The sequence below is a fragment of the Janthinobacterium sp. GL_088 genome, assembly GCF_057837845.1.
In genome coordinates this window covers 5,708,882-5,820,659 of sequence record NZ_CM174453.1, presented here as the reverse complement: position 1 = coordinate 5,820,659, position 111,778 = coordinate 5,708,882, and the positions used below count along the sequence as shown (strand labels likewise).

At 64.2% G+C, this 111,778-nt stretch carries 107 protein-coding genes and 2 tRNA genes (2 of these 109 cut by a window edge); 62 read left to right on the top strand and 47 right to left on the bottom strand.

Going from position 1 to position 111,778, the window contains the following annotated elements; translation table 11 throughout:
* Positions 1 to 3,466, top strand: partial view of a hybrid sensor histidine kinase/response regulator gene (locus AC3IQ7_RS25995; RefSeq protein WP_489207704.1) — the 3' portion only. It extends 1,856 nt beyond the left edge of the window; only the last 3,466 of its 5,322 coding nucleotides appear in the window; its start codon lies beyond the left edge, outside the window; it ends in the stop codon at positions 3,464 to 3,466.
* Between the two features lie 29 nt (positions 3,467 to 3,495).
* The gene (locus AC3IQ7_RS25990) at positions 3,496 to 4,125 is read left to right on the top strand and encodes a hypothetical protein (protein ID WP_489207703.1); all 630 of its coding nucleotides are present in this window, start codon (positions 3,496 to 3,498) and stop codon (positions 4,123 to 4,125) included.
* Here the strand turns inward: AC3IQ7_RS25990 and AC3IQ7_RS25985 are convergent.
* Positions 4,118 to 5,581, bottom strand: coding sequence for a cryptochrome/photolyase family protein (locus AC3IQ7_RS25985; protein WP_099376561.1), 1,464 nt, complete (start codon positions 5,579 to 5,581; stop codon positions 4,118 to 4,120). The two genes, AC3IQ7_RS25990 and AC3IQ7_RS25985, sit on opposite strands and share 8 nt — an antisense overlap.
* 386 nt (positions 5,582 to 5,967) lie before the next feature.
* Here AC3IQ7_RS25985 and AC3IQ7_RS25980 point away from each other — a divergent pair, with 386 nt between their 5' ends.
* The 6 genes from AC3IQ7_RS25980 to AC3IQ7_RS25955 all read left to right on the top strand — a co-directional run bounded on the left by AC3IQ7_RS25980 (position 5,968) and on the right by AC3IQ7_RS25955 (position 10,646).
* On the top strand, positions 5,968 to 6,570 hold the full coding sequence (locus tag AC3IQ7_RS25980; RefSeq protein ID WP_034746689.1) for a YqgE/AlgH family protein: 603 nt from the start codon (positions 5,968 to 5,970) through the stop codon (positions 6,568 to 6,570).
* On the top strand, positions 6,567 to 6,965 hold the full coding sequence (gene ruvX, locus AC3IQ7_RS25975; protein ID WP_223278885.1) for a Holliday junction resolvase RuvX: 399 nt from the start codon (positions 6,567 to 6,569) through the stop codon (positions 6,963 to 6,965). Before AC3IQ7_RS25980 ends, ruvX begins: the two co-directional genes overlap by 4 nt.
* Before the next feature lie 38 nt (positions 6,966 to 7,003).
* On the top strand, positions 7,004 to 7,528 hold the full coding sequence (gene pyrR, locus AC3IQ7_RS25970; protein ID WP_489207702.1) for a bifunctional pyr operon transcriptional regulator/uracil phosphoribosyltransferase PyrR: 525 nt from the start codon (positions 7,004 to 7,006) through the stop codon (positions 7,526 to 7,528).
* A complete protein-coding gene (locus tag AC3IQ7_RS25965) occupies positions 7,521 to 8,486 on the top strand; it encodes an aspartate carbamoyltransferase catalytic subunit (protein WP_034746695.1) in 966 nt (321 codons plus the stop codon). The genes pyrR and AC3IQ7_RS25965 overlap by 8 nt, the downstream gene beginning before the upstream one ends.
* A 24-nt stretch (positions 8,487 to 8,510) precedes the next feature.
* Positions 8,511 to 9,812: a dihydroorotase gene (locus AC3IQ7_RS25960; protein ID WP_099376563.1), complete on the top strand. Its 1,302-nt coding sequence runs from the start codon at positions 8,511 to 8,513 to the stop codon at positions 9,810 to 9,812.
* 87 nt (positions 9,813 to 9,899) lie between these two features.
* A complete protein-coding gene (locus AC3IQ7_RS25955) occupies positions 9,900 to 10,646 on the top strand; it encodes a lysophospholipid acyltransferase family protein (protein ID WP_489207701.1) in 747 nt (248 codons plus the stop codon).
* Between the two features lies 1 nt (position 10,647).
* Here the strand turns inward: AC3IQ7_RS25955 and AC3IQ7_RS25950 are convergent, their stop codons facing one another.
* The 7 genes from AC3IQ7_RS25950 to AC3IQ7_RS25920 all read right to left on the bottom strand — a co-directional run bounded on the left by AC3IQ7_RS25950 (position 10,648) and on the right by AC3IQ7_RS25920 (position 17,077).
* Positions 10,648 to 11,412 (bottom strand): ABC transporter permease, encoded by a 765-nt coding sequence (locus AC3IQ7_RS25950; RefSeq protein ID WP_034780216.1) that lies wholly within the window; start codon positions 11,410 to 11,412, stop codon positions 10,648 to 10,650.
* Positions 11,413 to 11,414: 2 nt separating this feature from the next.
* Positions 11,415 to 12,659 (bottom strand): ABC transporter substrate-binding protein, encoded by a 1,245-nt coding sequence (locus AC3IQ7_RS25945; protein ID WP_099376565.1) that lies wholly within the window; start codon positions 12,657 to 12,659, stop codon positions 11,415 to 11,417.
* Positions 12,660 to 12,675: 16 nt separating this feature from the next.
* Entirely contained in the window at positions 12,676 to 13,470 is a 795-nt protein-coding gene (locus tag AC3IQ7_RS25940) for an ABC transporter ATP-binding protein (protein ID WP_099376566.1), read from the bottom strand.
* A complete protein-coding gene (locus AC3IQ7_RS25935) occupies positions 13,467 to 14,549 on the bottom strand; it encodes an acyl-CoA dehydrogenase family protein (RefSeq protein WP_099376567.1) in 1,083 nt (360 codons plus the stop codon). The genes AC3IQ7_RS25940 and AC3IQ7_RS25935 overlap by 4 nt, the downstream gene beginning before the upstream one ends.
* Before the next feature lies 1 nt (position 14,550).
* Positions 14,551 to 15,105, bottom strand: coding sequence for a carboxymuconolactone decarboxylase family protein (locus AC3IQ7_RS25930; protein ID WP_099376568.1), 555 nt, complete (start codon positions 15,103 to 15,105; stop codon positions 14,551 to 14,553).
* 118 nt (positions 15,106 to 15,223) lie between these two features.
* Positions 15,224 to 16,144, bottom strand: coding sequence for an AraC family transcriptional regulator (locus AC3IQ7_RS25925; protein ID WP_099376569.1), 921 nt, complete (start codon positions 16,142 to 16,144; stop codon positions 15,224 to 15,226).
* 93 nt (positions 16,145 to 16,237) lie between these two features.
* Positions 16,238 to 17,077: a symmetrical bis(5'-nucleosyl)-tetraphosphatase gene (locus tag AC3IQ7_RS25920; RefSeq protein WP_489207699.1), complete on the bottom strand. Its 840-nt coding sequence runs from the start codon at positions 17,075 to 17,077 to the stop codon at positions 16,238 to 16,240.
* A 455-nt stretch (positions 17,078 to 17,532) separates the two neighbouring features.
* Between AC3IQ7_RS25920 and AC3IQ7_RS25915 the strand changes: the two genes are divergently transcribed.
* The 4 genes from AC3IQ7_RS25915 (at position 17,533) to waaA (ending at position 21,636) form a co-directional block, all read left to right on the top strand.
* A complete protein-coding gene (locus AC3IQ7_RS25915) occupies positions 17,533 to 17,841 on the top strand; it encodes an H-NS histone family protein (RefSeq protein WP_099376571.1) in 309 nt (102 codons plus the stop codon).
* Positions 17,842 to 17,930: 89 nt separating this feature from the next.
* The gene (locus tag AC3IQ7_RS25910; RefSeq protein WP_322426158.1) at positions 17,931 to 19,313 is read left to right on the top strand and encodes a phosphomannomutase/phosphoglucomutase; all 1,383 of its coding nucleotides are present in this window, start codon (positions 17,931 to 17,933) and stop codon (positions 19,311 to 19,313) included.
* 4 nt (positions 19,314 to 19,317) lie between these two features.
* Positions 19,318 to 20,340, top strand: coding sequence for a lipopolysaccharide heptosyltransferase I (gene waaC, locus AC3IQ7_RS25905; protein WP_099376573.1), 1,023 nt, complete (start codon positions 19,318 to 19,320; stop codon positions 20,338 to 20,340).
* A gap of 18 nt (positions 20,341 to 20,358) precedes the next feature.
* Positions 20,359 to 21,636, top strand: coding sequence for a lipid IV(A) 3-deoxy-D-manno-octulosonic acid transferase (waaA, locus tag AC3IQ7_RS25900; protein ID WP_099376574.1), 1,278 nt, complete (start codon positions 20,359 to 20,361; stop codon positions 21,634 to 21,636).
* Here the strand turns inward: waaA and AC3IQ7_RS25895 are convergent.
* The 11 genes from AC3IQ7_RS25895 to miaB all read right to left on the bottom strand — a co-directional run bounded on the left by AC3IQ7_RS25895 (position 21,633) and on the right by miaB (position 33,055).
* Positions 21,633 to 22,568, bottom strand: a complete 936-nt coding sequence (locus AC3IQ7_RS25895; protein WP_099376575.1) for a M48 family metallopeptidase — start codon at positions 22,566 to 22,568, stop codon at positions 21,633 to 21,635. The genes waaA and AC3IQ7_RS25895 overlap by 4 nt on opposite strands.
* 44 nt (positions 22,569 to 22,612) lie before the next feature.
* Positions 22,613 to 23,353: a lysophospholipid acyltransferase family protein gene (locus AC3IQ7_RS25890; RefSeq protein WP_034746739.1), complete on the bottom strand. Its 741-nt coding sequence runs from the start codon at positions 23,351 to 23,353 to the stop codon at positions 22,613 to 22,615.
* Between the two features lie 16 nt (positions 23,354 to 23,369).
* On the bottom strand, positions 23,370 to 23,957 hold the full coding sequence (gene gmhB, locus AC3IQ7_RS25885; protein ID WP_099376576.1) for a D-glycero-beta-D-manno-heptose 1,7-bisphosphate 7-phosphatase: 588 nt from the start codon (positions 23,955 to 23,957) through the stop codon (positions 23,370 to 23,372).
* Complete coding sequence (gene glyS / locus AC3IQ7_RS25880; RefSeq protein WP_489207698.1) at positions 23,957 to 26,059, bottom strand: glycine--tRNA ligase subunit beta; 2,103 nt, start codon at positions 26,057 to 26,059, stop codon at positions 23,957 to 23,959. Before glyS ends, gmhB begins: the two co-directional genes overlap by 1 nt.
* Before the next feature lie 39 nt (positions 26,060 to 26,098).
* Positions 26,099 to 27,016, bottom strand: a complete 918-nt coding sequence (gene glyQ, locus AC3IQ7_RS25875; RefSeq protein ID WP_096237792.1) for a glycine--tRNA ligase subunit alpha — start codon at positions 27,014 to 27,016, stop codon at positions 26,099 to 26,101.
* 145 nt (positions 27,017 to 27,161) lie between these two features.
* Complete coding sequence (gene lnt / locus AC3IQ7_RS25870; protein WP_489207697.1) at positions 27,162 to 28,679, bottom strand: apolipoprotein N-acyltransferase; 1,518 nt, start codon at positions 28,677 to 28,679, stop codon at positions 27,162 to 27,164.
* A gap of 79 nt (positions 28,680 to 28,758) precedes the next feature.
* The gene (locus AC3IQ7_RS25865; protein ID WP_034746750.1) at positions 28,759 to 29,637 is read right to left on the bottom strand and encodes a CorC family transporter; all 879 of its coding nucleotides are present in this window, start codon (positions 29,635 to 29,637) and stop codon (positions 28,759 to 28,761) included.
* A gap of 117 nt (positions 29,638 to 29,754) precedes the next feature.
* On the bottom strand, positions 29,755 to 30,174 hold the full coding sequence (locus AC3IQ7_RS25860; protein ID WP_489207696.1) for a DUF4259 domain-containing protein: 420 nt from the start codon (positions 30,172 to 30,174) through the stop codon (positions 29,755 to 29,757).
* Between the two features lie 4 nt (positions 30,175 to 30,178).
* The gene (ybeY, locus tag AC3IQ7_RS25855) at positions 30,179 to 30,643 is read right to left on the bottom strand and encodes an rRNA maturation RNase YbeY (RefSeq protein WP_322426165.1); all 465 of its coding nucleotides are present in this window, start codon (positions 30,641 to 30,643) and stop codon (positions 30,179 to 30,181) included.
* Positions 30,627 to 31,691 (bottom strand): PhoH family protein, encoded by a 1,065-nt coding sequence (locus AC3IQ7_RS25850; RefSeq protein ID WP_489207695.1) that lies wholly within the window; start codon positions 31,689 to 31,691, stop codon positions 30,627 to 30,629. The genes ybeY and AC3IQ7_RS25850 overlap by 17 nt, the downstream gene beginning before the upstream one ends.
* Positions 31,688 to 33,055, bottom strand: a complete 1,368-nt coding sequence (miaB, locus tag AC3IQ7_RS25845; RefSeq protein WP_099376582.1) for a tRNA (N6-isopentenyl adenosine(37)-C2)-methylthiotransferase MiaB — start codon at positions 33,053 to 33,055, stop codon at positions 31,688 to 31,690. The genes AC3IQ7_RS25850 and miaB overlap by 4 nt, the downstream gene beginning before the upstream one ends.
* A gap of 640 nt (positions 33,056 to 33,695) precedes the next feature.
* On the opposite strand from miaB, the gene AC3IQ7_RS25840 reads away from it, so the two are divergent.
* The gene (locus AC3IQ7_RS25840) at positions 33,696 to 34,022 is read left to right on the top strand and encodes a hypothetical protein (RefSeq protein WP_034746769.1); all 327 of its coding nucleotides are present in this window, start codon (positions 33,696 to 33,698) and stop codon (positions 34,020 to 34,022) included.
* A gap of 155 nt (positions 34,023 to 34,177) precedes the next feature.
* Here the strand turns inward: AC3IQ7_RS25840 and AC3IQ7_RS25835 are convergent, their stop codons facing one another.
* Both AC3IQ7_RS25835 and AC3IQ7_RS25830 read right to left on the bottom strand, forming a co-directional pair.
* Positions 34,178 to 35,023 carry an HDOD domain-containing protein gene (locus tag AC3IQ7_RS25835; RefSeq protein WP_225242557.1) on the bottom strand — a complete coding sequence of 282 codons (846 nt, stop codon included), beginning with the start codon at positions 35,021 to 35,023 and terminating at the stop codon, positions 34,178 to 34,180.
* Positions 35,020 to 35,358: a hypothetical protein gene (locus AC3IQ7_RS25830; protein WP_322426168.1), complete on the bottom strand. Its 339-nt coding sequence runs from the start codon at positions 35,356 to 35,358 to the stop codon at positions 35,020 to 35,022. The genes AC3IQ7_RS25835 and AC3IQ7_RS25830 overlap by 4 nt, the downstream gene beginning before the upstream one ends.
* Positions 35,359 to 35,559: 201 nt before the next feature.
* Here AC3IQ7_RS25830 and AC3IQ7_RS25825 point away from each other — a divergent pair, with 201 nt between their 5' ends.
* The 4 genes from AC3IQ7_RS25825 to AC3IQ7_RS25810 are packed head-to-tail and all read left to right on the top strand — an operon-like array spanning position 35,560 to position 38,317.
* Positions 35,560 to 37,137 (top strand): sensor histidine kinase, encoded by a 1,578-nt coding sequence (locus AC3IQ7_RS25825; RefSeq protein ID WP_099376585.1) that lies wholly within the window; start codon positions 35,560 to 35,562, stop codon positions 37,135 to 37,137.
* A gap of 15 nt (positions 37,138 to 37,152) precedes the next feature.
* A complete protein-coding gene (locus tag AC3IQ7_RS25820) occupies positions 37,153 to 37,740 on the top strand; it encodes a DUF1697 domain-containing protein (protein ID WP_489207694.1) in 588 nt (195 codons plus the stop codon).
* Complete coding sequence (locus AC3IQ7_RS25815; protein ID WP_099376587.1) at positions 37,740 to 38,141, top strand: DUF3224 domain-containing protein; 402 nt, start codon at positions 37,740 to 37,742, stop codon at positions 38,139 to 38,141. The genes AC3IQ7_RS25820 and AC3IQ7_RS25815 overlap by 1 nt, the downstream gene beginning before the upstream one ends.
* Positions 38,138 to 38,317 (top strand): hypothetical protein, encoded by a 180-nt coding sequence (locus AC3IQ7_RS25810; protein ID WP_099376588.1) that lies wholly within the window; start codon positions 38,138 to 38,140, stop codon positions 38,315 to 38,317. The genes AC3IQ7_RS25815 and AC3IQ7_RS25810 overlap by 4 nt, the downstream gene beginning before the upstream one ends.
* Before the next feature lie 82 nt (positions 38,318 to 38,399).
* Here the strand turns inward: AC3IQ7_RS25810 and AC3IQ7_RS25805 are convergent, their stop codons facing one another.
* Positions 38,400 to 38,804, bottom strand: coding sequence for a hypothetical protein (locus AC3IQ7_RS25805; protein ID WP_489207693.1), 405 nt, complete (start codon positions 38,802 to 38,804; stop codon positions 38,400 to 38,402).
* Positions 38,805 to 39,135: 331 nt separating this feature from the next.
* On the opposite strand from AC3IQ7_RS25805, the gene AC3IQ7_RS25800 reads away from it, so the two are divergent.
* Genes AC3IQ7_RS25800 through AC3IQ7_RS25785 form a run of 4 tightly spaced genes read left to right on the top strand, consistent with a single transcriptional unit; the run spans position 39,136 to position 41,250 of the window.
* A complete protein-coding gene (locus AC3IQ7_RS25800) occupies positions 39,136 to 39,489 on the top strand; it encodes an ArsR/SmtB family transcription factor (RefSeq protein WP_099376590.1) in 354 nt (117 codons plus the stop codon).
* Positions 39,490 to 39,496: 7 nt separating this feature from the next.
* Entirely contained in the window at positions 39,497 to 39,922 is a 426-nt protein-coding gene (locus AC3IQ7_RS25795; protein ID WP_099376591.1) for a YeeE/YedE family protein, read from the top strand.
* The gene (locus tag AC3IQ7_RS25790) at positions 39,919 to 40,350 is read left to right on the top strand and encodes a DUF6691 family protein (protein WP_489207692.1); all 432 of its coding nucleotides are present in this window, start codon (positions 39,919 to 39,921) and stop codon (positions 40,348 to 40,350) included. Before AC3IQ7_RS25795 ends, AC3IQ7_RS25790 begins: the two co-directional genes overlap by 4 nt.
* A 42-nt stretch (positions 40,351 to 40,392) precedes the next feature.
* Positions 40,393 to 41,250 (top strand): ChaN family lipoprotein, encoded by an 858-nt coding sequence (locus tag AC3IQ7_RS25785; protein ID WP_099376593.1) that lies wholly within the window; start codon positions 40,393 to 40,395, stop codon positions 41,248 to 41,250.
* A 17-nt stretch (positions 41,251 to 41,267) separates the two neighbouring features.
* Here the strand turns inward: AC3IQ7_RS25785 and AC3IQ7_RS25780 are convergent, their stop codons facing one another.
* On the bottom strand, positions 41,268 to 42,095 hold the full coding sequence (locus tag AC3IQ7_RS25780) for an IclR family transcriptional regulator domain-containing protein (protein ID WP_322426171.1): 828 nt from the start codon (positions 42,093 to 42,095) through the stop codon (positions 41,268 to 41,270).
* A 165-nt stretch (positions 42,096 to 42,260) separates the two neighbouring features.
* Here AC3IQ7_RS25780 and AC3IQ7_RS25775 point away from each other — a divergent pair, with 165 nt between their 5' ends.
* The 7 genes from AC3IQ7_RS25775 to AC3IQ7_RS25745 all read left to right on the top strand — a co-directional run bounded on the left by AC3IQ7_RS25775 (position 42,261) and on the right by AC3IQ7_RS25745 (position 49,207).
* Entirely contained in the window at positions 42,261 to 42,959 is a 699-nt protein-coding gene (locus tag AC3IQ7_RS25775; protein WP_077408447.1) for a 3-oxoacid CoA-transferase subunit A, read from the top strand.
* Positions 42,960 to 42,969: 10 nt separating this feature from the next.
* Positions 42,970 to 43,611, top strand: a complete 642-nt coding sequence (locus AC3IQ7_RS25770) for a 3-oxoacid CoA-transferase subunit B (protein WP_322426172.1) — start codon at positions 42,970 to 42,972, stop codon at positions 43,609 to 43,611.
* Positions 43,612 to 43,637: 26 nt separating this feature from the next.
* The gene (gene pcaF / locus AC3IQ7_RS25765; RefSeq protein ID WP_489207691.1) at positions 43,638 to 44,840 is read left to right on the top strand and encodes a 3-oxoadipyl-CoA thiolase; all 1,203 of its coding nucleotides are present in this window, start codon (positions 43,638 to 43,640) and stop codon (positions 44,838 to 44,840) included.
* Positions 44,841 to 44,992: 152 nt separating this feature from the next.
* Entirely contained in the window at positions 44,993 to 46,288 is a 1,296-nt protein-coding gene (locus AC3IQ7_RS25760) for an MFS family transporter (protein WP_035828173.1), read from the top strand.
* Positions 46,289 to 46,364: 76 nt separating this feature from the next.
* Entirely contained in the window at positions 46,365 to 47,060 is a 696-nt protein-coding gene (locus tag AC3IQ7_RS25755; protein WP_489207690.1) for a fumarylacetoacetate hydrolase family protein, read from the top strand.
* 18 nt (positions 47,061 to 47,078) lie between these two features.
* Positions 47,079 to 47,402, top strand: coding sequence for a thioredoxin family protein (locus AC3IQ7_RS25750; RefSeq protein ID WP_099376598.1), 324 nt, complete (start codon positions 47,079 to 47,081; stop codon positions 47,400 to 47,402).
* A gap of 518 nt (positions 47,403 to 47,920) precedes the next feature.
* The gene (locus AC3IQ7_RS25745) at positions 47,921 to 49,207 is read left to right on the top strand and encodes an MFS transporter (RefSeq protein WP_099376599.1); all 1,287 of its coding nucleotides are present in this window, start codon (positions 47,921 to 47,923) and stop codon (positions 49,205 to 49,207) included.
* A gap of 52 nt (positions 49,208 to 49,259) precedes the next feature.
* Here the strand turns inward: AC3IQ7_RS25745 and AC3IQ7_RS25740 are convergent, their stop codons facing one another.
* From AC3IQ7_RS25740 to AC3IQ7_RS25700, 9 genes are all read right to left on the bottom strand, one after another.
* Entirely contained in the window at positions 49,260 to 50,768 is a 1,509-nt protein-coding gene (locus AC3IQ7_RS25740) for a histidine-type phosphatase (protein ID WP_489207689.1), read from the bottom strand.
* Between the two features lie 107 nt (positions 50,769 to 50,875).
* Positions 50,876 to 53,359: a TonB-dependent siderophore receptor gene (locus tag AC3IQ7_RS25735; protein WP_489207688.1), complete on the bottom strand. Its 2,484-nt coding sequence runs from the start codon at positions 53,357 to 53,359 to the stop codon at positions 50,876 to 50,878.
* A gap of 73 nt (positions 53,360 to 53,432) precedes the next feature.
* The gene (locus AC3IQ7_RS25730) at positions 53,433 to 54,437 is read right to left on the bottom strand and encodes a FecR family protein (protein WP_489207687.1); all 1,005 of its coding nucleotides are present in this window, start codon (positions 54,435 to 54,437) and stop codon (positions 53,433 to 53,435) included.
* Complete coding sequence (locus AC3IQ7_RS25725) at positions 54,434 to 54,961, bottom strand: sigma-70 family RNA polymerase sigma factor (protein WP_489207686.1); 528 nt, start codon at positions 54,959 to 54,961, stop codon at positions 54,434 to 54,436. The genes AC3IQ7_RS25730 and AC3IQ7_RS25725 overlap by 4 nt, the downstream gene beginning before the upstream one ends.
* Before the next feature lie 182 nt (positions 54,962 to 55,143).
* Positions 55,144 to 55,220, bottom strand: a tRNA-Met gene (locus tag AC3IQ7_RS25720).
* A 60-nt stretch (positions 55,221 to 55,280) separates the two neighbouring features.
* Positions 55,281 to 55,357, bottom strand: a tRNA-Met gene (locus AC3IQ7_RS25715).
* Positions 55,358 to 55,448: 91 nt separating this feature from the next.
* Complete coding sequence (miaA, locus tag AC3IQ7_RS25710; RefSeq protein WP_489207685.1) at positions 55,449 to 56,408, bottom strand: tRNA (adenosine(37)-N6)-dimethylallyltransferase MiaA; 960 nt, start codon at positions 56,406 to 56,408, stop codon at positions 55,449 to 55,451.
* 118 nt (positions 56,409 to 56,526) lie between these two features.
* Positions 56,527 to 58,434: a DNA mismatch repair endonuclease MutL gene (gene mutL, locus AC3IQ7_RS25705; protein ID WP_322426181.1), complete on the bottom strand. Its 1,908-nt coding sequence runs from the start codon at positions 58,432 to 58,434 to the stop codon at positions 56,527 to 56,529.
* Between the two features lie 38 nt (positions 58,435 to 58,472).
* Complete coding sequence (locus AC3IQ7_RS25700) at positions 58,473 to 59,411, bottom strand: peptidylprolyl isomerase (RefSeq protein WP_489207684.1); 939 nt, start codon at positions 59,409 to 59,411, stop codon at positions 58,473 to 58,475.
* A gap of 248 nt (positions 59,412 to 59,659) precedes the next feature.
* Between AC3IQ7_RS25700 and AC3IQ7_RS25695 the strand changes: the two genes are divergently transcribed.
* Entirely contained in the window at positions 59,660 to 60,310 is a 651-nt protein-coding gene (locus AC3IQ7_RS25695; RefSeq protein WP_071075583.1) for a VTT domain-containing protein, read from the top strand.
* Between the two features lie 99 nt (positions 60,311 to 60,409).
* On the opposite strand, the gene AC3IQ7_RS25690 is transcribed toward AC3IQ7_RS25695, so the two are convergent.
* Complete coding sequence (locus tag AC3IQ7_RS25690) at positions 60,410 to 60,601, bottom strand: hypothetical protein (RefSeq protein WP_233516018.1); 192 nt, start codon at positions 60,599 to 60,601, stop codon at positions 60,410 to 60,412.
* Here AC3IQ7_RS25690 and AC3IQ7_RS25685 point away from each other — a divergent pair.
* Entirely contained in the window at positions 60,600 to 61,499 is a 900-nt protein-coding gene (locus AC3IQ7_RS25685) for a carbonic anhydrase (RefSeq protein ID WP_416208697.1), read from the top strand. The genes AC3IQ7_RS25690 and AC3IQ7_RS25685 overlap by 2 nt on opposite strands.
* On the opposite strand, the gene AC3IQ7_RS25680 is transcribed toward AC3IQ7_RS25685, so the two are convergent.
* Genes AC3IQ7_RS25680 through tsaE form a run of 3 tightly spaced genes read right to left on the bottom strand, consistent with a single transcriptional unit; the run spans position 61,496 to position 64,199 of the window.
* Positions 61,496 to 62,332 carry a D-hexose-6-phosphate mutarotase gene (locus AC3IQ7_RS25680; RefSeq protein ID WP_099376608.1) on the bottom strand — a complete coding sequence of 279 codons (837 nt, stop codon included), beginning with the start codon at positions 62,330 to 62,332 and terminating at the stop codon, positions 61,496 to 61,498. The two genes, AC3IQ7_RS25685 and AC3IQ7_RS25680, sit on opposite strands and share 4 nt — an antisense overlap.
* A gap of 14 nt (positions 62,333 to 62,346) precedes the next feature.
* Positions 62,347 to 63,747, bottom strand: coding sequence for an N-acetylmuramoyl-L-alanine amidase (locus AC3IQ7_RS25675; protein ID WP_489207683.1), 1,401 nt, complete (start codon positions 63,745 to 63,747; stop codon positions 62,347 to 62,349).
* Positions 63,711 to 64,199: a tRNA (adenosine(37)-N6)-threonylcarbamoyltransferase complex ATPase subunit type 1 TsaE gene (tsaE, locus tag AC3IQ7_RS25670; protein WP_489207682.1), complete on the bottom strand. Its 489-nt coding sequence runs from the start codon at positions 64,197 to 64,199 to the stop codon at positions 63,711 to 63,713. The genes AC3IQ7_RS25675 and tsaE overlap by 37 nt, the downstream gene beginning before the upstream one ends.
* A 78-nt stretch (positions 64,200 to 64,277) precedes the next feature.
* Here tsaE and queG point away from each other — a divergent pair, with 78 nt between their 5' ends.
* Positions 64,278 to 65,369, top strand: coding sequence for a tRNA epoxyqueuosine(34) reductase QueG (gene queG / locus AC3IQ7_RS25665; RefSeq protein WP_489207681.1), 1,092 nt, complete (start codon positions 64,278 to 64,280; stop codon positions 65,367 to 65,369).
* Positions 65,370 to 65,376: 7 nt separating this feature from the next.
* On the opposite strand, the gene AC3IQ7_RS25660 is transcribed toward queG, so the two are convergent.
* Positions 65,377 to 65,754 carry a DUF3052 family protein gene (locus AC3IQ7_RS25660; RefSeq protein ID WP_489207680.1) on the bottom strand — a complete coding sequence of 126 codons (378 nt, stop codon included), beginning with the start codon at positions 65,752 to 65,754 and terminating at the stop codon, positions 65,377 to 65,379.
* 221 nt (positions 65,755 to 65,975) lie between these two features.
* On the opposite strand from AC3IQ7_RS25660, the gene AC3IQ7_RS25655 reads away from it, so the two are divergent.
* The 3 genes from AC3IQ7_RS25655 (at position 65,976) to AC3IQ7_RS25645 (ending at position 68,008) form a co-directional block, all read left to right on the top strand.
* Complete coding sequence (locus AC3IQ7_RS25655; protein ID WP_244517467.1) at positions 65,976 to 66,533, top strand: PadR family transcriptional regulator; 558 nt, start codon at positions 65,976 to 65,978, stop codon at positions 66,531 to 66,533.
* Positions 66,534 to 66,555: 22 nt separating this feature from the next.
* A complete protein-coding gene (locus AC3IQ7_RS25650; RefSeq protein WP_489207679.1) occupies positions 66,556 to 67,383 on the top strand; it encodes a siderophore-interacting protein in 828 nt (275 codons plus the stop codon).
* A gap of 268 nt (positions 67,384 to 67,651) precedes the next feature.
* Positions 67,652 to 68,008 carry a hypothetical protein gene (locus tag AC3IQ7_RS25645; RefSeq protein WP_489207678.1) on the top strand — a complete coding sequence of 119 codons (357 nt, stop codon included), beginning with the start codon at positions 67,652 to 67,654 and terminating at the stop codon, positions 68,006 to 68,008.
* A 217-nt stretch (positions 68,009 to 68,225) separates the two neighbouring features.
* Here AC3IQ7_RS25645 and AC3IQ7_RS25640 read toward each other — a convergent pair whose 3' ends face one another.
* Entirely contained in the window at positions 68,226 to 68,810 is a 585-nt protein-coding gene (locus AC3IQ7_RS25640; RefSeq protein ID WP_034780029.1) for a response regulator transcription factor, read from the bottom strand.
* Between the two features lie 25 nt (positions 68,811 to 68,835).
* Entirely contained in the window at positions 68,836 to 70,860 is a 2,025-nt protein-coding gene (locus AC3IQ7_RS25635; protein WP_489207677.1) for a sensor histidine kinase, read from the bottom strand.
* A gap of 135 nt (positions 70,861 to 70,995) precedes the next feature.
* Between AC3IQ7_RS25635 and AC3IQ7_RS25630 the strand changes: the two genes are divergently transcribed.
* From AC3IQ7_RS25630 to AC3IQ7_RS25605, 6 genes are all read left to right on the top strand, one after another.
* Positions 70,996 to 71,988, top strand: coding sequence for a TRAP transporter substrate-binding protein (locus AC3IQ7_RS25630; RefSeq protein ID WP_374106368.1), 993 nt, complete (start codon positions 70,996 to 70,998; stop codon positions 71,986 to 71,988).
* Positions 71,989 to 72,104: 116 nt separating this feature from the next.
* Positions 72,105 to 72,677 (top strand): TRAP transporter small permease, encoded by a 573-nt coding sequence (locus AC3IQ7_RS25625; RefSeq protein ID WP_035821976.1) that lies wholly within the window; start codon positions 72,105 to 72,107, stop codon positions 72,675 to 72,677.
* Complete coding sequence (locus AC3IQ7_RS25620) at positions 72,674 to 73,954, top strand: TRAP transporter large permease (RefSeq protein ID WP_034746868.1); 1,281 nt, start codon at positions 72,674 to 72,676, stop codon at positions 73,952 to 73,954. The genes AC3IQ7_RS25625 and AC3IQ7_RS25620 overlap by 4 nt, the downstream gene beginning before the upstream one ends.
* A 425-nt stretch (positions 73,955 to 74,379) precedes the next feature.
* Complete coding sequence (locus tag AC3IQ7_RS25615; RefSeq protein WP_489207676.1) at positions 74,380 to 74,880, top strand: methylated-DNA--[protein]-cysteine S-methyltransferase; 501 nt, start codon at positions 74,380 to 74,382, stop codon at positions 74,878 to 74,880.
* Positions 74,877 to 75,794, top strand: coding sequence for a site-specific tyrosine recombinase XerD (gene xerD / locus AC3IQ7_RS25610; protein WP_489207675.1), 918 nt, complete (start codon positions 74,877 to 74,879; stop codon positions 75,792 to 75,794). Before AC3IQ7_RS25615 ends, xerD begins: the two co-directional genes overlap by 4 nt.
* An 80-nt stretch (positions 75,795 to 75,874) precedes the next feature.
* A complete protein-coding gene (locus AC3IQ7_RS25605; protein WP_099376618.1) occupies positions 75,875 to 76,087 on the top strand; it encodes a hypothetical protein in 213 nt (70 codons plus the stop codon).
* Positions 76,088 to 76,163: 76 nt separating this feature from the next.
* On the opposite strand, the gene AC3IQ7_RS25600 is transcribed toward AC3IQ7_RS25605, so the two are convergent.
* The 3 genes from AC3IQ7_RS25600 to AC3IQ7_RS25590 are packed head-to-tail and all read right to left on the bottom strand — an operon-like array spanning position 76,164 to position 81,649.
* On the bottom strand, positions 76,164 to 77,441 hold the full coding sequence (locus tag AC3IQ7_RS25600) for a TolC family protein (RefSeq protein ID WP_489207674.1): 1,278 nt from the start codon (positions 77,439 to 77,441) through the stop codon (positions 76,164 to 76,166).
* Positions 77,428 to 80,532 carry an efflux RND transporter permease subunit gene (locus tag AC3IQ7_RS25595; protein ID WP_489207673.1) on the bottom strand — a complete coding sequence of 1,035 codons (3,105 nt, stop codon included), beginning with the start codon at positions 80,530 to 80,532 and terminating at the stop codon, positions 77,428 to 77,430. Before AC3IQ7_RS25595 ends, AC3IQ7_RS25600 begins: the two co-directional genes overlap by 14 nt.
* On the bottom strand, positions 80,525 to 81,649 hold the full coding sequence (locus AC3IQ7_RS25590) for an efflux RND transporter periplasmic adaptor subunit (protein ID WP_489207672.1): 1,125 nt from the start codon (positions 81,647 to 81,649) through the stop codon (positions 80,525 to 80,527). Before AC3IQ7_RS25590 ends, AC3IQ7_RS25595 begins: the two co-directional genes overlap by 8 nt.
* 235 nt (positions 81,650 to 81,884) lie before the next feature.
* Between AC3IQ7_RS25590 and AC3IQ7_RS25585 the strand changes: the two genes are divergently transcribed.
* The gene (locus AC3IQ7_RS25585) at positions 81,885 to 82,565 is read left to right on the top strand and encodes a response regulator transcription factor (RefSeq protein WP_092714122.1); all 681 of its coding nucleotides are present in this window, start codon (positions 81,885 to 81,887) and stop codon (positions 82,563 to 82,565) included.
* Entirely contained in the window at positions 82,558 to 83,955 is a 1,398-nt protein-coding gene (locus AC3IQ7_RS25580; protein WP_322426191.1) for a sensor histidine kinase, read from the top strand. Before AC3IQ7_RS25585 ends, AC3IQ7_RS25580 begins: the two co-directional genes overlap by 8 nt.
* Here the strand turns inward: AC3IQ7_RS25580 and AC3IQ7_RS25575 are convergent.
* From AC3IQ7_RS25575 to AC3IQ7_RS25560, 4 genes are all read right to left on the bottom strand, one after another.
* Positions 83,947 to 84,258, bottom strand: coding sequence for a hypothetical protein (locus AC3IQ7_RS25575; RefSeq protein ID WP_158301083.1), 312 nt, complete (start codon positions 84,256 to 84,258; stop codon positions 83,947 to 83,949). The genes AC3IQ7_RS25580 and AC3IQ7_RS25575 overlap by 9 nt on opposite strands.
* Positions 84,258 to 84,977 carry an MgtC/SapB family protein gene (locus AC3IQ7_RS25570; RefSeq protein ID WP_198521463.1) on the bottom strand — a complete coding sequence of 240 codons (720 nt, stop codon included), beginning with the start codon at positions 84,975 to 84,977 and terminating at the stop codon, positions 84,258 to 84,260. The genes AC3IQ7_RS25575 and AC3IQ7_RS25570 overlap by 1 nt, the downstream gene beginning before the upstream one ends.
* 363 nt (positions 84,978 to 85,340) lie before the next feature.
* Positions 85,341 to 88,460 (bottom strand): efflux RND transporter permease subunit, encoded by a 3,120-nt coding sequence (locus tag AC3IQ7_RS25565; protein WP_489207671.1) that lies wholly within the window; start codon positions 88,458 to 88,460, stop codon positions 85,341 to 85,343.
* Between the two features lie 3 nt (positions 88,461 to 88,463).
* Positions 88,464 to 89,696: an efflux RND transporter periplasmic adaptor subunit gene (locus tag AC3IQ7_RS25560; RefSeq protein ID WP_099376626.1), complete on the bottom strand. Its 1,233-nt coding sequence runs from the start codon at positions 89,694 to 89,696 to the stop codon at positions 88,464 to 88,466.
* 393 nt (positions 89,697 to 90,089) lie between these two features.
* On the opposite strand from AC3IQ7_RS25560, the gene AC3IQ7_RS25555 reads away from it, so the two are divergent.
* Entirely contained in the window at positions 90,090 to 92,624 is a 2,535-nt protein-coding gene (locus AC3IQ7_RS25555; RefSeq protein ID WP_489207670.1) for a sensor domain-containing protein, read from the top strand.
* Positions 92,625 to 92,632: 8 nt separating this feature from the next.
* On the opposite strand, the gene AC3IQ7_RS25550 is transcribed toward AC3IQ7_RS25555, so the two are convergent.
* On the bottom strand, positions 92,633 to 93,595 hold the full coding sequence (locus AC3IQ7_RS25550) for an endonuclease/exonuclease/phosphatase family protein (RefSeq protein WP_489207669.1): 963 nt from the start codon (positions 93,593 to 93,595) through the stop codon (positions 92,633 to 92,635).
* A 37-nt stretch (positions 93,596 to 93,632) separates the two neighbouring features.
* Here AC3IQ7_RS25550 and ybaK point away from each other — a divergent pair, with 37 nt between their 5' ends.
* From ybaK to AC3IQ7_RS25455, 19 genes are all read left to right on the top strand, one after another.
* Complete coding sequence (gene ybaK, locus AC3IQ7_RS25545; RefSeq protein WP_489207668.1) at positions 93,633 to 94,124, top strand: Cys-tRNA(Pro) deacylase; 492 nt, start codon at positions 93,633 to 93,635, stop codon at positions 94,122 to 94,124.
* 97 nt (positions 94,125 to 94,221) lie between these two features.
* Positions 94,222 to 94,866, top strand: coding sequence for a glycerol-3-phosphate 1-O-acyltransferase PlsY (gene plsY / locus AC3IQ7_RS25540; protein WP_233516007.1), 645 nt, complete (start codon positions 94,222 to 94,224; stop codon positions 94,864 to 94,866).
* A gap of 90 nt (positions 94,867 to 94,956) precedes the next feature.
* A complete protein-coding gene (locus AC3IQ7_RS25535) occupies positions 94,957 to 95,628 on the top strand; it encodes a DsbA family oxidoreductase (protein ID WP_099376630.1) in 672 nt (223 codons plus the stop codon).
* 70 nt (positions 95,629 to 95,698) lie between these two features.
* Entirely contained in the window at positions 95,699 to 95,989 is a 291-nt protein-coding gene (locus AC3IQ7_RS25530) for a DUF427 domain-containing protein (RefSeq protein ID WP_099376631.1), read from the top strand.
* Positions 95,990 to 96,026: 37 nt separating this feature from the next.
* Positions 96,027 to 96,986 carry a DUF2157 domain-containing protein gene (locus tag AC3IQ7_RS25525; protein WP_489207667.1) on the top strand — a complete coding sequence of 320 codons (960 nt, stop codon included), beginning with the start codon at positions 96,027 to 96,029 and terminating at the stop codon, positions 96,984 to 96,986.
* Positions 96,983 to 98,644 (top strand): GDYXXLXY domain-containing protein, encoded by a 1,662-nt coding sequence (locus AC3IQ7_RS25520; protein ID WP_099376633.1) that lies wholly within the window; start codon positions 96,983 to 96,985, stop codon positions 98,642 to 98,644. Before AC3IQ7_RS25525 ends, AC3IQ7_RS25520 begins: the two co-directional genes overlap by 4 nt.
* A 53-nt stretch (positions 98,645 to 98,697) precedes the next feature.
* The gene (locus tag AC3IQ7_RS25515) at positions 98,698 to 99,942 is read left to right on the top strand and encodes a metal-dependent hydrolase (protein WP_099376634.1); all 1,245 of its coding nucleotides are present in this window, start codon (positions 98,698 to 98,700) and stop codon (positions 99,940 to 99,942) included.
* A gap of 105 nt (positions 99,943 to 100,047) precedes the next feature.
* Positions 100,048 to 101,799 carry a cation:proton antiporter domain-containing protein gene (locus AC3IQ7_RS25510; RefSeq protein WP_099376635.1) on the top strand — a complete coding sequence of 584 codons (1,752 nt, stop codon included), beginning with the start codon at positions 100,048 to 100,050 and terminating at the stop codon, positions 101,797 to 101,799.
* 69 nt (positions 101,800 to 101,868) lie between these two features.
* Entirely contained in the window at positions 101,869 to 102,777 is a 909-nt protein-coding gene (locus AC3IQ7_RS25505; protein ID WP_099376636.1) for an ion transporter, read from the top strand.
* A 49-nt stretch (positions 102,778 to 102,826) separates the two neighbouring features.
* On the top strand, positions 102,827 to 103,807 hold the full coding sequence (locus AC3IQ7_RS25500) for a 3-oxoacyl-[acyl-carrier-protein] synthase III C-terminal domain-containing protein (protein WP_489207666.1): 981 nt from the start codon (positions 102,827 to 102,829) through the stop codon (positions 103,805 to 103,807).
* Positions 103,808 to 103,817: 10 nt separating this feature from the next.
* On the top strand, positions 103,818 to 104,855 hold the full coding sequence (locus AC3IQ7_RS25495) for an NAD-dependent epimerase/dehydratase family protein (RefSeq protein WP_489207665.1): 1,038 nt from the start codon (positions 103,818 to 103,820) through the stop codon (positions 104,853 to 104,855).
* Positions 104,848 to 105,678 carry an MBL fold metallo-hydrolase gene (locus tag AC3IQ7_RS25490; RefSeq protein WP_489207664.1) on the top strand — a complete coding sequence of 277 codons (831 nt, stop codon included), beginning with the start codon at positions 104,848 to 104,850 and terminating at the stop codon, positions 105,676 to 105,678. The genes AC3IQ7_RS25495 and AC3IQ7_RS25490 overlap by 8 nt, the downstream gene beginning before the upstream one ends.
* A complete protein-coding gene (locus AC3IQ7_RS25485) occupies positions 105,675 to 106,970 on the top strand; it encodes a F390 synthetase-related protein (RefSeq protein WP_489207663.1) in 1,296 nt (431 codons plus the stop codon). Before AC3IQ7_RS25490 ends, AC3IQ7_RS25485 begins: the two co-directional genes overlap by 4 nt.
* Before the next feature lie 11 nt (positions 106,971 to 106,981).
* A complete protein-coding gene (locus tag AC3IQ7_RS25480) occupies positions 106,982 to 107,605 on the top strand; it encodes a phosphatase PAP2 family protein (RefSeq protein WP_489207662.1) in 624 nt (207 codons plus the stop codon).
* Positions 107,602 to 108,717 (top strand): sterol desaturase family protein, encoded by a 1,116-nt coding sequence (locus AC3IQ7_RS25475; protein WP_489207661.1) that lies wholly within the window; start codon positions 107,602 to 107,604, stop codon positions 108,715 to 108,717. The genes AC3IQ7_RS25480 and AC3IQ7_RS25475 overlap by 4 nt, the downstream gene beginning before the upstream one ends.
* A complete protein-coding gene (locus AC3IQ7_RS25470; RefSeq protein WP_489207660.1) occupies positions 108,714 to 109,820 on the top strand; it encodes a fatty acid desaturase family protein in 1,107 nt (368 codons plus the stop codon). The genes AC3IQ7_RS25475 and AC3IQ7_RS25470 overlap by 4 nt, the downstream gene beginning before the upstream one ends.
* Positions 109,821 to 109,887: 67 nt before the next feature.
* Entirely contained in the window at positions 109,888 to 110,442 is a 555-nt protein-coding gene (locus AC3IQ7_RS25465; protein ID WP_046686150.1) for a GbsR/MarR family transcriptional regulator, read from the top strand.
* The gene (locus tag AC3IQ7_RS25460; protein WP_199534221.1) at positions 110,439 to 111,080 is read left to right on the top strand and encodes a DUF4166 domain-containing protein; all 642 of its coding nucleotides are present in this window, start codon (positions 110,439 to 110,441) and stop codon (positions 111,078 to 111,080) included. Before AC3IQ7_RS25465 ends, AC3IQ7_RS25460 begins: the two co-directional genes overlap by 4 nt.
* A protein-coding gene (locus AC3IQ7_RS25455; protein WP_489207659.1) for a TIGR01777 family oxidoreductase crosses the window boundary here: on the top strand, positions 111,077 to 111,778 show its beginning. 762 nt of this gene lie beyond the right edge of the window; only the first 702 of its 1,464 coding nucleotides appear in the window; its start codon is at positions 111,077 to 111,079; the stop codon falls past the right edge of the window. The genes AC3IQ7_RS25460 and AC3IQ7_RS25455 overlap by 4 nt, the downstream gene beginning before the upstream one ends.

Sequence of the window (111,778 nt, the reverse complement as noted above, 5' to 3'; positions counted from 1 at the left end):
GCTCGACATTTTCATGGCCGAAGCGCGCGAAGTGCTGGCCTTTATCGACACCACCCTGGCCCTGCCGCGCGAGCAAGCCGCCAGCGGCGACCACCTGGCCATGCTGCGCCGTTCGTTCCATACCCTGAAAGGCAGCAGCCGCATGATCGGCCTGGCGCAGTTTGCCGAAGCGGCCGGCGCCATCGAGCGCGTCATGAATACATGGCTGGCCGAGGCGCGCCCCGTCAGCGACGATCTGTTTACCCTGCTCAATTACGGTTGGTACCAGCTCAGTGAATGGTTGGCGGAACTGGAAGGCGGCGCAGGACGCGAGCGTGAAGCCGGCATGCTGCTGGCGGCGGCCGAGCGCGTGCGCGAAGGCGGACCGTTCGAACTGCGCAAGCCTCGCTCGGCATCGGCCGCACCCGTGGCCAGCAATGGCAATGTGATCGGACTTCCCTTGGCCACGGCACCCGCGCTCCACGAAGCGCCGGACGATCACCTCAAGCACGTGGGCGAACTGCGCATCAGCCTTCCCTTGTACAACATCTACCTGGCCGAGACGGATGAATTGCTGCGCGTGCTCACGCGCGACTTCGGCGAATGGCGCCATGAACAGCGTGCCGTCAGCGCGGAAGCGCTGCAAGCCGTGCATACCCTGGCGGGGACGTCGGGCACGGTCGGCTTCCAGTCCCTGCGCGACCTGGCGCACGCGCTGGAAACGGTGATTGAAACGGTGGTGCCTCCGCTGGCCGGCCTGCGCGCCGAGCAGCACGACGTGCTGGAACAGGCCACGCAGCGCATCGGGCAAATGCTGCAGGCGTTCGCGCTGGGCGACCTGGCGCCCACGCAGCCGGACATGATCGAAGCGCTCAACACTCTGTGGCGCGCCCTGACGGCGCCGCCCGGCGAGAGCCAGGAAGAGCGGCTCGACGCCCTGTTTGCGGAAGCTTACGCCAGCATCGTCGGCGCGCCGGCGCAGCCTGCGGAAGCGCTACCCGACGTGGTGGCCGAGGTTCCTGTGCCGCAGCTCGAGACCCTGTTCGAATCGACATATGCAAGCATCGTCGCCGACGCGCTGCAGCCTGCTGCTGCCGAAGTACCTGTGCCGGCGCCGGTGCAGGATAGCGGCGTAAGCGACGACCTGTTCGACGCCGGTTTCGAACACGCGCCGCCGTTGGAGCATGCGGCGCCGGAAGCGCCGGCGCCCGCCATCATGCCGGCCGATGCGGCCGCGCTGCTGGCGGCCAGCGCCGGCATCAGCGATGAACTCGACCTCGATTTGTTGTCCGTCTTCCTGGAAGAGGGGGCCGACCTGCTGCCGCAGATCGGCGAGGCGCTGCGCAGCTGGCAGCAGCAGCCGCACGACAGCGGCCAGGCGCAGATGCTGTTGCGCACCCTGCATACGGTCAAGGGCAGCGCGCGCATGGCCGGCGCCATGCGCCTGGGCCAGCATGCGCATGAAATCGAGACGCATATCGAAAACATGCTGCACGCGGGCACCGCCACGCCGCAGGCCTTCGAGGAATTGCTGGCCCATTACGACCATGCGCTGCACCTGTTCGAACAGCTGCAGCAACCCTTGCTGCCCTTGCCGGGCATGGAAGACACGCCGGCCGCCGAACCGAAGGCGGCACTGGTGCGTGTGCGCGCCGATATCCTCGACCGCCTGGTGAACCAGGCCGGCGAAGTGTCGATCACGCGCTCTAAAATGGAAAATGAAGTGGGCGTGCTGGGCGCTTCGCTGTCCGAGTTTTCCGACAACCTGGCGCGCTTGCGGCGCCAGCTGCGCGAAGTGGAAATGCAGGCCGAATCGCAGATCGCCTCGCGCATGGCCGTCGGCAGCGAGCGCGATTTCGATCCGCTCGAATTCGACCGTTTTACGCGCCTGCAGGAACTGACGCGCATGATGGCCGAAAGCGTCAACGACGTGGCCTCGTTCCATGAAAACCTCAGCCACAGCGTCGACGCGGTGACGGACGACCTGGTGCTGCAGGCGCGGCTGACGCGCGAGCTGCAGCGCGACCTGATGCAGATCCGCATGGTGCCGTTTGCCAGCATCGCTGAACGGCTGTTCCGCGTGGCGCGGCAAAGCGCCAAGGAAGTCGACAAGCGCGTCAACCTCGACATCCGCGGCGGTGGCGTGGAAATCGACCGCAGCGTACTGGAACGCATGGCGGCGCCATTCGAGCACCTGCTGCGCAACGCCATCGTGCACGGCGTCGAGCCGCGCGACGCGCGCCTGGCCGCCGGCAAGAGCGAGACGGGCGAACTGCTGGTGCAGGTCAGCCAGCAGGGCAATGAAGTGGCGATCGCCTTTTCCGATGATGGCGCAGGGCTGGACCTGGAACGCATCCGCGCCAAGGCGCACGGCGCCGGTCTGGTGGCGACGGATGCACCATTGACCGATGCACAGGCGGCCGAGCTGATTTTCACGCCTGGCTTTTCCACCGCCGACAGCCTGACGGAATTGGCCGGGCGCGGTTTTGGCATGGACATCGTGCGCTCCGAAGCGCTGGCCCTGGGCGGGCGCGTGGAAACGCTGACGCAGGCCGGCCTGGGCATGCGCTTCACCATCCACCTGCCGCTGACCTTGGCCGTCACCCAGGTGGTGCTGCTGGCGGCCAGCGGCAAGACGTATGCCTTGCCATCGGTGCTGGTGGAGCAGGTGCTGCACCTGAAAGGCGAACAGCTGGAGCAGGTGCGGGCGGCCGGGCGCATCGAGTCGCACGGGCAGTCGCTGGCGCTGCACCACCTGTCGGCCATGCTGGGCGAGACGCCGTCGGCGCAGGCCACGCAGCGCTATGCTCCCGTGCTCCTGCTGCGAAATGGCAATGACAGGCTGGCCTTGCAGGTCGATGACGTGGTGGGCAACCGCGAAGTCGTGGTCAAGCACGTGGGTCCGCAGCTGGCGCGCATGCCCGGCATCGCCGGCGCCACGGTACTGGGCACGGGCGACATCGTGCTGATCCTGAACCCGGTGGCGCTGGCGCAGCACCTCGAGCATCATCCGGAACTGCTGTCGCAGTATGCGCTGGCCAGCAGCGAGCAGCATGCCGCTTCCAGCGCGCTGGCCGTGCCTGCCGTGCGGGTGATGGTGGTCGACGATTCGCTGACGGTGCGCCGTGTGATGCAGCGCCTGTTCGAGCGCGAAGGCTACCAGGTGCTGCTGGCCAAGGATGGCGTCGATGCGCTGGAACAGCTGCATGCGCTGGAACCGGCTGCCATGCCGGCCCTGCTGCTGGTCGACGTGGAAATGCCGCGCATGGATGGTTTTGATTTGACGCGCAATGTGCGCAGCGACGACAAGACGCGCGCCATCCCCGTCATCATGATCACCTCGCGCAGCGCCGACAAGCACCGCCAGCATGCGCTGGAACTGGGCGTGAATGCGTATTTCGGCAAGCCGTTCCAGGAAGAGGAATTGCTGGCGGAAGTGCAGCGCTTGCAAACGGAGGCTGGTGCCGAAACACCTCGGCAACCATAACAGGTGTGCATCGCCAAACCAGGAAAACTATGAGCCTTCACGCCAAACTGAAAAAACTCGAAGACAAAGCCATGGCCAAAGGCGAGCATGCGGTCGCCGCGGCCGCAGCCCATCTGGTGCAGGATATTGACTCCATGGACAGGCAAATCAACCTTGTCGGGGCGCTGCACGAAGTGGGCTACCTGCAGAACTCGCTGAAGCCCTACTGGAATGCGTTCAGGGCCGATGAGCCGGCATGGATAGAACGCTGCCTGACCAGGCTGCTCACTGCCGATCATGACTATTGGGCACTCGCCGCGCTGCTGGGGTGCGATGGTCCGGCCACCATCGGCATCGCCATGGGCAAGGGGTTCAAATCCGCCGCGACGAGGCAGCATGAACGTTTTGATAAGCCCGATGTCCATGTCGATACCCTGTATTTTTCAGGCATGGGCAAGGTGTTGCACCCCATATTGGAAGTCGGCTATGACACCAGGGAAATGATCAATATCGACGTGGGAAGGGCGCGGGCACTGAGTTTAGAAAACCAGCAATGGCAGCCAGGTGAACCGTTGGGAACGGGCGGACTGTCCCTTTCCATGCAGGCGAAACTTCCGCACGGCGCCTGGCGGTCGGTGTGGACGCCGTTCACCACACAGGAAGCCGGCGGCCTTACGTGACCACTTTGACCACTGCATAGCGCTCCAGGGTCTCCTTGCGCGCCTCGTCGTGCTGCACCAGCGGTTCCGGATAATCGCGCCCCAGCACGATGTTTTTTTGTTCGAGCAGCATGCGCGGCACCAGCCAGGGGGCGTGGATTTCCTTGTCGCCCAGCGCCTTCAGTTGCGGCAGGTAGCGGCGGATGAAGCGCCCGCTGGCATCGAATTTTTCCGACTGCGTGATGGGGTTGAAGATGCGGAAGTAGGGTTGCGCATCGCAGCCGGACGACGAAGCCCATTGCCAGCCGCCGTTGTTCGAGGCCAGGTCGAAGTCATTCAGGTGCAGCGCGAAATACGCTTCACCGCGGCGCCAGTCGATGCCCAGATCCTTGATCAAAAAGCAGGCTGTGACCATGCGCAGGCGATTGTGCATATAGCCCGTCTGGTTCAGCTGCGCCATCGCCGCGTCCACCAGCGGATAGCCGGTACGCCCCTCGCACCAGGCGGCAAACGCGGCATCGGCCTCGGGTCCCGTTTCCCATGCGATGGCGTCGTAGGCGGGTTTGAAGGCGCCGCCTTCCACATGCGGGTTCTGGTACAAAATCATGGCGTAAAAATCGCGCCAGATCAGTTCCGCCAGCCACACGGGCGCGCCATCGCCGCCGCCGCCCCGGTCCATCAGGTCGACGATGGTGCGCACCAGGTAGCGCAGCGACACGGTGCCGAAGCGCAGATGCATGGACAGATACGACGGTCCCTTCAGGGCGGGGAAATCGCGCGCCACGTCATAGCGGGCCACGCGCGGCAGAAAATCCTCGAACAGCTGACTGGCGCCCGACATGCCGGTGGGAATGGCCAGTTCGGCCAGGTTGCTGGCCTCGAAACCCAGTTCGCCCAAGGTAGGCAACGGCGCTGGCGTGCCGGCGCGCGGCGGTGCCAGGCTGGCCGCATGCGGCTCGATAGCGAACGGCGCCAGGCAACCGGGTTCGGCGCGCATTTTCTTCAGCCAGGCATTTTTATACGGCGTGTAGACGGTATACGGCTTGGCGGAAAGCGTCAGCACCTCGTCCTTTTCAAAGATCACCTGGTCCTTGAAGCTGAACCACAGGCGCGCGTCGCGCGTGAGCGCGGCGGCTACCGTGGCGTCGCGCGCGATCGCTTGCGGCTCGTAGTCGTGGTTGGCAAAGACGGCGTCGGCGTTCAATTCGGCGGCCAGGCGCGGGATGGCCTCGGCCGCGTCCGCGTGCAGCACGATCAGGTCGCCACCGAGCTGGCGCAGCTCGGCGGCCAGCTCGGCCACGCTGGCATGGATGAAGTCGACGCGCCGGTCGCGGCGCGGCAGGGCGGCCAGGATGGCCGTGTCGTAGACGAAGACGCAATGCACGGCCTGGCTCTGGCGCAGGGCGTGATGCAGTGCAGCATGGTCAAACGCGCGCAGATCGCGCCGGAACCACACCAGGGAAGTCTTGATTGTCATTATTTCGCGTGTTCAGGGTCAAAGATAGGCCATTTTTTGCCGCCAACTGGGCTTTATGGCCGCTCGCGTCGCGCCTTTGGCGTCGCTGCGGCGGCAATTCAGTGTAAACTACCGGGTATGTTCATGGTGCTTTATGTGCGACAGCGATTTTGCAATCAATTTTACAATTGGCATGGAAATGCGCCTGCAGGCAAAGCGAATGGATCATTAATTTATAACATAACAAGAATAGCGCCTGGCAACACGGTTCTCGCCGCCCAACGTTCGCGGCAGGATGCGCCAGTCGTACGATAGCGGGGTAAGCGAGACTTGCCAGCAAGCCCACAGAGAGAGCATCGCGTATGAAAAAGAGTAAAATCGACCAGACTCTACCAGGACATCGTCTGATGCAGGGTGTGGGAGAGCCGGCCGCGACCGGTTCCTCCACCCTGAATCTGGCCAACCATTTCCTGATTGCGATGCCGGCCATGCAAGATCCGATCTTCGGCGGCACGGTCGTGTACGTGTGTGAACATAATGAAAACGGCGTCCTGGGTGTCGTCATCAACAAACCCACCGACATGACCATGGAAGTGCTGTTCGACCGCATCGACCTGAAACTGGCGGCCGGCAGCGACACGCCCATCATCAACGAACCGATCATGTTCGGCGGCCCCGTACAGGACGACCGCGGCTTCGTGCTGCATACGCCGGGCGCGCGCTACTCCTCGTCGCTGACGGTGACCGATGAAGTGGCGTTTACCACCTCGATCGACGTGCTTGAAGCCGTCGCCAAGGGCGATGGTCCCGAGCGCATGCTGGTCTCGATCGGCTATTCGGGCTGGAGTCCGGGCCAGCTGGAAGACGAAATCGGCCGCAATGGCTGGCTGACGGTAGGCGCCTCGGCCGACATCCTGTTCGATTTCCCCATCGAGCAGCGCTACGTGGCGGCCATCAAGTTGCTCGGCATCGATCCCCTCATGCTGGCGAGCGAGGCTGGCCACGCATGAGCGGAGACGCCATCGACACCATCCTCGCCTTCGATTTCGGCTTGAAACGCATCGGCGTGGCCATCGGCAATACCATGATTTGCCAGGCCAAGCCGCTCAGCGTGATCACGGCCACGGCGAACGAACCGAAGTTTGCCGCCATCGATAGCCTGATCAAGGAGTGGGGCGCGAGCCGCATCGTGGTGGGCTTGCCCAGCCATCCCGATGGCACCGAACACGAGATGAGCGCGCGCTGCCGCCGTTTCGCCAACCAGGTGCACGGCCGCTTCAACCTGCCCGTGGAACTGGTCGACGAGCGCTATTCCTCGGCCGTCATCGCCGCCAAGCGCGGTGAAGTCATCGACGACCGCGCCGCCGCCATCATCCTGCAACAGTATTTCGACGCGAATTATTAATCCGACCTTAGACCCATTCCTGAATGATCAAGAACTCTATGCCGCATCCTACGAATCCTTCCCAACTCGACGCCGAGGCCCTGTACGCGGTCTTGCTGCAACAGGTGCAGAGCGGCCTGGCGGGCATCCCCAACGTGGCCATCGTTGGCATCCATTCGGGCGGCGCCTGGCTGGCGGAACGCCTCGCGCGCGACCTGAACCTGCCGGGCCGCCTGGGCGTGCTCGATGTCTCGTTCTACCGCGACGACTTCGCCCAGAAAGGCCTGCATGCGGACGTCAAGCCGACGCAAATCAGCTTTGACGTGGCCGGCGCCACCATCCTGCTGGTCGACGACGTGCTGTACACGGGCCGCACCACGCGCGCGGCCATCAATGAATTGTTCGACTATGGCCGCCCGGCCAAGATCATGCTGGCCGCCCTGGTCGACCGCGGCGAACGGCAGTTGCCGGTAGCCGCCGATTTCGTGGCCGCCTTCACTGCCGTGCCGGCGGGCCAGGCCCTGGTCCTGAAGCAAGCCGACGATGGAAAATTCACGCTCACCATAGATACCCACCATGCTTAATCCGCAACTGAATAAACACGGCGAACTGCAACACCTGCTGACGATTGAAGGCTTGCCGAAGTCTATCGTCAACCACATCCTCGATACCGCTTCCTCGTTCGTCGGTATCTCCGACCGCGATGTGAAAAAGGTCCCGCTGATGCGCGGCAAGAGCGTTTTCAACCTGTTCTTTGAAAACTCCACGCGCACCCGCACCACCTTCGAAATCGCGTCAAAAAGGCTGTCGGCCGACGTCATCAACCTGAACATCCAGGCCTCGTCGGCCAGCAAGGGAGAGTCCCTGCTCGACACCATCGACAACCTGTCGGCCATGCATGCCGACATGTTCGTCGTGCGCCACGCGCAGTCGGGCGCGCCCTACCTGATTGCCAAGCACCTGATCGACACCAAGCAGCCGCATGTCCACGTGGTCAACGCGGGCGACGGTCGCCATGCGCACCCGACCCAGGGCTTGCTCGACATGTACACGATCCGCCACTACAAGAAGGATTTCACCAACCTGACGGTGGCCATCGTGGGCGACATCCTGCACAGCCGCGTTGCCCGTTCCGACATCCACGCGCTGACCACCCTGGGCGTGCCGGAAGTGCGCGCCATCGGCCCGCACACCCTGCTGCCGGGTGGCCTGGAGCAGATGGGCGTGCGCACCTTCACGAACATGGATGAAGGCCTCAAGGGTGTGGACGTGATCATCATGCTGCGCCTGCAGAATGAACGCATGAGCGGCGCGCTGCTGCCGTCGGCGCAGGAATATTTCAAGAGCTACGGCTTGACGCCCGAGCGCCTGGCGCTGGCGAAACCGGACGCCATCGTCATGCATCCGGGCCCGATGAACCGCGGCGTGGAGATCGATTCGGCTGTGGCCGACGGTCCGCAGGCGGTGATCCTGCCGCAGGTGACCTTCGGTATCGCCGTGCGCATGGCGGTGATGAGTATTTTGGCTGGTAATCAGGGCTGATAGCCCAAGGACGAGTAAGCGAGCATGACGACACTACATATCAAGAACGGCCACCTGATCGACCCTGCCAACGGCATCGATGGCTTGCAAGACCTGTTTATCGCCGATGGCAAGGTGCTGGCCGTGGGCAGCGCCCCGGCCGGCTTCAAGGCCGACACCACGTTTGACGCGGCCGGCCTGGTGGTTTCCCCCGGCCTGGTCGACCTGTCCGCGCGCCTGCGCGAGCCGGGTTACGAATACAAGGCGACCCTGGAATCGGAATTGCAGGCGGCGCTGCAAGGCGGCGTCACGAGCCTGGTCTGCCCGCCCGATACGGACCCCGTGTTGGATGAGCCGGGCCTGGTGGAAATGCTGAAGTACCGCGCCAAGACGCAGAACAAGGCCCACGTGCACCCGCTGGGCGCACTGACCATGGGCTTGAAAGGCAAGTCGCTGACGGAGATGGCCGAACTGACGGAAGCGGGCTGCATCGGCTTTGCGCAGGCGGAAGAGCCGATCGAAGACACCACCGTGCTGCTGCGCGCCATGCAGTACGCGAACACCTTCGGCTACACCGTCTGGCTGCGCCCGCAAGACCCGCACATCGGCCGCGGCGGCATCGCCCATAGCGGCCCGCTGGCCTCGCGCCTGGGCCTGTCCGGCGTGCCCGTGATGTCCGAAACCATCGCGCTGCACACGATTTTCGAATTAATGCGCGCCAGCCGCGCGCGCGTGCACCTGTGCCGCATCTCGTCGGCGGCGGGCCTGGAACTGATCCGCGCGGCCAAGGCCGAAGGCTTGCCCGTCACCTGCGACGTGGGCGTGCACCATGTGCACCTGACGGATGCCGATATCGGCTTCTTCGACCCGAATGCGCGCGTCACGCCGCCATTCCGCAGCCAGCGCGACCGCGATGCGATCCGAGCCGGCCTGTTTGATGGCACGGTGGACGCCATGTGCTCGGATCACACGCCCGTCGACGACGATGAAAAACTGCTGCCGTTCGGCGAAGCGTCGCCCGGTGCCACGGGCCTGGAACTGCTGCTGTCGCTGGCCCTGAAATGGGCCGACGACTATGCGCTGGCGCAGCCGCAAGCTGGCGCCCGTCCGCTGGCACGCGCCGTGGCCAAGGTTACGTCCGACGCGGCCCGTGTCGCCGGCATCCCGGCCGGCAGCCTGGCCGTGGGTGAAGCGGCTGACATCTGCGTCTTCGATGCCGCCGCGCGCTGGACCGTGTCGTCGGCATCGCTGGCCAGCCAGGGCAAGCACACGCCTTTCCTCGGCTATGAGTTGAGCGGCATCGTCAAGGCGACCATCGTTGCCGGACAGGTGGCGTTTCAGCGTTAAAAATCAGATCCATGGACCGGGGGCACGCTGCCCCGGCACCCCTTGTCTGCTCCCGGATTTCGGTTCTGGTTTATTTGTTGGTGTGATTTGAAACTTCTGCTTACCTACCGCCTCGCGCGCATCGCCATTCACCTGGGCTGCGGCATGGCCAAGAGCGCCGTGCTCTTTCCCTGGCTTGACCTGGAGGGGCGCAACCGGCGCATCCGCCGCTGGTCGACACAGCTGCTCGACATCTGCGGCGTGCACGTGGCGCAGCCGGCAGACAGCGTGCCGGCGCTCGACCATGCGATGGTGGTGGCGAACCACGTTTCGTGGCTCGATATTTTCGTCATCAACGCCGTCCACCCCTGCCGTTTCGTCGCCAAGGCGGAAATCCGTGCCTGGCCGATCCTGGGCTGGCTGGCGGGACGCGCCGGCACCATCTTCATTTCGCGCGGCAGCAAGCGCGATTTGCGCCTGATTTTCCAGGGCCTGGTGGATAAGTTGACGGCGGGCGAACGCATCGCGTTCTTCCCCGAAGGCACGACCGCCGCGCAAGGACAGATCCTGCCGTTTCACGCCAACCTGTTTGAGGCGGCCATCGACGCGCAAGTGCCGGTGCAGCCGTTCGCGCTCGTGTATGTGGATGACAAGGGGGCCTTGCACCACGCCGTCGACTTCATCGGCGACATGAGCTTTGCGCAAAGCATGGTGGCGATCCTGAGCGGCCCGCCCATCACGGCGCGCCTGACCTGTCTGGCGCCGGTGGCGACGCTCGATGCGCACCGCCGCGAACTGGCAGCGGCAACGCAGGCGACTATCGCCGCTGCGCTGCGCTGCCGCTGGAGAAGGTAGCTTAATTCTTCACATGCAGCCAGCGCGCATGCGCGGCGCGGGCCAGGTAGTCGAGGATGAAACCGAGTATGCCGATCAGCACGATGGCGGCCATCAGTTCCGAATACGCGAGCCGGTCGCGCGTGTCGAGGATGAAGTAGCCGAGGCCCGCTGACACGCCCAGCATTTCCGCCGGCACCAGCACGATCCAGATGATGCCGATGGCCAGGCGCACGCCCGTCAGGATATCGGCCGTGATGCCCGGCAAAATCACCTTGAAGACGATTTCGCTGCGCGTGGCCGACAGGCTGCGGGCCAGCAGCAGCCAGTTCGGATCGAGCCGCGCCACGCCGGCCGCCGTATTGAGCAAAATCGGCCAGACGGCCGCAAACGCCAGCAGGAAGTACACGGGCGCGTCGCCGACACCGAGCACCATCACGGCGATCGGCATCCACGACAGCGGCGAAATCATGCGCAGCAGCTGGAACAGCGGCATGGCCGCGCCGGAAAAGCTTTTCGACATGGCCACCAGCACGCCCAGCGGTACGCCGATGACGATCGCCAGTCCCAGGCCGACCGCCACCCGCTGCAGGCTCAATACCACGTGCAGCCAGATATCCGAGCCGCCGACCATCTCCTGGAACGCCAGCGCCGTAGGCAGCGGCGCAAAGGCGGTGGCGATGGGCGTGGATTTCTCCAGCGCCGTCACGCCCATGGACCACAATAGCAAGGCACAGGCCAGCCCCACCAGGGGCAGGCCGAACTTCGTGAACAACTTGCTTGCCATCGTCAGACCGCCACGGTTTCGCTGCGCAGCAGGTTGGCCGGCAAGCCGAATGCGGCCGGGCCGCCGACTGCCGTGATGGCCTTGCGCACGAAGCGGTCATCGACCAGGTCGCGCGCGGCGAACTTCGGATCGAGGTTGGCCAGGAAGCGCGTGTCGCCCTCGACCTTGGTGCGGCCGATGGCGCGCACCAGTTCTTCCGTGTACGAAGCAAATGGATACGGCTGGAAGTCGATGCGGCGCTGCTGCCAGTTCTTGTGCACGATCAGGCCCTGCTTTTCATAGCCGGCGTAATCGGTGGTGGCCAGCACCTTGGTCAGCACCTGCAGTGGATGCGGCGTGTAGCGGTGCTCGCCCACGTTCGACAGCAGCTTGGCCGTATCGACCTGGTTCGAGCGCGTCCACAGCTGCGCCTTGACGATGGCATTGGTGACTTTCTGTGCCCATTCCGGACGCGTGTTGATGTCGCGCTCGGACAGGAACGTGACGCAGCACGCATGGTTTTTCCACACGTCGCCCGAGAAGCGCAGGATCTTGCCGATGCCGGCGTTTTCCGCCGCCGCATTGAACGGCTCGGCCACGATGTAGCCGGCAATCGACTTGCTGGCCAGGGCCGAGACCATTTCGGCCGGCGCCAGCACGATCAGGTTGACTTCATTCGGCTTGATGGCCGCGTTGCGCGCGCGCGTGACCGGGGTCAAGCCGTTCGAGGACAGAATCTGCTGCAGCAGGATATTGTGGATCGAGTACCAGAAGGGAATCGCGACCGTGCGTCCGCCCAGGTCGGAGACCTTGTTGATCTCGTTGGCCACCGTCAGCGCGGAGCCGTTGACGTGGTTCCAGGCGACGACTTTCGCGGGGAACTTGGCGCCGTAGCGCACCCACAAGGTGGCGGGCGACAGCAGGTGGATGACGTTGACCTGGCCGGCGACGAACGCTTCGATGATCTGTGCCCAGCTGCGGAACAGCCGTGGCGTTTCCGCCTGCAAGCCTTCCGCTTCGAACAGCTTGCGCGCGTGGGCGACGAGCAGCGGGGTGGCGTCGGTGATCGGCAGATAGCCGATTTTCACGGGCTGGTCGTCGCCTTTCGGGCCTTGCTGGGCCATGGCGTCGCCGGCGAACAGCAGGGGCGAGGCGACGCTGGCCGTGGCCAGGGCCGACATGCGCAGGAAGTCGCGCCGCGTCAGGCCGCAGTCGCAATCGGACGAGGCGCAGATGTGCAGGGGGTTGTTATTTTCTGGGAAGGACATGAAGTGCTCCGATTGGTTATAGGGGGGCGAAGGCAGGCGTTTGATCCTGCTTTTGCAGCGCCTGCAGGGCGTCGAGGATGTCCATCTTGAGGGCGATCACTTCGGCGCTGTGGCCGATGCGTGGCTGGTCGATGGCGACGGGCCATTCGCGCACGATGTTGCCCGGCTTGCCGCCCATCAGCAAGATGCGGTCGGCCACGAGGATGGCTTCATCGATATCGTGCGTGACGAGCAGCACGGCCGTATGCCAGCGGTGCACCACGTCGACCAGCAAGGATTGCATCTCGGCGCGCGTGATGGCGTCGAGGGCGGAAAACGGTTCGTCGGCGAACAGCAGTTCCGGTTCGCGCGCCAGCGCGCGGGCCAGGGCCACGCGCTGCGCCATGCCGCCCGACAGGGCGGATGGGTACAGTTTTTCGCGGCCCTTCAAGCCCACCGCTTCGATGGCTTGCGCCACGCGCGCCTCGTGCGCTGCGCGCGTGAGCTGCGGCTGGTGTTTGAAATCCAGGCCGAAGCCGGCGTTGCCCGTGACGTTCAGCCAGGGCAGGAGGCTCGCTTGCTGGAACACGAGGGCGCTGCGCGGGTCCGGTTCGCGCATGGGAGCGTCGAGGAACTGGATCTCGCCCGTCGACGGCTGCTGCAAGCCGGCCAGCACGCGCAGCAGGCTCGATTTGCCGCAGCCGCTGCCGCCCAGCAGGCAGACGATTTCGCGCTTGCGCACGCCCAGCGAGACGTGCTGGAACACGGGCGCGTTGCCCGCATAGGCATAGCTCAGATCCTGCGCCTGCAAGGCCCAATCAGCAACGCTCATGCCGATGCTCCCGCCTTGGCCGCCTGCTGGCTGTCGAACAGCTGCAAGGCCGCCTGCAATTGCGTCAGGCTGGGGGTGACGATGGGGATGAACGACGATTCGCGCCAGCGGCGGGCAAAGCCCTGCTGCTCGGCGTTCAGGTAGGCGCGCCCACCCATCGCTTGCAGTTCCAGCATCAGCGCCTGCTGCAGCACGTCCGCCAGTTGTATGCGCAGGCGGAACATGGCTGGTGCCTGCGTCTGGAAGCGGCCATCGTGCACGCCGGCCAGCAGGGTCGCGACGGCACTTTCCAGGGTCGCTTGCAGCGCTTCGATGCGCGGCGTGAGCTGGTTGCGCGAGCCGGCGGAAATTTGCGCCGCTTTGGCCAGGCTGGCGCGCGCCAGGCCGATCGACAGGCCGCACTGCATGCCGAGGAACGAGGGGCGTACCTGCGGCAGCCAGGCCGGCGCGTTGTCGCTGATGATGTCCGCGGCGGGGATGTGCACCTGCGCCAGCTTGACGGAAGCCGTATTGCTGCCGCGCAGGGCGATCAGGTCCAGGTCGTCGCTGCGCTTGACGCCTGCCGTGCCGCTGTCGAAGGCGACGATGACGGGTGGCGCGCCGTCGTCCGGCGCCACGGCGGCGGCCGCGACGAAGCCCGCCTTGCGCAAGTTCGTCACCCAGGCCAGGCCGCCGTCGACGAGCAAGCCGTCATCATGGCGCGCGCCCGTGATTTGCAGCTGTTCGATGCCGGACAAGAATTTCATGGCGTTCGACAGGCCGCTGGCGCCTGCCTGCGTGCCTGCCAGCAGGCCTGGCAAGCGGCGCTCGGCCAGCGCGCGGTTCCCGCTTTGCAGCAGGAATTCGATGAAGCAGCGCTGGCCCCAGAAAACAAAGGCCGCCGTTACCGATTGCTCGGCGACTTTGGCGATGGCGTCGATGGCGTCGCGCACGTCGCCGCCCGCGCCGCCGTGTTCCTGCGGCACGCCGATGGCCAGCAGCTGGTCGCCAGCGAGTGCCGGCAGGACGGTTTCAGCCAGTTCCGACGATTGGTCGAGCTGGTCGGCATGCATGTGCAGCCAGTGATTGAGTTGGCCCATGTCAGACGGCGCCAGGCAGGTAGGGCGTCAATTGCGGATTGACGGGCGTGCCGGCCAGGCTGTTGGAGAAATTGCACAGGGTCGCCAGGCTGATGCCCAGCACGACTTCCAGCGCCTGCTGTTCGTTGTAGCCGGCGGCCAGGAAGGTTTGATACTCGGCGTCGCTGACGGCGCCGCGCGTGGCGATGACGGCCGTGGCGAAGGCGGCGACGGCGTCGAGCTTGGCGTCGTTCGTCGGCTGGCCGTGCTGCAGGGCGCGCACCGTGTCCGGCGTCTGGCCCGCTTTTTTCAGCGAGATGGCGCTATGGCCGGCGATGCAGAAATCGCAGCCATGGATGCGCGCGGCCGTGATTTGCACCACTTCGCGTTCCATTAACGTCAGGCTGGCGCGCGCATTGATGCCGGAGACGGTCAGATAGGTTTCCAGGGCCAGCGGGGCATTGGCCAGCACGCCGATCAGGTTGGGCAGGAAGCCATTGTTGGCGATGGCCTTTTCCACGAAGGGGCGGCTATCGGCCGGGGCGGTATCGAGAGTGTGCAGCGTCAGACGGGACATGGGGTACCTTGCTAAGTTGGTAAGTCACCCGGCCATTATATCGGCCATGCCGTGCACGCAACAGACGTCAGCGTCGTCCTTTTGTGCTCGTTCGTCTGCGATTGCGTGATCCTTGATTTCAGCTGGCCAGTTGGCGCTGGCGCTGGTCGCGCCGGTAGGCGCCCGGCTGCTCGCCCGTGACCCGTTTGAAGGCGCGCGTAAAGGCGGCGTGCGAGCGGTAGCCCACCAGTTCGGCCGCGCGTTCGACGGAGACGCCATCGTGCAGGCGCCGCGCGGCGATCTTCATGCGCAGCAGGAGCAGGAACTGGGCCGGCGAGTGGCCGCTGGCGCTGGCAAAATGCTTGCAGAAGCTGGCGCGCGACATGCACGCGGCCTTGGCCATGTTCTCGATCGACCAGTCGTCGGCGGGCGCGTCGAGCATGCGTTCGAGCAGCGGCGAAAACGCGGGCTGGTGCAGCAGCGACAGCAAGCCGGCCGCCACCTGCTCGCCCTGCGCCACATGGCGGATCAGGTAAAAGAACAGCAGTTCGACCAGGCGCGCGATGAGGGGTGACGGCTGCTCCGGATCGCCGCCCGCTTCCGCCAGGATCAGGTCGAACAGGGCGGCAGCGGCGCTGAAGGCGGGCGCGTCGCCGCGTATCAGCAGGTACGGCGGGAAGGAGTCGACGATCAACGCGGAGAGGGCGCCGCGAAATTGAAAGAAGCCACAGGCCAGCGCCGTCGCCGGCTGGTCCGTGGACGCTTGCAGCGGCAGCATCGCTTGCGCGCTCACCGCCTGCAGCGGGTCGCTGTGGGGGCTGAGGAAGTGCGGCAAGTCGCGCAGCAGGAAGACGCCATCGCGCGGGCCGAGCGCAATCGGCGCCGCCCCATCGAGGTGCAAATAGCAGTGGCCATCGAGCACCAGGTGAAAGCTGCCCAGTTCCCGGCCCGCCGTGGAAGCGCGCCAGCGGCCGCAGTACTGGCCCACATGCAGGACGGCGGTGTCGAGTTCCAGGCTGCCGAGCAGCCAGCGCGCCAGTCTGTCGGTATCAGGATGCATGGGATAGCAAAGGCAAAAGCTGCATCATACGGGCTGCGCGCGGCAAGGCCAACGACCGATTTCGACTAAGCATATGCGCGCCATGCTTGCCATTTAGCGCTTGCCGCTGTGCTGCTGGAAGGCGGGGCAATCGACTTGCAGCAAGGAGCGGTCTTCCAGGCACACGGCCGACAGTTTTCCACCCCAGACGCAGCCGCTATCGAGGCCGATCAGGTGTTCCCGCAACTGCAGTCCCAGCGCCGACCAGTGGCCGAAGACGATGGTGTCGCCGGCGCTGCGCCGTCCCGGCACGTCGAACCACGGCAGCAGGCCGGAGCCCGGTGGCGGGCTGCCGCTCTCCTTCATCTTGAAGTCCATCACGCCGTCCGGCGTGCAAAAACGCAGCCGCGTCATGGCGTTGACGATGCAGCGCAGCCGGTCGGCGCCCTGCAGGTCGTCGCGCCAGGCGGCCGGCTCGTTGCCGTACATGGTGCGCAGGAAGGCCGCCCACTCGTCGCTGCGCAGCATGGCGGACACTTCCCCGCTCAGGGACAGGGCCTGGGTCGCGCTCCATTGCGGCAGCAAGCCCGCATGCACGAGCACGTGGCCATCGTGTTCCAGCGCCAATGGTCGCTGGCGCAGCCAGTTGATCAACTCGTCGCGGTCGGGCGCGTCGAGGATCTCGGCCAGCGTATCGGACGCATGCTCGGGGCGGATGCCGTTGGCCACGGCCAGCAGGTGCAAGTCATGGTTGCCCAGGACACTGTCGGCCAGGCCCTGTTGCGCCAGCGCGTGCACGTGGCGCAGGGTGGCCAGCGAAGCCGGGCCGCGGTTGATCAGGTCGCCCGCGAACAGCAGGCGGTACGGGCCATCCGCTGCCGCCTGGATCCGTTCGATCAGTTCGACGGTTTGTGCATGGCAGCCTTGCAGATCGCCGATAAAGTAAGTTTTCATATGTGCCGGGGTGAAGTGAACTATGCGCCTGCATTATAAGCATGCCTGCCGTTTGGCGTTGGGTGCATTCCTGGCCGGTACCCGATTGCACGCATGGCCGGCAGGAAGAAAAAACGGATGCCGATTATGCTGCTTGGTGATTTAATCGGGCTGCATTTCCCGCTGGCGTATAGCGATAATAATGCACCAGCGCGTTTATCGGAATGGATCGCCGCGCCACGCCAGCCTTGCAAGCGGCCTGCACAGGAAAGCTGGAATGCCACTCATCCATGTTTATTTATGTTTCACGCGCACTTTCGGCATATTCCTCATTGAATCTTAATGTTGAGCAGATAAATAAGTCGATGGCCGTGATTCAATAGAGGATCGATTATGCAACGCTGCGCAAATATTTATACAATGTAGTATATTTCACGCTTATTTTATTATTTAAATTAATGTAAAGGATGTACGGGATGGATCTGTCGACGATGACGATGCTGGAATTGCGCAAGCTGGAAGATAATGTCAAGCAGGAATTGAGCGGCCGCGAACGTGAAGATTTGAACAAGGCGCGCGAACAGATCATGGCCATCGCGCAGCAGGCGGGCATTCCGCTGAAACAGCTGATACTCGACGGTTTGCACCCGCGCACGGGCAAAGTCGCCGTGCGTTACCGCCATCCTGACAATGCAGCCGAGCAATGGACAGGCCGTGGCCGCCAGCCGCTGTGGGTCAGGCAGTGGGTGGAATCGGGCAAGTCGATCGATCTGCTGCGCGTATAATTCGGTATACTCTTGGCGCAGTAGCAAGCTGTCAGCCCCGCGCTGCACCTCGCCAGGCACCCTATTGACCCTCTTATACCGCCCACACCATGCTTCCATTGTCCAGAACGATCTTCAAGGCCTACGATATTCGCGGCATCATCGCTAAAACCCTCGATGCCAGCGTGGCCCACAAGATCGGTCAGGCATTTGGCCAGGCTGCCCTGGCCAAGGGCGAGCAGCGAGTCGTGATCGGCCGCGATGGTCGCCTGTCGGGACCGGAATTGACGGCGGCGCTGGCGCAGGGCTTGCAAGCGGCAGGCGTCGATGTGATCGACCTGGGCGTGGTGGCCACGCCGATGGTGTACTTCGGCACGAATGTGCTCGACACGCGCTCGGGCATCATGGTCACGGGCAGCCACAATCCACCCGACTACAACGGCTTCAAGATGGTGCTGGCCGGTGAAGCGATCCACGGCGAAGCGATCCAGGCCCTGTATCACAGCATCGTCGCGCATGACGGTAGCGCCAGCGCCACGCCGGGTAGTTATGCCACGCATGATATCCGCGCCGCCTACCTGCAGCGCATCCTGGGCGACGTCAAGCTGGCGCGTCCGATCAAGATCGCCGTCGACTGCGGCAATGGCGTGGCCGGCGCATTCGCGGGCGACCTGTTCCGCGGCATGGGCTGCGACGTCATCGAACTGTTTTGCGAAGTCGATGGCAATTTCCCGAACCACCACCCGGACCCGGCGCATCCGGAAAACCTGCAAGACCTGATCCGCTGCCTGGCCGAGACGGATGCCGAAATCGGCATCGCCTTCGACGGCGACGGCGACCGCCTGGGCGTGGTCACCAAGGATGGCCAGATCATCTACCCTGACCGCCAGATGATGCTGTTCGCCGCCGACGTGCTGACCCGCCATCCTGGCGCGCAGATTTTGTACGACGTCAAATGCACGCGCCACCTGGCGCCGTACATCACCAAGCATGGCGGCGTGCCGCTGATGTACAAGACGGGCCACTCGCTGGTGAAAGCCAAGCTGCGCGAAACGGGTGCGCCGCTGGGCGGCGAAATGAGCGGCCATATCTTCTTCAAGGACCGCTGGTACGGTTTCGACGACGGCCTGTATTCGGCCGCGCGCCTGCTGGAAATCCTCACGCGCGAAGCCGATCCGTCAAGCCTGCTGAACTCCCTGCCGCAGTCCGACAGCACGCCGGAATTGCACCTGGAACTGAAGGAAGGCGAGAACGTCGCGCTGATGGACATGCTGCGCCGCGACGCCGTCTTCCCCGGCAATGAACAGATCATCACCATCGACGGCCTGCGCGTGGAATACGCGGACGGCTTCGGCCTGGCCCGCTCGTCGAACACCACGCCGGTGATCGTCATGCGCTTCGAAGCGGAAACGCCGGAAGCCCTGGCGCGCATCCAGGGACAGTTCAAGAGCGTGATCCTGGCCGCCAAGCCAGACGCCGTGCTGCCGTTCTGACAGCATGGCGGCTCAACCTGGCGCACAGGCGCCCTTGAAAATCCTGCTGGTGCGGGTGTCTTCGCTGGGCGACGTGCTGCATAACCTGCCGATGGTGGCGGACATCGCCCGCCATTTCCCGAACGCGACCATCGACTGGGTGGTCGAGGAGGGCTACACGAGCCTGGTGCGCCTGAATCCGCGCGTGGCTACCATTTTCCCGTTCGCGCTGCGGCGCTGGCGCAAGAGCCTGGGCAAGAAAGAGACGCGCGCGGAAATCGCCGCCTTCTTCCGCAGCCTGCGCCAGACGCAGTACGATTATGTGTTCGATACCCAGGGCTTGCTGAAGACGGGCATCATCATGGGCGCGGCGCGCCTGGCACCGGGCGGACAGAAAGTCGGCCTGGCCAATGGCAGCGAAGGTTCCGGCTATGAAGGCATCTCGCGCCTGTTCCACACGAAAAGCATTCCGCTCGATCCGCGCACGCATGCGGTGGCGCGCGGCCGCTTGGTGGCGGGCGCGGCACTCGGTTACACGGTCGACACGCCGGCCGATTTCGGCTTGCCGGAAGTATCCGGCAGCGAGCCGCGCCCGGACTGGATGGGCGAGGCGCCTTACTGCGTGTATTTCCACGGCACGGCGCGCGACGCCAAGAAATGGGCGCCGGAACACTGGATCGCCCTGGGCCAGGCGCTGGCACCGATGCCGATTCTGCTGCCCTGGGGTTCGCCCAAGGAAAAGGCGGAAGCCGAACAAGTGGCGGCCGGCTTGCCGAATGCGCGCGTGCTGCCGAAGCTGTCGATGGGCGACGCCACCCTGCTGGCGCGCTACGCGGCGCTGGTGGTCGGCGTCGACACGGGCCTGACGCATATCGCCGCCGCCTTCGTGCGTCCGACGGTGGAAATCTATGCCGATTCGCCGCTGTGGAAAACGGAAGGCAACTGGTCGCCGAAAATCATCAACCTGGGCGACAAGGGCGCGCCGCCAGGCGTGCCGGACGTGCTGGCCGCGGCGCAGCGCCTGCTGGCCGACTATCCTCCCGCCTGACTTCAACATTAAACAAACATGCGACTTCTTTATACCCTTGCCTGGTGGCTGGCCTTGCCCCTGGTGCTGGCGCGGCTGTGGCTGCGCGGACGCCAGGAACCCGGCTATCGCCAGCACTGGGGCGAGCGCCTGGGCTTTTACGGCCGCCAGGCCACACCGCTTCCTGACACCATCTGGCTGCACGCCGTCTCCGTCGGAGAGACGCGCGCGGCCGAGCCGCTGATCGATGCGCTGCTGGCCGCATGGCCGGCGTGCCGCATCGTGCTCACGCACATGACACCGACGGGACGCGCCACGGGCAAGTCCCTGTTCGCCAAACACGGCGCGCGCCTCGTGCAAAGCTACCTGCCATATGACACGGGCGTCATGCCGGCCCGTTTCATCCGCCATTTCGCGCCGCGCATCTGCATCCTGATGGAGACGGAAGTGTGGCCGAACCTGATCCACCAATGCAATCGCTACAAAGTGCCCGTGGTGCTGGCCAATGCGCGCCTGTCGCAGCGCTCGCTGGGCAAGGCGCAGCGCCTGGGCAAGCTGATTGCCGATGCGGCGCGCGGCATCACCCTGGTGGCGGCGCAGACGCAGGACGACGCCGATCGCGTGCGCCAGCTGGGCGTGCAGGAAGTCGTCGTCACGGGCAGCATCAAGTTCGACGTCGTCGTGCCCGAGGCGGCCCTGGCGACGGGCGCCTGGCTGCGCGGCGCCATCGGCCAGCGTCCCGTGCTGCTATGCGCCAGCACGCGCGAAGGGGAAGAGCAGCTGATTCTCGATACCTATACCCGTGCCAGCTTGCCTGCGAATGCGCTGCTGCTGGTCGTGCCGCGCCATCCGCAGCGTTTCGACGAGGTGGAAAAACTGGTCGTGGCGCAGGGCCTGGCCGTGCAGCGCAGGTCCGGCCTGGCGCAGGACGATACCGTTTCTGCGGGCACGCAGGTGTTGCTGGGCGATTCGATGGGCGAGATGTTTGCGTATTACGCAGCCTGCGATTGCGCTTTCGTCGGCGGCAGCCTGCTGCCGCTGGGCGGGCAAAACCTGATCGAGCCGGCAGCCCTGGGCAAGCCCGTGCTGATCGGCCCGCACACCTTCAATTTCGCGCTGGTCACCGAGCAGGCGATTGCCGCAGGCGGCGCCGCGCTGGTGGCGGATGCCGATGCGCTGATGGCGCAGGCATCGGCGCTGCTGCAAGATCCTGCGCGTCTATCGTCAATGGGAGAAAAAGCGCTGGCGTTTGCGAACCAGCACCGGGGCGCCACGCCGCGGACCGTCGCGGCCATCCGGCCTTTGCTGCCAGCTTAATTGAACAGGACTGGCAGCTCCTGCGAGCGTTTTCTGAGTGCCTGCTTGGCGCCATCGTAATCGGGATAAATCGATTCCACGGTGGCCCAGAAGCGGGGGCTGTGGTTCATTTCCAGCAGGTGCGACAGTTCATGCGCCACCACGTAGTCGATCAGCGGCAGGGCGAAGTGGATCAGGCGCCAGTTCAGGCGGATCTTGCGCTCGATGGTGCAGCTGCCCCAGCGCGTGCCGGCCGACGACAGCGACAGCGAGTCATAGCTTACGCCCAGCTTGTCCGCATACACGTCCAGGCGCGCCTCGAACAGCTGGCGCGCTTCATGCTGGAACCAGCCCTTCACTTTTTCCTTCAATTGCTGCTCGCTGCCCGTGGGCGTGACCCATACGTGCAGCTCATTCGTCTCGCGCTGGAAGCTGGCGCGGTGGCGCGGCGCCTGGTGCAATCTTAAGGTGATGTCGCCGCCGAGGTAGGGCAGCACGGCGCCGTCGACCCAGGCCACGGGCGGGCGCTGCTGGCGCTGCACCTTGCGCTCGCCCCGTTCCAGCAGTTTCGAGACGATCCAGCCTTGCTTGGCGCGGATGGCGTTGTCGATTTCGGCCAGGGTGACACGCTTGGGTGCCGTCACGCGCAAGCCGTTATCGTCGATCATGAAGCCGATGGAACGGCGCGTGGAACGGCGCAGGGCGAATTCGACGAGGTGGCTGCCCAGCTGCAGCTGGCGCAGCGGCGGGCCATCGGCGGTGCGTGGCGGGGAGGGAAGGACAGGGCGCGCGGGAGGCGTGGCAGGCGCCGGTGGCGGCGCCAGGGGAACTACAGGCTTCGCCTCCACGGGCGGCGCTGGCGGTGCCGTGGGGCGCACCGCCGGGGGCGTGCTGGTCGAGACGTCATGCGCGAACAAATCCAGTTGCTGGTCGCCGACCTTGATGGTCTTCATCTGCTGGCGCAGTGTCGGCTCCTGGATGACCGCGCTGATGCCGTCTAGCCAGCGTTGTAGGCGTGAGGCGAAATGACGCGCATTTCTGATTCTATCCAATTTTCCACCTGTTGCATCATGCTGTCCGGGGTTTGCCCTTCCGGCGAAATCGGTTTGCCTATCGAGACGGTGATCAGTCCCGGGCGTTTGAGGAATGACTGCTTGGGCCAGCACTCGCCTGAATTGTGCGCAATCGGCACCACCACGGCACCCGTGGCAATCGCCAGACGCGTGCCGCCGCTCTTGTACTTGCCCGCCTGGCCGACGGGAATGCGGGTCCCTTCAGGGAACATGATAATCCATTGGCCATCGGCCAGGCGGCGCTTGCCATGGGCCACGACGCTCTTGAACGCATGCTTGCCCTGCTTGCGGTCGATGGGGATCATGCGCAGCAGCGCCATGGCCCAGCCGAAGAACGGGATGTACAAAATCTCCTTCTTGAACACATACACGAGCGGGCGTGGCAAGCTTGGCAGCAAGAAGATGGTTTCCCAGGCCGACTGGTGCTTCGACAGCACGATGGCCGGCGCATCGGGGAAGTTCTCGGCGCCCTTGACTTCGTAGCGGATGCCACAAATGACCTTGGCACACCACAGGATAAACACGTTCCAGCGCGAGGTGACCCAATAGCGCTTGTTGTAGCTCAATGGCGCGGCGAAAAAGCACACGCAGGCCCAGACGATGGTGGCCACGATCATGATGATCATGAACAGCAGGGATCGCAGGAACAGGGAAATATTACGCAATGCGGTTCTCCGAAGATTAGATGCTGAATGCCACGGCGGGCGCCGATGCTGCGGGCGCCTTGAGCAGGTGGCTGACGACGGCGGCCAGGTCGGGGAAGACCTGGGTGCCAGGCGGCAGGCCACCCGTTTCGTTGGTCTTTTCGCCCTTGCCCGTCAACACCAGGTAGGGCACGCAACCGCTGATGAAACCGGCCTGCAGGTCGCGCAGCGAATCGCCGACCGTGGGCACGCCTTTCAGGCCGGTGTTGTAGCGCTGCGAAATTTCATGAAACATGCCCGGTTTCGGCTTGCGGCAGTCGCAATTGTCCGCGCCCGCGTGCGGGCAAAAGAAGATGGCGTCGATATCGGCGCCCACCTGCTGCGCCAAGGTATGCATCTTCTGATGGATCGCGTTCAAGACCGTCATGTCGAAGTACTCGCGCGCGATGCCAGACTGGTTCGAGGCGATGACCACGCGATAGCCAGCCTGGTTCAGGCGGGCGATCGCTTCGAGCGAACCGGGTATCGGCAGCCATTCGGCAGGCGACTTGATGAAGTCCGGCGAGTCATGATTAATGACACCGTCGCGGTCGAGAATAATCAGTTTCAGCGCCGGCGTGCCCATTATGCCGCCAGCTTGGAAATGTCGGCCACACGGTTCATCATGCCGTGCAAGGACGACAGCAAGGCCAGGCGGTTGTTGCGCAGGGCGACATCCTCGGCCATCACCATCACGTCATTGAAGAAGCCATCGACATCGTCGCGCAGCTGCGCCAGCGTTTGCAGGGTGCTGGTGAAGTCGCCCTTGGCAAAGGCCGCGTCGACTTCCGGCTGCACGCGCGAGACGGCGGCGGCGAGTTTTTTCTCCGCTTCGTCCTGCAGCAGCGCCACGTTGACGCCACCGGCGGCGACCTGGCTCACGGCTTCCTCGTTCTTTTTCAGGATGTTCGTGATGCGCTTGTTGGCGGCTGCCAGCGAGGCGCTTTCCGGCAGGGCGGCAAACGCCTGCACGGCTTCCAGGCGTTGCACGATGTCGTCCAGGCGGTCCGGGTTTTGCGCCACGACGGCTTCGATTTCATTCGGTGAGAAACCGCGTTCGCGCAGGATGCCGCGCAGGCGATCCAGCATGAAGGTGGTGACATCCGCGACCGGATCCTTGAAGCCTGGTACGGCTGCGAACTGCGTAGCGGCATCCGCCAGCAAGCCCTGGATCGACAAAGGCAAACGTTTTTCCAGCAGCATGCGCAGCACGCCCAGCGCATGGCGGCGCAGCGCGAACGGATCCTTGTCGCCTGTCGGCGCCAGGCCGATGGACCAGATGCCGACCAGGGTTTCGAGCTTGTCGGCCAGGGCCACGGCGGTGCCGGTGCCGGTGGTTGGCAGGCTGTCGCCGGCAAAGCGCGGTTGGTAATGCTCGGAGGCGGCCAGCGCCACTTCTTCCGGTTCGCCGTCATGGCGCGCGTAGTAGGTGCCCATGATGCCTTGCAGCTCGGGGAATTCGCCCACCATGTCGGTCAGCAGATCGGCCTTGGCCAGCAGGGCGCCACGTTTGGCCAGGGCCACGTCATATTGCAGCTTGGCGGCGATGGCGCCGGCCAGCGACTTGACGCGCTCTGTGCGGGCCGCTTGCGTGCCCAGCTTGTTGTGATAGACGACGTTGGCCAGCAGCGGCAGACGCGATGCCAAGGTCTTCTTCTTGTCTTGCTCGAAGAAGAACTTGGCGTCGGACAGGCGCGGGCGCACGACGCGCTCGTTGCCGCCGATGATGTGCTCGGGCGTGTCCGTCTCGATGTTCGAGACGATCAGGAAGCGCGAACGCAGCTTGCCTTCGCTGTCCGTCAGCGCGAAATATTTCTGGTTGGTCTGCATGGTGAGGATCAGGCATTCCTGCGGCACGGCCAGGAATTCTTCCTCGAAGTGGCATTCATACACGACCGGCCATTCGACCAGGGCGGTCACTTCATCGAGCAGCGCTTCGGGCATCAAGACCTGGTCGGCGCCCGCCTTGTCCAGCAACTGGGCGCGGATGCGTTCCTTGCGTTCCTCGTTGCTGGCGATGACGCTGGCGTTGAGGATCAGGGACGGCGCATAGTTTTCCGCGTGCGCGATGGTGATCGGTTCGCCGTCGGTGAGGAAGCGGTGGCCCAGGGTGGTGCGGCCGGCCGTCAGTCCCAGCAGTGTCAGGGGCAGGATATTGATGCCATGCAGGGCGATCAGGCTGTGGGCAGGACGCACGAATTGCACGGTGCTGCCGTCCGGGCGCTGATAGCTCATCAGCTTTGGAATCGGCAGCTTGGCGGCCGACTCGGTCAATGCTGCCTGCGCGCCGGTGGCGAGCTGGCTGCCCGGCGCCGTGTAGGTGTAGAAGAAGCTTTCGGCCTTGCCGTCGGCGGCGCGTTCCAGCTCGGCCACCGTCAGGTCGGGGAAGCCCAGCGCGGCCAGTTTCTTGGCCAGCGGCGGCGTGCCGTTGCCGTTCGCGTCCAGCGCCACGGAGACGGGCAAGACTTTTTCACGGATCGATTTGTCTGGCGAGACTTCGCGCACGTTGGTGATGGAGACGGCCAGGCGGCGCGGCGAGGCATAGCTGGTGGCGACGCTGTCAGCTTCCAGGAAGTCGCGCGATTTCAGGCCGTTGACGATGCCGGCCGTGAAGGCGGCGCCCAGTTTGGCCAGCGCTTTCGGCGGCAGTTCTTCGGTCAGCAGTTCGATGAGCAGTGTTTGGTTCATGGTGTTCTTGTCTGGTACGGCGGTGTATGAGCTAGGCGATCAGGCGGCGGCGGGTTGGTCTGCGGCGGGCAGCATCGGGAAGCCGAGGCGCTCGCGCGAGTCGTAATACGCTTGCGCCACCAGGCGCGACAGGGTGCGCACGCGGCCGATATAGGCGGCGCGTTCCGTCACCGAGATGGCGCCACGTGCGTCCAGCATATTGAAACTGTGCGAGGCCTTCATGATTTTCTCGTAGGCGGGCAGGGTCAGTTGCAGCTCAATCAGGCGCTTCGCTTCCGCTTCGTAGTTGCCGAACTGTTCGAACAGCAGGTCCGTATTCGCGTGCTCGAAGTTGTAGGTCGATTGCTCCACCTCGTTCTGGTGGAAGACGTCGCCGTAGGTCAGCTTCTTGGTAATCCCGTTTTCTTCCCACTCGGTCCACACCAGGTCATACACGTTTTCCACGCCTTGCAGATACATGGCCAGGCGTTCGATGCCGTAGGTGATTTCGCCCAGCACGGGCTTGCAATCGAGGCCGCCCACTTGCTGGAAGTAGGTAAATTGGGTCACTTCCATGCCGTTCAGCCAGACTTCCCAGCCCAGGCCCCAGGCGCCCAGGGTAGGGCTTTCCCAGTCGTCTTCGACGAAGCGCACGTCATTCTGCTGCAAGTCCAGGCCCAGCGCGGCCAAGGAACCCAGATACAGGTCGAGGATGTTTTCCGGCGCCGGCTTCAAGACCACCTGGTACTGGTAGTAGTGCTGCATGCGGTTCGGGTTTTCGCCATAGCGGCCATCTTTCGGGCGGCGCGACGGCTGCACATACGCGGCGCGCCACGGTTCCGGGCCGATCGCACGCAGGAAGGTGCCGGTGTGGAAGGTGCCGGCGCCGACTTCCATGTCGTAAGGCTGGAGCAGGGCGCAACCTTGCTTGTCCCAATAGGTTTGCAAGGTCAGGATAATTTGTTGAAATGTGAGCATCGTATGAGTTCGCCGCGCGGGAGACTGCGCGCTGTTAAGGTTTGCTTGAAGCCCGGACGCTGTTGGGCTAGCGTCCGGGCCGGGGTTTTGCTAATTTTAGCGGTTTTTACGGACCCACTGTGACTCTTCGGGCAATATCGGCCGCTTATTGCTGCGCGGCGCGGCCACGACGGGCGGCGCGCGACAGCAGGAAGGCCGCCAACAGGGCCAGCGCGGCCAGGGCCAGCACCAGTTTATTGCCGTAGAGAATGTATGGCGTCATGCCGCCCATGCCTTGCACCTTGGCCGCCAAGGTGGCTTGCTGTTCCGGCGGCAGCAGGCTTTGCACCACGCCCTTGCCGTCGATGACGGCCGTGGCGCCCGTGTTCGTCGAGCGCAGCATGGGGCGGCCCGTTTCCAGGCTGCGCATCTGCGAAATCTGCAGATGCTGCGGGATGGCGATCGAATCGCCAAACCAGGCCAGGTTCGAAATATTCAGCAGTACGGACGCCGACTGCTTGCCATGGCGGTGGGCGCTGGCCAGCTGGCCGGCGATTTCCTCGCCAAACAAGTCTTCGTAGCAGATATTCGGCAGCACCAGCTGGTCGCGCACGGGCAAGGGCGCTTGCACCTCGGCGCCGCGGCCCATGTCGCCCAGCGGGATGGCCATCATGGCAACGAACCAGTGCAGGCCAGGCGGCACGAATTCGCCGAACGGCACCAGATGGTGCTTGCGGTACTGGTAATACGGTCCTGGCGTGCCGTTGGGTGTGATCCCCAGTGCCGCATTGTAGAAGCGCTGCTGCTCGTCGAGCACGGGCATGCCGACCAGAATCGTGCTGCCCGTCTGCTGTGAATACGTCGCCAGATTGTCCAGATAGCCGGGTGGCAGTTGGTGCGGCAGCACGGTAACGGCCGTTTCCGGCGTGGCGATCAGGTCGGCCGGCGCGCTGGTGATGGCGCTCTGGTACATCTGCAGGGCGCCCAGCACGAAGCCGGGATCGAATTTCTGCTGTTGCGGCACGTTGCCCTGCAACAGGCGCACCGTGATCGGGCGCCCGACCGGGTGCGTCCACGCCACGTACTGCAAGCCGATGCCGGCCGCGTACAGGGCGATGACGCCGCCCAGCGCAAACCAGCGCGTGCGGTGTGTGAGCAGCAGCAGAGCGCCGGCGGACAGCGCCGCCAGCCAGCCCAGGCCATACGCGCCGACGATGGGCGCAAAGCCGGCCAGCGGGCTGGCATTGTGGGCGTAACCGGTGGCCAGCCACGGGAAACCTGTAAACAGCCAGCCGCGCGTCCATTCGAACAGCGTCCAGGTAGCGGGCAGCACCAGCAGGGTCATGGCGGGCAGGGACAGCACCCAGCGCTGGCGCAGCCAGGCGGCAGCGCCCATGGCCAGGGCCACGTAAATGGCCATCAGGAGGGCCAGCAGGGCCACGGCTATCACCGCGATCGGCGCGGCCATGTCGCCATAACGGTGCATGGAAATGTACAGCCAGTGCGTGCCGGCCGCGCACCAGCCGAAGCCATAGGCCCAGCCGATCAGCGCGCCGCCCTTGACGCTGGACGACCGCAGCACCTGATAGAACAGCACGCCCAGGCTGAGGATTTGCAGGGGCCAGTAGCCGAAAGGGGCGAACGCCAGCACCGCGACGGCGCCGGCGACGGCAGCAGTCAGCATGCGCGCCCACGTGCTGCGGGGCGGTTTGGCGGGGGCGTTGGGGTCAGCGCGTCTGAAACGCATCTACAGCACGCGCATGTCAGAGTTCCAGTTCCGGCACGTTGGGCAGGCGCTCGACGAGCAGCACGTGCACCTGGCGCGCATCGGCGCGCAGCACCTCGAAGCGCAGATTGCCCAGGTCGAAAATATCGCCCTTGTGCGCCATGCGGCCCAGGTACTTCGACACGAGGCCGCCGATGGTGTCAACGTCGTCGTCCACCAGGTGGCTGCCCACTTCTTCGTTGAACTGTTCGATCTCGGTCAGCGCCTTGACGCGCCAGCGGGGACCGAACTGGCCTTCCTTGAGCGAGAGGATATTGTCCTCGGCTTCGTCGAAGTCGTATTCGTCCTCGATGTCACCGACGATCTGTTCCAGCACGTCTTCGATGGTGATCAGGCCGGCGACGCCGCTGTATTCATCGACGACGATGGCCATGTGATTGTGGTTGGCGCGGAAATCGCGCAGCAGCACATTCAGGCGTTTCGATTCGGGGATGAAGATGGCGGGGCGCAGCATGTCGCGTACGTCGAAAGTTTCTTCTGCGTAATAACGCAGCAAGTCTTTCGCCAGCAGGATGCCGATGACCTTGTCGCGCTCGCCTTCGATCGCGGGGAAGCGCGAGTGGGCGGTGGACAGGACTTCCGGCATCCATTCCTCGATCGGCTTGCTGATGTCGATGACATCCATTTGCGAACGGGGAATCATGATGTCGCGCGCACAGAGATCCGATACCTGGAACACGCCTTCGATCATCGACAGGGCGTCGGCGTCGATCAGCTTGCGTTCATGCGCATCGTGTAGAACTTCGAGCAATTCTGCACGGTTCTCTGGCTCGGGGGAAATGAGTGCGGTCAGGCGTTCAAACAGTGACCGGTGGGGCTTGACGTCAGTTCTGACGCCACTAGGGTGCTCGGGCATAGGAGGCGTGAGCCGTTGTTGCGAAGGGATATAGGATACACCAAAAGTGGGGGAATACCGGATTTCCCCTCTTTTGATGCAAATTTAATACGTTGAAGTGCGCCGTTGCCCGACGTTTCAGGCGTCCGGGCCCAGCACACGGGCGCGCAGGGCCGCCACGTCGGCCTGCCAGTCGGCGAAATGCTCGCTGTCCTGCCACAGCTGGCGCAGTTCCGACGACTCCGCCATGATGCGCTCGAAGGCCCGGCGCGCTTTTTCCAGCAGCGGCGGCGTGACTTTCTTCTTGCAGGCGGCCACCCATTCGTCCACTTCCGCGGTGGCCGGGTCATCCTCGCCCGGCTTGCCTTGCAGGCGCGCGATCACGTCCAGCGCGGCCAGCGCTTCGGCGGCGAACGGTGCTTCGAGTGCCGCTTCCTGGCTGTCGATGACGTTGTCGAGCGTCGTCTCGACCAGTTCCAGGGTTTTATATTCGTGCAAGTCCTGCGCCCAATCCATGGCGTAGTCGTTGCCGAAGGCGTCAAGTGCCCAGGTTCCCATGCGCTTATTCCTTGTACGGGTCGGTGATGCCGAGCTTTGCGAGGATGTCCGTTTCCAGGCCCTCCATCTCGGTGGCTTCCTCGTCATCCATGTGGTCGTAGCCCTGCGCATGCAGCACGCCATGCACGATCAAATGGGCCGTGTGCTCTTCCACGCTCTTCTTTTGTTCCGCCGCTTCCTTTTCCAGCACGTCCGTGCACAGGATGATGTCGGCGCGCGTCGGCTCGTCGTCATGCAATTCTTCGCCTTCGTTGTAGGCGAACGTCAGCACGTTGGTGGCGTAATCCTTTTCGCGGTAGTCGCGGTTCAGGCTGCGGCCTTCTTCCGCGTCGACGAAGCGGATGGTGAATTCGGCCGGCGCGAACAGGGCCGCCTTGACCCAGCGGCGCACTTTCGAGCGCGTGATCAGGGTTTCCAGGCGGGTATCCGGGTATTGCACGGACAAGGACAGTTTATTTTTTTCGGACATTTTTGGCAGCAGCTGGTTTCAATAAGGGAAGTAACTGGGCGGCGTCGGCACTGGCCGCCTGCGCCGTTTCATAGGCGTCGACGATGCGCGCGACGAGCGGATGGCGCACCACGTCGGTGCTGTTAAATTGCGTGAAGCCGATGCCGCGCACGTCTTTCAAGACGTGCACGGCGTCGATCAGGCCGCTCGTCTGGCTCTTGTGCAGGTCGACTTGCGTGACGTCGCCCGTCACCACGGCCTTGCTGCCAAAGCCGATGCGCGTCAAGAACATCTTCATCTGTTCGACGGTGGTGTTTTGTGCCTCATCGAGGATGACGAACGCGTGGTTCAGGGTGCGCCCGCGCATGTAGGCCAGCGGGGCGATCTCGATCACCTGTTTTTCAAACAGTTTTTGCGTGCGGTCAAAGCCCAGCAAATCATACAGCGCATCGTAGAGGGGACGCAGGTACGGGTCGACCTTTTGCGCCAGGTCGCCCGGCAGGAAGCCCAGGCGCTCGCCCGCTTCGACGGCGGGGCGCGTCAAAATGATGCGCTTGACGGCGTCCCTTTCGAGCGCATCGACGGCGCAGGCGACGGCCAGATACGTCTTGCCCGTGCCGGCCGGGCCGACGCCGAAGCTGATGTCGTGTTCGAGGATGTCGCGCAGGTAGGCGATCTGGTGCGGCGTGCGCCCGCGCAAGTCGGAGCGTCGCGTTTTCAGCACGGGGCTGGCGATGTCCGGCTCGACGAAGGTGCTGGCGGGCGCGTTGGCGTGGTGTTCCGAGGCGGCGGACAGGCCCGCGCGCTGTTCCACCAGGGCTAGCTGCACTTCTTCCAGCGGCACGACCTTGTTGGCGATGGCATAGAACTGTTCGAGGATTTCCACGGCGCGTTCGGCATTGCTGCCGCCGACGATGAATTTCTCGCCGCGGCGGAAGATCGTTACGTCGAGGGCGGCGGAAATCTGGCGCAGGTTTTCATCGAGGGGGCCGCACAGATGCGCCAGGCGCGTGTTGTCGAGCGGCTCGGGGATGAAGTAATGCGGCTGTATCGGGGCTTTGGTTTTCAACTGGCTCTTTTCAATGCGGGTGCGCTGGCGACGAGTTCGCCGCGCAGGGTGTAGGAATGGCTTTCGGTGATGCGCACGTCGACCAGCTGGCCGATCAATTGCAAACCGTCGGGGCCGGCGTCGAAATTGACCACGCGGTTGTTCTCCGTGCGGCCTTGCAGTTCACTGTCATCGGTGTCCTTCTTCGAACGGCCTTCGACGAGGATGGTTTGCACCGTGCCCACCATGGCCAGGCTGTACTTGCGCGTGTTGGCGTCGATGGCCGCCTGCAATTGTTGCAGCCGGGCCAGCTTGACTTCATGCGGCGTGTCGTCTTCCAGGCTGGCGGCCGGCGTGCCGGGGCGCTTGCTGAAGATGAAGCTATAGCTGTTGTCGAAGCCCACGTCGGCGATCAGCTTCATCATGGCGTCGAAGTCGGCCTGGGTTTCTCCAGGGAAACCGACGATGAAGTCCGACGAAATGGCCATGTTCGGGCGCACGGCGCGGATGCGGCGGATGATGGACTTGTATTCGAGGCCCGTGTAGCCGCGCTTCATGGCGCCGAGGATCTTGTCGGAACCGTGCTGCGCCGGCAGGTATAAATGGTCGACCAGTTGCGGGATCTTCGCGTAGGCGTCGATCAGGCGCTGCGTGAATTCCTTCGGGTGGCTGGTGACGAAGCGCATGCGTTCGATGCCGGGGATATCGGCCACGTATTCGAGCAGCAGGGCGAAGTCGGCGATGTCTCCGCCTTCCATCGCACCGCGGTAGGCGTTCACGTTTTGCCCCAGCAGCGTGATTTCCTTGACGCCCTGGGCGGCCAGGCCCGCCACTTCCGTCAGCACGTCCTCGAAGCGGCGCGACACTTCCTCGCCGCGCGTGTAGGGCACGACGCAGTAGCTGCAATATTTGCTGCAGCCTTCCATGATGGAAACGAACGCCGAAGCGCCTTCCACCTTGGCTGGCGGCATGTGATCGAACTTTTCAATCTCCGGGAAGCTGATGTCCACTTGCGAGGCGCCGCTGGAGCGGCGCAGTTCGATCATCTGCGGCAGGCGGTGCAGGGTCTGCGGGCCGAAGACCATGTCGACATACGGCGCGCGCTTGACGATGGCGTCGCCTTCCTGCGACGCCACGCAGCCGCCCACGCCGATCAGCAGGTGCGGCTTGGCCAGTTTCAGCTCGCGCAGACGGCCCAGGTCGGAAAACACTTTTTCCTGCGCCTTTTCGCGCACTGAGCAGGTGTTGAGCAGGATCACATCGGCGTCTTCCGGCGTGTCGGTGCGCACCAGGCCATCGGAGGCGCCCAGCACGTCGGCCATCTTGTCCGAGTCGTACTCGTTCATCTGGCAGCCGAAGGTTTTAATGAATACTTTTTTCTGCATGGCGTCGGGCGCTTATCGGTAAGTGTGGCGGCAAACAAGATGGTTGGGCAGGATGCTGCAGCGCAGGGGGCCGCTCAGGGTGGGGCGCGGTGGATGACCGGCCGGGCGCCTCTGGCTGCCCGGTGGCAGGCTCGCTGCAAGTTCAGGCCATAGTTTAGCGTAAATCGCCGGGGCGGGCCATGTTGTGCTTACCTTGCCGACAAGGTTGCCGCCTGTATATGCCGCCCTGGGCCGTGGTGCCTAAAAGAATTTATTGCCGTGCGACACCATTGATTTGTAACAAGTTGCTGCAAAGCCTTGTGTGCGCCCGCTGGCATCCTAATGTGTTGAAATAGCATCGTTGCCAAGCCAACCAGCAGCTTGATTGATATTTAACAATCAGGAAGTTTGCGCGAGGCGCAGATGCCGCGTGTTTGGGCTAGTATATTGTCTTATATGCAATTCATTTCAGTGAATTGCACGTGTTTTTACTCACGCGGCAAGTTGCGTACGTTGGCTGGGCGTGGCAGTGCGAGTCCTGGCAGGCAGTGCGATAAGGAGGGAGGGTTGAATTCGATGGAGGACGTTTATTTGAACACTCTAAGCCAGCCTTAAGTTCGTATCGGCATTATTTTCTACATTCACCAGACGAGGAAAAATCATGGCACATCATGCATTAGCATCGCAAGAGAGTTACAACCCGAACCACCTGCTGGACATTCTGCTGAGCAAGATGCAGCTGAAAAACGATGCAGCCCTGTCGCGTCTGCTCGAGGTGGCGCCACCTGTCATCAGCAAGATCCGCCACCACCGCTTGCCGGTCGGCGCCTCGCTGCTGATCCGCATGCACGAAGTGACGGGCATGAGCATCCGTGACCTGCGCGACTTGATGGGCGACCGCCGCACCAAGTATCGTCTGTCCGACGCCCAGGGCCGTCCAAAAGCGGAAGACCGCGGCGATGCGCAAGAATCGAATTACGCGCACTGATGTGGCGGTTGCGCGCTGACTGTGCCGCTTGCGTAGCTGCTGGCGGCAACAGGCTGGCGTGGACCGGGCAGCATGGACTGGGCAACATGAACGTATTGCAGTACCCCTAACGGCTTTCGCCTCGCAGCGAGAGCCGTTTGCGTTTGCGGCAGTGTTTAGCTCAGCAGTGCCGAGGTGATTTCGTCGTAGCGCAGCTCCGTTTCGCGGAACAGTTGCAGATACGTGTCTTCGCCCAGGCCCAGCGCATCCCAGGCCACCGGCGAGACGCGCGGCACCATGTCGTCGCCCGCCTGCGCCAGGTCCAGCGCGCAGACGACGGCATTGGCCACGTGGATCAGCGACGCGAGGAAGCCTGCCCCCGGCGTTTCCGGCTGCAGGTAGTTGCCCAGCGCCAGGCGCATCGTGTCGGAAAAGTTCCAGTGCTCGGCCAGCGCCACGCCAGCCTGCACGTGGTCCACGCCCAGCACGGTTTGTTCCGCTTCGAGCAGGCTGCAATCGTGCGCTGCCTGGTGCGCGATGACTTGCGCATAGTGCGCGGGAAAACTGCTGACCAGCACCAGGCGGCCGATGTTGTGCAGCAAGCCGGCCGTGAAGGCGTAATCCTGGTTGAAGCGGATCTGCCGCGCCAGCACCTTGGCGCAGGCGGCTGTCGCCACCGAATGGCGCCAGAAGGCCTTGTCGTCGAAGCCGGGGCAGCGTCCTTCCGGGAAGCAGCCCGTGATGGCGGCCGACGTGATGAGGCTGCGCGTGGTCTGGAAGCCCAGGTACGTGATCGCCTGCTGGATGGTGGTGGCCTTCACTTGCAAGCCATATTGGGACGAGTTGGCCAGGCGCAGGGTTTTTGCCGTCAGCGCCTGGTCGTACGACACTTTTTTGGCCAGCACGGAAATATCCACGTCTTCCTGGTCGATGCTGTTGAGTAGTTCCATCACGACGGCGGGCAGCGAGGGTAAATCATCGAGGTGGGCGACGATGTCGTCGAGCGTCAGCTGGGTGCTCATGCGGCCTCTCCCGTGCCCAGACGGTAAGCTGTGACATAGGCGCGCAGCAAGGTGGTGGCCGCGTCTTCGGGATTATCCGGGTCGTGCTTGCGGAACAGGTAATCGAGCCGTTCGCTGTCGGCAGCCTGTTGCGCGGCGATTTCTTCGGGCGAGGGGGGCGGCGCCTGGATCGGCAGCATGTCGATATTGTGTCGGGGCATCAGGGCCAGCATGTTTTCCGTCAATACCGCGCCTTGCGGCAACAGCACTTGTCCATGCGCATCGAGCAAGACATCCGACAAGACCATGCCAGGACGAACTTGTTCCAGGGGTAGATGTTGATGCATGACCGCCATGACGACTCCTTAGATGATTGCGGGATATTACCATTGCCATGACGCAATGTCTCAACCTGTATCAAGGCCTGGTGGAAAACGGCATTGCTGTAAATCTTGCCAATAAGCATGTCATACCGTACATTTGATTCAGGCTGTTGTCCGCTGACGTTTGTGCGCCCGCGCCGCGGGCCGGCGGCCTGGCCCGGGGAGTATTGATCGATGGTGAGTATCCAAGTCCGGCTGACCCTGCTTTTTGTCGTGATCGTCACCCTGGTGCTGGGCATTTCGGGTAGCTATACCCAATATACCTTGAGCAAGGAACTCGAATCGGGCAGCGCGCGCCTGCGCAGCGGCGTGCTGACGCGCTTGCAGACCAGCTTGCCTTCCGCCCTGTGGGACCTCGACAAATCCAAGGTCGACAGCATCGTCGCGGCCGAAATGCTGCCGCCGGAACTGGTCGGTATCCGCGTCTACGACGCCTCCGTCGGTCTGTTCGCGGGCGAAGTGCGCGACGCGGCCGGCACCCTGGTGCCGTTGACCGCCGACGTGGCCATGGGCGGCACGCCCGTCGAGGCGCCGCTGGTGTTCCGCGACGCCGTGGCCGCAGCCACGGGCGGCAAGCCGGTGATCGTCGGCAAGGTCATCGTCAATTTCAGCCGCGCCCAGATCGATGCGGCCCTGCGCGGCGAAGTGCGGCGCAAGGTGCTGGAAGTGTTGCTACTTGACATCATTTTGGTGGGCGCCCTGGCGCTGAGCCTGCGCATCGTCTTCGGACCCTTGAAACAGTTGCGCGACGGCTTGTTCGACCTGGCGACGCGCGGCAGCGACGAGGTCGAAGAGCTGCCGGAAAACCGGCGCGACGAGCTGGGCGACGTGATCCGCGGCTTCAATGCGGTGCAGCGCAAGCTCAAGTCCATCATCGAGGGCAGTCGCGAGGCGGAAGACATGGCGCGCCGCTCGCAGCAGGCAACGGCGCAGGCCATGGACGAGCTGCGCCGCGCGCAGGAATCGTTGCTGCAGTCGGAACGCCTGGCCTCGCTGGGCAGCCTGGTGGCCGGCGTGGCGCATGAAATCAACACCCCGGTCGGCATCGCGCTGACCAGCGCCTCGGTGCTGAAGGAAGCCACCGATGAGATCAGCGCGGCGGTGGCCGGCGGCAGCGTGAAAAAGACCGATATCGTGCGCTACCTGGAAACGGCCGGTGAGAGCGCGCGCCTGATCATGAACAATGCCTACCGCGCCGCGCACCTGATCCACAGCTTCAAGCAGATCGCCGTCGACCAGGTCAGCGAGGCGCGCCGTTTATTTGAATTGCGCGACTATATCGGCGAGGTAATCTCGAGCCTGCAGCCGACCCTGAAAAAGACGCGCATCCGCATCGATATCGATTGCCCGCCCGGCATCATGCTCGACAGCTATCCGGGCGCGCTTGCGCAGGTGCTGACCAACCTGGTCCTGAACTGCGTCGAGCACGCCTTTGATGCGGACACGGACGGCCATATCCATATCGGCGTGCACGGCGACAACGACTGGATCGCCATGCAGGTGCGCGACAATGGCCGCGGCATCGCGCCCGATATGCTCGACCGCGTGTTTGACCCGTTTGTCACCACGCGGCGCGGACAGGGCGGCACGGGCCTGGGCTTGAATATCGTATTCAACTTGATTGCCAAGCAGTTTGGCGGCACCATCACGGTCAGCAGCACCTTGGGGCAGGGCGCGACGTTCCTGCTGCGCCTGCCCAAGGTGACGCCATTGCCGGAAGGCGCCGCCAGCGTTCCTGCCGGCCAGGCATAGGCAAGGAGGCAAGATATGGCACAGATGGAAAACAGTCAGCAAGTGGCGCTTTTGCGCGGAATCAATGTGGGCCGCGCCAAGCGCGTGGCCATGGCCGACTTGCGCAAGCTGCTGGGCGACCTGGGTTTTGCGCAGGTGCGCACCGTGCTCAACAGCGGCAATGTCGTGTATGACGGCGGCAAGGTCGCGCCGGCCGACGCCGCTGCCCGCATCGAGGAAGCGCTGGTGCTGAAGCTCGGTGTGGCGGCCAGGGTGACGGTGCTGTCGGCCAGCCAGTTTGCCGAATTGATCGAACAAAACACGCTGGCGCCGGCGGCCGACGCGGCGCGTCTGCTGACCTTGGTGCTGAACAATCCGGCCGACATGCAGCGCCTGGCGCCCTTGCTGCAACGGCCGTGGCAGCCGGAAGTGCTGGCGCTGGGCCAATGGGCCGCGTATGCCTGGTGTCCCGATGGCGTGTTGGCCAGCAAGGTGGTGGCGGCGCTGGGCGTGTTGCTGGGCGATGGCGTCACCTCGCGCAACTGGGCCACCATGCAAAAATTACATACGCTGCTGAACGGGCCGGAGGCGGCCGCTACCTCTTCATTTGCAAAGGAGCACTGATGCCTACCATTACAGGCGAATTCAATGTCACCATCACGCCGGAAACCTTGTCGGATACGGCCGCGCAATCGGGGCTGGGACGCTTGTCGCTCGACAAGCGCTACCACGGCGCCCTCGACGCCAGCGCACAGGGCGAGATGCTCAGCGTGCGCGCCAGCGTGGCCGGCTCGGCAGGCTATGTGGCGCTGGAGCGGGTGGAAGGCAGCCTGGACGGGCGTCATGGCAGTTTTTATTTGCAGCATAGCGGCACGATGACGCGCGGTGCGCCCGCCTTGTCGGTGACGGTGGTGCCCGATACGGGGACGGAACAGTTGCAAGGACTGTCGGGCAGCCTGGCCATCCGCATCGAGGGCGGCAAGCATTATTATGATTTCACGTACGAGATCGCTGAAGCGCCATGAACTGGGATATCGTCAAGGGCGTGCTGATCTTGCTGGTTGCCGTCAGTGCTCTGGGCACGGCCTTCGTGCTCATTTCCGCCTCGGGCACGGACAAGGCGGCCTGCATCGCGCGCGCCCTGAAATCAGGCATTCCTGTGGGTAATATCGAACGGGTGTGCCGCTTGCTGGACAAGTGAGACCTGACGAATGACGTGGCCAAAAAAATTCCGCGCAAGGCGGAATTTTTTTACTGAGGCAGCATCGGCCGCCGAATTGGGGTCAGCTATCGAATTTTTCCTGTTTTTCACCGTGCATGCTAAAGGCCAGCAAGCCCAGTCCCACCAACAACATCGAGACCATGCTCGCTTCCGGCACGGGCGGCGGCACGTTCGCCTGCTGTACCGCAGGGATGGCGGCCGCAGGCGGCGGCAGTGCGCCCTGGCGCGCACCGGCGCTGCGCCAGCGCGGGGTGACATTGAGCGTCGTGCCCTGCGCCAGCAGGCGCGCATACGGCAAGTCCTGTGTATCCCAGCCGGGATTGTTCGCAGTGTTAGTGAAACCGAGACTTTCGTCGCTCACGACATGCGCGCGTGCTGTGGGCGGGGGACTGGCGCTGGCCGCCACATTGCCGGCACATGCCGACAGCGCCAGCATGGCCATGCCTAGCGGCTGAAGTATCTTCATCTTTGACTCCCTGGTTCACCGTGCGGTGCGGCCGAAACCGGCCTGCGCCTGGACGGACAATGCGCCTGTACGGGGGCGTATCACGATTTTTCTGATGAGGCCTTATTACAGCACAAATCGTGTCAATTTTGCTACGTATATTTGCTTTAAATTACGAATATTTATCATTTTGATAGCGCGAAGGCTATCGCTGCCGCACACTTGGCATGAGCACGCTATCGTCGAAAAACACTGTTGTTTTTTTGTGCGAATCGCCAGCAGGAAAACAGTATATTGATTAGTATATTGTTTATCGCATGATGATTAATATGACCGCCTGTGGGAGGGCAAGATGGAGACAGTTGCAACACAACACGCCGAATACAACCTCGACGCCATGCGTGGCTCGGCCTACAAGGCCAGCTCGCTGCTCAAGGCCATGGGCAATGCCGACCGTTTGATGCTGCTGTGCCAGCTATCGCAGGGCGAGCATTGCGTCAGCGACCTGGAACAGAAAGTGGGCATTGGTCAGCCGACCCTGTCGCAGCAGCTGGGCGTACTGCGCGAAGAGATGCTGGTGGCCACGCGGCGCGACGGCAAGCAGATCTATTACCGCGTCGCCAGCGCGCCCGTGCTGGCCGTGCTGCAAGTGCTGTACGCGCAATTTTGCGCCCCGCGCGCCACCTTCAACGACGAAGCGGATTGATACTGCCATGAGCATAGCCTGGCAGCACTTCACGCCATGGGCCTCGCTGGCCGGCGGCATGCTGATCGGCCTGGCCGCTGCCTTGCTGATGCTGTTCAATGGCCGCATCGCCGGCATCAGCGGCATTGTCGCCGGGATGCTGCGCCCGCGCAGTGGCGACCTGGGCTGGCGCATCGCCTTTCTTGCCGGCCTGGTCGGCACGCCCCTGCTGTATCAGCTGTGGCATGCCTTGCCGCCCGTGCAGATCGACGCGGGTACGCCCGCCCTGATCGTCGCGGGCCTGCTGGTGGGTGTGGGCGTGCGCTACGGCGCCGGCTGCACCAGCGGCCACGGCGTATGCGGCCTGTCGCGCCTGTCGCCCCGTTCGCTGGCGGCCACGTGTGCCTTCATGGCGGCCGGTTTCTTCACCGTCTATCTGTTGCGCCACCTATGAGTAAACTACTCCTTTCCCTGTTGAGCGGCCTCGTCTTTGGCTTGGGCCTGATCGTCTCCGGCATGAGCAACCCGGCCAAGGTGCTTGGTTTCCTCGACTTGGCGGGCGCCTGGGACCCGTCGCTGGCGCTGGTGATGTGCGGCGCCATCGGCGTGGCCCTGCCGGCCTTCTGGCTGGCGCGGCGGCGCACCAGGTCGCTGCTGGGTGAACCCATGCAATTGCCGGCATCGCGGCGCATCGACCGGCGCTTGCTGCTGGGCAGCCTGGCCTTTGGCGCGGGCTGGGGCATCGCCGGTTTCTGTCCCGGCCCCGCCCTCGTGTCCCTGCTGGCGGGCCAGCCGAAGGCGTGGCTGTTTGTGAGCGCGATGCTGGCCGGCATGGCCCTGTTTGAAGTGCTGGAGCGCCGCAAGCTGCCCGCGCCGGCCTGAGACGGTACAATCTGGCGCATCGCCACTTTGGATACTGCTTACATGACAACCGTGATTTTCCGCGCCGGCGCGCGCGCCGCCCTGCTGTGCAGCGTGCTGGCGCTGGCCGCCTGCGGCAGCTTGCTGAAGAAAGATGCTCCGCCCGCTCCTGTGCCCGTGGCTGACACCTTGCCCAATCCGCAAGTGTTGCTGCTGGGCGAAGTCCATGACAATGCGCAAGGCCAGCGCCTGCGCGTGGAGGAATTGCGCCGCCGCCTGGCGACCGGCTGGCGTCCCGTAATTGTCATGGAACAGTTCGACCGCGAAAACCAGGCCTTGCTGACGCGCGCCGCGCGCGATTGCGCCGACCCCGATTGCATCATCCGCGTGATGGAACAGCCGCGCTGGGACTGGAGCTTGTACCGCCCCGTGCTGGACCTCGTCATCAGCTACCAGCTGACCCTGGTCGCCGGCAATCTGTCGCCCGCCGATGCCTCGCGCATCGTACGCGACGGCATCCAGTGGTCGATGCCGCCCGCCATGGTGGCCACCTACCTGGCCGCGCCCGTGCCGGCCGATATCCTCGACGGGCAACAGAAGGAAGTCCAGGCGGCCCGTTGCAACATGCTGCCCGACATGATGATCAAAGGCGTCGTCAACGCCCAGGTGGCGCGCGATATCTGGATGGCCAAGCTGATCCGCGACCAGGCGCCGCGCGACGTGGTGCTGATCGCCGGCAATGCGCATGTGCGCAAGGATATCGGCGTGCCCCGCTGGCTGAAACTGGCCGACCCGCAACTGAACCTGCGCAGCATCGGCTACCTGGAGCAGGGTAGCACTGGTTTCAAGGGCACGTTTGACCTGACGCAAACGATGCCGGCGCAACCGCGCCCGGACCCGTGCGCCAAATTCAAGAAATAAGGTTCAAGCAATAAACGCTACTGCTGCACCCGCACCAGGGCGCTGACCCGGCTGGCCGTATCGAGCAGTTTCGGCAGGCTGTGTTCCAGCAGATGCGCCACGGACGGCCCCGCCGTCTGGCCGCTGACGTTGATCGCTGCCACCACCTTGCCGGCCCGGTCGAACACGGGCGCGGCCAGGGCGATCAAGCCCTGTTCCAGTTCTTCCTGCACCAGGCACCAGCCCTGGCGTCGCACTTGTGCAATCTCTTCCATCAAGACGTCGATATCGACCTTGGTCGCCGGCGTGATTTTCAGCAGCGCCATCTTCGATAGCCGTTCACGCAGCACGTCGGGCGCCAGGCCCGACAGTAAAACCCGTCCCATCGAGGTGCAATAGGCGGGTAGCCTGCTGCCAATGCCCAGGTTGATCGACATGGTGCGGTGTGCGGACAGGCGCACCACATACACGATGTCGTCGCCGTCGAGCACGGTGGCTGAGCACGACTGGCGCAAGGTCTGCATCAATTCTTCCAGCAGCGGCTGCGCCTGCGTCCACACGGGCAGGGATGACAGGTAGGCGTAACCGAGGTCGAGCACCTTGGGCGTCAAACGGAACAGCCGCCCGTCCGCTTCCACGTAGCCAAGATGCAACAAGGTGTGCAGGATGCGCCGCGCGCCCGCGCGCGTCAGCTGCGCCCGTTCCGCCACTTCACTCAGGGTCTGTTGCGGCGCATCCGCGCCAAAGCTGCGCAGCACGGCCAGGCCCCGCGCGAACGATTGCACATAGCTGTCGCCAGGGCGCGGTGCGCCATCGGCATCGACGGTGTCTTCGGCGGAGAGGGAGGTGCTGCTGCGTGCGGTCATGGCAATTCCAATTGATCAAGGTGGCAATTATAGCCATGGCGCTGGCGAAAACGGCAAATTGACAAGCGCCCCGATCAGGCATATTCTCACGAATAAGTTCTAAATACGAATATTTGTTCGTTATACGAACAAATGGCTGATGGGTTTGATTTGGAGGAGACAGCAATGATCGACAAACTGCGGTCCAGCGTGCTTGATGCGCTGGCCGATATCCACGATGGCGCCACCGTCATGATTGGCGGCTTCGGCGGCGCGGGCCAGCCGGCCGAGCTGATCGACGGCTTGATCGCCCAGGGCGCGCGCGACCTCGTCATCGTCAACAATAATGCGGGCAATGGCGACACGGGCCTGGCCGCCCTGCTGAAAAACGGGCAGGTGCGCAAGATCATCTGCTCGTTCCCGCGCCAGGCCGATTCCCACGTCTTCGATGCCTTGTACCGCGCGGGCAAGCTGGAGCTGGAACTGGTGCCGCAGGGCAATCTGGCCGAGCGCATCCGCGCCGCCGGCGCCGGCATCGGCGGCTTTTTCACGCCCACGGGCTATGGCACGGACTTGGCCAAGGGCAAGGAAACGCGCGAGATCGATGGCCGCATGTATGTGTTCGAGTCACCGATCCACGCCGATTTCGCGCTGATCAAGGCGGAGCAGGGCGACCGCTGGGGCAACCTGACTTACCGCAAGACGGCGCGCAACTTCGGTCCCATCATGGCCATGGCCGCCAAGGTCAGCATTGCCTCCGTGCATGAAGTTGCCGAGCTGGGCAGCATCGATCCTGAACATGTCATCACGCCGGGCCTGTTCGTGCAGCGCCTCGTGCAAGTGCCGCGCACGGCCACCGGCCCCGCCGGCTTCAAAGCTGCCTGAGGAGTATCAAGTGAATAAATGGAATCGAGATCAAATGGCGGCCCGCGTGGCGGCTGACATCCATGAGGGCAGTGTCGTCAACCTGGGCATCGGCTTGCCGACCCTGGTGGCGAACCACTTGCCGGCTGGCGCCGACATCATCCTGCACAGCGAAAACGGCGTCATCGGCATGGGCCCCGCGCCCGCGCCGGGCGAGGAAGACTATGACCTGATCAATGCAGGCAAGCAGCCCGTCACCCTGCTGCCCGGCGGCAGCTATTTCCACCATGCCGACAGCTTCGCCATGATGCGCGGCGGCCACCTGGACATTTGCGTGCTGGGCGCGTTTCAAGTGTCCGCCACGGGCGACCTGGCCAACTGGCACACGGGCGCGCCGGACGCCATTCCCGCCGTGGGCGGGGCCATGGACCTGGCCATCGGCGCGAAAAAAACCTGGGTCATGATGGAATTGCTGACCAAGACGGGTGAAAGCAAGCTGGTGCAGGCGTGCAGCTACCCGCTCACGGGCATTGCTTGCGTCAGCCGCATCTACAGCGACCTGGCCGTGCTTGACCTGGGCCCCGCCGGCGCCACGGTGGTCGAACTGGTGGACGGCTTGAGTTTTGAACAGTTGCAAGCGTTGACGGCCGTGCCGCTGACGGACGGACGTTAATTCAACACTTTCTTGGAGGAGAGAACATGACTCACGCATACATTTGCGACGCGCAGCGTACGCCGTTTGGCCGCTACGGCGGCGGCCTGTCCGGCGTGCGCGCCGACGACCTGGGCGCCGTGCCCATCCGTGCCTTGATGGCGCGCAATCCCGAGGTGGACTGGACTTTTGTTACCGACGTGCTGTACGGCTGCGCCAACCAGGCGGGCGAGGACAACCGCAACGTGGCGCGCATGGCGGCCCTGCTGGCCGGCTTGCCCGACAGCGTGCCGGGCGCCACCCTGAACCGCCTGTGCGGCTCGGGCCTGGACGCCATCGGCAGCGCCGCCCGTTTCATCAAGAGCGGCGAAGCGGGCTTGCTGATCGCCGGCGGCGTGGAAAGCATGAGCCGCGCGCCATTCGTCATGGGCAAGGCCGACAGCGCCTTTTCGCGCAGCATGAAAATGGAAGACACGACCATCGGCTGGCGTTTCATCAACCCCTTGATGAAGGCCCGGTACGGCGTCGATTCGATGCCGGAAACGGCGGAAAACGTGGCGTCCGACTTTGGCATCAGCCGTGCGGACCAGGACGCGTTCGCGCTGGCCAGCCAGGTCAAGGCCCTGGCGGCGCAGCAGGCAGGCGTCTTCGACAGTGAAATCTGTCCTGTCAGCATCGCGCAAAAGAAGGGCGACCCCGTCGTTGTCAGCCGCGACGAGCATCCGCGCGCCACCACCCTGGAGATCCTGGCCAAATTGAAACCCGTCGTGCGCGCGGACGGCACGATTACCGCCGGCAACGCTTCCGGCGTCAACGATGGTGCGGCGGCGCTGCTGCTGGCCGACGAGGCGAACGCGGCCCGCTTTGGCCTGACGCCGCGCGCGCGTGTCGTGGCCATGGCCACCGCCGGCGTGGCGCCCCGCATCATGGGTATCGGCCCCGCGCCCGCCACCCTGAAAGTGCTGGCCATGACGGGTTTGACCCTGGCCGACTTCGACGTCATCGAACTGAACGAAGCGTTTGCCGCGCAAGGCCTGGCCGTGCTGCGCCAGCTGGGCTTGCCCGACGACGACCCGCGCGTCAACCCGAACGGCGGCGCGATCGCCCTGGGCCACCCGCTGGGCGCCTCGGGCGCGCGCCTGGCCATGACGGCCGTCAACCAGCTGCACCGCACGGGCGGGCGTTATGCGCTGTGCACCATGTGCATCGGCGTGGGGCAGGGCATCGCGCTGGTGCTGGAACGGGTCTGATTCCACGCGCCCGCAGGGAAAAAAAGTTGCCCGTCATACGTATTAACGCGTATGCCGGGCGGCTTTTTGACCCGGATCAAGGGCGTATGATGCAAAACCAGCCTGGGCAATCCGGCTGGCGTTGGCTTTTTCACACGAACAAGAAGACTGATATGACATCCCACGATACTCCGCATGACGTTGCGCAGCTGACTTCCCAGCAGCGCATCAAGGCCATCATTGGCGCTTCCTCCGGTAACCTGGTCGAATGGTTCGACTTCTACATTTACTCGTTCTGCGCGCTGTATTTCTCGCACGCTTTCTTCCCTTCCGGTAACCCGACGACGCAGTTGCTGCAGACGGCCGGCATCTTTGCCGCCGGCTTCCTCATGCGTCCGGTGGGCGGCTGGCTGTTCGGCCGCATCGCCGACAAATACGGCCGCCGCCAGTCGATGATGATTTCCGTGCTGATGATGTGCGGCGGTTCCCTGATGATCGCCGTGCTGCCCACGTATGAAACCATCGGCGCCTTCGCCCCGTTCCTGCTGCTGGTGGCGCGTCTGTTCCAGGGCCTGTCCGTAGGCGGCGAATACGGCACCAGCGCCACCTACATGAGTGAAGTGTCGGAATCGGGCAAGCGCGGTTTCTTTGCCTCGTTCCAGTACGTGACCCTGATCGGCGGCCAGTTGCTGGCCTTGCTGGTGCTGGTGGTCTTGCAGCAACTCTTGACCCTGGAAGAATTGCGTGCCTGGGGCTGGCGTATCCCGTTCGTGTTTGGCGCCCTGGCGGCCCTCGTGTCGCTGAACCTGCGTAAATCCCTGACGGAAACGACCACCGCCAGCGAGCGCAAGGACAAGGACGCGGGCAGCCTGCGCGGCTTGCTCAAGCACAAGCGCGCCTTCATCACGGTACTGGGCTTTACTGCCGGCGGCTCACTCGTGTTCTACACGTTTACCACCTACATGCAGAAATACCTGGTCAATACGGCCGGCATGGATACCAAGACGGCCAGCGCCGTCATGACCTGCGCCTTGCTGGTGTACATGATTTTGCAACCGGTGTTCGGCGCCCTGTCCGACCGCATCGGCCGCCGCACGTCGATGCTGTTCTTTGGCGGCTTGGCCACCCTGTGCGTGTTGCCAATCATGCATGCCTTGAAGGACGTCACCAGCCCGTACGCGGCGTTTGGCCTGATCATCATCGCCCTGGCCGTGATCAGTTTCTACACGTCGATCAGCGGCTTGATCAAGGCCGAAATGTTCCCCGTCGAAGTGCGCGCGCTGGGCGTGGGCCTGTCGTATGCGGTCGCCAACGCCATGTTCGGCGGTTCGGCCGAATACGTGGCGCTGCAGTTCAAGGCCTGGCACGTGGAAGAATATTTCTATTGGTACGTGACCGTCATGTGCCTGATTTCCTTCATCGTCGCCATCCGCATGCCGGACCCGAGCCGCTCGGGACTGTTGAAGTAACGTTGTCGTAAAATGGGGGACACTGCGGTGTCCCTTTTTCATCACCGTCTTTTTATCGTGCCGATCAGGAGTCTTCATGTCGTATGTCATTCCCGCAGCCATCCAGCCCAGCGTTCCCGTCACCGGCAGCGTTGATACGTTCCCTGTCCACCGCATCTATTGCGTGGGCCGCAACTATGTCGACCACGCCAAGGAAATGGGCCACACGGGCCGCGAGGCGCCGTTTTTCTTCATGAAACCAAACGACGCCGTGCTGCCCGTGCCTGCCGGCACGACGGGCGAACTGCCATATCCGGCGCAGACGCAGGATTTCCAGCACGAGATGGAGCTGGTGGTGGCCATCGGCAAGGGCGGCAGCGACATCGGCGCCGAAGAGGCGTTGAGCCACGTGTGGGGCTATGCCGTGGGCCTGGACATGACGCGCCGCGACGTGCAGGCCGCAGCGAAAAAACTGGGCCGTCCGTGGGACACGGGCAAGGCCTTCGAGCATTCGGCGCCCATCGGTCCCATCACCCCGGCCGCGCAGGCGGGGAATATTGGCAGCGCCGCCATTACCCTGCACGTGAACGGTGAGTTGCGCCAGGGCAGCAGCATCGACATGCTGATCTGGAACGTGGCGGAAACTATCGCCGACCTGTCGACCTACTTTACCTTGCAGCCGGGCGATCTGATCTACACGGGCACGCCGGCCGGCGTGGCGGCCGTGCAGCGCGGCGACGAGCTGGTGGGGGCCATCGACGGCCTGGAGACCTTGCGCGTAAAAGTGGTCTAAGCTGTCTGGGAGACTGGCATGATGCACGACACGTATTCTGTAGCACAACCCACGCGCGCCGAGATCGACGCCTTGACGGGGCCGGCCCTGCTGGAATTTGGCACGGGCTGGTGCGGCCATTGCCGCGCCACCCAGGCGCCGCTGGCCGCCGCGTTTGCGCAGCACCCCGCGGTACCACACCTGCGCGTGGAAGACGGCCCCGGCCGCGCCCTGGGGCGCGCGTTCCGGGTGAAGCTGTGGCCGACCTTGATTTTCCTCAAGGATGGCCAGGAAGTGGCGCGCCTCGTGCGCCCGCTCGACAGCGCGGAAATCGGCAAGGCGTTCGCCCTGATCGAGGCCTAGGTGATTTCCATCATTTCTTGCCGCACTGCACCACTGCGCGTATCATAAGCCGCTTACAGCAAGATCAACCGCATCCTTCGTGATGCAGCGCGATGATCGCCGGCCCGCTCCACCCGGAGGGGCCGCAGGCAAGGATTCACCACAAATGACCGATGCCGCGATGCCGACGCGCGGGTCTGGTACGGAATGCCTGGCGATACGCCGGGCCTGATACACGTCGCCCATCCCCTGACGCCTTTCCTGCCGTGCCCCGGGTAACCGGATGGCGCACGACCGTTGTTTCTCTAAATCAGCACTGATCACGGCGCGATAGCGCGCGTTGGTACACCGTTGTCTGCCGTTAACAACGGCGTGTTGCGGCATGGAATTTGTTTGCGAATTTAATAGCAAATTCGCAGCAATTACGCCCGCGCACAGCTATGATATGTGAACCGCGCGCCTAGACACCGTGCTGTGCTGCTGCCTGAAAAAACATCCAGAGAATGGCCTTTAGACACCCTCCCCAAGGAGCGCAGTAAATGAGCACCCCCCCCAAGAAAAATTCCCCCGGCACGGTGCTGTTCGCCAGCCTGATCGGCACCACCATCGAGTTCTTTGACTTTTATATCTACGCCACCGCCGCCGTGCTGGTGTTCCCGAAACTGTTCTTCCCCGCCGGCGACCCGTCGGCCGCCGTGCTGCAGTCGCTGGCCACGTTCGCCATCGCCTTCTTCGCCCGCCCCATCGGTTCGGCCGTGTTCGGCCACTTCGGCGACCGCATCGGCCGCAAGGCGACCCTGGTCGCCGCCTTGCTGACGATGGGTATCTCGACCGTCATCATCGGCTTGCTGCCGACGTATGCCGCCATCGGCACCCTGGCGCCGCTGCTGCTGGCGCTGTGCCGTTTCGGCCAGGGCCTGGGTCTGGGCGGCGAGTGGGGCGGCGCGGTGCTGCTGGCGACGGAAAACGCGCCACCCGGCAAACGCGCCTGGTACGGCATGTTCCCGCAGCTGGGCGCGCCGATCGGCTTCTTCCTGTCGGGCGGCATCTTCCTGCTGCTGAGCGAAACCATGACCGATGAGCAATTCTTCAGCTACGGCTGGCGCATCCCGTTCCTGGCCAGCGCGCTGCTGGTCATCGTCGGCCTGTACGTGCGCCTGAAGATCACGGAAACGCCGGACTTCCAGAAAGTCATCGACAAGAACGAGGTCGTCAAACTGCCCGTCGCCACCGTGTTCCGCCAGCATGGCCGCATGCTGTTCCTGGGCACCATCATCGCCCTGGCCACCTTCGTGCTGTTCTACCTGATGACGGTGTTCGCGCTGAGCTGGGGCACGACCAAGCTGGGCTTCACGCGCAAGGAATTCCTCGTCGTGCAGTTGTTTGCCGTGCTGTTCTTTGCCCTGACGATTCCATTCTCGGCCGTGCTGGCCGACCGCCGCGGCCGCCGCGCCACCCTGATCTGGGTTTCCGTTGCCATCGCCATCTTCGGCCTGGTGCTCGCGCCCATGTTCGGCTCCGGCGTGACGTGGGAAGTGACGGTCTTCATGGCCGTTGGCCTGGGCCTGATGGGCATGACCTACGGACCGTTGGGCACGATGTTGTCCGAACTGTTCCCGCCCGAAGTGCGTTACACGGGCGCCTCGCTGACGTTCAACCTGGCCGGTATTCTGGGCGCCTCGCTGGCGCCGTACATCGCCACCTGGCTGGCTACCAACTACGGCTTGCAATACGTGGGCTACTACCTGTCGCTGGCGGCCGTGCTGACCCTGGGTGCGCTGCTGATGGTGGGCAAGCCACGCGAAGGCAAGGAAGCCTGGCAGTAACTGCTTTCTGCTCGAAGTTCGAAAGCCGCCAGCTGCCCAGCTGGCGGCTTTTTTATTGCGCCGCCACGTGGCCGTAGCAGGCTTTGAGCCCCGTGTAATCATAGAAGACGCTGCCCGGCGCGATGCGGGCACTGTCGCACGATGGCTGGAACGGCGTTTCCTTTTCGTTGTACAGCAGGCGCACGATCAGCTGACCGTCGCCGTTGCGGTACACGTCCCACTGCATGTTGGCCGCCAGCGGCGAGACGGTCTGGCCGCGCCATGGATTAGTCTCATAACTGTAGCTGGCCGAAGCCGGCAGCGGCTGCTGCAAGCCCATGGCCGATGCCAGCGGGATGATCATCTCGGCGTGCGTGAAGCGCAGCTTGGCCGCGTGGCGCAGGTCACCTGCGGCCAGCGCATCGACTTCCTTGAAAAAGTCCTCGCGCAAGGCCAGCGCGAAGCGCCAGGTCACGCCGGCGCTTTCCGTGGTGGCCGGTCCCTTCTGGTAAAAATCCTCGTGGTCGGCGATATAGGCGTAGTAATGCGCATCCTCGGCGGGCATGTAGCGGCTGAAATCGACCGGCACCTCATGGCGCATGCCGGCGGCGATCGCGTACAGCGCATACAGTTGCGTTGCGGCCGCATTCAGGCTGCGGATGACGGTCTTGCCGCTGCCCGTCATGGTGCGCGTGAGTTTGCCGTCGTCGCTGGTGAAGGTGTAGTTGCCCGTGTCGGCATAGCTGGCGCCGCCGCGCTCAAGCTGCTTGAGGAAGGCGGGTGAAAACAGCCGTTCGAGCACATGGCGCGCGTGCATCGCCGCTGCCGGCAGCCGGGCGGGCGCATCCATCAGCGCGTGCAGCTGTTTCGTTCTTTCATAGTACTGGTAAGCCTGGCTGGCGGCATAGGTGGCGTAATAAGGATGGGCCGGATCGGTGACCCGGTCCGTCTGCGGCGACAGCTTGTGCGCGTACAGCAGGAAGCGGTTGACGCCATCCGCTTGTAATATCGGCTGTACCGCGGGCGCGTGTTCGAGCAGCGATTGCGTGAAAAAGCGCGCACTGTCGCGTGCGCGGTCCACGCCGGAATGGATGGTGACGAGCTGGCGCGGCGCCGTCGCGGCATCTTGCCCCACTTGTGCAAACAGGGTGGGCAGGCGCGCCAGCATGCGCGCGGCCAGCTGCCGGTGTTCCTCGATGCCCGTTTGCGACAGGTTGCCGTAGCCGGGCTGCTCGATGCCGGCCACGCCATAACCGAGCAAGGCGTTCGCCCGCATCAGGGCCAGGATGTCGGGACCCAGTGCGCGTCCCAGCGGCGTCAAGCCATCCTGCGCGGCCGCCTGCTGCCACATCGCGTACAGGGCCGCGTCGCCCTTCATGCTCGTCAATCCGCGCGCACCGTGGCGCGCCACCAGCTGCGTGAAAATTGGCTGGAAGCCGGCCGGCGGCGCGGCATAGGTGGCCGGATCCTGCTGCGGCGCGTACGGTGTCTTGGTCTGGTAATGGCCGTCGAAGGCGAGGGCGGAACTGGCGTGCAGGGCCAGGGCCAGCGCAATGCTGGACAGGGTAAGCTGTTGGGACATGTTTTTTTTGCGGATGGTTTCTTGAATGCAAGCCTAGCACTGAACGAAAAAAAGGCGGGCACGGCTGAATGCCGTGCCCGCCTGTGCTGTCAGCGCAGTGCGTCAGCCTACCATTTCGGCGTGTACTTCAAGGTGAACTGCACGTTGCGCGGGTCGCCATAGTAGTTGTTCGACCCGGTGGTGTTGTAGGCCGGGATGATGTAGCGCTTGTCGAGCACATTGTTGACGTTGAGCGACAGGGCTACTTGCGGCGTGGCTTGCCAGGCCAGGCGCGCGTTCCAGATCGAGAAGCCGGCAACCTTGAACGTGTACGCGGTATCGAGCGTATGGCTTTGCGTGTTGACGCCGGCGCCCACGCTGAATTTGTCCCAGGCGCCGGGCAGGGTGTAGCTTGACCACACGCGCAGCATGTGTTTCGGCGTCCAGGTGGAAAAGACCTTGCCCTGATTGTCCGGGTCGTTCAGATAGGTCGTCGTCGTGTAGGCGTAACCGGCCGACAGCTGCAAGCCGCGTGCCACTTCGCCCGATACTTCCGCTTCCATGCCCTGGCTGCGCACCTTGCCCGAGGCGCGCGAGCAGTACTGCCCGTCGCACGGGAGGTCGGCAGCATAGTCGGTGACGGAGCGGTTCTTGTGGTCGTAGCGGAATACGGCCAGCGAGGTGTTGACCTTGCCATCCATCAGTTCCCCCTTGATGCCCGCCTCGTAGTTGCTGCCCGTGATGGGCTTGAGGACCTTGCCTTGCACGTCGCGGATGCTTTGCGGCGTGAAGATATCGGCATAGCTGGCGTAAGCCGACCATTGCGGATCGAGCGCGTAGATCAGTCCCGCCGATGGCGTGAACTTGGCGGTGGCGTTGAGTTGTTCTTCGGAACCTGCGGGCGTCGCATACAGGAAGTCATACCAGCTGAAGCGTCCGCCCAGCACGGCTTTCAGCTTGCCGGTCAACTGGCCATTCCAGCTGCCATACAGGCCTTTCTGGCGTATTTCGTAGGTGCTGTTGCTGGTCACGCCCATTGGGCGCGCGGCGATGCTGTCGATATCTTGCCATGGGCGGTGGTGCTTGATGTTGAAGACGTTCGCCCCGGATTCCCAGGCGCGCGCGTAGCGGTCGTCCGACGCCAGCGTGACATAGCTGGCGCCCACGAGCACTTCCTGCGCCATGCCCAGGCCGTCGAATTTGCCGCGTACGTAGGTATCGATGCCGCGCTTGCGGTTGTCGAAATCCATGCCAAAGTCGCCATAGCTCGCGCCGCTGCCGTCGGGCTGGATGGCGGAAGCCAGGCGCTGGTGCACGGAGCCGGTGTTTTCCTTCATGTTCACGGCCGATGCCTTCAGGCTCCACTGGCTGTTGAAGTGGTGCTCCAGGTCGAGATACACGTTGGTTTGCCGGGCTTCGCTGCGGTTCCAGTCGGCGCCCGTGAAGGTGGAGCGGGGCAGATTCAGTGCGCTGCCGTCCACGTAGCGGGGCAGGCCGATGAAGGTGGGGCGGCCGTGGTCATTGACGTTGCTGATGGCCAGGCCCAGGGTGGTGGCCGGACCCAGGTCATAGTCGAGCGCCGCGTACAGGGTGCGGTTCTTGCTCCACACCTGGTCGATGAAGGAGTGGGTATCGTCTTCATCGACAATGACGCGTCCGCGCAGGCTGCCGTCCGCAGTCAGGGGGCTGCTGACGTCGAGCTGCGCGCCATAATGGTCCCAGGATCCCGCGCGCGCCGTCATGCTGACACTGCGCGTGGCGCCCGGGCGCTTGCGCACCAGGCTGACGGAGCCGCCGGGGCTGCCCGTGCCAACGAGCATGCCCGAGGCGCCGCGCAGCACTTCCAGTCGATCGTAGATGACCATGTTTTCCTGGCCCCAGTTACCCAGCGCATAGGTGTTGCGGTCGATCGGTACGCCATCGTACTGCCATTGATCGATCTGGAAGCCGCGCGCCGTGATCACCACGCCCGGCCCCACGCCATGCACGCCCACCACGCCGGTGACGTTATTGACGGCTTCGCGCAAGTCCGTGATGCCCTGGTCGTCCAGGCGCTGGCGCGTCAGCACGCTGACCGATTGCGGGATGTCCTTCATCGCCTGCTCGCCCTTGCCGATGGTGAGCTTGCGCGCCGTGTAGGAGCCGCTGCCTTCCGTGGTGGCGCCTTGCTCGGCCTGGCCGACGATGGTAATCGAGGGCATGGTGCGTTCGGTCGCCGAGGCGCTACTGGCCGCCGCCGTGGGAGCGGCGACTGCAGGCGCGGCCACCAGCACATAGCCGGTGGGCGTCTTGCCGATCGCATAGCCGCTGCCGCGCAGCAGCACGGCGAAACCGTCATCGATGGCGTAGCTGCCTTGCAGGCCGGCGCTGGTCAAGCCCTGTACCTTGGAGGCGTCGATGACGATGGACACGCCCGCTTGCTGCGCATAGCGGTTCAGGGCTCCAGCCAGCGGGCCGGCGGGGATGGCGTAGCTGGCGACAGCCGGCACGGCCTGGGCGATTGCCTGGGCATGCAGGCCTGCGCCAGCGAGCAGCATGGCCGCCAGGGCCAGCGGACGCAAACGCGTGCGCAAGGGATTCTGGGACGAAACGGGAACGGCAGGAGCGTACATGGTGACAGCCTTTTTTGAATGATCTCAGCTGCCTTGACGCACGAGATGCGCCAACACGAACCTGCGTGGCACATTATTTTTTTGCGGTGCCAGTGTTTGGCGCATCCACCATCACCAGGTAGCGTGTCAACATGCGGATGCGCAGCTGGGGGAAATTGTCGATGAGTAGCTGCAGCGCCTTGTCCGTGTCGTCCAGCGGCAGCACGGCGGCTACGCGGATGCCGGCGATCTGCGCGCGGTCGTAATGCAGCTGGCCGGGGCGGTGGCGCGCCAGCTCGTCGAGCACCTCGGCCAGCGGCAAGTCGTCGACCACCAGCCGGCGTGCGCGCCACGCGTCCTGCACGCTGGCCGCATCGATGGCCGTGATGGGGCCCACGCCATCGTCCGTGATGCGCGTGCGCTGGCCCGCCTGCACCACGACGGCCGGATGTTGCGGCACCTGCGCCAGCACCTTGGACTCCAGCATGCTGAGGATGGTGGCGCCGTCTTCCCTGCGCACGCTGAAACGCGTGCCCAGCGCGCGGATCGCCGCCTGGCCGCTGTCGACGATGAAGGGGCGCTGCGCATCCTTGGCCACGTCGACGAGGATATCGCCGCGCACCAGTTCCACATGCCGCTCGCCCCCATTGAAATGCACGTTGACGGCGCTGTTGCTGCCCAAGGTCAGGCGGCTGCCATCGGCCAGGGTGTGCGTCTGCCATTGTCCGGTGGGGCTGCGCAGGTCGGCCAGCAGGTAGGCGGGGCGCTCGCTGATGACCAGCGCCCCGGTCAGCGCGAGCACGGCCACGGCGCTGGCCGCGGCCAGCTGGCGCAGACGCTGGCGGGGACGCTTTGGGGCGATGGCGGCCAGGGCGGCGCGCGCGGGCCTATGGTCGCCGCCGGCCGGCTCGCGCACGGTGTTCAATTGACGCAGCAGGTTTTCCATGCCGGCGGCCGCGCTCGCGTGCAGCGGGTCGGCCGCCTTCCATGCGGCAAAGCCGGCCTGCGCGGTGTCGCGTTCGGCCGGGTCGTCGGCGCTGAGCTGCACGATCCAGCGGGCAGCCTGTTCGGCGGCGATATCCGTACGGGGGCTATTCATGCGGCCATGGCCGGGCAGGCATGGCGGCAGGCCAGCAAGGCTTGCACCAGGTATTTTTGCACCATACGCGTGGAAACGTTCAGCTGCGCGGCGACGGCGGCCTGCGATTGCTCTTCCAGGTAGTGCAACAGAAAGGCGTCGCGCGCCTTGGCGGACAAGCCGGCCAGCGCCGTGGCGATCTGTTCGAGCGCCTGCACGGCCATCAGTATCTCGTCGGGCGAGGGCGCGCCGGGCAGGCTGTCGGCCAGCAGGGCAAGTTCCGCCAGGTAGCTGCGTTCGAGTATCTGGCGGCGCGCGCGGTCAAGCAGCAGGCGCTTCGCCGTCGTCGACAGGTAGGCGCGCGGTTCGCGCATGCCGAACAGGGCGTCGCGCGAAGCGATGATGCGCACGAAGGTATCTTGCGCCACGTCGGCCGCGCCATGCGGGCAGCTGAGTTTTTTGCGCAGCCAGCCGACCAGCCAGCCGTGATGCTCGCTGTAGAGCGACTGCACTTGCTGTTGCAGGCTGGGCTGGCTGGTGGACATGGGTGATGAATAACATAAATGAGAATTATTCTCATTGTAAGCGCCAGTGGCGGCTCGCCACAATCCCCGATTGCATGTGGAGGGGGCAGGTGTTGCGCGCAGGCCGCACGCGCGGCGGTGCCGGAAATGAAAAAACCCGCCGCTGCACGGTGCAGGGGCGGGTTCTTCATACTGCTAATTCTTGGTGGTGATAGGTGGACTTGAACCACCGACCCCAGCATTATGAATGCTGTGCTCTAACCAACTGAGCTATATCACCAAACAGACCGGTCAGACCGGATGCTGGTTTTGACCAGTAAAAAACCTGATCGATGTTCTTTGGTGGTGATAGGTGGACTTGAACCACCGACCCCAGCATTATGAATGCTGTGCTCTAACCAACTGAGCTATATCACCCAACAGCCGAGCATTATCCAGTCTTCCCATTTCCTTGTCAATGCCGGCGCAAAAAAATGTGCGGTTTTTTCACGCGCCGGCGCCGGCATGATTATTTTTGTAACGGCATCAGCAAGGGCTGGATCTGCGCCAGCATGGCCGTGGCCGGATCAGCTCCCAGGCAATCGATGACGATGCGTTCCGGCATGGAGCGCAGCCAGGTCAGCTGCCGCTTGGCCAGCTGGCGCGTGGCGATGATGCCCGTCTCGCGCAGGGTGGCGCGGTCGATACGGCCATCGAGATAGTCCCAGGCCTGGCGGTAGCCCACGCAGCGCATCGAGGGCAAACCCGGGTGCAGGTCGCCGCGCCGGCGCAACCCATCCACTTCATCGAGCAGGGCATCGTTTTTCAGCATGAGGTCGAAGCGCGTGGCGATGCGCGCGTGCAGCACGGCGCGATCCGACGGTTCCAGCGCGAACGATTGCAACTGGAATGGCAGCACCGTCTTTTCGCGCCGGTCCAGCAGGGCCGACATGGGCTGGCCGGACAGGGCGATGATTTCCAGCGCGCGGCCGATGCGCTGCGCATCCTGTGGCGCCAGGCGCGCGGCCGTGACGGGATCCTGTTCGGCCAGGCGCGCATGCATGGCGGGCCAGCCGATGGCGGCTGCGTCTTCTTCCAGCTGGGTGCGCAGCACGGGATCGGCGCCGGGCAAATCGTCGAGGCCATCGGCCAGGCCTTTAAAATACAGCATGGTGCCGCCGACCAGCAGCGGCAGCTTGCCGCGCGCGGAGATCTCGCTCACCAGGCGCAGGGTGTCGTTGCGGAACTGCGCCACGGAATAGGCGTCGAGCGGGTCGATGATGTCGATCAAATGATGCGGCACCTGGGCCAGTTCTTCCTTTGACGGTTTGGCCGTGCCGATATCCATGCCCCGGTAAACGAGGGCGGAATCGACGGAAATGATCTCGGATGGGATGGCTTGCGCGATGGCCAGCGCACTGGCCGTCTTGCCGCTGGCCGTGGGGCCCATGATGGCGACGGCCAGGGGGAGGTGTGGGGTGTTTGTCATGGTGCTTTTTTGATGTGCTTGCGATGGGGACCCCAAGGCAAAGGCTGGGGTCAGTCTCTTCGAGATCGGGATACGTCCCATTGGGGAGTATCCCCCCGGCGGGTCTGACCCCGGAATTTTATTGGCCGCGCAGGAACAGTTTATCGAGCGCGTTGATCTCGACCTGCACCCACGTGGGCCGGCCATGGTTGCACTGGTCGGCGCGTTCCGTGCTTTCCATCTGGCGCAGCAGGGCATTCATTTCCTGCACCGATAATATCCGGTTGGCGCGCACGGCCGTGTGGCAGGCCAGAGTGCCCAGCAATTCGTTCTGGCGCTCGATCAGCACGCGCGAGCCGCCGTATTCGCGTACGTCGCGGAGCACGTCGCGCGCCAGGGTTTGCGCATCGGCGTTTTTCAGCAGGGTCGGCACGCTGCGCACGGCCAGCGTCGTGGGCGACAGGGCGGCGATGTCAAAACCCAGCGCTTTTAACGTGTCCTGGTTTTCATTCGCCGTCGACACTTCGATGGCGTCCGCATAGAACGTCACGGGGATCAGCAAGGACTGCACCTGCATGTCCTGGCCCGAGACCTGCGCCTGCAGCGCGTTTTTCAGTTGCTCGTACAGGATGCGCTCGTGCGCCGCGTGCATGTCGACCAGCACCAGACCCTTGGTATTTTGCGCCAGGATGTAGATGCCGTGCAGCTGGGCCAGGGCAAAGCCCAGCGGATACTCTTCGCGCGCCATCGCTTCGGGCGAGGCGATGTACGGTTCCACCTGCGTGATCGGCGAGGATGCAGCAGCGCCGCCGAACAGGGCGCCGTAGGCCGCTGTGTCTTGCCCCACGCCTGGTGCATCGGCAAAGAAGGGGCGGGCCGCGCCGGGCGAGGCGGGCGCGAAGGTATTCGTGAATTGCGCGCCGAACGACGTCTGCGTCTGCTCGCGGCGCCAGATGCCGGGGCCACCCAAACCCGCGCCAGCGGTATCGCCGCTCAGGGTGGAGGCGGCCGGCAGGGGCGCCGGCACGCTGCCGAATGCCGTGGCCGACGTCTGCGCCAGCGCGCGCTGCACCGCGTGGAAGACAAACTGGTGCACGGAGCGGCTGTCGCGGAAGCGTACTTCGATCTTCGACGGGTGCACGTTGACGTCGACCAGCGCCGGGTCGAGGTCGAGCGCCAGCACGTACGAGGGAAAACGGTCGCCGTGCAGCACGTCCTGGTAGGCCATGCGCACGGCGTGCACCAGCAGCTTGTCGCGTACGAAGCGCCCGTTGACATAAAAGAACTGGCCATCGGCGCGCGCCTTGGACGCTGTCGGCAAGCCGGCAAAGCCGTGAATGCGCAAGGTGCCGGCCGATTCGTCCAGCGCCAGGCGCGCTTCGGCGAAGTCATTGCCTAGGATGTGGGCGCTGCGCTTGGCCAGTTCGCTGATATTCCACTGGTCGATGGTGCGGCCATTGTGCGACAGCGAGAACGACACGTCCGGCCGCGCCAGCGCGATGCGGCGCACGACTTCGGCGCAATGGCCGTATTCCGTCTGCTCCGATTTGAGGAATTTGCGCCGCGCGGGCGTGTTGAAATACAGGTCTTGCACGTCGACCGTGGTGCCGTGCGCGCCCGACGAGGGCGAGACGCTGCCATTGTGCGAGCCGACGATTTCCCACGCATGCGCCGCGTCCGCCGTGCGCGAGGTCACGGTGACGGCGGCCACCGAGGCGATCGAGGCCAGCGCCTCGCCGCGAAAACCCAGGGTGCCCACGTTTTCCAGGTCGTGCAGCGAAGCGATCTTCGAGGTGGCGTGGCGCGCCAGGGCCAGCGGCAGCTGGTCCTTGTCGATGCCGCGCCCGTTATCGGTAATGGCGATGCGTTTCACGCCCCCTTCTTCCAGCCGCACGGTGATCTGCGTGGCGCCCGAGTCGAGCGCGTTTTCCAGCAACTCCTTGACGACGGCCGATGGCCGCTCGACCACCTCGCCGGCGGCGATTTGCGAAATCAACTGGTCAGGCAGGGCCTGGATCGGGCGGTGGGGCGTGATGGGAGCGTTCATGCCCTGATTATAACGGTTTGCGAATTGCCGGGCATCGGCTACTTCGCCACCTCCCGCACCGGTATCGGCGCATTGCACAGGTCGACATGGCCGGCAGTGACCTTGCTCCACGGGCCGCCGCGGTGGCGCTGGGCTTCCAGCACGGCCTGATAGGCGGCGCTGTCGGTGCGCATCACTTCCAGGTTGCTGCGTTGCCCGGCCGGTACGCTGGCGGCCAGGCGGATGGCCTTGATCGGCACGTTTTTCTCGGGGCTGTCATAAAAACCCATGGGGCCCGTGCCGCGTGGCAGGGTGGACAGCAATGGCATGCCGGAGACGACCCTGCCGACGACCGTGATGTCGCGGTCCAGGTGGCGCGGCGACTGGCCGATGACGGCGTACAGCTCCGTGCCACCGCCGCTGTCGCTGGCGCTGTCGCGCCCCACGCCCACGGTGGCATAGCAATGCGTGAGCCAGGCCGTGCCGGTTTTCGGATCGCGCGCGGACGGGAAGCCGTTCGAATGGCCCACTTGCGGCGCATAGCCGTCGACGTCCGGCAGGCGTGTGAAGCTCTTGACGTTTTTCAAGGGTACCGTAAATTCGCCGGGCAGGGTGCGCTGCGCATGCTGGATCGGTTTTGGATTTTTCTCGTTCGGATCGCCCCACTGTGCCACCCAGTTGTCCTGCGCACGGGTGATGGCCAGGCCGTCGTAATACTGCTCGGCCACCAGGGCCTTGATGTTGGCCACGTGTTTCGGCGCGAAGTCCGGCGCCAGTTCGATCACCACGCGGCCGGCGGGAATGTCCAGGTACAGGGTGTTGTCCGGATCCAGCGCACGCCAGTCGGACGGTTTCGAAGCCTTGATCACGTCGGCCAAGGTCGCCTTGGCGGGCAGTTCGGCGGGCGCCTTGATCTGGACGGGCGCTGCGTGGGCGGTCAGATGTGCAAGGCCCAGTACGGTGGCCATGATCAGGCCGCTCAGTGGGTGTCGATACATGTTTTCTCCTGGTCGACGCGGGTTGCGCCGTGCAGAAAGTGTATACCGGAATGCCAATATTTCGTTGGAAAAACATTGCATGTGGCAATCCTGACAGTTGCCTGCCGATAAGGCGTTTCCTTAACCTTTACTTAAAATGCCACACAGCCAAGGGCGCTGCCGAATTAATCACGAAATATCAGCCCGGGGACTGCCGTTGCGCCGGTCGGGTGGTGTATGATTCCGCCGCTACCTTTAGGGAAAAATATATGGATTTTGTGCAATTCCTCGACATGATCGTGCATGTCGACAAGACGCTGGGTCTCTTGATCGAGCAGTACGGCACCCTCGTGTATGCGGTGCTGTTCGCCATTATTTTTTGCGAGACAGGCCTCGTGGTGCTGTTTTTCTTCCCTGGGGATACCTTGCTGTTTATCGCCGGCGCGTTTTGTGCGACGGGACAAATGCACCTGGGCTTGCTTATAGCCTTGCTGGTGACGGCCGCCGTTACGGGCAACACGCTCAATTACTGGATAGGCGAGGCCATCGGGCAAAGGGTGTTTACCCACGATTATCGCTGGATCAACAAGGATGCCATGCGCCGCACGCATGAATTCTTTGAAAAGCACGGCGGCAAGACCATCATCCTGGCCCGCTTCGTGCCCGTGGTGCGCACCTTCGCGCCGTTCGTGGCCGGCATTTCCGACATGACGCATGCGCGCTTCCAGATGTACAACGTGACGGGCGCCCTGCTGTGGGTGGTCGGTCTGGTGACGGCGGGCTACTTCTTCGGCAATATCCCGTGGATCCGCGACCACCTGACCTTGATCGTGCTGATCGGTGTCGGCGCCGCCGTCGTGCCGGTGGTACTGGGCGGCATGTGGAAACTCTACAAGCGCATGGTCGGCAAGTCGGCGTAAGGCCGCATGGATACGGGGCAAGCGCGCTGCGGCACAGTCCGCAGCCGGCCCCGGATCCCGTTTTCCCCTGCCTCGTTTCTGTTTTACTCCCGCGTTGATTCAAGTTTTGTTGCTTTCCAGCCGTAAACCAGAGGGTATTCTCACTTTCTGGATTTCCATGCGACATTTGAGCGCCCTGTTAGCTTGCAGCCTTGCCGCGATGACGGCCATGGCAAGCGCCAAAGATGCCCCCGCCTCCGCGAGCGCCACCGCATCCGCGCCGATGTCGGCGTCGGCGCGTGCGGCCGCCATGAAAACCCTGACCGAATCGGTGAAGGGCAAGGAGGCCAAGGCGCCAGTCGTCGTTGCGCCCACGGCGCGCGAAAAGGAAGAAGCGGCCGAAGTCGACCTGTCCGAACGCATCGCCGCGCGCCTGGCGGAAATGCGCGCCACCCAGGCGGCCCGCGCCGCCGCCCGTGCCAAGCGCGCCGCCGTGGTGAAGGCCGCGCCGCCGCCACCGCCGCCTGTGCCGCGCGGCACGCACTGGTCGTACGAAGGCGACAGCGGCCCGGCCCACTGGAGCAAGATCAATGTCGACTGGGCCAAGTGCGGCAATGGCAGCCGCCAGTCGCCGATCGATATCCGCGACGGCATGAAGGTGGAGCTCGAGCAGATCAGCTTTGACTACCATCCGTCGTCGTTCAACGTGGTTGACAATGGCCACACGGTGCAGGTGGGCGTGAGCGGCGGCAATTACATCACGGTGCAGAACCGCATGTTCGAGCTGCAGCAATTCCATTTCCACCGTCCGTCCGAAGAGCGCATCAATGGCAAGGCGTTCGAGATGGTGGTGCACCTGGTGCACCGCGACGCGGAAGGCCGGCAAGCCGTGCTGGCGCTGCTGCTGGAGCGGGGGGCGCCGCAGGCGACCATCCAGACCGTGTGGAACAATTTGCCGCTGGAAAAATTCGAGACCATGCAGCCGACCATCCTGCTCGACCCGGCCGAGATGCTGCCCACGCGGCGCGATTACTACACCTACATGGGATCGATGACGGAGCCGCCTTGCAGCGAAGGCGTGCTGTGGATGGTGATGAAGCAGCCGGTGCAAGCCTCGCCGGCGCAGATGGCGCTGTTCAGCCGCTTGTATCCCTTGAATGCGCGCCCGATTCAGCCTACGAACGGCCGCATCATCAAAGAGTCCAATTAAACGAATGCGAGGCGCTGGCGGCCGGTCCATTCGGCGCCGGCGGCCAGCAGGTCGGGCTGGATCAGGGCAGGCTCGATGCAGATGAAGCGCGGCTGCTCGTCGTCGGCCAGGTCGGGCAGGGCGGCCGCGTCTTGCGCGCCCGGGTTCCACACGACGGCGTCCGTAAAGCCCTGCTGCTCCAGGCGCAGCGTATGGCTGCCAGACTGCAGGCTCAAGGTGCCCGGCAGCTGGTAGTAGATGCGGTCCAGTTTGTCCGAAAATTGCAGTACTTCTTCCGCCTGCAAGGCGTCTTGCGGCGTCTCGTCCGAGTAGCGCACGCGCTGCAAGCCGCCAATGCGCGCTTCGCTCAATTGATCAATCGCAAAATAACTGTGCAGGGCGGCCGAGAATGGAAACGCCTGCTCGCCCGTGTTGTGCACGGACAGGTGCAGCTCCAGTGATTGGGCCGTGACGGCAACGCGCAGGCGCAGGGTGAAGTTGTATGCCCAGCTGGCGGCGATCGCTTCCGGCAAGTCAGCCTGGGTCAGGACAAATTGCGCCCATGCGGCACCATCAGCCTCACCGCTCGATTCCAGCTGCCAGGTCGCCACGCGCGCAAAGCCGTGGCGCATGCCCGTGCCGCGCGCGCCGAACTGGGGAAAGATCACGGGCACGCCGCCCCGGATGGCGCGGCTGCCGTCGAGCGCGGAATCTCGGCTGCAGAACAGGCGCTCCTGGCCATCGCTGGTCTGCCACGAGACCAGGTGGCCGCCGTACAGGGTGACGGTCGCTTGCGCGCCATCGGCGGCGCGGATGGTCACGGCCGGCAGCTCGCCAAAGATACTCTCGCTCATGCTAGGCTTTCATGTCAGGTCAGGCGGCTTTTCGCCAGCGGCGGATTCTTCGCAAAGTAATTCTTGATGCCCGTGACGATGGCGTCGGCCATCTGGTCCTGGTAGCCGTTGTCGGTCAGCTTGGCTTCTTCTTCCGGATTCGAGATGAAGGCCGTCTCGATCAGGATGGAAGGGATGTCGGGCGCTTTGAGCACGGCGAAGCCGGCCTGTTCGACGGAGCCCTTGTGCAGGCGGTTGATGCCGCCGATTTCGCGCAGCACGGCCTTGCCCAGCTTCATGCTGTCATTGATCTGCGCCGTCGTCGACAGGTCGAGCAGCACGCTGGCCAGCTGCTTGTCGTGGTTCTTCACGTTCACGCCGCCGATCAGGTCGGCCTGGTTTTCCTTGTTGGCCAGCCAGCGCGCGGCCGTCGAGGTGGCGCCCTTTTCGGACAGCACGAAGACGGACGAGCCGCGCGCCGTCGGCTGGATGAAGGCGTCGGCGTGGATCGAGACGAACAGGTCGGCCTGCACCTTGCGCGCCTTTTCCACGCGCATGCCCAGCGGGACGAAGAAATCGGCGTCGCGCGTGAGCATGACGCGCATGTTCGGCTGCAGTTCCAGCTTGGTCTTGAGGCGCTTGGCAATGGCCAGCACCACGTCTTTTTCGCGGCTGCCCCGGCTGCCCATGGCGCCAGGGTCTTCGCCGCCGTGACCGGGATCGAGCGCGATGGTAATCATGCGCACCACTTTCTGGCCCGGCAGCGGGCGCGTTTCGGGGCGCTGTTCCGGACGCACGTCGGGAACGGGCGGCACGATGGGCGCTGCCGGCGGCGCCACGGCGGCCACGGGCGGCTTGCCGCTCTCGGGCAGGGGCAGCGCGGGCGGCGGCGTATGCGTGCCGGCCATGGGCGGCTTGGCGGGGTCGCTCGACCAGTCGCCCTTTTCGATCATCTGCGCGATCAAATCCGGCTCGCGCACGGGATACAGGTCGAAGATCAAACGGTGGTTGTAGGAGCCGGCCGGCGGCAGGGTAAACAGCTGCGGCGTGACCTCTTCCTTCAGGTCGAACACCAGGCGCACGACATTGGGCCGGTTCTGGCCCACGCGCACCTGCTTGATATACGGGTCGTTCGACTGAATCTTCGCCACCAGGCCCTTGAGCGTGGGATTGAGTTCCAGGCCTTCGATGTCGACCACCAGGCGTTCCGGGTCCTTGACGATGAAGTGGGTCGCCTTGAGGATGCTGTCGTTTTCCAGGGTGACGCGGGTGTAGTCCTCGGCCGGCCAGACGCGCACGGCGAGAATTTGCGCCGCCATCGCCGACATGGGCGCGAACACGGACAACAGCAGGGTGCCGCCGGCCTTGAGGACCGTGCGCCGGGTGATGGGCGAGGAGATCAAAGGTTCGGGGCGAATTTGAGACGGTGAAGGCATGACAGACCCAATTCAGAAGACGCTTGCAATTCTACATCACGTCCTGTACCCGCAACGTTCAAATAAATATTCAGGTCGGCCGGCGGCAGCACCGGTTCGGCTTTCTCCGGCCATTCGACGATGCAGATATTGCGACCGTCGAAGTCTTCGCGAAAGCCCGCGTCGAGGAATTCCTCGGCACTGCCCATGCGGTACAGGTCGAAGTGGATGACGTTGACGCGCTGGCCATCGAGTTGCACCGTGTACGGTTCGGACAGCGTATAAGTGGGGCTTTTCACGTGGCCAGCATGGCCGGCCGCGTGCAACAGGGCGCGCGTGAGGGCCGTCTTGCCGGCACCGAGGTCGCCGTGCAGGTAGATCGCCAGGCCCGGCGCCAGCGTGCGCGCCAGCGCGGCGCCCAGTGCGGCGGTGCCGGCTTCGTCGTGGAGGTGGGCTTTGAAGTGTTCGGTCATGATCTTCGGTATCGCATAAAATGGAGGCTGCTGTCATTGTAACCGCCCGCGCGCCTGCCGTTTTCCGTAAAGTCCCCTATGTCCGCCACCATCACCGATCTCGCCGTCCTGGCGCGCACCATCAAAGAATGGGGGCGCGAGCTGGGTTTTGCCGAGGTGCGCATCGCCGACGTGGACCTGTCGCACATGGAAGCGCCCTTGCAAGCCTGGCTCGATGCAGGGTACCACGGCGAAATGGATTACATGGCCAGCCACGGCATGAAGCGCGCTCGCCCGGCCGAACTGGTGCCGGGCACGGTGCGCGCCATCAGCGCGCGCATGAATTATCTGCCGCCGGCGCTGGGGCCCGACTGGCGCGAACGCGAGGCGACGCGCGATGCCGACCCTGCGGCGGCCGTGATTTCCGTGTATGCGCGGGGCCGCGACTATCACAAGGTCATGCGTTCGCGCCTGCAGCAGCTGGCCGAGCGCATCAAGGGCGAGATCGGCGACTTCGGCTACCGCGTCTTCAGCGACTCTGCGCCCGTGATGGAAGTCGAGCTGGCGCAAAAAGGGGGCCTGGGCTGGCGCGGCAAGCACACCTTGCTGATCAACCGCCAGGGCGGTTCCTTCTTTTTCCTCGGCGAGATCCTCATCGACGTGCCGTTGCCCGTCGACCCGCCGGAGACCCCGCGCTGCGGCCAGTGCTCGGCGTGCATCACGGTGTGTCCGACGCAAGCCATCCTGGGGCCGTACAAGCTTGACGCGCGCCGCTGCATCTCTTACCTGACGATCGAATTGAAGGGCGCCATTCCCGTCGAGATGCGCCCTCTGATCGGCAACAAGGTGTACGGCTGCGACGATTGCCAGACCGTCTGCCCGTGGAACAAGTTCGCCCAGCGCGCCGTCGTGCCCGATTTCGACGAGCGCCACAGCCTGGGCAGCGCCGGCATGGTGGAGCTGTTCGCCTGGACGGAAGAAGAATTCAACCGCCGCATGGAAGGCAGCGCGATCCGCCGCATCGGCCACGAACGCTGGCTGCGCAACCTGGCCGTCGGCATGGGCAACGCGGCCGCCAAGGCCCGGGGCCAGGCCGACATCGTCGCGGCCCTGCTGTCGCGCCGCGAGCATCCATCGGCCATCGTGCGTGAACACGTCGAATGGGCGCTGGCCTTGCACGGCATCGCCTAGACCCTTTTTAAGCCTGCTTCAGGCGCAGTGCCGACCACTCACTATCGATGGCGACCATGGCCACGCTGTCGAGGCCTACGGTGTGCGCAAAGTCGCGGATATCGTCGCGGTGGATGTCGCTGCCCGCTTTGATTCCGCCCTTGCGGTATGCCACCCAGACGGCGCCGCCGGGCGCCAGGCGCGCCTGCGCCATCGGCAGGAACTGTTCCAGTTCCGCGCGGCTGCGTGCGAACAGCAGGATCCAGTCGGCATTTTCACCTTCCCGCACCCGCCGTTCCGCCGGCAACTGCGCCAGCAATTCTCCATGTTCGCCGCCGTCATTGAGCACGGCCAGGGAGCTGGCATTTTTCACATACATTTTCTCAAGGGCGGATTTGTCAGGCATGGCATCGGCGTGTGGATGGTGAAAAGACGAGCATAACAAATTTCTCCTTGACTTATCGATATATCGTTATAAAATGACGATACCTACTAACGATATATCTTTAAAGAGAAAACATGAGAAACTCACACCACGCAGAACACGGCCAGCATGGCCATCACCATCATCACGGCCATTGCGGCCAGCATCACCACCACCATGGCGAATACCGCCACGAATACTCCATGCACGGCCGCGGCCCGCGCGGCTTCGACGAGCGCGGTGATGGCATGGGCCATGGAGGCCCCGGTGGCCCAGGTGGACGAGGGCGCGGCGAACGGGCCGAGCGCGTCTTCGGCCGCGGCGACCTGCCTCTGATCGTGCTGGCGCTGATCGAAATCAGCCCCCGCCACGGCTATGAAATCATCAAGGCCATCGAAGAGCGTTGCGGCGGCGCGTACGCCCCCAGCCCGGGCGCCGTGTATCCGACCCTGACCTTGCTGGAAGAGCAGGACCATGTCACATCGTCCGAAAGCGCCAGCGGCAAGAAGCTCTACACGATCACGGACCTGGGCCGCGCGTATCTCGACGAGAACCGTGCCCAGGTGGACGGCATCCTGGCCCGCCTCGACATGTTTGCCCGCGTCCAGGCGCGCAACGCCTTGCCCGAGCGCGTGCGCCAGGCCATGCACACGCTCAAGCATGCGCTGTTGCTGAACAAGACCAGCTGGAGCGACGCGGAAGCCGAGCGCGTCTCCGCCGTGCTGGAACAGGCGGCGAACGCCATCGTCGACGGCCACTGAGCCCACTTTACAAGGATAAGCCATGACTACTGCATCACCAGCAACACCACGTCCGCATGCCATCGAGCGCGTGCGGCATGACTTGAAACTGCGCGTGCTCACCGTCGTGCGCACCGAGCAGCTGACGCCGCACATGCGCCGCATCACCCTGGCCGGCGACGACCTGGACGGCTTTGTCTCGCCGGCGCATGACGACCACGTGAAACTGTTCTTCCCCGCCCCGGGGAAGGCTACGCCCGTGTTTCCCGTGCTGGGCAATGGCCCGAATCCCATCCAGTATGCGGAAGGCGCGCGCCCGATTGCCCGCAATTACACGCCGCGCCGCTACGACGCCGAACGGCGCGAGCTGGAAATCGACTTCGTGCTGCACGGCGACGGCCCCGCGGCCACTTGGGCGGCGCAAGCCGCGCCCGGCCAGACCCTGGGCGTGGGCGGCCCGCGCGGCTCGATGGTGGTGCCGCTCGATTTCGACTGGTATGTGCTGGTGGGTGACCAGACGGCCTTGCCGGCCATCGCCCGCCGCCTGGAGCAGTTGCCGGCCACGGCGCGCGCGATGGCCGTGATCGAGGTCGTCGAAGATGGCGAACAGATTGCGCTCGAGTGTGCGGCGCAGCTGGACGTGCGCTGGGTGGCGCGCAATGGCCGCAGGGGATCGCTGCTGCTGGAAGCTCTGGCGCAAGTGGCCTTGCCGCAGGATGGCGACGGCTATGTATGGGTGGCGTGCGAGCATGCGCAGGTGCAGGGCTTGCGTGGGCACTTTATTGACGCCGGGGTGCCGAAGCAGCATCTGCATGTGGCCAGCTACTGGAAGCATGGGGCGGCCGAGCATCATGAGCATCACGATGAGTGATTACTGACCCGCCTCGACCCGCCAACTGGCGGCCCGCATCGCGCATGAGATGATTGTCTGGTTTTTAACTTTCCAATTGCATATAATTATTTTTTTGAGAAATAATGTCCAGGGGGAAATATTGAAATTACTATCTATGGGCGTGCTGGCCGTTGTGCTGATGGGGTGTTCCACTCCGCGTCCGCCTGTTGTCATGCCAGTATTCCAGCAGGCGGAATATGATGCCTTGAGTAAAACCGGCAGTGGCGGCGTCAAGGGTCAAGCTTTCATGAAGACCAAAGGCGGCGAATTCAAAAAGGCTGGTGGCGAGAAGGTCACCTTGCGTCCGAAGACGGAATATGCGCGCAAGCTGGCGATGCTGCCGGCGTCGCTGTACAAACGCCAGGTAGTCGGCACCGTCAGTCCGAAGATCCGTGACTACGACCGTACGACCATGGCCGACAGCGAAGGCCGGTTCGAATTCACGGAAGTCCCCGATGGCACCTATTACGTCACCACCAACGTGAGCTGGTCGGTGTTCTATCCCGGCGCGTTCACCCCCGTCGAAAGCAAGCAAGGCGGTACGATTACGACGGAAGTGACCGTGGCCGACAGCAAGGTCTCGACGGTCATGCTGACGCGGTAAGCCGCCCTTTCCGTTGTCGCCAACAACCGCGCCAGTTTCACCGCCGTCTTGAGCAGCATCTTGTCGACGATACGTGGATGAGGAATGGCGGTGGTGGTGTCGATGGTGGTGTCGGCTTACGCGCGTTGCGCTAAGCCGACCTACGCCGGCCTGCTTTGCAAGTGGCGTAGGTTGGATTAGCGGCGCGCCAGCGCCGCGTAATCCAACATGACGGTCATTATTTCAACAACCCCGCCAGCTCCACCGCCGTCTTGACCTGCATCTTGTCGAAGATATGCGCGCGGTGGACTTCCACGGTGCGCATGCTGATGCCCAGCTTGTCGGCCACCACCTTGTTCATCTTGCCCGCCAAAATCAAGTCCAGCACTTCGCGTTCGCGCGTCGACAGGGTGGCCAGGCGCGCGTGCACGGCGGCCAGTTCGCCCGCCTGGCGCGAGTTGGCCAGGCCTTGCTGCACGCGGTCCATCAGGTCGTTGTCGTTGAACGGCTTTTCAAAGAAATCGAAGGCGCCCCGTTTCAGGCTGTCGACGGCCATCGGCACGTCGCCGTGGCCGGTGAGGAAGATCACGGGCAGGCGCGCCGTCAGGTCGCGCTTGACCAGCTGGTCAAACAGGGCGATGCCGTTCATGTCGGGCATGCGCACGTCGAGCAGCACGCAGTCGCCGGCGGCGTCGAAGCTGCCATCGAGGCTATCGAGGAATTGCTGGGCGCTGGCGTAGTTGCGCGCCTCGATGCTGCGCGAGGCGGCCAGCCAGGACAGGGAGTCGCGTACGACCTCTTCGTCGTCAATGATGTGCAGCATGGTGTCTCCGGATTGTCGTTATGCGTTATTCGTTATTGCTTGGTGCGGCGCGCGGCGCGGCCGGTACGCTGAATGTAAAGATCGTACCGCCTGCGGGGTTGGCGCCGAAGGTCAGCGCGCCGCCGTGAAATTCGATGGCGGTGCGGCAGATGTTCAGGCCCATGCCCATGCCTTCGGACTTGGTCGAGAAAAACGGCGAAAACAGCCGCTCGGCCACGTCCTGCGGGATGCCATGTCCATGATCGATCACGTCCACCGTCACCATGCCTTGCTGCGCGTCGTGGCTGGCCCGCAGGCGCATGATACGCCGTCCCGGCGCCGCGTCCTGCATGGCCTCGATGGCGTTGCGCGTCAGGTTCAGCAGCACTTGCTCGATCATCACGGGGTCGGCGCGCAGCAGCGGCAGGTCCGGCGGCAGCTCTTCCTGGATGGTGACATAGTATTTGCGCGCCTGCAGGTCGATCAGCGCGCGGATGCCGTCGATCAAGGTGCGGATGGCGATATCCTGGCGCTGCGGCTCGCTCTTGCGCACGAAATCGTGCACGCTGCGGATGATCTGGCCGGCCCGCTGCGCCTGCGCGCTGGCCTGTTCCAGCGCCGGTTTCAAGGTGCCCGGATCGACGGGAGCGTCATGCTCGATGGCGCGGCGGATCAAATTCAAGGCGCCCGTGGTGTAGCTGGAAATGGCCGCCAGCGGCTGATTTAATTCATGCGCCAGCATCGACGCCAGCTCGCCCATGGTGGCCAGGCGCGAACTCGTTTGCAGCTTTTCCTGCTGCTGGCGATTCAGTTCCTCGACCCGCTTGCGGTCCGAGATATCGAGCACGGAACCCATCCAGCCCGTCTGCTGGCCATTCTTGTCCACCAATGGCGCCTCGAAGATCAGTACGGCCACGCGCGTGCCATCGGGACGCTGGAAATAGGTTTCGAACTGCGGCGTGGGGTTGCCGGCCAGGGCCTTGACGAAGCGCTGCTGGTATTCCTCCAGCGCCTCGGGCACCCAGTAGGGCATGGGCGGCAAACGGCCCAGGATTTCCTCGGGCGGATAGCCGACGATCTGGCAAAACGCGGGATTCACGTAGGTGACTCTTCCTTCCAGGTCGCGCGCGCGCATGCCCGTCACCAGCGAGTTTTCCATCGCCGTGCGAAACAGCATCTGCTGGCGCAGCGCGCCTTCGGCCACCAGGCGGCGCGAAATGTGGCGCCACAGGGCCAGCAAGCTCCACAGCAGCCCCAGCGACAGGGCGATGACGGAGCCGACCAGCAAATTGGGCAGCAGCTTGGGCTGGCTTTTCACGCTGTCGGTAAACAGGGTGATGGTGGCGCCGGGCACGTCGAGCGCGCGCTTGTGTGTGTACACGCCGTGGCCGGGACCGGCGGCGGCGCGCCGCGCCAGCACCTTGTCGTCGCGGTCGATCAGCGAAATCTGGTTATCCTGCGCAAACCACCACGGCACCATTTCATCGAGCAGGCTGCTGATCTGGTAGGTGGCCACCAGGCTGCCCACGTAGCGCTGGCCATCGAACAGGGGCTGGTGGTAATCCATCAGCATGGCGCCGGGCGGCGCGTCGGGAAAGCCGCTCTGCTGCGAAGGCTGGGCGTACTGGCCACGGTGCAAACGGCGCGCATTGTCAGCCGCCGTCAGCGAGGCGGGCGAAAACGACAGGGCATGCGGCAGGCTGTTGTCGCTGGTGGCCAGCACCTTGCCGCTGGTATCGAGCCACAGCACGCGCTGCAATTCACGGCCATTGCGCAACATCTGCTGCAGCCGTTCGTGCACTTTTTCCGCCGATAGGGAGCTGCTGGCGATGTCCACGCCCAGGTTGAACAGGCTTTCCTCGTTGCGCGCCAACTGGAAGCGGATGGTCTGCTCCACCCACAGCGTATCGGCGATCAGCTGCTCCTGGCGCTCGTTGCTTTCCATCTGACGCGCCTGCCAGGGCAGCCAGAACAGGATGGACAGGAACAGCAGCAGCAGGATGACGGGCAGCAGCCAGCGCATCGGGCTCGATAGCTTGAAGCGGCGTGCAAGGGTGGGGGGAGTCGGCATGGCTGGCAGGGTAGCGGCTTATCGGGAGCCGGCTATTGTGGTTAACCACAATAGCGGCGGCAGTTTCTTTGGCACAATATCCAAGTAGACAAATAATAAAGTTTTTCAAAAACCACTCAGGAGACAATAATGCAGATGAAAACCATGTTCGTCGCGCTGTGCGCGGCCATAGGCGCCACCGCCGGCGTGCACGCTTACGCGCAAGCCCCCATCGTCATCAAGTTCAGCCACGTCGTGGCGACGGACACGCCGAAAGGCCAGGCCGCCGAACGTTTCAAGCAGCTGGCCGAAAAAGCCACGAATGGCAAGGTCAAGGTCGAACTGTACCCGAACAGCCAGCTGTACAAGGACAAGGAAGAACTCGAAGCCCTGCAGCTGGGCGCCGTGCAGATGCTGGCACCGTCGCTGGCCAAGTTCGGCCCGCTGGGCGTAAAGGAATTCGAAGCGTTCGACCTGCCCTACATCTTCCCTACCAAGACGGCGCTGTACAACGTGACCGAAGGCGAAATCGGCAAGAGCCTGCTGAAAAAACTGGAACCCAAGGGTATCACGGGCCTGGCTTACTGGGACAATGGCTTCAAGGTGATGTCGGCCAACAAGCCGCTGCACAGCCCGGCCGACTTCAAGGGCCTGAAAATGCGCATCCAGTCGTCGAAGGTGCTCGACGCGCAAATGCGCGCGCTGGGCGCCAATCCGCAGGTGCTGGCCTTCTCGGAAGTGTATCAGGCGCTGCAGACGGGCGTGGTCGACGGCACGGAAAATCCGCCATCGAACATGTACACGCAAAAGATGCATGAAGTGCAAAAGCACGTGACCGTGTCGAACCACGGCTACCTGGGCTATGCCGTCATCGTCAACAAGAAATTCTGGGATGGCTTGCCGCCCGATATCCGCGGCCAGCTGGAAAAAGCCATGCGCGAGGCGACCACGTTTGAAAAAGCCATCGCCCAGCGCGACAACGATCAGGCCCTCGACGCCATCAAGAAGGCGGGCAAGACGCAGATCTACACCTTGACGGTGCAGGAACAGGCCGAGTGGCGCAAGGCGTTGGCGCCCGTGCAGAAGACCATGGAAGCGCGCATCGGCAAGGACCTGATCTCGGCCATCAACAAGGAAAGCGCGAAGTAATCGCGCTGGCCGCGCCACCCGGCGCGGCTGTCAGGGGCATCCCTGTCTTTCTGCAGCAACGGCACCTGCGCGTCCTGCGCGGGTGCCAGCGTACCCGCATTCTTTGAAAGTCCACCATGAAATTTCTGGATCACCTGGAAGAGTGGCTGATCGCGACCCTGATGGGCGCGGCCACCTTCATCATCTTCGTCGCGGTCGTGCACCGCTACCTGGCAGGCTTGCCTATCCCCGGCCTGCAAGACTTCCTGATTCAAATCAATACCAGCTGGGCCCAGGAACTGTGCATCTACATGTTCGTCTGGATGGCCAAGTTCGGCGCCGCGTATGGCGTGCGCACGGGCATCCACGTGGGTGTCGACGTGCTGATCAACCGCATGAATCCGCGCTGGCGCGACCGTTTCATCGTCTTCGGCCTCGGTGCCGGCGCCCTGTTTACAGGTATCGTTGGTACTTTGGGCGCCAGCTTCGTGTGGTCGATTGGCCACACGGACCAGACTTCGGCCGACATGGAAGTGCCGATGTGGCTGGTCTACCTGGCCGTGCCGCTCGGTTCCTACCTGATGTGCTTCCGCTTCCTGCAGGTGATGGTGCATTTCATCAAGACGGGCGCCTTGCCGAAACACGACCATTCGCACGTCGAGGGCCTGGAAGACGAACTGACGGCTGAAGAAAAAGGAGCCAAGGCATGAACGCGCTGATCATTTTTGTATTGCTGCTGGCGCTGATGCTGACCGGCATGCCGATCTCCATTTCGCTGGGCCTGACGGTACTGACGTTCCTGTTTACCATGACCAGCGTGCCCATCGAATCGGTGGCCCTGAAGATTTTCACGGGCATCGAGAAATTCGAGATCATGGCCATCCCGTTCTTCATTTTGGCGGGCAACTTTCTCACGCATGGCGGGGTGGCGCGGCGCATGATCAACTTCGCCAGCTCCATGGTGGGCCACTGGCATGGCGGCCTGGCGCTGGCCGGCGTGATGGCGTGCGCGCTGTTTGCCGCCGTCTCCGGTTCCAGCCCTGCCACCGTGGTGGCGATCGGCTCCATCATCCTGCCGGCCATGGTCAAGCAGGGCTACCCGCGCGGTTTCGGCGCCGGTGTCATCACCACCTCGGGCGCGCTGGGCATTTTGATACCGCCATCGATCGTGATGGTGATGTATTCCGTCAGCACGAACACGTCCGTTGGTAAACTGTTCATGGCGGGCGTGATTCCCGGCATGATGCTGGCCATGCTGCTGGGCCTGACCACGTGGTTTTTGGCGCGCAAGCACAATTATCCGCGCATGAAAAAGGCCAGCTGGGGCGAGCGCTTCGTCACGTTCAAGAAGAGCGCCTGGGGCCTGCTGCTGATCGTCATCGTCATGGGCGGCATCTATTCGGGTGCCTTCACGCCGACGGAAGCGGCCGCCATGGCTGCCGTGTACGCCTTCATCATCGCCGTCTTCGTCTACAAGGACTTGAAGATCAAGCAAGTGGGCAAGGTCTTGCTCGATTCGGCCGCCATGTCGGCGATGCTGTTGTACATCATCACCAATGCCGTGCTGTTCTCGTTCCTGATGACCAGTGAAAACATTCCGCAAGCGATGGCCGAGTGGATTACGGGCAAGGGCCTGGGCGTGATCAGTTTCTTGCTGGTGGTCAACGTGCTGCTGTTGTTGGCTGGTAACGTCATGGAGCCGTCGTCCATCGTGCTGATCATGGCGCCGATTTTGTTCCCGGTCGCCATGAAGCTGGGCATTGACCCTGTGCACTTCGGCATCTTGATCGTGGTCAATATGGAGGTCGGCATGTGCCATCCGCCCGTGGGCCTGAACCTGTACGTGGCGTCCGGCATTACGAAGATGGGCATCTCGGAGCTGACCGTGGCCGTGATGCCATGGCTGCTGACGATGCTGGCCTTCCTGGGCCTGATTACCTACGTACCACAAATCTCGCTGTGGCTGCCAAATTTAATTTACAACTAAAACAGTTGTCCCCGTCATGGTGCAAAAAAAGTCGATCCGGCCGAATAAATGCGCTATGATGGGCAGCCTTAAGGGGAAACACGTATATGCATATGCGCCTCGGTAGCAAGGCTGAAATACAGAATTGGCAACAAGGTTAGTGGGGGAGTGGTCTATAAAAACGGTATTGATACCGGGGATATATTGAGGAGACACACGTTTCACAGAAGTTGTTGAGTCATAGCTGTCTGCGGCCACAAGCCGGCACCGGCGGACCCAAACGACCGGGAACGTGAAGCAATATTTGAAGCGCACCGACTGGTGCGCTTTTTTTTCGTGCGCGGGAAACGTCCGCCGGCACGCCCAAAGACGGTGCATAATTCCCGTGGTGCGGTTTCCCGCGCCGGCAGGTTGCATATATGCCACACTTGAACAATGATCAGCAGATGAAAAAACAACAGGGCAGTGAACTGTTCAGCGCCATCGTGGCCGCGCCGTTCGGCGCCATGGGCGTGCGCGCGCAGGATGGCCAGTTATGCGAACTGGTCTACCTGCCGCCGCACTTCGCGGAAAAAGACGCGCAGGATGCCGTTTCCGAGCGGGCGTGCCAGCAGCTGGCGCGCTATTTCCGCGATCCCGATTATGTCTTCGACCTGCCGCTGGCAGACGCGGGCAGCGCTTACCAGCAACAGGTCTGGACGGCGATTCGCGGCATTGCGCGCGGCCAGGTGCGCACCTATGGAGACGTGGCGCGCCTGATCGGCTCGGCCCCGCGCGCCGTGGGCCAGGCTTGCGGCGCCAACTGGTTTCCCGTGGTCATACCCTGCCACCGCGTGACGGCCGCTGGCGGCCTGGGTGGCTTTGCCCACCACGACGATGCGACGGGCTTCCACCTGGGCGTGAAGCGCTGGCTGCTGGCGCACGAAGGCGTGGCGGCTTACCTATGATGAACAGCCTGCTGGCGCCCGACAACGCTACCCTGATCGACGAATTCTGCGACAGCCTGTGGCTGGAAGACGGCTTGTCGAAAAACTCGCTCGATGCCTACCGGCGCGACATGCGGCTGTTTGCGCGCTGGCTGGAAGTGGCGCGGCCCGGGCGCGAAGGCCTGTACGACGTGTCCACGGCCGATATCGAGGCGTATTTCGCGGCCCGCCACGACGAGAGCAAGGCCACGTCGTCGAACCGGCGCCTGTCCGTGCTCAAGCGCTTTTACCAGCTGGCCTTGCGGCACAAGCATATCGCCGCCGACCCGTGCCTGAAGATGGTCTCGGCCAAGCAGCCGGTGCGCTTCGTGCATACCCTGAGCGAAGCGCAGGTGGAAGCCTTGCTGGCGGCGCCCGACGTGAACACGCCGCTGGGCTTGCGCGAGCGCACGATGCTGGAACTCATGTATGCGAGCGGCTTGCGCGTGTCGGAACTGGTGGACTTGAAATCCGTCGAGCTGAGCCTCAACGATGGCGTGCTGCGCATCACGGGCAAGGGCAGCAAGACGCGCCTGGTGCCGTTCGGCGAACAGGCGCGGCTGTGGATAGAGCGTTATCTGAAAGAAGCGCGCGGCGTCATCCTCGACGGTCAGATGGACGATGCATTGTTCGTCACGCGGCGCGGTGGCGCCATGACGCGGCAAATGTTCTGGGTCATCATCAAGAAACACGCGCTGAACGCGGGCATCACGGCGCCGCTGTCGCCGCACACCTTGCGCCATGCGTTCGCCACGCATTTGCTGAACCATGGCGCGGACTTGCGTGTTGTGCAATTGTTACTGGGGCACTCCGATATTTCCACCACGCAGATTTACACGCATGTGGCTCGCGAACGGCTGAAACTGCTGCATGCGCAGCATCATCCGCGCGGCTAAAAATTTTGTATTTGCTCCAACTGCGTCATAATGTGCCCTATGTGCTTATCTGTAACAATAAAAAACTAAAGAGGTAGTAAATGGCCAAGACAAATTTCCAATACGAAAAACGGCAAAAAGAGCTGGAAAAGAAGAAGAAAGCCGAGGAAAAAGCCAGACGCAAGCTGGAAGCGAAGAATAATCCGAAGCCGGCCGATGGCAGCGAGGGCGATGAGCCGGAAGCGGACGACGCCGACGACGCCGATGATGCAGATCCGGCCGCCGAAGGCGACGCACCCGTCCAGCCCCAGTAATTCCCCGTTCCTGACGACCGGTGCGGCATCGCCGCGCCGGCATCTCCTCGTTCTACCCGTTCTCTCTTCCCTTCCGCTACAAGCGCGGCCGCTGGCCAAGCGCCAGTTGCAGCTGTGTGCTGGCGATGGCCGCATCGGCGCGCGCCTGCACATAGCCCTGGTACGCTTCATCGGCCGAACGCTGCGCCGCCAGCCATTCCAGCAGCGAGGCATTGCCTTTGACGTAAGACAGGCGCATGCCATCGACCACCTTTTGCGCATCGACCAGCACGCCATCGCGGTAGCGTGCCAGCCTGTCCTGCGCTGCACGCAGTTGCCGCTGCGCCGTGCGCACTTGCGTCTCCGCTGCCAGTTCCGCCTGGCGCAGGGCCAGCATCGCCTGCGTCACACTTGATTCCGCCTGCACGATGTCGCCCGTGTCGCGCCGCGACAGGGGAATGGGGATGGCCAGCGAGATGGACAGCGCGCGCGAACGGGCCGCGCCTTCGACGGGATTGCCGCTACCATCGATGCCGTCATGGTAGCCGCGCGCGGCGGCCAGGCCCACGGTGACGGTCGGGTCGACGGCGCGGTTGGCGCGCACCAGCGCCGCGCCATCGCGCAGATTGTCCAGGGTGGCGCGAGCGATGCGCACGTCGCTGCGGGCGTTGAGCGCCTGCGGCACCAGCACCCTGGCATCCTGGTCGGCATACGCGGCGAGGTCGCACGCCAGTTGCGCGTCCGGAAACAGAATCTCGAACTGGCGCCCCAAGGGCGGCGACAAATTCAACATGGCGCTGTCCGCCTCGCTGCGCGCCTGCGCCAGCTCGGCCTGGAACTGGTCGCGTTCCACGCGCGACTGCAGCAGCTCGATGCCGCCCACGTCGCCCGCCTTGCGCCGCACTTCGTTCGCTTCCACCACTGTCGACAGGGCCGCCATGGTCTGCTCCTTGCGCGCGATGACTTCGCGCGTGCGGCACGCTTCCGTGAACGCGGCGGCGGCCGTGCCATACAGTTCGCTCTTGAAGCCGGCCACCGTTTCCTCGGCCAGCGCGACATTGCTGTGCGCCGCCTTGATGCGCGCGGCGCGCTTGCCGCCCGTCTCGATGGCCATGCTGATGGCCGGGTTCCACGTGACGGGACGGTGCTCGACGCTGCGCACGGTGTCGCGCGTGGCGCCCAGCGTGAACTCGGGATCGGGACGCAAGCCGGCGATGCCGACGCCGGCCCTGGCCGCAACGATGCCTTCTTGCTGCGATTGCAGTTCCAGGCTGTGGCTTTCCACGGCGGACAGGTAGGTGTCAAAGCTCAAGGGCGTAGCAAGGGCGCATGGCGCGATCAGCCAGGCCGCCAGCAATACATTAAAACGTGTCATGGGTCTCTCCTTCGGTGTGCGTCTGGCGTTTTTGCAGGTGCGCCTCGATCAGGTAATACAGGGCCGGCAACAGCAGCAAGGTCAGTGCGGTCGCCGTCACCAGGCCGCCCACCACGACGGTAGCCAGCGGACGCTGCACGTCGCTGCCCAGGCCTGTCGCCAGCATGGCCGGCGTCAGGCCCAGGGCGGCCACGGTGGCCGTCATCAGCACGGGGCGCATGCGGTCGCGCGCGCCTTCCAGCACGGCCTCGCGCAAGCTCTTGCCCTCGTCGCTGCGCAAGCGGTTGATCTGCGCCAGCATCAGCACGGCATTCAGGACGGCCACGCCGAACAGGGCGATGAAGCCGACGGCGCTCGACACGTTCAAGGTCATGCCGCGCAGGTGCAGCGCGGCCAGGCCGCCCAGCATGGCCAGCGGCACGGCCAGCAAGACCAGCGCGGGCTGGCGCAGGTTGCGGAACTGGCCAAACAGCAGCAAAAACATGGCGCCCAGGGTCATCGGCAGGATCAGCGCCAAACGGCTTTGCGCGCGCTGCAGGTTCTCGAACTGGCCGCCCCATTCGACGCTGATGCGCTGATGCTCGTTGGCCACGGCTTGCGCCACCAGCGGGCGCGCCTCTGCCAGAAAGCCGGCCAGGTCGCGTCCGCGGGCGTTCAGGCGCACGATGATGTGGCGCCGTCCCATTTCGCGCACGATCACGCTTTCGCCCGAGGTGGTGCTGATTGTCGCCACCTGCGCCAGCGGAATCCTCGCGCCATTGGCGGCCGTCAGTTTCAGGCTGGCGATGGCGTCCGGGCTGGAACGCGTAGCCGGCGGGAAGCGCACGGCGATGTCGTAGCTTTTTTCGCCCACGTACACCTGGCCGATGGGGGCGCCGCCGATGCCGGTGGCAATCAGGTCGGCCACGTCGGCCGCATTGATGCCGTAGCGGGCTGCCTTCGCGCGGTCCAGTTCCACCTTCAGGTTGGGCAGGGGCGGCTCGACGTCCACGGCCACGTCGGAGGCGCCATCGACGGTCTTGAGGGCATTGGCCACCTTGCCGGCGATGGCGCGCACTTCATCGAGGTCATTGCCGAAGATTTTCACCGTCAGGTCGCTGTGCGCGCCCGACAATTTATCCTGCACGCCGTCGATCATCGGCTGCATGAAGGCCACCGTAAAGCCGGGCATGCGGGAGAAGCGTTCATTCATCTTGGCGATCAGCTGCTGCTTGCTCATGCCGGACTTCCAGCTTTTGTACGGATGCAGTCCCACGCTCGCCTCGATGTGCGACGGCGTCCAGTAATCGGTGCCGTCGTCGTTGCGCCCCGTTTGCGTGACGATGGTCGACACTTCCGGAAATTCCAGCGCGGCGCGGCGCAATTCGCTGGCCATCTCGGACGCCTTGTCCAGGGTGATCCCGGGCGGCATCTGCACCTGCAGCCACAAGGAGCCTTCATCGAGGTAGGGCAGGAAGTCGCGCCCGATACTGCCGCCCAGGATGGCAAGCGCTGCGAGCGATCCTGCGCACACCATCGCCACCCAGCGCTTCTTGCCCACCATGCGCTCGAGGAAGCGGCCGTACGCGCCCGCCAGCGTGTCCAGCGCGCGGTTGTGGAAGGTGCGGCGCGGCTTGCGCAAGGCCAGCCAGGCCAGGCCCGGGATCAGCACCAAGGCCACCACCAGCGCGCCCAAGAGCGCCGCGCCGACCGCATACGCCATCGGCGAAAACAGCTTGTATTCGATGCGCTGGAAGGCGAACAGGGGCAGGTAGGCGGCGATGATGACGGCCATGCCGAACATGATGGGGCGCGCCACCTGCAGGGTGGCGTCGATGGCGTCCTGCAGGGTCAGGGGCCGCTCCTGTTCCCGTTCGCGGCGGCGCAGCATATTTTCCAGCACCACTACGGAACCGTCGACGAGGATGCCGAAGTCGATCGCCCCCAGCGACAGCAGGTTGGCGGGAATCTTAAAGTGGTGCATGAAGATAAAGGTGATCAGCAGGGCCAGCGGGATCGTCAGCGCGACGATGGCGGCGGCGCGCGGGCTACCCAGATACAGCAGCAGCACCAGGGCGACGAGCAGCATGCCTTCGCCCAGGGTGAATCCGACTGTGTGCAGGGTGGCGTCGATCAGCGAGCTGCGGTCCAGGTAGGGCACGACCTTGACGTCCTTCGGCAGCAGGTTGGCATTCAAGTCATCCACGGCCGCATGGATGCCGGCCAGCGCTTCGGACGGATTGAAGTCCTTGAGCAGCAGGGTGATGCCTTCAATGGTGTCGGGATTGTCGTCCTTGCCGAGGATGCCGCGCCGCTCCACGTTGCCGTAAGCGAGCTTGCCCAGGTCCTTCACCAGCACGGGCACGCCGTCCTTGCTGCTGACGACAACGTTGCCCATGTCGTCGAGGGTATGCAGCAAGCCCACGCCGCGCACCACGTACGATTGCTGGCCGCGGTCGATCACGCTTCCGCCGCCGCTGATGTTGTTGGCGTTGATGGCGTCCTTGACCTGCGCCAGCGAGAAGCCGTAGCTGTCCAGTTTTGCGGGATCGAGTTCCAGCATGAACTGCGTGGTCAGGCCGCCGAAATTGCTCACGTCCGCCACGCCGCGCACCTGCTGCAGGCGCGGGATCACCGTCCAGAACTGCAGTTCGGACAGTTCGCGCAGGGTGCGTGTTTTCGATTCCAGGGTGTAGCGGTAGATCTCGCCCGTGGGCGAGGTATAGGGATCGAGCCCCGGCTTGGCGTCGTACGGCAGATTGACGCTGGCCAGGCGCTCCTGCAGCCGTTCTCGCGTGAAGTAGCCGTCGCTGCCATCTTCGAACACCACGGTGATCAAGGACAGGGCGAACAGGCTGCGCGTGCGCAGTACGTGCATGCCCGGCGTGCCGAGCAGGGCGCGTTCCAGTGGAATGGTGATCTGCTGCTCGATTTCCTCGGCGCCCAGGCCCGGCACCTGCGTGACGATCTGCGAGGTGACGTCGGCGATGTCGGGATAGGCTTCGATGGGCAGCTGCTTCCAGCAATAGACGCCGTAGGCGGCGACAAACAGCAGTACCAGCCAGACGATGCCGCGCCGCTGGCAGCAGGTGGCGATGAAACGGTCAATCATTGAGCAGCACTCCTTCCTTGACGACGATGCGTTCGCCGGCCTTCAGGCCTGAGACGATTTCCACCTGTTCTCCATGGCTGGCGCCCACTTCCACCGTGCGCGGTGCGAATACCAGCGCGCTGCGCTCGACCATCACGCGCGTCGATGGCCCGCTTTGCAGCACGGCGGCCGCGGGCACGAGGAGGGCGCGGCGGGAAGCGCCGGCGAATCCAGCGTGGGCGAACATGCCGGGCTTGAAGGCGCCGGCGCGGTTGTCGATGGCTACACGCACCTTCACCGTGCGCGTCTCGGGATCGAGCACGGCGCCCACATACGCGACCTTGCCCTCGAAAGCCTTGCCGGGCCAGGCGTCGACGGTGATGCTGGTCTTTTGTCCCACGGCCACCTGCGCCAGGTCCCGCTCGGCCACGTTGGCCGACAGCCATACGGTGGACAGGTCGGCCACCGTCATGACGGGCGCGTTGATATCGTTCCAGTAGCCGCCCTGGGCGCCTTCCATGGCGATTACGGTGCCAGCGATCGGCGAACGCAAGACATAGTCGCGGCGTGTGCCGCGCGCGCCGGCACCGTACTGGGCCAGCTTGTCGGCGCTGGCCTGCGCATCGCTGCCGGCCTGCGCAAAGGCCGCCTGCGCCGCTTCGTATTCCTTGCGAGCGGCGATCTCCGCGTCGAACAGGGTTTTCTGGCGTTCCAGCTCCTGGCGCGCCTGCAGCAGGGCGGACCTGGCTTTGCTGTCGTCCGCGTAGGCGGCGCTCAGCTCCGCCGAATCGAGCGTGAACAGCGGGTCGCCCGCTTTCACGCTGTCGCCAAGGGCGCGCTGCAAGCGCGTGATGCGCCCGGCCAGCGGCGGCGTGATCTTCACCAGTTTTTCCGGCATGGCTTCGATGCTGCCCGGCGCCTCCGTCTGCGTGGCGATCTCCTGTTCCTGCACGGCGGCGATCTGCAGGCGCTGGCGCAGCGGCGACATCTTGTCGACGGCGATACTGCCATCGTCCAGGTGCATCGACTGGGCGGGCGGCGCGGCTGCCGCCGTCGGCTTGGCGCAGCCGGCCAGGGCCGAGCAGGCGAGAGCGAGGGCGCAGCTGGTGCCCAGGGCGTTGCGGGTGGTCGTGTTCATCCCGTGTTTCCTTGTTATTGATGGTGATGGGGCATGCGTGGATGCCGTGCCCAGGCGGGCAATGAGAGGGACGCAGTGGCGCAGGCAGCGTCACTACAGCGCCGGGAAAGCATAGCAATGTGCTCCTGAAGAAGCGCCCAAGAACGCCTGAATCATTCTTCAGGTTCGGTGCGCGCACGGTGGGGCGCGGTAAAATGCAAAGCATGGAAAACAAGGCGCGACGCGAAAGGCAGGCATGAGAATCCTCCTGGTGGAAGACGACCGCAAGGCGGCGCGCCTGCTGGCGCGGGGCTTGCAGGAAGAAGGCTTTGTCGTCGACGTGGCGCACAGCGCGGAAGAGGGCGAGGATGAAAGCTACGCCGTCGACTATGACGCCATCGTGCTGGACTGGATGTTGCCGGGCAAGCAGGGCATCGACTTTTGCCGCGACTTGCGCGCGCGTGGCATCCAGACGCCCGTGCTGATGCTCACTGCGCGCGACGCCACGGCCGACCGGGTGGCGGGCCTGAACACGGGCGCCGACGATTACCTGACCAAACCGTTTGAATTCGAGGAACTGCTGGCGCGCATCCGCGCCTTGCTGCGCCGCTCCGACATCAGCCGCCCGCTGGTGCTGGCGCTAGCCGACCTGACGCTCGACCCCGTCAGCCACCAGGCCACGCGGGCCGGCATGCCGCTGGTGCTGACGCCCAAGGAGTACGCAATTTTATTGATCCTGCTGCGCCAGGCGGGCGAAGTGGTCAGCCGCGCGCGTCTGGCCGAGCAGATATGGCAGGCGGACCTGATCGGCATCGATAACCTGATCGACGTCCACGTGCGCAACCTGCGGGGGAAAGTGGATGCGCCAGGCTTGCCGCCCTTGATCCATACGGTGCGCGGACGCGGCTTTCGCCTGGCGGAAAACAACGGTGGCTAGCTTTCGCAAACGATTGCTGCTGGTGCACCTTGCCGTCATCCTCGCCATCGTCGCCTGCACGGCGCTGGCCGGCTACTGGGGCCTGTCGCGCGCCGTGCATGGCCAGCTCGATGCGGCCCTGCTGGCGCTGGCCGAGACGGAAATGGCCATGCTGCCGGCCGCGCCGCGCCAGCCCGTGCAGGTGCACGAGGTGGCGCCGGGCCTGGCGCAGCCCTCATTGACGCGCCTGGACCGCTTGGTGCAGATCATCGATGGCGAAGGCCGCGTGCTGGCGCGCAGCCGCAACCTGGAGGCGGCGCAGCTGCCGGCGCCGACCGCCCTGCTGGCGCGCCTGGCGGCCGGCGAGACTGTTTTCGAGACGCTGCCCAAGTTCGGCGAAGAGCCGCTGCGCATGGTGTCGATTCCCGTGCCCACGTCCGGCGCGGGCCTGGCGGTGCAGGTGGCCGGTTCGCTCGACGACACCAATCACGTGCTGGCTGCGGCCACCGTGCTGTTTGGCGCCATGGCGCTGGCCTTGCTGGCGGCCGTGGGGTTGGCCGGCGAAATGCTCACGCGCCGCGTGCTGGGCGCCATCGACGACGTGGTGGACCAGGCGCATTCGATCGGCGAAGCCAGCCTGCACCAGCGCCTGCCCCATCCCGGCACGCAGGACGAAATCGGCCGCCTGGTCGATACCCTGAACGCCATGCTGGACCGCCTGGAACACGGCTACGATGCGCAGCGCCGCTTCACGGCCGACGCCTCGCACGAATTGCGCTCGCCCCTGTCGCGCCTGCGCACGGAAATTGAAATCACCCTGCGCCGCCCGCGCGAGTCGCCCGAGTATGTCGACGCGCTGGCGTCCTGCCTCGATGAAGTGCAGCGCCTGACGACCCTGGTGGAAGAATTGCTGATGCTCACGCGCCTGGACGTGGGCCAGGAGCGCAATGCCGTGGAAACCATCGCACTCAATCCGCTCGTGCAGGCGGCCGCGCAGCGCCTGGAAAAGGCGGCGGTGCAGCGCGGCATCCGCATTGTCTTCGATGGCAGTGTGCCCGTGCAGGCGCGGGTGGCGGCCGGCCCCGTGGATCTGGTGCTGGCCAACTTGCTCGATAACGCCGTGAAGTTTTCGCCGCCCGACAGCATCATCACTGTGCACGTGGCGCGCGAGGGCGAACAGGCGATCGTCGGCGTGGCGGATGCAGGACCGGGCATCGGTGTGGAAGACTTGCCGCATCTGTTCGAACGCTTTTACCGGGGCGCCCAGGCGCGCGCAGGCGAGGCGCCCGGCTTTGGCCTGGGCCTGGCCCTGTCGCAAGCCATCGTGCATGCGTATGGCGGCAGCATCGAGGCGCAGAACCGCCCGCAAGGCGGCGCCCTGTTCCTCATGCGCCTGCCGGCCTCAGATTGACGGCGCGACGCCTTCCCAGCGCACTTGCCGTACTTGCGGCCAGGCGCCCGCGCGGTTGACGAAGCGCACCAGCACGGCGCGCTGCACGGCCTGGCACAGCACCGTGGCGATCAGCTGCACCACTTGCCGGGCTTCGTCCCAGCTGCGCAGCATTTGCGACGGGGCCAGGCCCGCGCCTTTGAGTTCGGCCAGCAGCAGGCGCACCACGTGGTCGGCTTGCGCGGCAGGGCAGGTGACGGTCAGGCGGTAGGTGGCCACGACAGGCGCTTGCCTGGCAAACCAGTGAAAGAATTTTTTCATCATCAGACTCCCCGTTCGGCGACAAATTCCGCGTTGTTGACCAGCGCCCAGCGCACGGCCGAGACGCTGCCTTCCAGGCTGACCTGGCTGACGATCTGCTCCAGCAATCCCAGGCTGGACAGGGGCGTGAGCAGGTCGGCGCGCACTTCGATGCGTCCCGCGTGCGCCGCGTCTTCGCTGTGCAAGGATTGCAGCATCAGTGCCGGCATGCCGCTGATCATGCGCAGCATGAGGTTGCGCACCTGGACTTCCTGCTCCGCCTCGCACACGGCCGTGACGCGGTAGATGCTTTCCGTCTCTATGCCCGCTTCGCTGCCGTGCGCGTTGATGCGTTGCGCCAGGTGGCGCAGCACCAGGTTGGCGATCAGCACGAAGCCCGTGCCGATGGCCGCTTCCAGCGCGAAGCCCAGGCCGCACAGGATGCCGATGGCGGCCGAGCACCACAGGGTGGCGGCCGTGTTCAGGCCGCGCACCGTCATGCCTTCGCGCATGATGACGCCGGCGCCAAGGAATCCAATGCCGGACACCACCTGCGCGGCGATGCGCATATGGCCGGCGCTATCGCCTTCGAGCACGGAAACCATCACGAACAGCGAGGCGCCAACGGACACCAGCGCATTCGTGCGCAAGCCCGCCATGCGCTGGCGCAGCTGGCGTTCGGCGCCGATCATGGCGCCCAGGGTCAAGGCTGCGGCAACGCGCAGCGCAAAGTCAAATACCACCATCAGTTTCTCCCGGCTGGGGAGGAACAGGCGAGTGCAAGGGCGAAGACAATTCGCCCCGAAAGGGGGCAGCAGACGATAACGGTGGAACGATGAGGAGGGAAGTGGCGACGAGAGAGTACTGTCGCTGGTAAAACCACACCTTGCCATGGGCAGGGCGGGCGGAATGCGCGCGTCCTGCCTAAGGCCGATCGCCGATGGTCAATCGACTACTGTCACTGGAACAAGCACCCACGAGTCACTCCATATCATTGATAACGGGGACAGTCTAGCCAGTGGGGCAGTTTTGGTCAACTGAAGCTCTCTTCAGGTAGCCGCCGCGTCGTCCCCGCCAATGCGGGGACGGTGAAGGCGACCGGTAGTTCAGTGGGCGTGTGCCTTGCCGTCGTCGGCGGATTCGGCGTGCGCATGCTCGCCGCCGCCAAAGAAGCGCGCGGCGCGCTTGCCCAGGCTATCGAGGTAGGTGTAGGCGACGGGCACCACCACCAGTGTCAATAGCGTCGAGGTGATCACGCCGCCGATGACGGCGCGCCCCATCGGCGCCTGCGATTCGCCGCCGTCGCCCATGCCGATGGCCATCGGCAGCATGCCGAAGACCATCGCCAGGGTCGTCATCAGGATGGGGCGCAAGCGCACTTGCCCCGCTTCCATCAGCGCCTCGAACTGGCCCAGCCCTTCGCGCTGGCGCTGGTTGGTGAAGTCGACCAGCAGGATCGCATTCTTGGTGACCAGGCCCATGAGCATGATGAAGCCGATCACGGAGAAGATGTTCAGGGTGCTGCCCGTAATCAGGAGTGCGGCCAGCACGCCGATCAGCGACAGCGGCAAGGACACCATGATGGCGATCGGCTGCAGGAAGCTGCCGAACTGCGATGCCAGCACCAGGTAGATGAAGATCACGGCGATCCCCAGCGCCATCATGGCGCCGCCCATGGTTTCGGCCATCTGCTGCGCATTGCCGGCCACGTCGAAGCGCACGCCCGGCGGCAGGTCGATGGACTTGATGGCTTTCTGCACGTCGGCGTCGACGTCGCCGGCAGGGCGGCCCTGCGTGCCCGCATAGATGGCGACCCGGCGCTGCAAGGCCTGGCGTTTCAGCACTTGCGGGCTCGATGACGGCACGAAGTCGACCACCTGGCGCAACGGAATCATGACGGGCTTGCCGTTCGCATCGAGTTTGCTCGACGCCAGCGACAGGTCGGCCAGGTCGGCCACTTTCTGACGGCCCGACTTGGGCAACTGCACGTTGACGTCGTAGTTTTGTCCGTCGGACGCCAGCCAGTGGCTGACCGTGTCGCCCGCCACGAACGGCCGCAGGGCATTGCCGATCTGCTGCACCGACAGACCCAGGTCGCTGGCCAGTTCGTTATTGATCTTCACGGTGGTCGATGGATTGGCGCCTTCCTGGCTGTATTCCATGTCGGCCAGGCCCTTGATGTTGCGCATCTTGTCCATCAGGGTATGTGCCACCGCATCGAGCTTGCCTTCATCCGTGCCCAGGATGGCGATGAAGATGGGGCGCTGTCCGACGGACAGGGTGATGCCGGCAATCGGCGCCAGGCGTTCGCGGATCAGCTTTTCCAGTTCCTGCTGCGAGCGGCGCTTGTGCGTCTTGATGTCCGTCAGCTTCAGGTTCACCTCGGCCGCGTTGCGTCCATCGGGCGTGCCGATATTGGCCACCAGGCTGTCGATTTCGGGAAATTCCTTCAGCGCCGTTTCGATCTGGCGCACCTTGGAATCCGTGTATTCAAGGCTGGAGCCGACGGGCGTCTTGAAGCGCAGGTTGACCCAGCCCTGGTCCGTTTCCGGGAACATCTCGCCGCCGATCATGGGCACGAGCATCAGGCTGCCCGCGAACAGGGCCAGGGCGGTAGCCAGGGTCGTCTTACGCCAGCGCAGGGCCACCTTCAACACCTTGCCGTACCAGACGTGCAGGCGGTCGATGCCTGTCTCGATCCAGGCCATGAAGCGGCCCAGCCACGGAGCGTACTTGAAGCGGTCCTTGACGGGGTCGCGCCAGACGGACGACAGCATGGGGTCGAGGGTAAAACTGACGAACAGCGATACCAGCACGGCGACGGCCACGGTGATGCCGAATTGCAGGAAGAAGCGGCCGATGATGCCGTCCATGAAGGCGACGGGCACGAACACGGCGACGATGGCGAACGTGGTGGCCATCACGGCCAGGCCGATTTCATTGGTGCCGTCGTTGGCCGCCTTGTAGTGGTTCTTGCCCATGCCCAGGTGGCGCACGATGTTTTCGCGCACGACGATGGCGTCATCGATCAACAGGCCAATGCACAGCGACAGCGCCATCAGGGTCAAAAAATTCAGGGTAAAGCCGAAGGCCTTCATGGCGATGAAGCTGGCCAGCACGGAGATCGGCAGTGTCAGTCCCGTGATGATGGTCGAGCGCCACGAGTGCAGGAACAGGAAGACGATCACCATGGTCAGCACGGCGCCTTCGATGATGGTGCGCTTGACGTTATTGAGCTGGCTTTGCACGCGTTCCGATTCGTCATCCAGCACGCGCAGCTTGATATCGGGCGGCAGCGTCTTTTGCAGGTCCGCCGCCACTTTCAGGATGCCGGTGCCCACTTCGACCACGTTGGCGTCCTGCACTTTAGTGATTTCCATCGTCACGGCTTGCTGGCCGTTCATGCGCGAGATCGACAGTTCTTCCTGCTCACCGTCGACGACGGTGGCCACCTGGTCCAGGTAGACGGGGCCGATGGCGCGGCGCGCGACGATGATCTTGCCGAATTCGCGCGCATCCTTGATCTTGCCTTCCACGCGCACCAGTTGTTCGGCCGCGCCATGGCTGATCGAGCCGGCCGGCAAATTGGTGTTCGTGGCCTGGATGGCGCGAATCACTTCATCGACGCCGATGCCCTGGGCATTGAGTTCGATCGGCTTCATGCTGATGAGGATCTGGCGCGCGCGCAGGCCGCGCAGCTTGACTTGCCCCACGCCGGCCACGCCCTGGAAGCGCTTGCTGATGATTTGCTCCGTCATGGTCGACAGCGAGCGCAGGTCATGTCCGGTGGAGGTCAGCACGATGGTGGCGATGGGGCGTTCGTTGTCGCCCTCGGCGCGCGCGATGAACGGGTCCTTGGCTTCCTTAGGGAAGCGGGGGCGCACCAGGGCCACCTTGTCGCGCAAGTCCTGCATGGCCTTGTCCATATTCGTCGACAGCTCGAATTCCAGGTAGACGCCGGCCCGTCCTTCCCACGAGTTGGCGCGGATGGTCTTGATGCCGCTGACGGTGTTGACGGCGTCCTCGATGGGGCGCGTGATATCGTTTTCCACGGCTTCGGGCGAGGCGCCCGGGTAGTTCACTTCAATGGCGGCGAACGGGAACTGCACGCTGGGCATGCTTTCCACGCCCAGACCCCGGTAGGAGAAGATGCCCAGCACCACCAGCGCCACCATGACCATGGTGGCGAAGACGGGGTTTTGAATACTGACTTTGGTCATCCACATGGCTTAATCCTTCCGTGCCAGCACGGCTGCCGGCGCGGCGGGCACGCCTGGCTGTGCGGCGAAGGTCACGCTGTGGCCCGGCTTGACGCCATCGAGCTTGGCGATGATGACTTTCGCGCCCGGCACCAGGCCCGATGTGACTTCCGCATAGCCTTCATCCTCGTTGCGCAAGCCCAAAGTGACGGGCTGGGCGACGACCTTGTTGTTCACCAGCGCATACACGACGGGCCCCTGCTTTTCATTGCGCACGGCCGTCAGGGGCACCAGCGGCGCCACGCTTGATCGCTCGGTGACGATGCTGCCCTTGGCGAACATGCCGCCGCGCAGCGCGCCATCGCCATTGTCGACGGCGATGTAGACGAGCATGGCGCGCGAGCCGCTCTCGGTGGTGGGGTTGATGCGCGTGACCTTGCCGGCGAAGTCGCGCGCGCCGAAGCCGTCGACCTTGAAGTGCACGTCCTGGCCCAGCTTGATGCGGGGGATTTCCGCGCTGGGCACGGGTGCTTCCAGGGTCAGCTGCGCCAGGTTGACGATGGTGTAGACGGGCATGTCGGGCGAGACTTTTTCGCCAGCCTGCAGGTGGCGCTTGCTGACGATGCCGGCCATCGGCGCGCGGATCACCGTGTCGGCCAGCGCGATGCGGGCGATGTCGACCATCGCGGCGGCGGACTTGACGTTGGCGCGCGCCAGGTCGACGGAGTTCTGCGTCGTGTCGTATGCCGTTTGCGAAATGTATTTTTGCTTGAGCAAGGCCTGGCTGTTCGCTTCATTCTTGCCGGCCATCGACAATCGCGCCTGCGCTTCGTCGAGCATGGCTTGCTGCTGCGTCAGGCGGGCGCGCAGGTCGGCCGCGTCCAGGCGCACGAGGATTTGCCCATTGGCCACTTGCTGGCCTTCCTGCAAGGTGGTTGCCTCGATCACGCCGGAAACCTTGGCCTTGATGGTGGCCTGGGTCACGGGCGCCAGCGAACCGGACAGGGGCAGGCTGATGGACAGCGCGCGCGCGGCGATGGCGGCCACGTCGCCCTGCGCCAGTTCGTGCACAGGCGTCTTGGCCTGCTCCTTCTTCTTGCTCGCTTGCAGTTCGGCAGCCTTGGCGGCTTGCTGCTTCGATTGCATCACCATCCAGCCGCCGCCGGCCAGGCCCAGCACGACCAGGATCAGCACGGGGGTGCGCCAGCGCCGGCGGCGCGTGGCTGCAAGGGGGGAGGCGGGGGGCAGGGTCTCGTTTTTCATAGGTATTCTTGGTCAGGAGCGGCGCAGGGGTTCGGCGCCAGGTCTCGGTGCGGACCCGGCCTGTCTCTGGCCGGGGGAATTCGGGTAGCGCATCACCGTGGCGGCCGCAGACAACACGCCTGCCGCTGCGGCCGTTCACGGCGATGCGCATGTTGCCACTTTAGGAAGATTCAAGTCCGGCCGCCATCGCCGTGCGACAGATTGCACAAAATCGGGGCTGGAATGCAAAAAACGGCGACCGAAGACAGTGCCGGCATCGAGGCCGTGCACGTCACGATGCTTGCGCATCCTCAAGAAGCCGATTCGCCGGCGCGCAAGAATGGGTGGGATGGTTGCGCTACCGGACAGGCCATACGCCTGCCGGTTGCCGTGCGGCCGCGCCACGGGGGGCTGATGTCTGATCGGATTGCCGGAGCCGCCCCGTCGCCGGGCCGTTTGCTGACTGCTGCCGAACCGCAGGCGGGAGCGGCCGTCAAGGCGCTGGACTTGCTGTCCATCATCGTTGCCGCCGTCGAGCAGGCACCGGGCCTGGCCGTGCGCGGCATCGACCGCGATGGCATCGTGCGCTACTGGAGTCTTGGTGCGGCGCGCCTGTATGGCGTGACGGCCGAGCTGGCGCTGGGCCAGCCGTGGGCCAGGGTGGCCGCCGCGCTGCCGGATGCCGCCACTGTGGCCGGGGAGCTTGCCGGCGAATTGGCGGCCGTGTGGGACAGCGGCAAGGCGCGCAGCACGCGCCTGTGGAAGCTGGGTGCCGACGGGGCCGCACCGCGCTGCATCTGTTCCACCGTGTTTCCTGTCATACAGTCCGGAAGAGTGCGGCAAGTGGTCTGCATCGATGTCGACATCACGGCCAGCGGCCAGGATGGCGCCGCGCAGGGCGCCTTGTTGCTGATGGGCGACAATTTCCGCCAGTTGTACGAGAAATCCGCCGATGCCATCCTGCTGCTGCGCGACGAGCATATCGCCGACGCGAATCCCGCCGCTATTGCTCTGTTTCAATGCGAAGACCGACAACGGCTGCTGGGACGCCGCCTCAGCGACTTTTCGCCCTTGCGCCAGCCCGATGGCGCATTGTCCTCGTTGCACGGCACGCAGCTGGCGGCGCAAGCCCACGCGGACGGCAACTGCCGCTATGACTGGCGCTATCAGACGTGCACGGGCGAACTGTTCTGGGGCGAAGTGCTGCTCACTTCCGTCACGCTCGACCATACCTATCTGTTTTATGCCGTGATCCGTGATATTTCCTCGCGTAAACTGGCTGAGCGGGCTCTGTACCTGTCGGCACAGGTGGTCGAGCATGCGCGCGAGGCCATCGTCGTGCTGGACCCGCAGCAGCGGGTCGTCAGCATGAATCCCGCGTATAGCGAGATCAGCGGCTACAGCCTGGACGACATGCTGGGCAAACCCTTCGTCCAGCACGGCGTGGAGCCGGACGCGCCGGCGTTTTTCGACCACGTATGGGACGAGGTCGAGGCCAACGGTTATTGGCAAGGCGATATCGTCGGCCAGCGCAAGGCGGGCGGGCGCTACCCGGCCTGGCTGTCGCTGACGGCCATCCGCGACCCGCAGGGGCAATTGAGCAATTACCTGGCCATCCTCAGCGATATCAGCGAGCGCAAGAAAAACGAGGAGCACACGCGCCACCTGGCCGAGCACGATTTCCTCACGGACCTGCCGAACCGGGTGCTGCTGCTGGACCGCCTGTCGCTGGCCTTGGCGGCCGCGCGGCGCAAGCTGAGCATGCTGGCCATCCTGTACCTGGACCTCGACCATTTCAAGCACATCAACGACAGCATGGGCCACCACGTGGGCGATTTGCTGCTCAAGGAGGTGGCGCGGCGCCTGGTGCGCTGCGTGCGCGGCGTCGACACGGTCAGCCGCCATGGCGGCGACGAGTTCGTCGTCATCCTGGCCGAGGTGGGCGGCATCGACCAGGTGGCCCATGTGGCGTTCAGCCTGCTGCATGCCGTCACGCAGCCCTATCAACTGGGCGAATACGAATTGCATGTGTCCACCTCGATCGGCGTGGCCATCTTTCCCAGCGATGGCGACAACATCGATAGCCTCGTGCACAACGCCGACATCGCCATGTACCACGCGAAGGAAAGCGGGCGCAACAATTTCCAGTTTTTCAATGCGGAGATGAATGCGCAAATCGTCGAGCGGGCCAGCCTGGAGCAGGGCTTGCGCGAAGCGCTGGGCAAGGATGAATTCGTGCTGGAATTCCAGCCCGCGCTCGATGTCGCCAGCGGGCAGATCCTCGGCGCCGAAGCGCTGTTGCGCTGGCGCCACCCGCAACTGGGCGTGCTGCCGCCCGAGCGCTTCATCGCCGTGGCCGAGGAATGCGGCTTGATGGTGTCGATTGGCAATTGGGTGCTGCGCCACGCCTGCCTGCGCGCGCGCGCCTGGCACGATGCGGGCCATGCCTGGCGCGTGGCCGTGAATCTGTCGCCGGCGCAATGTCTGCACAATAATTTATTGCTCAGCGTGCAAGAGGCGCTGGCCGTGTCGGGTTTGCCCGCCGCCTGCCTGGAACTGGAAGTGACGGAATCCTTGCTGATGAAGGGGGGCGCGCGCCTGGCCGGCGTGCTGGCGCAACTGCGCGCGCTGGGCGCCAGGCTGGCCATCGACGACTTCGGCACCGGCTATTCGCGCCTGGCCAATCTGCGCCATTACCCGGTGGATAAACTCAAGATCGACCCATCGTTCCTGCCCGCGGCCGCGGACGGCGCGGTCGGCGAATCCGACACGGCCGTGGCCGCCACCATCATCGCCATGGCGCGCGAGCTGCAATTGACGGTGATCGCCGAAGGCGTGGAAACGGCGCAGCAGCTGGCGTATCTGCGGGGACAGGGCTGCCAGCAATACCAGGGGCGCTATGCCAGCGCGCAAGTGGAGGGCAGCGCGCTGGCGAAGTTGCTGCATTAGTGACTGAGTTAGTTAATGTTTCCCAGCAGCCTGATGCGCGCCAGCACCTGGCCATGGTCGGATGCATATGGCAAGCTCAGCAGCAAATGGTCGTTGAGATAAGTCACTTCCTGCAGCACGCCGATGGCGCGCGGCGAGGCGTGATGAAAATGCTCGGACACGAGGATGTGGTCGATCGTCATGTAGGCACTGTCGTGGATATTCGTGTAGCCCACGTGGCGCAGGGCGTCCTGGCGTTGCTGGATGGCGTTGGCGTCGTACAGGCGCGCGCGCATTTCCATGCCTGGTTCGCACGGCGCGCCCGCGCCCATGACGATGGCCGTGGTGACGGCATTGGCGATGTCGTTGAAGTCGCCCAGCACGATGCGGGGACGGCCGCTGTGCCCCAGTTCGCTTGCCAGCATGCGCAGGGCCACGGCTTCCGCGCCGCGCCGCTGCAGCGAGCGCAGGTTGGCCAGCGCGTAGCTGGCCGCATCGTTGCCGTCGCCATGGCGGTAGTCGGGCCGGCGCGATTTCAAATGCACCACGACCACGTCGATGAGTTGTCCGCCAGGCAAGATAACCTGGACATGCAGCGGTGCGCGGGCGAAGCGGCAGGGATTGTCCTCGGCAGGCACGCTCACGCCGGTGGGGAAATCCGCCCAGGCAACACCGGCGCCGGCCAGCGGCAGGCGTGAGACGAGCGCCACCGTGGGCAGCATGCGTCCGGCGGCATCGATCGCATCGTAGCCGGCCTGGGTGGCTGCGCGGTAATGGCGCGTGCGCGACAGCACGTCGCGCAGGGCCGCTTGCGAGAAAATTTCCTGGAAACCGATCACGTCGGCGTCGAGCAGGTCGATTTGCCGCGCCGTCCATTCCGCCTTGGCTTCGTATTGCGCCGGGCTCAACGGTTCCAGGTTGTCATACAATTTCGCCCCGGCGGGGGCCAGATTGCAGACATTGAATGTGGCAAAGCGGATTTCTTCCTGCATAATTAGCACTCCTCACTGAACGATCAGCGTATCACGCATGGCTAAAAAAGAGCATATTTCCGAAACCCAGGCGACGCAGTTGCTGCGCAAGCATCAAGTTTCCTTCGAAGAACACCCGTATCCGTATGAGGAGCATGGCGGCACCAGCGTTTCGGCGCGCGAATTGAACGTGCCAGAACATGCGGTGATCAAGACCCTGGTGATGCAGGACGAGGCGGCCAAGCCGATGATCGTGCTCATGCATGGCGATTGCAAGGTGTCGACCAAGAATTTGGCGCGTGGCATCGGCTGCAAGTCCGTCGAGCCGTGCAAGCCCGAAGTGGCGCAGCGTCATTCCGGCTACATGATCGGCGGCACCTCGCCGTTCGGCACGAAGAAGGCCATGCCCGTGTACGTCGAGCAATCGATCCTGGACTTGCCGCGTATCTACATCAATGGCGGGCGGCGCGGTTTCCTCGTCTCGCTGGCGCCGCAGGTGCTTGTTGATTTGTTGCAAGCCAAGCCGGTGCAGTGCGCCCTGCAGGATTAAGAAAACTGGATGCCGCCCTGTCCGTTGACTGGGCGCTGGTGTATATTCTGCTGCGCCAGCCTCGATGCTGGTGTAATAAACACAATAAAGGGAAGAAATGAATCCAGTAATCACAACCGTGGCAATGACAGTGGCCGCTTACTTGCTCGGCTCGATATCGTTTGCCGTGGTGATGAGCAAGGTCTACGGCATTGCCGATCCGCGCACCTATGGCTCGAAAAATCCGGGCGCGACCAACGTGCTGCGCAGCGGCAACAAGGGCGCCGCCATCATGACCCTGCTGGGCGATGGCGCCAAGGGCTGGCTGGCCGTGTTCCTGGCCGACCATTTTTCCACAGCGCTCGGTGTGGGCGACACGGCCGTGGCCCTGGTGGCCATCGCCGTTTTCCTTGGCCATTTGTGGCCCGTGTTCTTCCGCTTCGTCGGCGGCAAGGGCGTGGCCACGGCCCTCGGTGTGCTGCTGGGCATCAATCCCTGGCTGGGCCTGGCGACCCTGGCCACCTGGCTGATCATTGCCTACGCATTTCGCTACTCCTCGCTGGCAGCCCTGGTGGCGGCCCTGTTCGCGCCGTTTTACTATGGCTTGCTGTTCGGCGTCGATCCCATCTTGCTGTCTGTGATTGTCATGAGCGTGCTGCTGGCTTACCGCCATAGCCAGAACATCGCGAACTTGCTCTCTGGCAAGGAAAGCAAGATCGGCGGCAAGAAGGATGCGGCCAAGGCCGCTGGCAAGAAGAAGTAAGCGCTTGATTTCCCGCGCGCCGCACGCATATGCTGTGTTTGCGGCGCCGCGCGGTGCGGCCGCCCCCGACTCGCGCAAAGGCTGCCCACCATGACTGTTTCCACCACCTCCGCCACACCCGTCCCCGTCCGTATCGATTTCGTCTCCGACGTTTCCTGCCCCTGGTGCGTGGTCGGCCTGAAATCGCTGGAGCAGGCGCTGGACAAGCTGCAAGACACCGTCCAGGCCGATATTCACTTCCAGCCCTTCGAACTGAACGCCAACATGCCGCCCGAAGGCGAGGATATCGGCGAACACATTGCCCGCAAATATGGTTCCACCCCGGAACAGATGGCGCAGTCGCGCGAAGCCATCCGCGCGCGCGGCGAGCAGCTGGGCTTTACCTTTGCCATGGACAAGCGCGGCCGCATCTACAACACGTTTGACGCGCACCGTCTGCTGCACTGGGCCGCTCTGGAAGGGCGCCAGAAAGAACTCAAGATGGCGCTGTTCGATGCCTACTTCACGCAGGGACAGGATCCGTCTTCGCACGAAGTGTTGCTGGCCGTGGCCGGCAAGGTGGGCCTGGACGCCGTCAAAGCGGCCGCCGTGCTGGCCTCGAACGCCTATGCGGACGAGGTGCGCGCGCAGGAACAGTTCTACCAGCAGAATGGTATCAACTCGGTGCCCGCCGTCATCATCAACGAGCGCCACCTGATTTCCGGCGGCCAACCACCGGAAGTGTTCGAGCAAGCCTTGCGCCAGATCATCGCCGGCGCTTGAGCAGGGCGCCAATGGCGCGCGCCATGGCGGACTTTTTGCGCTACACTCGGCGCAGGAGGAGGATAGTCAAATGCCAACAGCCAGCTGGAATGGCGCCGTCATCGCGCAAGCGACCGATGCGCAGGTGCAAGTCGTTGAAAACAATGTATATTTTCCTTTGTCAAAGGTGACGCAGGACTACCTGCGTCCCAGCAGCCATACGAGCATCTGCCCTTGGAAGGGCACGGCCAGCTATTACGACGTCGTTGTCGATGGCGCCGTCAATGCCAACGCGGCATGGTATTACCCTGAGCCCAAGGACGCCGCCAGGCAAATTGCCGGCCACGTCGCCTTCTGGCGCGGCGTGAGCGTCGAGCGCTGACCTGACTCCCCCAATTTCCTGACAAAGAAAGCAGACGATGGATTTACGCCTCGCCGTGTACCAACTCGCCTCGGACCATGCGCTCGATGCCCAACAAACCCGGCAGTTGCAGGAAGTGGCCGGTTTCCAGCGCGAACCGGCGCGCCTGGCCTACTGGCTGCCGCGCGGCGTGGCCGTGCTGGGCGCTGCGCTGCTGGGCATGGGCTTGATCTGCTGGGTCGCCGCCAACTGGGAAGACCTGGGTCGCATGGGCCGCTTTGCCCTGCTGCAAGGCATGCTGGCCGCCGCCTGCCTGGGCGCGTTTGCCGTACCCAGGGCGCGCGTCCCTTTGCTGCTGCTGGCTTTGCTGACCATCGGCGGCCTGTTTGCGTATTTCGGCCAGACGTACCAGACGGGCGCCGATCCGTGGCAACTGTTCGCCCTGTGGGCCGTGCTGGCCTTGCCCCTGTGCTTGGTCGCGCGCAGCGACGTGCTGTGGACGCCGTGGATGCTGATTTTTTCGACGGCCGCCGCCCTGTGGATGCAGGCCCATGCGCACCACAGCTGGCGTATCGATTCCAGCGATCTGCCCATTTTCGTCAGTGGCTGGCTGGCCGTGCTGCTTGCCTGTGCGTTTGTCTCGCCCCTGCTGGCGCGCTGGACGGGCGCGGGCAGCTGGGCCCTGCGCCTGGGCCTGGTGCTGGCCACCATTCTCATCACGGGCACGGCCGTCAGCGCCCTGTTCGGCAACGATATCGCATCGCCGTACTGGGCCGGACTGGGCTTGCTGGCCGTCGCCGGCGTCCTGCTGGCCATGCGCAAGTTTTTTGACGTGTTCGGCCTGAGCGCCGTCGCACTGGGCCTGAACACCTTGCTGGTGGGTGGCCTGACGCATGTGCTGTTCAACGGCCATGGCGATGGCGTCGGCGCGCTGACCGTGCTGGGATTGCTGGCCGCCGTGCTGCTGGCGTTGACCGTGCAAGGCATACTGTGGCGCACGCGCCAGGAGGCGGCATGAACACTATTCATAGTCAACGAGCCGATGCGCTCGCCACCCTGATCGACGACGCCACGCGCGCGGGCCTGTTGCCGCCGAATGCCCCCCGTCCCGTGCAGGATGTGCGGCCGTGGCCGCTGGTGCTGATGACGGCTTTCGGCGCCTGGCTGGCCGCCATTCCCCTGATGATTGCGCTGGGCGCGGGTCTGGAAAGCGTTGTGCGCCACGGTCCCGGTGCGTATGTCGTGGCCGCCATCGTGCTGGTGGTGGCCGTGCTGCTGATACGCACGCGCGGCGTGGCGCTGTTTGTCGAGCAACTGGCCGTGCCCTGCCTGCTGGTGGGCGGCGGCTTGCTCGGTTATGCCCTGTACCGCGACTATTCCACGCAGACGGCATCGCTGCTGCTGTGCATGGCATGCCTGGTGGTGGCCGCCGCCTTGCCGCGCGACTGGCTGCGCGTGCTGCTGGGACTGGTCGCCTGTGGCTTGCTGGGACTGGGCATCATCGATAGCACGCGCGACTGGATTTTCGAGAACGATCCCACGCAACTGTATCTGGCCTGGATGCTGGCCCTGGCATGCTGGCTGGCCGCCCACTGGCTGCAGAAGCAAGCGTTCAACGACGGGCGCGGCGCGCCTGTCGCCGCCTTCCTGGAGTCGCTGTCGACGGGATGGGTCCTGGCAATCTTGCTGGGGCTGGTCTTCTGGTCCGGCATGACCTTCATGCTCGGTGGCGCCTTGGGCGGTGGGTTTGCCGGCGACGTGGCGCGCGAAGTGACGCGGCATCAGGGTATTGCCTGGTATGCGCAGGCCTTGAATGGGGTCTCGCTCGTGCTGGCCACGGCGGCCGCCGCCTGGACGGGATGGCGCTGGCCGGCATTGCGCCAGTTGCCCGCTATCGGCGTGGCGCTGGTGCTGATCGTGCTGGCGTGGTTCATGCCGGCGCTCGGTCCCGTGCTGCTGATCCTCGCGTATTGCCTGACGAGCGGGCGTTCGCGCGTGGCCGTGGCGGCCGCGCTGGCGGCGGCGTGGATACTCGGCAGCTTTTATTACCAGCTGGCCTGGCCGCTGGCCAGCAAGGCGGCGCTGCTGGCCGTGGCCGGTGCCGTGCTGTGCGCCCTGTCGTGGCTGGCCATGCGCGGCGCCGTGTTGCACCTGGTGGAAAGCAAGCCGGCGGATGTGGTCCTGGAGCGCCGCGCCGCGCGCCTGGGCGTGCTGGGCGGCTTGCTGCTGGTGTTGCTGGTCGCCAATGGCGGCATCTGGCAAAAAGAGCAGCTGATTGCCAAAGGACAAGCGATCTTCGTGGCGCTGGAACCGGTCGATCCCCGTTCGCTGATGCAGGGCGACTACATGCGCCTCAATTTCGTCAACCTGGGCGTGCTGTCCACCCTGGCCAGCGTGGAGCGGGCGCCCGGCCGGCCCCTCGTGGTGGCGACGCGCGATGCACGCGGCGTGGCGGAACTGCTGCGCCCGTACACCAAGGAGGCGCTGGCGCCTGGCGAATTCCTGCTCGAACTGACGCCGAAGGATGGCAACTGGGTGCTGGTCAGCGATGCCTGGTTTTTCAAGGAAGGCGAGGCGGCGCGCTGGGAAAAGGCCCGCTATGGCGAGTTCCGCGTGCTGCCCGACGGCCGCGCCTTGCTGGTGGGCATGCGCGGTCCGGAGCTGGAGAAGCTGTAGCGCAAGTAGCAACGCAAGAGCGCGCCGGGGCGGGCATCCTGTAAAATTGCCCGATGGATAATATTACGCATTCGGTCATCGGCCTCGGGGTCGGCGAACTGGTACACCGCAGCCTGCCGCCCGAGCCGCAGGCACCCGCACAGCGCACCCGGCGCGCGCTGTTTCTGTTTACTGCCTGGTTTGCCAGCAACGCGCCCGACCTGGACCTGGTGCTGACAAAACTGTTGCCGCGCCCCTTCGGCTACATGTTGCACCACCGTGGTCACACGCACACCTTGCTGCTGGCCTTGCCGCAGGCGCTGCTGTTGCTGGCGCTGCTGTGGCTGTTGTGGCCCGGCGCGCGCCGCTTGCTGAAAAGCAGCGTGCCCGCCCGCATCGGCCTGGCGGCCTGTCTGCTGCTGGGATTCTGCTTGCACATGGGCATGGATTTCCTCAATTCCTATGGCTTGCACCCGTTTTATCCATTTGACAGCCGCTGGCTGTATGGCGACATGGTCTTCATCGTCGAGCCGATGTTCTGGGTGCTGCTGGGCGTGCCCGTGATCATGTCCTTACATTACGGCATCGTCAAAAGCGTGTTGCTGGCGGGACTGGCGGCGGCCCTGTGTTTCTTTACCTATAAAACCTATCTGGCGCCCGCTTCGCTGGTCGTTCTGCTGGGGCTGGGCGTGATCCTGGCCGTGCTGCAAGGGAGAGCCGGCGAGCGGGGGCGGGGGCCGCTGCTGCTGGCCTTCGCGCTGGCCGCCACCTTTATCGGCACGCAGGGCGTGGCGTCGGCCCTCGGCCGTGCGCGCATCGAGGCGGCCGTGCAGCGCGTGGATCCCGGCACGCGCGTATGGGACGTGGCGATGACGGCGTTTCCCAGCAACCCCCTGTGCTGGATCTATGTCTCGCTCGACAGCAAGACGGACGTGTACACCTTGCGGCGCGGCACCCTGAGCCTGCTGCCCGCATCGCTGGCGCCCGCCGCCTGCCCGGCGGGGCTGGCAGAAACCAGCAAGCAGGGCCGGCAACTGGCGCCCGGCATTGCCGTCTCCGCCCAGGCGGCAGGCAGCTTGGCCGCCTTGCGCGCTTTGCAGGAAGACAATTGCTATGTCGACGCCTGGTTCCGCTTTGCCCGCATGCCCAGATTGAATGCGGACAAGCTGACGGACGTGCGCTTCAACCCCGGCATGCTGCCCAATTTCACCACGGTGGAACTGCAGCAGTTCCGCAACCGGCCGTGTCCGGCCTATGTGCCGGGCTGGGATCGTCCCCGCGCGGACATGCTGGCGCCGCCGCCAGCCGTGCGTCCGTAGCGGATTTGTTGCCTTGTGGAAAAATATTGCATGTGCGCCTGCTTTGCCATGGCCGCGCATGCGACACTGTCAATTCAGCAAGAATAATATTTAGTTAGGATTATCTTGGAAGAGCAACACGCCTTACCTTATCTGCGGGAAACCCTGCTGTTTCTCGCCCTGGCCGGGATTTTTATTCCGCTATTGCAACGCCTGAAAGTCAACCAGGTGCTCGGCTTCCTGGCCGTGGGCGCCCTGTTCGGCCCGTTCGGCTTCGGCCTGTGGGCCGGCGACTTCACGTGGCTGACGTATTTCTCGTTCGTGCGTGCCGAGCAGGTCAGCGGTCTGGCCGAGCTGGGCGTGATGTTTTTGATGTTCATGATCGGCCTGGAACTGTCGACGGAACGGCTGTGGGCGCTGCGGCGCTGGGTATTCGGCGCGGGCGTGGGGCAGGTGGCCGTCAGCGCCTGCCTGATCGGCGGCGTGGCGTATTACTTTGGCCTGTCGCTGGAAGCGTCCATCGTGCTGGGCCTGGTGCTGTCGCTGTCGTCCACGGCCGTGGTGATGCAATTGCTCACGGACCAGCGCTCCCTGCAGACGCCGGCCGGCCAGGCGGGCTTTTCCATCCTGATGTTCCAGGATTTGATGGTGGTGCCGCTGTTCATCCTGATCGACGTGTTCGCCAGCGGGCGCAGCGACGACCTGGCGTATCTGCTCAGCTTTGCGGCCGTGAAGTCGGCCGGCGCCATCCTGCTGATCTATCTGCTGGGGCGCCGCGTGATTCGCCCGCTGTTCCAGTTTTTCGTCAAGAAACGCCAGCCCGACGTCTTCATGGCATTGACCCTGCTCAGCACCCTGGGCATCGCGGGGCTGACGTACCTGGCGGGCCTGTCGATGGCGCTGGGCGCCTTGCTGGCCGGCTTGCTGCTGGCGGAAACGGAATTTCGCCATGAAGTGGAAGTGACGATCGAGCCCTTCAAGGGCTTGTTGATGGGCCTTTTCTTCATGTCGGTGGGCATGCAGATCGACGTGCGCGAAATCCTCAAGTCGCCGGTCTTGATTCCCCTGGCCGTGCTGAGCCTGTTTGCCTTGAAAACCCTCGTCATCAGCGTGATTTTCCGCCTCGGCGGCTTTCACTGGGGGCGCGCAGTGGAAACGGGCGTGCTGCTGGGGCAGGGCGGCGAGTTCGCCTTCATCGTTGTCGCGTATGCGCTCGGTACCAAGCTGATCGGCCCGCAAGTGGCGCAGTTCGTCATGCTGGTGGTGGGCCTGAGCCTGTTTGCCACGCCGGCGCTGGCCAAGGCGGCGCGCGCGTTCGGCAACTGGTGGGAACGGCGCCACCACCATCAGCTGGCCGACCTGGCGCACGGCGCGCCGCCGCCGCAGGGCAGCACCGTCATCATTGCCGGATTCGGCCGGGTGGGGCAGTTGCTGGCCAAGGTGCTGACGGAGCAGGACATCGCGTATGTGGCCATCGAAAACGATGCGCGCCTGGTGACGACCCTGCATCCGCGTGGTTTCCCCGTGTATTTCGGCGATGCGTCGCGTGCGGAATTGTTGCAAAAGGTCAATGCTGACCGGGCCGCCGCCGTGGTGCTGACCATGGACCATGCGGCCTCCGTGCTGCATGCCGTCAAATCGATCCGCCGCGAATATCCGCAGTTGCCCGTGTATGCGCGGGCGCGCGACGAGGCGCATGCCGTGGCCCTGATACAGGCGGGCGCCACCCTCGTCGTGCCCGAGGCGCTGGAATCGGCGCTGCAGCTGACGGCCACCGTGCTGCACACGGTGGGCCTGTCGGAAGCGCGCACGACGGACATCGTGCAAGCCGAGCGTGACCGGCGCAATGCCGTGTTGCTGGCGAAGAAGCTGTCGTAGTGCAATCGTGCGTGTCGCCGTGCTTTGTAAATTATCTATACAATAATAGTATATGAGCACACTACCCACATGAAAGCCGCGACGAAGAGCGGCGCGGCGCCCTTGACGCCGCAGCAACTGGCGGCGCAGGAAACGCAGCAAAAATATGGCAAGCCCGAGCGGGGCTGGCGCGAGCAGGTGTACACCGTCATTTTCGAGGCGGAAACGCGCACGGGCCGCGCCTTCGATTTGCTGCTGATCGCCGCCATCCTGATCAGCGTGACGGTGGTCGTGCTCAGCAGTGTCGCTTCCGTGGCCGAGCGCTATGGCACCTGGCTGACGGCGCTGGAATGGTTTTTCACCATTTTATTTACCGTCGAATATTTCGCCCGCCTGGCGTGCCTGCAGCATCCGGTGCGCTACGCCAAGAGTTTTTTCGGCATCATCGACTTGCTGGCCATCGTGCCGACCTACATCGGCTTGCTGCTGCCGGGCGCCCACGTGCTGATCGACGTGCGCATTTTGCGCCTGCTGCGCATGTTCCGTATCCTCAAGCTCACGTCGTATGTGCATGAATACACGGTGCTGGGGCGTGCCTTGCTCGCCAGCCGGCGCAAGATCCTCATTTTCTTGTCTTTTGTCATGATGGTGGTCTTTCTGTTGGGTACTGTGATGTACGTGGTGGAAGGGCCGGAGAACGGTTACAGCAGTATTCCCACGTCGATATACTGGGCCATCAGCACCATGACCACGGTCGGTTTCGGCGATATCACGCCGCGCACCGACATCGGGCGCACCATCGCATCGCTGATGATGCTGCTCGGCTGGGGCATCCTGGCAGTGCCTACCGGCATTATCAGCGCGGAAATGACGGTGCAGCGCAGTTCCAAGCTGGTCACCACGCGTACCTGCCCCACGTGCCTGAAAGAAGGGCTCGATGACGATGCCAGTTTTTGCAAGAGCTGCGGCGTTGCATTGCCGCCATTGGCACGCGATTAGCGCATAGATCCTTCATCAACCGTATTTACTTTACTTTTTTAAGGCCAACATGATTCCAGTTCGCCTGATCGCGACGGGCAAAGCCGTGCCGTCGCACAGCGTTACCTCCGCCAGCCTGGACCTGACATTGGGCCATCCGGCCGGCTATACCCTGCGCAAGAGCGGCGTGCTGTCGCGCTTTGTCGCCGCGCCCGATGAATCGCAAAGCCAGCTGGGCGCCGCCGCCCTGCTCGACGCGCTGAAGAATGCGAGCCTGCGTCCGGCCGACATCGATTTGTTGATCTGCGCCAACGGCGTGCCCGAGCAGGCATTGCCGAACACGGCCTGCTTCGTTGCCGAACATGCGGGCTTGCCGCCAGGCACGCAAAGCTTTGACGTCAACGCCAGTTGTCTCAGTTTCATGGCCGCCTTCCGCGTGGCCGCGTCCATGCTGGCCGGCGGCGCCTACCGGCGCATCGCCATCGTCTCGTCCGACCTCGCCTCGCGCGGCGTCGACTGGAGCGAGCCGGAAGCATCGATGATCTTTGGCGACGGCGCCGCCGCCGTCATCGTCGAGCAGGGCGACGGCAGCGCCGGCATCCGCGCCTACAAGATGGGCACGTATCCGGAAGGGCGGCGTTACTGCGAAATCCGCGGCGGCGGCACCGAGCGCAACCCGCGCAACGGCTGCGAACCGGGCGATTATCTGTTCCGCATGGATGGCAAGGCCGTGTTCCGCCTGGCCGTCAAGGTGATGCCGGATTTCCTCGCGGAACTAATGCAGGAATCGGGCGCGGGACTGGAAAAAGTCGACGTGGTCGTGCCGCATCAGGCCAGTCCGCTGGGACTCGCGCATGCGGCGCGCATCCTCGACGTTCCCGATGCTAAAATCATCAAGATCTTTGAAACGCACGGCAACCAGGTGGCCGCGTCCCTGCCCACCGCCCTGCACGAGGCGGTGATGACGGGGCGGGCCGTGGCAGGCCAGCGTTTGCTGATGATGGGCACGGCCGCTGGCCTGACCATCGGCGGCATGATACTTGACCTGTGAAGGTGGTGTGATGAGGCGGATACTGGTCACGGGAGCGACGGGCGGCTTGGGGCGCAATGCCGTGCGCACCCTGCTGGCGCAGGGCGTGGAAGTGCGCGCCACCGGCCGCAACGCCGCCGTGGGCCGCGAACTGGAGCGCATGGGCGCGCAATTCGTGGCGCTTGATCTGGCACAGGCATCGCCGCGCCAGGTCGATGAGCTGGTGCGCGGCATGGACACCGTCTGGCACTGCGCCGCGCTGTCGTCGCCCTGGGGCGCGGAGCGCGACTTCATCGCCGCCAACGTCACGGCCACGGCGCAGCTGCTGCGCGCGGCCGCCAGCCTGCACGTGGCGCGCTTCGTGCACATCTCCACGCCAGCCATCTATTTCGATTACCGCAACCACCTCGACGTGCCGGAAACCTTCCGCCCCGACGCCTTCGTCAACGCGTATGCGCGCAGCAAGGCGATGGCGGAAAAATTGGTGCAGGATTGCGTCGACCGCCATCGCGGCATGACGTGCGTGATCCTGCGCCCGCGCGCCATCTTCGGCCCGCATGACCAGGTGCTGATTCCGCGCCTGGCGCGGGTGCTGGAACAGCGCGGTGGCAAGCTGCCGCTGCCCAACGGCGGCGCGGCCAGCATCGACATCACCTATGTCGACAATGTCGTGCATGCGATGTGGCTGGCCACCGTGCACAAGACCATCGCGTCCGGCGCCGCCTTCAACATCACGAATGGCGAACCGGCGCGCCTGTGCGACATTTTGCGCACCCTGTTCTGCGAGCATCTGCAGCAGCCGTTCGAAATCGTCAGTGTGCCGTATCGCGTGCTGGCGGTGGTGGCGCGCCTGATGCAGTTCGCTTCGCGTTTTACGGGGCGCGAACCATCGCTGACACCCTACAGCATCGGCGCGCTCAGTTTCGACATGACGCTCGATAATGCCAAGGCGCGCAAGGTGCTTGGCTACCGTCCCATCGTCAGCCTGCAGGAAGGCATCGCGCTGACGGCGCAGTGGATGCGCCAGGAAGCGGCGGCGCACAAGGTGGGCAAGGAGCGCAATGGCTAGCATCACCGCGTTTCGCGTCGGCCACTGCACCCATCCTTCGTGCATGGTCTTGAAAGGCAGCGGGCTGGCCAGCCGCTGCTTCCCCTCGCGCGCCTACCTGATCGAGACGCGCGCGGGCCTGTACCTGTGGGACACCGGCTACGCCGAACACTTCCGCGCCGCCACGTCGAAGGGCGTGTACCGGATGTACGCGTGGGTGACGCCGATTTTCTTCGACGAAAACGAGTCGCTGCAGGGCCAGCTGCGCGCGCATGGCGTGTCGCCCGGCGACATCCACACCTTGCTGCTGTCGCACTTCCACGCCGACCATATCGCCGGTCTGCGCGACTTTCCCGGCGCGCGGCTGATGGCTTCCAAAACGGGCTGGGACGCCGTGCGGGGATTGTCCGGCGTGGCCGCCGTGCGCCAGGCCTTCGTGCCCGAACTGCTGCCGAACGATATTGCGGATCGATTGAGCTTTGTCGACAGCGTGCCCGAAACGGCCCTGCCGTCGGCCCTGCTGCCATTCACGCACGGGCGCGACGTCAGCGGCACGGGCGAGATCTACATCGTCGACTTGCCCGGCCACGCCGTCGGCCATCTGGGCGCCTTCGTGCTGCAGGATGGCGGCTGGACCCTGCTGGCGTCCGACGCGGCCTGGGTGCCGGAAAGTTTCCAGCAGCTGCGCGGCCCGTCGGAACTGTCATTCATCATCCAGCACAAGCGCGCGCCGTATTACGCCACCCTGAGCCGGCTGCACCAGTTGCACCGGTCCGGCAATGCGCAGATCCGCATCACGCATGAAGACACGGTCGACTATATCGCTGTGGCGGGCCGCCCGTGAAGCGTCTTGTCTGGCTCTTGCTGTCGTACTGGCGCACGCGCCGCCTGCGTTTTACAAGCCGCGCGCAGCTGGACGCCTACCAGCAGCGGCAGCTGGCCCGTTTCATCGAGGTGCTGTGTGCGCGCAGCCGCTATTTCGCTCCCTATCGCGCGCTGCCCCTGGCGCAGTGGCCGACGATGAACAAGGCGCTGATGCTCGAGCATTTCGACGCCATGAACACGGCAGGAATCACGTTGGCGCAGGCGATGGACGCGGCCATGGCGGCCGAGCATAGCCGCGACTTCACGCCGTCCGTGGGCGAGATCACCGTGGGGCTGTCGTCGGGCACCTCGTCGCGGCGCGCCGTGTTTACCGTCAGCCCGCGCGAAAAGGCCCAATGGGCGGGCGTGATGCTGGCCAAGGCGCTGCCCGACGGCCTGTTTTCCGGCGAGCGGGTCGCGCTGTTCCTGCGCGCAAACAGCAATCTGTACACGGCCGTGCGTTCGCCGTGGCTGACCTTTGCGTTTTACGATCTGTTCCAGCCCTTCGACGCCTTGTGCGCGCAACTGGCGCAATATCAACCTTCCGTGATCGTCGCACCCGCGCAAGTGCTGCGCCAGCTGGCCTTGCGCGTCATCGATGGCAGCCTGGCGCTGGCGCCGAAAAAAGTCATCTCGGTGGCCGAAGTGCTGGAAGCCCAGGACCGGGCGCTGATCGTGCAGGCGTTTGGCGCCGTGCATGAAATCTACCAGGCCACCGAGGGTTTCCTTGCCAGCAGCTGCGAACACGGCGTGCTGCATTTGAACGAGGAATACGTGCACATCGAGCCGCAGTGGCTCGACGCTGAACAACGTCGCTTCGTGCCCGTGATTACGGACTTCACGCGCATTACGCAGCCCATCGTGCGCTACCGCCTGGACGACATCCTGATCGCGCGCGCCACGCCATGCCCGTGTGGCCGCGCCACGCGCGCCATCGACGGCATCGAAGGGCGCTGCGACGACATGCTGCTGCTTCCCTCCGCGCGCGGCGGCGCCCCCGTCGCCGTGTTTGCCGATGTGCTGACGCGGGCCTTCGCGCAAGCCTTGCCGCCGGACGCCGACTACCGCCTGGCGCAAGCGGGCGAAGCGGCCTTGCAGCTGCATGCGGCGCTCGACGATGCCGGCCTGGCCGCCCTGCGCGCGCACCTGGCAATGGTGCTGCAGGGCCTGGGCGTGTCCGTCGATGGCCTGGCCTGGACGACGAGCGCCGAACTGCCTCCCTTTGACCCCACCATGAAACGGCGCCGCATCCGGCGCCTTGCCACCGCATGAACCCTTCTTCCATGACCGTACGCGGCCGCCTGCTGCATTTGCTGGCCGGCTGGGGCAGCGTCGGCCTCGTGTATTTTTCCAGCGACTTGCTGCAAGGGCAGGGGGTACTGCTGCCGGAAACGGCGCTGGATCGCGCCATTCCCTACACGGATGCCGCCATCTGGCTATACCTGTCGTTCTTTATCCTGATCCCCTACGCCTACCTGGCGGCCGATGCGGCCCGCGTGCGCTGGCTGGCGCGCGCCATGGCGCTTTCCGCCGTCATGTGCGGCGTGGTCTTCCTGCTGTATCCGACCACGCTCGCCTACCCGCCCGTGGGCGACGGCAGCGCCTGGAGCACGCAGGCGCTGCGCATGCTGCAGGCGGCGGACTCCACGCAAAACTGCCTGCCGTCGCTGCATGGCGCCCTGACCTTGCTGTGCGTGTGGGCCTTGTGCGACAAACGCCACCTGCTGCGCTCCACGCTGGCCGTGGTGCTGGGCGTGGCCATCTGCTACGCCATCATCGCGCTGCGCCGGCACGTGAGCATCGACCTGGCCGCCGGCCTGGCTGTCGGCATCGCCGGCGGCATGCTGGCGAAAATGCAGGTATCCTTGGCTGCCCGCCGCGCCGTTTCCATCAAAACCGCACCATGATGAATCCATTTGCCCTGTCGTTCCTGATCATGCTGGCCTTCGTGCTGGCCGAACTGCTGATCCTGAAATGGGTGCGCAAGACACCCGTGCCGTGGAAGGACGTGATCTTCAACCTCAATTCCGGCCATATCCTGATGTGGGTATTTCGCGGCGTGGAAGTGGCCGCGTTTGCCCTGCTGCTGCGCCATGTGAACCTGCACCTCGTCGATCAGTGGCCCGTGGTGGCGCAATGGGTGTTCGCGTTTTTTGCCTGGGACTTGTGCTTTTACTGGATGCACCGGCTGCACCATAAAATCCCCTTGCTGTGGGCCGTGCACGTGGTGCACCACCAGGGCGAGCATTTCAACCTGTCGCTGGGCGTGCGCAATTCCTGGTATTCGTCGCTGACGAATTTCCCCTTCATCGCCATCCTGGCCGTGCTGGGCGTGCCGCTGGAAATCTTCCTTGTCGTCTCGTCGCTGCATTACACGGTGCAGCTCTACAACCACAATGCATTGGTCAAAAAATCCGGCATCCTCGATAGCTTCATGGTGACGCCGTCGCACCACCGCGTGCATCACGGCACGGACAAGCGCTATATCAACCGCAATTTCGGCGGTACCTTGTTGATCTGGGACAAACTCTTCGGCAGCTTTCAGCCCGAACTCGAGGGCGTGGAAATGCGCTATGGCGTGAAGGGCATGACGCCAACGCACAACCCGCTCCTGGCCAGCAACGGCAAACTATTTACCTGGCTGCGCGCGCGCTTTCCCCACTGGCAGTCGCGCGGCACTTTCGAGGTGCCCGAGCTGTTCATCGGCATCGGCGGCGTGATCCTGTTTGGCCTGGTGATCCATTACGTCAACCACGAAGCAGTGCTGGCGGGCGCGCAGCAAGTCATCCTGTTCGCGCTGATCTTCGGCGGCACCCTGGCGCTGGGCGGCTTGTCCGATGCGCGGCGCTGGGGCGCCATCGCCTGGGTGGCCATCGCGCTGGCCATGCCTGCCCTGTATCTGGGCTGGTATGGCGCGCGCGATGCGTGGGGCACGGTGTTTTTGACCGCACTGCTGGCGCATGGCCTCGACGGCGCGCGCCGCCTGTGGTGGCCGGCAGCGGCCGGGACGCGCGCGTGAGCCAGCTGCCGCCGCTGCGCTTCCGGCCCGCACGCGATTCCGCCTTCCGCCGCGAATTGCGCGCACGCGCCGACGCCTACCTGGCGGACGAAGGAAAACACCGCTTCGGCGACGCGCGCCTGCATGCGAAAACCGCCTTCCTGGCCGCGCTGACGGTGGGGCTGTATGCGCTGGCGCTGCGCGCCGTCAGCACCTGGCCGTTTGTCGCCAGCTACGTGGCTTGCCTGGTCGCGGCCATGGCGCTGGCCATGAATACCCTGCACGATGCGGCCCACAGCGCCATCTTTCGCCAGGGAGCCTGGAACCGCGTGCTGATCCGCCTGGTCGGCTTGCCCGTGGGCGTGGACACGGATTTCTGGACCATCCGCCACGTGCACTTCCATCACACGTATGCCAACGTGGAAGGCTATGACCTCGACACGGAGCCGAATCCGTTTTTGCGCCAGACACCGTTTCAACGCTGGTCGCCGCAGTACCGCTACCAATACCTGTATTGGCCCGTGGTGGCGGCCCTGTCGCTGCCGTATTTGAACTGGTATGGCGACTGGCTGGACCGCTTCGGCAAGACGCCCGTGGCCGCGCACAGCCGTTTGCAGGGCTGGCGCGGCTGGCTGTCGTTCCTGGGCTGGAAGCTGGGCCATGTGGCGCTGGTGCTGGCGCTGCCCATGTGGGTGCTGCAGCAGCACGGCATCGGCTGGGGCGTGGTGCTGGGTGCGTATTTTGTGGGCCAGATGATCGCCTCGTGCGCGCTGGTGGCGCTGATCCTGGGCACGCACTGGGCCGAAGTCGAGTTTTTCCAGCCGGGGCCAGACGGCACCCTGCCGCACGACTGGTACCAGCACACGTTTTATACGGCCTGCGACTGGACGCCGCAACCGCGCGCGCTGCGCTGGCTCGGTTACTGGCTGGGCGGCTTGAATCTGCACCTGACGCACCACCTGTTTCCCACCTGGAACCACCGCCACTATCCGGCGCTGGCGCGCATCCTGGCCGAACTGGCGCCACGCCACGGTCTTGTCTACCGCGAACTCGGTTACGGCCAACTGCACGCCTCGCAGCAGCAATTCCTGCGCGCCATGGGCCGCCGGCCCGCACAGTCCTGACGAATCGCGCTTGACTCGGTTTCCGTTCCGTCTTACATTTCTGTAACGACAGAAATAAGAGAAAATCATGGAATTGAGTCCCACCACGCAAAAATATATTCTCCACTGGGGCGAAATGGGCACCCGCTGGGGCGTCAACCGCACGGTGGCGCAAATCCACGCGCTGCTGTTCCTGGCGAACGAACCGCTGACGGCGGAAGACATCGCGGCCAGCCTGAACGTGGCCCGCTCGAATGTCAGCAACAGCCTGAAGGAATTGCAAAGCTGGGGCCTGGCGCGCATCACGCACGTGATGGGGGACCGGCGCGACCACTTCGTCGCCCTGCAGGATGTGTGGGAAATCTTCCGCGTCATCATGGAAGAGCGCAAGCGGCGCGAGATCGATCCCACGCTGACGGTGCTGCGTGAATGCGCGATCGAGGGCGAACACGATGCGGCCATTCCACCGGCGACGCTCGAGCGCATGGGCGAGGTGCTGGCCTTCCTGGAAATGCTCAGCTCCACCTACAGCGACTACAAAAACCTGCCGCCGGCGACCCTGCAGCGCATGTTGTCGATGGGCGGCAAGGTGGCCAAGTTCCTCAGCCCGGAAGACAAGCCTGGCAAGCGCGCAAAATCATGAACGGCCCGTCCGAAGGAGAGCTGTTCAGGAAGGTGATGGGCAAGCAGTGGCTGACCCTGCACCCGGACATCCGCCGCCGCTTCGAGAAAAATCCCGCGCCGGGCCAGCCTTTGTACTACCGGGGCGAACTGCGTGAACTTACCAGCTCGCGCTTGGGGAAGTTCCTCGGCTGGCTGACGCGCCCCTTCATCGATGGCGCCCTGATCCCGTATGACGACGCGGATTTCCCCGTCGATATCGAAGTCTATTCGCGTCCCGGCTGCCCCTTCATCTTCAAGCAGCGCACCTACCGCCTGCATGGCCGCGCGCCGATCCGCTTCACCTCCTACATGGCGGAAAGCGCGAAGGGTGAAGTGCTCGAATACGTGGGCATGGGCCTGGGCATGAAGCTGGTGCTGCACGTGGAAGACGGCAATCTGTACTTCACCAGCGATGGCTATTTTTGGGATCTTTTTGGCTGGCGCATGCCGCTGCCCGGCGTACTCACGCCCGGCAAGACCTATCTGTGCCACCGCAATGAGACGCCGCAGCAGTTCAATATCCGCATCGAGATTCGCCACGTCCTGTTCGGCACCACGTTCACCCAGGCCGGCGTGTTCCGCGAATCGGCCGCGCCGGAAATCAAGGAGACACCATGAATACGCATTTGTTGGCCCTGCAACTGATGGCGGCGCAAGGCTGCCTGGGCGCCTTCGACACCATCTACCACCATGAAATCACGGAGGCGCTGCCGCAAAAGGCGTCGGCGCGCCTCGAATTGACGATCCATGCCACGCGCGCCCTGATCTACAGCCTGCTGTTCGTCGGACTGGCGGCCTGGGAGTGGCATGGCGCCTGGGCCTGGGTGCTGGTGATCGTGTTTGGCGTGGAAATCGTGCTGACCCTGTGGGATTTTGTTGTGGAAGATCAAACCCGCCTCCTGCCTGCCACGGAGCGGGTCACGCATACGGTGCTGGCGATTAATGCGGGCGCCTTCATCGCCCTGCTGGCCCTGAACAGCAGCCAGTGGGCCAGCTTGCCGACGGCCCTCGTGTGGCAGCCGTATGGCTGGCTCAGCGTCTTCCTCGCCCTGTGCGGCGTGGGCGTGGGCTTGTCCGGCCTGCGCGACGCGTATGCCGTGTGGCAACTGGGACGGCGCAAGGTACAGGAGACGGCAGAGCAAGAGGAGCACCTGCGCTTTGCCGCCGCGCCGCAGTCCGTGCTGGTGACGGGTGCCACCGGTTTCATCGGCCAGCAGTTAGTCAGCGCCTTGCTGGCCGACGGCCATGCGGTGACGGTGCTGACGCGCCAGCCGAAACAGGCCGCGTGGACCTTTAATGGCCAGGTGCGCTGCATC

Coding starts and splice junctions, on each gene's coding strand:
- AC3IQ7_RS25990 (WP_489207703.1), top strand. CDS start 3,496: ATGAGCCTTCACGCCAAACTGAAAAAACTCGAAGACAAAGCCATGGCC.
- AC3IQ7_RS25985 (WP_099376561.1), bottom strand. CDS start 5,581: ATGACAATCAAGACTTCCCTGGTGTGGTTCCGGCGCGATCTGCGCGCG.
- AC3IQ7_RS25980 (WP_034746689.1), top strand. CDS start 5,968: ATGCAGGGTGTGGGAGAGCCGGCCGCGACCGGTTCCTCCACCCTGAAT.
- ruvX (WP_223278885.1), top strand. CDS start 6,567: ATGAGCGGAGACGCCATCGACACCATCCTCGCCTTCGATTTCGGCTTG.
- pyrR (WP_489207702.1), top strand. CDS start 7,004: ATGCCGCATCCTACGAATCCTTCCCAACTCGACGCCGAGGCCCTGTAC.
- AC3IQ7_RS25965 (WP_034746695.1), top strand. CDS start 7,521: ATGCTTAATCCGCAACTGAATAAACACGGCGAACTGCAACACCTGCTG.
- AC3IQ7_RS25960 (WP_099376563.1), top strand. CDS start 8,511: ATGACGACACTACATATCAAGAACGGCCACCTGATCGACCCTGCCAAC.
- AC3IQ7_RS25950 (WP_034780216.1), bottom strand. CDS start 11,412: ATGGCAAGCAAGTTGTTCACGAAGTTCGGCCTGCCCCTGGTGGGGCTG.
- AC3IQ7_RS25945 (WP_099376565.1), bottom strand. CDS start 12,659: ATGTCCTTCCCAGAAAATAACAACCCCCTGCACATCTGCGCCTCGTCC.
- AC3IQ7_RS25940 (WP_099376566.1), bottom strand. CDS start 13,470: ATGAGCGTTGCTGATTGGGCCTTGCAGGCGCAGGATCTGAGCTATGCC.
- AC3IQ7_RS25935 (WP_099376567.1), bottom strand. CDS start 14,549: ATGGGCCAACTCAATCACTGGCTGCACATGCATGCCGACCAGCTCGAC.
- AC3IQ7_RS25930 (WP_099376568.1), bottom strand. CDS start 15,105: ATGTCCCGTCTGACGCTGCACACTCTCGATACCGCCCCGGCCGATAGC.
- AC3IQ7_RS25925 (WP_099376569.1), bottom strand. CDS start 16,144: ATGCATCCTGATACCGACAGACTGGCGCGCTGGCTGCTCGGCAGCCTG.
- AC3IQ7_RS25920 (WP_489207699.1), bottom strand. CDS start 17,077: ATGAAAACTTACTTTATCGGCGATCTGCAAGGCTGCCATGCACAAACC.
- AC3IQ7_RS25915 (WP_099376571.1), top strand. CDS start 17,533: ATGGATCTGTCGACGATGACGATGCTGGAATTGCGCAAGCTGGAAGAT.
- AC3IQ7_RS25910 (WP_322426158.1), top strand. CDS start 17,931: ATGCTTCCATTGTCCAGAACGATCTTCAAGGCCTACGATATTCGCGGC.
- waaC (WP_099376573.1), top strand. CDS start 19,318: ATGGCGGCTCAACCTGGCGCACAGGCGCCCTTGAAAATCCTGCTGGTG.
- waaA (WP_099376574.1), top strand. CDS start 20,359: ATGCGACTTCTTTATACCCTTGCCTGGTGGCTGGCCTTGCCCCTGGTG.
- AC3IQ7_RS25895 (WP_099376575.1), bottom strand. CDS start 22,568: ATGAAGACCATCAAGGTCGGCGACCAGCAACTGGATTTGTTCGCGCAT.
- gmhB (WP_099376576.1), bottom strand. CDS start 23,957: ATGGGCACGCCGGCGCTGAAACTGATTATTCTCGACCGCGACGGTGTC.
- glyS (WP_489207698.1), bottom strand. CDS start 26,059: ATGAACCAAACACTGCTCATCGAACTGCTGACCGAAGAACTGCCGCCG.
- glyQ (WP_096237792.1), bottom strand. CDS start 27,016: ATGCTCACATTTCAACAAATTATCCTGACCTTGCAAACCTATTGGGAC.
- lnt (WP_489207697.1), bottom strand. CDS start 28,679: ATGCTGACTGCTGCCGTCGCCGGCGCCGTCGCGGTGCTGGCGTTCGCC.
- AC3IQ7_RS25865 (WP_034746750.1), bottom strand. CDS start 29,637: ATGCCCGAGCACCCTAGTGGCGTCAGAACTGACGTCAAGCCCCACCGG.
- AC3IQ7_RS25860 (WP_489207696.1), bottom strand. CDS start 30,174: ATGGGAACCTGGGCACTTGACGCCTTCGGCAACGACTACGCCATGGAT.
- ybeY (WP_322426165.1), bottom strand. CDS start 30,643: ATGTCCGAAAAAAATAAACTGTCCTTGTCCGTGCAATACCCGGATACC.
- miaB (WP_099376582.1), bottom strand. CDS start 33,055: ATGCAGAAAAAAGTATTCATTAAAACCTTCGGCTGCCAGATGAACGAG.
- AC3IQ7_RS25840 (WP_034746769.1), top strand. CDS start 33,696: ATGGCACATCATGCATTAGCATCGCAAGAGAGTTACAACCCGAACCAC.
- AC3IQ7_RS25835 (WP_225242557.1), bottom strand. CDS start 35,023: ATGAGCACCCAGCTGACGCTCGACGACATCGTCGCCCACCTCGATGAT.
- AC3IQ7_RS25830 (WP_322426168.1), bottom strand. CDS start 35,358: ATGGCGGTCATGCATCAACATCTACCCCTGGAACAAGTTCGTCCTGGC.
- AC3IQ7_RS25825 (WP_099376585.1), top strand. CDS start 35,560: ATGGTGAGTATCCAAGTCCGGCTGACCCTGCTTTTTGTCGTGATCGTC.
- AC3IQ7_RS25820 (WP_489207694.1), top strand. CDS start 37,153: ATGGCACAGATGGAAAACAGTCAGCAAGTGGCGCTTTTGCGCGGAATC.
- AC3IQ7_RS25815 (WP_099376587.1), top strand. CDS start 37,740: ATGCCTACCATTACAGGCGAATTCAATGTCACCATCACGCCGGAAACC.
- AC3IQ7_RS25810 (WP_099376588.1), top strand. CDS start 38,138: ATGAACTGGGATATCGTCAAGGGCGTGCTGATCTTGCTGGTTGCCGTC.
- AC3IQ7_RS25805 (WP_489207693.1), bottom strand. CDS start 38,804: ATGAAGATACTTCAGCCGCTAGGCATGGCCATGCTGGCGCTGTCGGCA.
- AC3IQ7_RS25800 (WP_099376590.1), top strand. CDS start 39,136: ATGGAGACAGTTGCAACACAACACGCCGAATACAACCTCGACGCCATG.
- AC3IQ7_RS25795 (WP_099376591.1), top strand. CDS start 39,497: ATGAGCATAGCCTGGCAGCACTTCACGCCATGGGCCTCGCTGGCCGGC.
- AC3IQ7_RS25790 (WP_489207692.1), top strand. CDS start 39,919: ATGAGTAAACTACTCCTTTCCCTGTTGAGCGGCCTCGTCTTTGGCTTG.
- AC3IQ7_RS25785 (WP_099376593.1), top strand. CDS start 40,393: ATGACAACCGTGATTTTCCGCGCCGGCGCGCGCGCCGCCCTGCTGTGC.
- AC3IQ7_RS25780 (WP_322426171.1), bottom strand. CDS start 42,095: ATGACCGCACGCAGCAGCACCTCCCTCTCCGCCGAAGACACCGTCGAT.
- AC3IQ7_RS25775 (WP_077408447.1), top strand. CDS start 42,261: ATGATCGACAAACTGCGGTCCAGCGTGCTTGATGCGCTGGCCGATATC.
- pcaF (WP_489207691.1), top strand. CDS start 43,638: ATGACTCACGCATACATTTGCGACGCGCAGCGTACGCCGTTTGGCCGC.
- AC3IQ7_RS25760 (WP_035828173.1), top strand. CDS start 44,993: ATGACATCCCACGATACTCCGCATGACGTTGCGCAGCTGACTTCCCAG.
- AC3IQ7_RS25755 (WP_489207690.1), top strand. CDS start 46,365: ATGTCGTATGTCATTCCCGCAGCCATCCAGCCCAGCGTTCCCGTCACC.
- AC3IQ7_RS25750 (WP_099376598.1), top strand. CDS start 47,079: ATGATGCACGACACGTATTCTGTAGCACAACCCACGCGCGCCGAGATC.
- AC3IQ7_RS25745 (WP_099376599.1), top strand. CDS start 47,921: ATGAGCACCCCCCCCAAGAAAAATTCCCCCGGCACGGTGCTGTTCGCC.
- AC3IQ7_RS25740 (WP_489207689.1), bottom strand. CDS start 50,768: ATGTCCCAACAGCTTACCCTGTCCAGCATTGCGCTGGCCCTGGCCCTG.
- AC3IQ7_RS25735 (WP_489207688.1), bottom strand. CDS start 53,359: ATGTACGCTCCTGCCGTTCCCGTTTCGTCCCAGAATCCCTTGCGCACG.
- AC3IQ7_RS25730 (WP_489207687.1), bottom strand. CDS start 54,437: ATGAATAGCCCCCGTACGGATATCGCCGCCGAACAGGCTGCCCGCTGG.
- AC3IQ7_RS25725 (WP_489207686.1), bottom strand. CDS start 54,961: ATGTCCACCAGCCAGCCCAGCCTGCAACAGCAAGTGCAGTCGCTCTAC.
- miaA (WP_489207685.1), bottom strand. CDS start 56,408: ATGACAAACACCCCACACCTCCCCCTGGCCGTCGCCATCATGGGCCCC.
- mutL (WP_322426181.1), bottom strand. CDS start 58,434: ATGAACGCTCCCATCACGCCCCACCGCCCGATCCAGGCCCTGCCTGAC.
- AC3IQ7_RS25700 (WP_489207684.1), bottom strand. CDS start 59,411: ATGTATCGACACCCACTGAGCGGCCTGATCATGGCCACCGTACTGGGC.
- AC3IQ7_RS25695 (WP_071075583.1), top strand. CDS start 59,660: ATGGATTTTGTGCAATTCCTCGACATGATCGTGCATGTCGACAAGACG.
- AC3IQ7_RS25685 (WP_416208697.1), top strand. CDS start 60,600: ATGAAAACCCTGACCGAATCGGTGAAGGGCAAGGAGGCCAAGGCGCCA.
- AC3IQ7_RS25690 (WP_233516018.1), bottom strand. CDS start 60,601: ATGGCGGCCGCACGCGCCGACGCCGACATCGGCGCGGATGCGGTGGCG.
- AC3IQ7_RS25680 (WP_099376608.1), bottom strand. CDS start 62,332: ATGAGCGAGAGTATCTTTGGCGAGCTGCCGGCCGTGACCATCCGCGCC.
- AC3IQ7_RS25675 (WP_489207683.1), bottom strand. CDS start 63,747: ATGCCTTCACCGTCTCAAATTCGCCCCGAACCTTTGATCTCCTCGCCC.
- tsaE (WP_489207682.1), bottom strand. CDS start 64,199: ATGACCGAACACTTCAAAGCCCACCTCCACGACGAAGCCGGCACCGCC.
- queG (WP_489207681.1), top strand. CDS start 64,278: ATGTCCGCCACCATCACCGATCTCGCCGTCCTGGCGCGCACCATCAAA.
- AC3IQ7_RS25660 (WP_489207680.1), bottom strand. CDS start 65,754: ATGCCTGACAAATCCGCCCTTGAGAAAATGTATGTGAAAAATGCCAGC.
- AC3IQ7_RS25655 (WP_244517467.1), top strand. CDS start 65,976: ATGCACGGCCGCGGCCCGCGCGGCTTCGACGAGCGCGGTGATGGCATG.
- AC3IQ7_RS25650 (WP_489207679.1), top strand. CDS start 66,556: ATGACTACTGCATCACCAGCAACACCACGTCCGCATGCCATCGAGCGC.
- AC3IQ7_RS25645 (WP_489207678.1), top strand. CDS start 67,652: ATGAAGACCAAAGGCGGCGAATTCAAAAAGGCTGGTGGCGAGAAGGTC.
- AC3IQ7_RS25640 (WP_034780029.1), bottom strand. CDS start 68,810: ATGCTGCACATCATTGACGACGAAGAGGTCGTACGCGACTCCCTGTCC.
- AC3IQ7_RS25635 (WP_489207677.1), bottom strand. CDS start 70,860: ATGCCGACTCCCCCCACCCTTGCACGCCGCTTCAAGCTATCGAGCCCG.
- AC3IQ7_RS25630 (WP_374106368.1), top strand. CDS start 70,996: ATGAAAACCATGTTCGTCGCGCTGTGCGCGGCCATAGGCGCCACCGCC.
- AC3IQ7_RS25625 (WP_035821976.1), top strand. CDS start 72,105: ATGAAATTTCTGGATCACCTGGAAGAGTGGCTGATCGCGACCCTGATG.
- AC3IQ7_RS25620 (WP_034746868.1), top strand. CDS start 72,674: ATGAACGCGCTGATCATTTTTGTATTGCTGCTGGCGCTGATGCTGACC.
- AC3IQ7_RS25615 (WP_489207676.1), top strand. CDS start 74,380: ATGAAAAAACAACAGGGCAGTGAACTGTTCAGCGCCATCGTGGCCGCG.
- xerD (WP_489207675.1), top strand. CDS start 74,877: ATGATGAACAGCCTGCTGGCGCCCGACAACGCTACCCTGATCGACGAA.
- AC3IQ7_RS25605 (WP_099376618.1), top strand. CDS start 75,875: ATGGCCAAGACAAATTTCCAATACGAAAAACGGCAAAAAGAGCTGGAA.
- AC3IQ7_RS25600 (WP_489207674.1), bottom strand. CDS start 77,441: ATGACACGTTTTAATGTATTGCTGGCGGCCTGGCTGATCGCGCCATGC.
- AC3IQ7_RS25595 (WP_489207673.1), bottom strand. CDS start 80,532: ATGATTGACCGTTTCATCGCCACCTGCTGCCAGCGGCGCGGCATCGTC.
- AC3IQ7_RS25590 (WP_489207672.1), bottom strand. CDS start 81,649: ATGAACACGACCACCCGCAACGCCCTGGGCACCAGCTGCGCCCTCGCT.
- AC3IQ7_RS25585 (WP_092714122.1), top strand. CDS start 81,885: ATGAGAATCCTCCTGGTGGAAGACGACCGCAAGGCGGCGCGCCTGCTG.
- AC3IQ7_RS25575 (WP_158301083.1), bottom strand. CDS start 84,258: ATGATGAAAAAATTCTTTCACTGGTTTGCCAGGCAAGCGCCTGTCGTG.
- AC3IQ7_RS25565 (WP_489207671.1), bottom strand. CDS start 88,460: ATGTGGATGACCAAAGTCAGTATTCAAAACCCCGTCTTCGCCACCATG.
- AC3IQ7_RS25560 (WP_099376626.1), bottom strand. CDS start 89,696: ATGAAAAACGAGACCCTGCCCCCCGCCTCCCCCCTTGCAGCCACGCGC.
- AC3IQ7_RS25555 (WP_489207670.1), top strand. CDS start 90,090: ATGTCTGATCGGATTGCCGGAGCCGCCCCGTCGCCGGGCCGTTTGCTG.
- AC3IQ7_RS25550 (WP_489207669.1), bottom strand. CDS start 93,595: ATGCAGGAAGAAATCCGCTTTGCCACATTCAATGTCTGCAATCTGGCC.
- ybaK (WP_489207668.1), top strand. CDS start 93,633: ATGGCTAAAAAAGAGCATATTTCCGAAACCCAGGCGACGCAGTTGCTG.
- plsY (WP_233516007.1), top strand. CDS start 94,222: ATGAATCCAGTAATCACAACCGTGGCAATGACAGTGGCCGCTTACTTG.
- AC3IQ7_RS25535 (WP_099376630.1), top strand. CDS start 94,957: ATGACTGTTTCCACCACCTCCGCCACACCCGTCCCCGTCCGTATCGAT.
- AC3IQ7_RS25530 (WP_099376631.1), top strand. CDS start 95,699: ATGCCAACAGCCAGCTGGAATGGCGCCGTCATCGCGCAAGCGACCGAT.
- AC3IQ7_RS25525 (WP_489207667.1), top strand. CDS start 96,027: ATGGATTTACGCCTCGCCGTGTACCAACTCGCCTCGGACCATGCGCTC.
- AC3IQ7_RS25520 (WP_099376633.1), top strand. CDS start 96,983: ATGAACACTATTCATAGTCAACGAGCCGATGCGCTCGCCACCCTGATC.
- AC3IQ7_RS25515 (WP_099376634.1), top strand. CDS start 98,698: ATGGATAATATTACGCATTCGGTCATCGGCCTCGGGGTCGGCGAACTG.
- AC3IQ7_RS25505 (WP_099376636.1), top strand. CDS start 101,869: ATGAAAGCCGCGACGAAGAGCGGCGCGGCGCCCTTGACGCCGCAGCAA.
- AC3IQ7_RS25500 (WP_489207666.1), top strand. CDS start 102,827: ATGATTCCAGTTCGCCTGATCGCGACGGGCAAAGCCGTGCCGTCGCAC.
- AC3IQ7_RS25495 (WP_489207665.1), top strand. CDS start 103,818: ATGAGGCGGATACTGGTCACGGGAGCGACGGGCGGCTTGGGGCGCAAT.
- AC3IQ7_RS25490 (WP_489207664.1), top strand. CDS start 104,848: ATGGCTAGCATCACCGCGTTTCGCGTCGGCCACTGCACCCATCCTTCG.
- AC3IQ7_RS25480 (WP_489207662.1), top strand. CDS start 106,982: ATGACCGTACGCGGCCGCCTGCTGCATTTGCTGGCCGGCTGGGGCAGC.
- AC3IQ7_RS25475 (WP_489207661.1), top strand. CDS start 107,602: ATGATGAATCCATTTGCCCTGTCGTTCCTGATCATGCTGGCCTTCGTG.
- AC3IQ7_RS25465 (WP_046686150.1), top strand. CDS start 109,888: ATGGAATTGAGTCCCACCACGCAAAAATATATTCTCCACTGGGGCGAA.
- AC3IQ7_RS25460 (WP_199534221.1), top strand. CDS start 110,439: ATGAACGGCCCGTCCGAAGGAGAGCTGTTCAGGAAGGTGATGGGCAAG.